Annotated in this window: 109 protein-coding genes and 1 pseudogene (2 of these 110 cut by a window edge); 46 read left to right on the forward strand and 64 right to left on the reverse strand. The window is 67.4% G+C overall.

The features are described from left to right. Positions 1–278, reverse strand: partial view of an L-serine ammonia-lyase gene (locus FOF45_RS10840; RefSeq protein WP_158984742.1) — the start only. The gene continues 1,120 nt to the left of window position 1, outside the view; 278 of the gene's 1,398 nt are visible here — the first part of the coding sequence; the start codon lies at positions 276–278; its stop codon lies off the left edge, out of view. 102 nt (positions 279–380) lie between these two features. Between FOF45_RS10840 and FOF45_RS10845 the strand changes: the two genes are divergently transcribed. Continuing rightward, the gene (locus FOF45_RS10845; protein ID WP_158984744.1) at positions 381–635 is read left to right on the forward strand and encodes a glutaredoxin family protein; all 255 of its coding nucleotides are present in this window, start codon (positions 381–383) and stop codon (positions 633–635) included. Between the two features lie 171 nt (positions 636–806). Here the strand turns inward: FOF45_RS10845 and FOF45_RS10850 are convergent, their stop codons facing one another. From FOF45_RS10850 to FOF45_RS10860, 3 genes are all read right to left on the reverse strand, one after another. Beyond that, positions 807–1,286, reverse strand: a complete 480-nt coding sequence (locus FOF45_RS10850) for a DUF4426 domain-containing protein (RefSeq protein ID WP_158984746.1) — start codon at positions 1,284–1,286, stop codon at positions 807–809. A gap of 17 nt (positions 1,287–1,303) precedes the next feature. Continuing rightward, positions 1,304–2,146: a pyrroline-5-carboxylate reductase gene (gene proC / locus FOF45_RS10855; protein WP_158984748.1), complete on the reverse strand. Its 843-nt coding sequence runs from the start codon at positions 2,144–2,146 to the stop codon at positions 1,304–1,306. Positions 2,147–2,223: 77 nt separating this feature from the next. After that, the gene (locus FOF45_RS10860) at positions 2,224–2,904 is read right to left on the reverse strand and encodes a YggS family pyridoxal phosphate-dependent enzyme (RefSeq protein WP_233264127.1); all 681 of its coding nucleotides are present in this window, start codon (positions 2,902–2,904) and stop codon (positions 2,224–2,226) included. A 113-nt stretch (positions 2,905–3,017) separates the two neighbouring features. On the opposite strand from FOF45_RS10860, the gene FOF45_RS10865 reads away from it, so the two are divergent. The 6 genes from FOF45_RS10865 (at position 3,018) to FOF45_RS10890 (ending at position 8,550) form a co-directional block, all read left to right on the forward strand. Beyond that, the gene (locus FOF45_RS10865; protein WP_158984750.1) at positions 3,018–4,043 is read left to right on the forward strand and encodes a type IV pilus twitching motility protein PilT; all 1,026 of its coding nucleotides are present in this window, start codon (positions 3,018–3,020) and stop codon (positions 4,041–4,043) included. Between the two features lie 84 nt (positions 4,044–4,127). Further along, positions 4,128–5,309 (forward strand): PilT/PilU family type 4a pilus ATPase, encoded by a 1,182-nt coding sequence (locus FOF45_RS10870; protein WP_158984752.1) that lies wholly within the window; start codon positions 4,128–4,130, stop codon positions 5,307–5,309. Between the two features lie 40 nt (positions 5,310–5,349). Continuing rightward, positions 5,350–5,586, forward strand: coding sequence for a hypothetical protein (locus FOF45_RS10875; RefSeq protein ID WP_158984754.1), 237 nt, complete (start codon positions 5,350–5,352; stop codon positions 5,584–5,586). A 636-nt stretch (positions 5,587–6,222) separates the two neighbouring features. Continuing rightward, positions 6,223–6,618 (forward strand): hypothetical protein, encoded by a 396-nt coding sequence (locus FOF45_RS10880; RefSeq protein ID WP_158984756.1) that lies wholly within the window; start codon positions 6,223–6,225, stop codon positions 6,616–6,618. 901 nt (positions 6,619–7,519) lie between these two features. Next, a complete protein-coding gene (locus tag FOF45_RS10885) occupies positions 7,520–7,840 on the forward strand; it encodes a hypothetical protein (RefSeq protein WP_158984758.1) in 321 nt (106 codons plus the stop codon). 233 nt (positions 7,841–8,073) lie between these two features. After that, positions 8,074–8,550, forward strand: coding sequence for a hypothetical protein (locus tag FOF45_RS10890; protein WP_158984760.1), 477 nt, complete (start codon positions 8,074–8,076; stop codon positions 8,548–8,550). Between the two features lie 1,044 nt (positions 8,551–9,594). On the opposite strand, the gene FOF45_RS10895 is transcribed toward FOF45_RS10890, so the two are convergent. Continuing rightward, positions 9,595–9,855 (reverse strand): XAC0095 family protein, encoded by a 261-nt coding sequence (locus tag FOF45_RS10895; protein ID WP_158984762.1) that lies wholly within the window; start codon positions 9,853–9,855, stop codon positions 9,595–9,597. 667 nt (positions 9,856–10,522) lie between these two features. On the opposite strand from FOF45_RS10895, the gene FOF45_RS10900 reads away from it, so the two are divergent. The 4 genes from FOF45_RS10900 to FOF45_RS10915 all read left to right on the forward strand — a co-directional run bounded on the left by FOF45_RS10900 (position 10,523) and on the right by FOF45_RS10915 (position 16,714). Further along, positions 10,523–11,983: a DcaP family trimeric outer membrane transporter gene (locus FOF45_RS10900; protein ID WP_158984764.1), complete on the forward strand. Its 1,461-nt coding sequence runs from the start codon at positions 10,523–10,525 to the stop codon at positions 11,981–11,983. 90 nt (positions 11,984–12,073) lie between these two features. Continuing rightward, positions 12,074–13,399 (forward strand): arginine/agmatine antiporter, encoded by a 1,326-nt coding sequence (gene adiC / locus FOF45_RS10905; RefSeq protein ID WP_158984766.1) that lies wholly within the window; start codon positions 12,074–12,076, stop codon positions 13,397–13,399. A gap of 66 nt (positions 13,400–13,465) precedes the next feature. Further along, positions 13,466–15,754: an Orn/Lys/Arg family decarboxylase gene (locus FOF45_RS10910; RefSeq protein ID WP_158984768.1), complete on the forward strand. Its 2,289-nt coding sequence runs from the start codon at positions 13,466–13,468 to the stop codon at positions 15,752–15,754. Positions 15,755–15,763: 9 nt separating this feature from the next. Beyond that, positions 15,764–16,714, forward strand: a complete 951-nt coding sequence (locus tag FOF45_RS10915) for a cation diffusion facilitator family transporter (RefSeq protein WP_233264128.1) — start codon at positions 15,764–15,766, stop codon at positions 16,712–16,714. A 12-nt stretch (positions 16,715–16,726) separates the two neighbouring features. Here the strand turns inward: FOF45_RS10915 and FOF45_RS10920 are convergent, their stop codons facing one another. Further along, the gene (locus FOF45_RS10920; RefSeq protein WP_158984770.1) at positions 16,727–17,281 is read right to left on the reverse strand and encodes a DNA-3-methyladenine glycosylase I; all 555 of its coding nucleotides are present in this window, start codon (positions 17,279–17,281) and stop codon (positions 16,727–16,729) included. Positions 17,282–17,285: 4 nt separating this feature from the next. Then, positions 17,286–18,992, reverse strand: a complete 1,707-nt coding sequence (locus FOF45_RS10925; protein ID WP_158984772.1) for a dipeptidyl-peptidase 3 family protein — start codon at positions 18,990–18,992, stop codon at positions 17,286–17,288. Between the two features lie 84 nt (positions 18,993–19,076). Between FOF45_RS10925 and FOF45_RS10930 the strand changes: the two genes are divergently transcribed. From FOF45_RS10930 to FOF45_RS10940, 3 genes are read left to right on the forward strand one after another with little or no spacing between them, the layout of a single operon-like run. After that, positions 19,077–19,643 (forward strand): YqgE/AlgH family protein, encoded by a 567-nt coding sequence (locus FOF45_RS10930; RefSeq protein WP_158984774.1) that lies wholly within the window; start codon positions 19,077–19,079, stop codon positions 19,641–19,643. After that, entirely contained in the window at positions 19,643–20,164 is a 522-nt protein-coding gene (ruvX, locus tag FOF45_RS10935; RefSeq protein ID WP_158984776.1) for a Holliday junction resolvase RuvX, read from the forward strand. The genes FOF45_RS10930 and ruvX overlap by 1 nt, the downstream gene beginning before the upstream one ends. Further along, complete coding sequence (locus tag FOF45_RS10940; protein ID WP_158984778.1) at positions 20,161–21,090, forward strand: aspartate carbamoyltransferase catalytic subunit; 930 nt, start codon at positions 20,161–20,163, stop codon at positions 21,088–21,090. The genes ruvX and FOF45_RS10940 overlap by 4 nt, the downstream gene beginning before the upstream one ends. A 162-nt stretch (positions 21,091–21,252) precedes the next feature. On the opposite strand, the gene FOF45_RS10945 is transcribed toward FOF45_RS10940, so the two are convergent. The 17 genes from FOF45_RS10945 to FOF45_RS11025 all read right to left on the reverse strand — a co-directional run bounded on the left by FOF45_RS10945 (position 21,253) and on the right by FOF45_RS11025 (position 34,869). Then, positions 21,253–22,065 (reverse strand): carboxylesterase family protein, encoded by an 813-nt coding sequence (locus FOF45_RS10945; RefSeq protein WP_158984780.1) that lies wholly within the window; start codon positions 22,063–22,065, stop codon positions 21,253–21,255. A gap of 104 nt (positions 22,066–22,169) precedes the next feature. Then, a complete protein-coding gene (mgtE, locus tag FOF45_RS10950; protein WP_158984782.1) occupies positions 22,170–23,531 on the reverse strand; it encodes a magnesium transporter in 1,362 nt (453 codons plus the stop codon). Positions 23,532–23,627: 96 nt separating this feature from the next. Then, on the reverse strand, positions 23,628–25,385 hold the full coding sequence (ptsP, locus tag FOF45_RS10955; RefSeq protein ID WP_158984784.1) for a phosphoenolpyruvate--protein phosphotransferase: 1,758 nt from the start codon (positions 25,383–25,385) through the stop codon (positions 23,628–23,630). A gap of 8 nt (positions 25,386–25,393) precedes the next feature. After that, the gene (locus tag FOF45_RS10960) at positions 25,394–25,663 is read right to left on the reverse strand and encodes an HPr family phosphocarrier protein (RefSeq protein ID WP_158984786.1); all 270 of its coding nucleotides are present in this window, start codon (positions 25,661–25,663) and stop codon (positions 25,394–25,396) included. Positions 25,664–25,709: 46 nt separating this feature from the next. Beyond that, positions 25,710–26,102, reverse strand: a complete 393-nt coding sequence (locus FOF45_RS10965) for a PTS sugar transporter subunit IIA (protein ID WP_158984788.1) — start codon at positions 26,100–26,102, stop codon at positions 25,710–25,712. 164 nt (positions 26,103–26,266) lie between these two features. After that, positions 26,267–26,530, reverse strand: coding sequence for a hypothetical protein (locus FOF45_RS10970; RefSeq protein ID WP_158984790.1), 264 nt, complete (start codon positions 26,528–26,530; stop codon positions 26,267–26,269). A 36-nt stretch (positions 26,531–26,566) separates the two neighbouring features. Further along, positions 26,567–26,872 (reverse strand): EF-hand domain-containing protein, encoded by a 306-nt coding sequence (locus tag FOF45_RS10975; protein ID WP_158984792.1) that lies wholly within the window; start codon positions 26,870–26,872, stop codon positions 26,567–26,569. A 201-nt stretch (positions 26,873–27,073) separates the two neighbouring features. Then, positions 27,074–27,955: an RNase adapter RapZ gene (gene rapZ, locus FOF45_RS10980; RefSeq protein ID WP_158984794.1), complete on the reverse strand. Its 882-nt coding sequence runs from the start codon at positions 27,953–27,955 to the stop codon at positions 27,074–27,076. A 25-nt stretch (positions 27,956–27,980) separates the two neighbouring features. Then, the gene (gene hprK / locus FOF45_RS10985; RefSeq protein WP_158984796.1) at positions 27,981–28,931 is read right to left on the reverse strand and encodes an HPr(Ser) kinase/phosphatase; all 951 of its coding nucleotides are present in this window, start codon (positions 28,929–28,931) and stop codon (positions 27,981–27,983) included. 8 nt (positions 28,932–28,939) lie between these two features. Continuing rightward, positions 28,940–29,404: a PTS sugar transporter subunit IIA gene (locus FOF45_RS10990; protein ID WP_233264129.1), complete on the reverse strand. Its 465-nt coding sequence runs from the start codon at positions 29,402–29,404 to the stop codon at positions 28,940–28,942. Positions 29,405–29,473: 69 nt separating this feature from the next. Next, positions 29,474–29,800, reverse strand: a complete 327-nt coding sequence (gene hpf / locus FOF45_RS10995; protein WP_158984800.1) for a ribosome hibernation-promoting factor, HPF/YfiA family — start codon at positions 29,798–29,800, stop codon at positions 29,474–29,476. Positions 29,801–29,952: 152 nt separating this feature from the next. Beyond that, entirely contained in the window at positions 29,953–31,368 is a 1,416-nt protein-coding gene (locus tag FOF45_RS11000; protein WP_158984802.1) for an RNA polymerase factor sigma-54, read from the reverse strand. 85 nt (positions 31,369–31,453) lie between these two features. Then, on the reverse strand, positions 31,454–32,173 hold the full coding sequence (lptB, locus tag FOF45_RS11005) for an LPS export ABC transporter ATP-binding protein (protein ID WP_158984804.1): 720 nt from the start codon (positions 32,171–32,173) through the stop codon (positions 31,454–31,456). Continuing rightward, on the reverse strand, positions 32,173–32,676 hold the full coding sequence (lptA, locus tag FOF45_RS11010) for a lipopolysaccharide transport periplasmic protein LptA (protein ID WP_158984806.1): 504 nt from the start codon (positions 32,674–32,676) through the stop codon (positions 32,173–32,175). The genes lptB and lptA overlap by 1 nt, the downstream gene beginning before the upstream one ends. Continuing rightward, positions 32,657–33,226, reverse strand: a complete 570-nt coding sequence (gene lptC / locus FOF45_RS11015; protein WP_158984808.1) for an LPS export ABC transporter periplasmic protein LptC — start codon at positions 33,224–33,226, stop codon at positions 32,657–32,659. Before lptC ends, lptA begins: the two co-directional genes overlap by 20 nt. Further along, positions 33,223–33,804, reverse strand: a complete 582-nt coding sequence (locus FOF45_RS11020) for a KdsC family phosphatase (protein ID WP_158984810.1) — start codon at positions 33,802–33,804, stop codon at positions 33,223–33,225. Before FOF45_RS11020 ends, lptC begins: the two co-directional genes overlap by 4 nt. A gap of 54 nt (positions 33,805–33,858) precedes the next feature. Beyond that, on the reverse strand, positions 33,859–34,869 hold the full coding sequence (locus FOF45_RS11025; RefSeq protein WP_158984812.1) for a KpsF/GutQ family sugar-phosphate isomerase: 1,011 nt from the start codon (positions 34,867–34,869) through the stop codon (positions 33,859–33,861). A 153-nt stretch (positions 34,870–35,022) separates the two neighbouring features. Between FOF45_RS11025 and FOF45_RS11030 the strand changes: the two genes are divergently transcribed. From FOF45_RS11030 to FOF45_RS11045, 4 genes are all read left to right on the forward strand, one after another. Then, a complete protein-coding gene (locus FOF45_RS11030; protein WP_158984814.1) occupies positions 35,023–35,262 on the forward strand; it encodes a BolA family protein in 240 nt (79 codons plus the stop codon). Positions 35,263–35,343: 81 nt separating this feature from the next. Further along, positions 35,344–36,621, forward strand: coding sequence for a UDP-N-acetylglucosamine 1-carboxyvinyltransferase (gene murA, locus FOF45_RS11035; RefSeq protein ID WP_158984816.1), 1,278 nt, complete (start codon positions 35,344–35,346; stop codon positions 36,619–36,621). 3 nt (positions 36,622–36,624) lie between these two features. Further along, complete coding sequence (locus FOF45_RS11040) at positions 36,625–36,942, forward strand: EF-hand domain-containing protein (protein WP_158984818.1); 318 nt, start codon at positions 36,625–36,627, stop codon at positions 36,940–36,942. 88 nt (positions 36,943–37,030) lie between these two features. After that, positions 37,031–38,170 carry an SDR family oxidoreductase gene (locus tag FOF45_RS11045; protein ID WP_158984820.1) on the forward strand — a complete coding sequence of 380 codons (1,140 nt, stop codon included), beginning with the start codon at positions 37,031–37,033 and terminating at the stop codon, positions 38,168–38,170. A 63-nt stretch (positions 38,171–38,233) separates the two neighbouring features. Here the strand turns inward: FOF45_RS11045 and FOF45_RS11050 are convergent, their stop codons facing one another. Genes FOF45_RS11050 through purM form a run of 4 tightly spaced genes read right to left on the reverse strand, consistent with a single transcriptional unit; the run spans position 38,234 to position 41,438 of the window. Continuing rightward, positions 38,234–38,926: a DUF3108 domain-containing protein gene (locus FOF45_RS11050; RefSeq protein ID WP_158984822.1), complete on the reverse strand. Its 693-nt coding sequence runs from the start codon at positions 38,924–38,926 to the stop codon at positions 38,234–38,236. A gap of 1 nt (position 38,927) precedes the next feature. Next, positions 38,928–39,644 (reverse strand): DUF3108 domain-containing protein, encoded by a 717-nt coding sequence (locus FOF45_RS11055; protein ID WP_158984824.1) that lies wholly within the window; start codon positions 39,642–39,644, stop codon positions 38,928–38,930. A gap of 29 nt (positions 39,645–39,673) precedes the next feature. After that, entirely contained in the window at positions 39,674–40,375 is a 702-nt protein-coding gene (gene purN / locus FOF45_RS11060; protein WP_158984826.1) for a phosphoribosylglycinamide formyltransferase, read from the reverse strand. 13 nt (positions 40,376–40,388) lie between these two features. Beyond that, a complete protein-coding gene (gene purM / locus FOF45_RS11065) occupies positions 40,389–41,438 on the reverse strand; it encodes a phosphoribosylformylglycinamidine cyclo-ligase (protein ID WP_158984828.1) in 1,050 nt (349 codons plus the stop codon). Between the two features lie 116 nt (positions 41,439–41,554). On the opposite strand from purM, the gene FOF45_RS11070 reads away from it, so the two are divergent. The 3 genes from FOF45_RS11070 to hda are packed head-to-tail and all read left to right on the forward strand — an operon-like array spanning position 41,555 to position 44,549. Then, complete coding sequence (locus FOF45_RS11070; RefSeq protein ID WP_158984830.1) at positions 41,555–42,682, forward strand: DUF2066 domain-containing protein; 1,128 nt, start codon at positions 41,555–41,557, stop codon at positions 42,680–42,682. Positions 42,683–42,693: 11 nt separating this feature from the next. Beyond that, the gene (locus tag FOF45_RS11075) at positions 42,694–43,845 is read left to right on the forward strand and encodes an AI-2E family transporter (RefSeq protein WP_158984831.1); all 1,152 of its coding nucleotides are present in this window, start codon (positions 42,694–42,696) and stop codon (positions 43,843–43,845) included. An 8-nt stretch (positions 43,846–43,853) separates the two neighbouring features. After that, the gene (hda, locus tag FOF45_RS11080) at positions 43,854–44,549 is read left to right on the forward strand and encodes a DnaA regulatory inactivator Hda (RefSeq protein WP_158984833.1); all 696 of its coding nucleotides are present in this window, start codon (positions 43,854–43,856) and stop codon (positions 44,547–44,549) included. 40 nt (positions 44,550–44,589) lie between these two features. Here the strand turns inward: hda and murU are convergent, their stop codons facing one another. The 4 genes from murU to cysG all read right to left on the reverse strand — a co-directional run bounded on the left by murU (position 44,590) and on the right by cysG (position 48,895). Next, positions 44,590–45,288, reverse strand: coding sequence for an N-acetylmuramate alpha-1-phosphate uridylyltransferase MurU (murU, locus tag FOF45_RS11085; RefSeq protein WP_158984835.1), 699 nt, complete (start codon positions 45,286–45,288; stop codon positions 44,590–44,592). Between the two features lie 25 nt (positions 45,289–45,313). Beyond that, positions 45,314–46,357, reverse strand: coding sequence for an aminoglycoside phosphotransferase family protein (locus tag FOF45_RS11090; protein WP_158984837.1), 1,044 nt, complete (start codon positions 46,355–46,357; stop codon positions 45,314–45,316). A 95-nt stretch (positions 46,358–46,452) separates the two neighbouring features. Further along, positions 46,453–47,430, reverse strand: a complete 978-nt coding sequence (gene cysK / locus FOF45_RS11095) for a cysteine synthase A (RefSeq protein ID WP_158984839.1) — start codon at positions 47,428–47,430, stop codon at positions 46,453–46,455. Between the two features lie 37 nt (positions 47,431–47,467). Continuing rightward, positions 47,468–48,895 (reverse strand): siroheme synthase CysG, encoded by a 1,428-nt coding sequence (gene cysG, locus FOF45_RS11100; RefSeq protein ID WP_158984841.1) that lies wholly within the window; start codon positions 48,893–48,895, stop codon positions 47,468–47,470. Between the two features lie 261 nt (positions 48,896–49,156). Between cysG and FOF45_RS11105 the strand changes: the two genes are divergently transcribed. Beyond that, positions 49,157–50,140, forward strand: coding sequence for a LysR family transcriptional regulator (locus FOF45_RS11105; RefSeq protein WP_158984843.1), 984 nt, complete (start codon positions 49,157–49,159; stop codon positions 50,138–50,140). Between the two features lie 43 nt (positions 50,141–50,183). After that, positions 50,184–50,564: a tautomerase family protein gene (locus tag FOF45_RS11110; RefSeq protein WP_158984845.1), complete on the forward strand. Its 381-nt coding sequence runs from the start codon at positions 50,184–50,186 to the stop codon at positions 50,562–50,564. A 162-nt stretch (positions 50,565–50,726) separates the two neighbouring features. Here the strand turns inward: FOF45_RS11110 and FOF45_RS11115 are convergent, their stop codons facing one another. Genes FOF45_RS11115 through FOF45_RS11125 form a run of 3 tightly spaced genes read right to left on the reverse strand, consistent with a single transcriptional unit; the run spans position 50,727 to position 55,050 of the window. Continuing rightward, a complete protein-coding gene (locus FOF45_RS11115; RefSeq protein ID WP_158984847.1) occupies positions 50,727–51,467 on the reverse strand; it encodes a phosphoadenylyl-sulfate reductase in 741 nt (246 codons plus the stop codon). Next, the gene (gene cysI, locus FOF45_RS11120; protein ID WP_158984849.1) at positions 51,464–53,191 is read right to left on the reverse strand and encodes an assimilatory sulfite reductase (NADPH) hemoprotein subunit; all 1,728 of its coding nucleotides are present in this window, start codon (positions 53,189–53,191) and stop codon (positions 51,464–51,466) included. The genes FOF45_RS11115 and cysI overlap by 4 nt, the downstream gene beginning before the upstream one ends. Beyond that, the gene (locus tag FOF45_RS11125) at positions 53,191–55,050 is read right to left on the reverse strand and encodes an assimilatory sulfite reductase (NADPH) flavoprotein subunit (protein WP_158984851.1); all 1,860 of its coding nucleotides are present in this window, start codon (positions 55,048–55,050) and stop codon (positions 53,191–53,193) included. The genes cysI and FOF45_RS11125 overlap by 1 nt, the downstream gene beginning before the upstream one ends. Before the next feature lie 204 nt (positions 55,051–55,254). On the opposite strand from FOF45_RS11125, the gene cysD reads away from it, so the two are divergent. After that, positions 55,255–56,166, forward strand: coding sequence for a sulfate adenylyltransferase subunit CysD (gene cysD / locus FOF45_RS11130; RefSeq protein ID WP_233264130.1), 912 nt, complete (start codon positions 55,255–55,257; stop codon positions 56,164–56,166). After that, a complete protein-coding gene (gene cysN, locus FOF45_RS11135) occupies positions 56,166–58,049 on the forward strand; it encodes a sulfate adenylyltransferase subunit CysN (RefSeq protein WP_158984855.1) in 1,884 nt (627 codons plus the stop codon). Before cysD ends, cysN begins: the two co-directional genes overlap by 1 nt. Positions 58,050–58,121: 72 nt before the next feature. Here cysN and FOF45_RS11140 read toward each other — a convergent pair whose 3' ends face one another. Both FOF45_RS11140 and FOF45_RS11145 read right to left on the reverse strand, forming a co-directional pair. Next, positions 58,122–58,367, reverse strand: a complete 246-nt coding sequence (locus tag FOF45_RS11140; RefSeq protein WP_158984856.1) for a GlsB/YeaQ/YmgE family stress response membrane protein — start codon at positions 58,365–58,367, stop codon at positions 58,122–58,124. Between the two features lie 157 nt (positions 58,368–58,524). Then, positions 58,525–60,018 carry a M20 family metallopeptidase gene (locus FOF45_RS11145; protein WP_158984858.1) on the reverse strand — a complete coding sequence of 498 codons (1,494 nt, stop codon included), beginning with the start codon at positions 60,016–60,018 and terminating at the stop codon, positions 58,525–58,527. 269 nt (positions 60,019–60,287) lie between these two features. Between FOF45_RS11145 and FOF45_RS11150 the strand changes: the two genes are divergently transcribed. Together FOF45_RS11150 and FOF45_RS11155 are read left to right on the forward strand one after the other, a co-directional pair. Further along, positions 60,288–60,641, forward strand: coding sequence for a ComEA family DNA-binding protein (locus FOF45_RS11150; RefSeq protein WP_158984860.1), 354 nt, complete (start codon positions 60,288–60,290; stop codon positions 60,639–60,641). A 106-nt stretch (positions 60,642–60,747) separates the two neighbouring features. After that, positions 60,748–61,371, forward strand: coding sequence for a HutD/Ves family protein (locus tag FOF45_RS11155; RefSeq protein ID WP_158984862.1), 624 nt, complete (start codon positions 60,748–60,750; stop codon positions 61,369–61,371). Between the two features lie 44 nt (positions 61,372–61,415). On the opposite strand, the gene FOF45_RS11160 is transcribed toward FOF45_RS11155, so the two are convergent. From FOF45_RS11160 to FOF45_RS11225, 14 genes are all read right to left on the reverse strand, one after another. Next, positions 61,416–63,053, reverse strand: coding sequence for a flavodoxin domain-containing protein (locus tag FOF45_RS11160; RefSeq protein WP_158984864.1), 1,638 nt, complete (start codon positions 63,051–63,053; stop codon positions 61,416–61,418). Then, positions 63,053–63,961: an FAD:protein FMN transferase gene (locus tag FOF45_RS11165; protein ID WP_158987447.1), complete on the reverse strand. Its 909-nt coding sequence runs from the start codon at positions 63,959–63,961 to the stop codon at positions 63,053–63,055. The genes FOF45_RS11160 and FOF45_RS11165 overlap by 1 nt, the downstream gene beginning before the upstream one ends. A gap of 68 nt (positions 63,962–64,029) precedes the next feature. Next, entirely contained in the window at positions 64,030–64,839 is an 810-nt protein-coding gene (locus tag FOF45_RS11170; RefSeq protein ID WP_158984866.1) for a DUF4198 domain-containing protein, read from the reverse strand. A gap of 125 nt (positions 64,840–64,964) precedes the next feature. After that, positions 64,965–65,474 (reverse strand): DUF2271 domain-containing protein, encoded by a 510-nt coding sequence (locus tag FOF45_RS11175; RefSeq protein ID WP_158984868.1) that lies wholly within the window; start codon positions 65,472–65,474, stop codon positions 64,965–64,967. Between the two features lie 22 nt (positions 65,475–65,496). Then, a complete protein-coding gene (locus FOF45_RS11180) occupies positions 65,497–66,141 on the reverse strand; it encodes a PepSY-associated TM helix domain-containing protein (protein WP_158984869.1) in 645 nt (214 codons plus the stop codon). A gap of 7 nt (positions 66,142–66,148) precedes the next feature. Next, on the reverse strand, positions 66,149–66,835 hold the full coding sequence (locus tag FOF45_RS11185) for a Fe2+-dependent dioxygenase (protein ID WP_158984871.1): 687 nt from the start codon (positions 66,833–66,835) through the stop codon (positions 66,149–66,151). Positions 66,836–66,914: 79 nt separating this feature from the next. Continuing rightward, positions 66,915–69,224, reverse strand: a complete 2,310-nt coding sequence (locus FOF45_RS11190) for a TonB-dependent receptor (RefSeq protein ID WP_158984873.1) — start codon at positions 69,222–69,224, stop codon at positions 66,915–66,917. Positions 69,225–69,444: 220 nt separating this feature from the next. Continuing rightward, complete coding sequence (locus tag FOF45_RS11195) at positions 69,445–69,771, reverse strand: non-heme iron oxygenase ferredoxin subunit (RefSeq protein ID WP_158984875.1); 327 nt, start codon at positions 69,769–69,771, stop codon at positions 69,445–69,447. Next, the gene (locus tag FOF45_RS11200; protein ID WP_158984877.1) at positions 69,768–70,331 is read right to left on the reverse strand and encodes a GNAT family N-acetyltransferase; all 564 of its coding nucleotides are present in this window, start codon (positions 70,329–70,331) and stop codon (positions 69,768–69,770) included. The genes FOF45_RS11195 and FOF45_RS11200 overlap by 4 nt, the downstream gene beginning before the upstream one ends. Next, entirely contained in the window at positions 70,328–71,569 is a 1,242-nt protein-coding gene (locus tag FOF45_RS11205; RefSeq protein WP_158984879.1) for a cysteine desulfurase, read from the reverse strand. The genes FOF45_RS11200 and FOF45_RS11205 overlap by 4 nt, the downstream gene beginning before the upstream one ends. Beyond that, positions 71,566–72,861, reverse strand: coding sequence for a Fe-S cluster assembly protein SufD (sufD, locus tag FOF45_RS11210; protein ID WP_158984881.1), 1,296 nt, complete (start codon positions 72,859–72,861; stop codon positions 71,566–71,568). The genes FOF45_RS11205 and sufD overlap by 4 nt, the downstream gene beginning before the upstream one ends. Position 72,862: 1 nt before the next feature. Then, on the reverse strand, positions 72,863–73,624 hold the full coding sequence (sufC, locus tag FOF45_RS11215; protein ID WP_158984883.1) for a Fe-S cluster assembly ATPase SufC: 762 nt from the start codon (positions 73,622–73,624) through the stop codon (positions 72,863–72,865). 114 nt (positions 73,625–73,738) lie between these two features. Beyond that, on the reverse strand, positions 73,739–75,187 hold the full coding sequence (gene sufB / locus FOF45_RS11220; protein WP_158984885.1) for a Fe-S cluster assembly protein SufB: 1,449 nt from the start codon (positions 75,185–75,187) through the stop codon (positions 73,739–73,741). A gap of 16 nt (positions 75,188–75,203) precedes the next feature. Further along, positions 75,204–75,659, reverse strand: coding sequence for an SUF system Fe-S cluster assembly regulator (locus FOF45_RS11225; RefSeq protein ID WP_158984887.1), 456 nt, complete (start codon positions 75,657–75,659; stop codon positions 75,204–75,206). 267 nt (positions 75,660–75,926) lie between these two features. Between FOF45_RS11225 and FOF45_RS11230 the strand changes: the two are divergent. The 3 genes and pseudogenes from FOF45_RS11230 to FOF45_RS11240 form a co-directional block, all read left to right on the forward strand. Then, positions 75,927–76,388, forward strand: a pseudogene (locus FOF45_RS11230) (SET domain-containing protein); the annotation flags it as partial. Between the two features lie 195 nt (positions 76,389–76,583). Beyond that, a complete protein-coding gene (locus FOF45_RS11235; protein WP_158984891.1) occupies positions 76,584–77,396 on the forward strand; it encodes a 3-hydroxybutyrate dehydrogenase in 813 nt (270 codons plus the stop codon). A gap of 233 nt (positions 77,397–77,629) precedes the next feature. Beyond that, positions 77,630–79,855 (forward strand): DUF5916 domain-containing protein, encoded by a 2,226-nt coding sequence (locus FOF45_RS11240; protein ID WP_158984905.1) that lies wholly within the window; start codon positions 77,630–77,632, stop codon positions 79,853–79,855. Positions 79,856–79,891: 36 nt separating this feature from the next. Here FOF45_RS11240 and FOF45_RS11245 read toward each other — a convergent pair whose 3' ends face one another. The 6 genes from FOF45_RS11245 to fusA form a co-directional block, all read right to left on the reverse strand. Beyond that, positions 79,892–80,362, reverse strand: coding sequence for a PIN domain-containing protein (locus FOF45_RS11245; RefSeq protein WP_233264131.1), 471 nt, complete (start codon positions 80,360–80,362; stop codon positions 79,892–79,894). Next, a complete protein-coding gene (locus FOF45_RS11250) occupies positions 80,359–81,033 on the reverse strand; it encodes a Cif family virulence factor (protein WP_158984907.1) in 675 nt (224 codons plus the stop codon). Before FOF45_RS11250 ends, FOF45_RS11245 begins: the two co-directional genes overlap by 4 nt. A 2-nt stretch (positions 81,034–81,035) precedes the next feature. Further along, a complete protein-coding gene (locus FOF45_RS11255; RefSeq protein ID WP_158984909.1) occupies positions 81,036–81,596 on the reverse strand; it encodes a DUF1439 domain-containing protein in 561 nt (186 codons plus the stop codon). 179 nt (positions 81,597–81,775) lie between these two features. Continuing rightward, a complete protein-coding gene (locus tag FOF45_RS11260) occupies positions 81,776–82,405 on the reverse strand; it encodes a LysE family translocator (protein ID WP_158984911.1) in 630 nt (209 codons plus the stop codon). 101 nt (positions 82,406–82,506) lie between these two features. After that, complete coding sequence (locus FOF45_RS11265) at positions 82,507–83,721, reverse strand: DUF2272 domain-containing protein (RefSeq protein ID WP_158984913.1); 1,215 nt, start codon at positions 83,719–83,721, stop codon at positions 82,507–82,509. Between the two features lie 88 nt (positions 83,722–83,809). Continuing rightward, positions 83,810–85,852, reverse strand: coding sequence for an elongation factor G (gene fusA, locus FOF45_RS11270; protein WP_158984915.1), 2,043 nt, complete (start codon positions 85,850–85,852; stop codon positions 83,810–83,812). 299 nt (positions 85,853–86,151) lie between these two features. On the opposite strand from fusA, the gene FOF45_RS11275 reads away from it, so the two are divergent. Continuing rightward, positions 86,152–86,589, forward strand: coding sequence for an OsmC family protein (locus tag FOF45_RS11275; RefSeq protein WP_158984918.1), 438 nt, complete (start codon positions 86,152–86,154; stop codon positions 86,587–86,589). Positions 86,590–86,596: 7 nt separating this feature from the next. Continuing rightward, positions 86,597–87,301, forward strand: a complete 705-nt coding sequence (locus FOF45_RS11280) for an alpha/beta fold hydrolase (RefSeq protein WP_158984920.1) — start codon at positions 86,597–86,599, stop codon at positions 87,299–87,301. 21 nt (positions 87,302–87,322) lie between these two features. On the opposite strand, the gene FOF45_RS11285 is transcribed toward FOF45_RS11280, so the two are convergent. Further along, the gene (locus tag FOF45_RS11285; protein WP_158984922.1) at positions 87,323–88,204 is read right to left on the reverse strand and encodes a PhzF family phenazine biosynthesis protein; all 882 of its coding nucleotides are present in this window, start codon (positions 88,202–88,204) and stop codon (positions 87,323–87,325) included. A 185-nt stretch (positions 88,205–88,389) separates the two neighbouring features. On the opposite strand from FOF45_RS11285, the gene FOF45_RS11290 reads away from it, so the two are divergent. From FOF45_RS11290 to murD, 3 genes are read left to right on the forward strand one after another with little or no spacing between them, the layout of a single operon-like run. Continuing rightward, positions 88,390–90,969 (forward strand): bifunctional aspartate kinase/diaminopimelate decarboxylase, encoded by a 2,580-nt coding sequence (locus FOF45_RS11290; RefSeq protein ID WP_158984924.1) that lies wholly within the window; start codon positions 88,390–88,392, stop codon positions 90,967–90,969. Next, positions 90,966–92,327, forward strand: coding sequence for a UDP-N-acetyl-alpha-D-muramoyl-L-alanyl-L-glutamate epimerase (gene murL / locus FOF45_RS11295; RefSeq protein WP_158984926.1), 1,362 nt, complete (start codon positions 90,966–90,968; stop codon positions 92,325–92,327). The genes FOF45_RS11290 and murL overlap by 4 nt, the downstream gene beginning before the upstream one ends. Continuing rightward, positions 92,308–93,741, forward strand: coding sequence for a UDP-N-acetylmuramoyl-L-alanine--D-glutamate ligase (gene murD, locus FOF45_RS11300; protein WP_158984928.1), 1,434 nt, complete (start codon positions 92,308–92,310; stop codon positions 93,739–93,741). The genes murL and murD overlap by 20 nt, the downstream gene beginning before the upstream one ends. Positions 93,742–93,804: 63 nt before the next feature. On the opposite strand, the gene FOF45_RS11305 is transcribed toward murD, so the two are convergent. Beyond that, positions 93,805–94,812 (reverse strand): polyprenyl synthetase family protein, encoded by a 1,008-nt coding sequence (locus tag FOF45_RS11305; protein WP_425481917.1) that lies wholly within the window; start codon positions 94,810–94,812, stop codon positions 93,805–93,807. Positions 94,813–94,961: 149 nt separating this feature from the next. Between FOF45_RS11305 and FOF45_RS11310 the strand changes: the two genes are divergently transcribed. The 8 genes from FOF45_RS11310 to FOF45_RS11345 all read left to right on the forward strand — a co-directional run bounded on the left by FOF45_RS11310 (position 94,962) and on the right by FOF45_RS11345 (position 101,790). Further along, on the forward strand, positions 94,962–95,264 hold the full coding sequence (locus tag FOF45_RS11310) for a hypothetical protein (RefSeq protein ID WP_158984932.1): 303 nt from the start codon (positions 94,962–94,964) through the stop codon (positions 95,262–95,264). After that, positions 95,261–95,566 (forward strand): DUF5076 domain-containing protein, encoded by a 306-nt coding sequence (locus FOF45_RS11315; protein WP_158984934.1) that lies wholly within the window; start codon positions 95,261–95,263, stop codon positions 95,564–95,566. Before FOF45_RS11310 ends, FOF45_RS11315 begins: the two co-directional genes overlap by 4 nt. A gap of 143 nt (positions 95,567–95,709) precedes the next feature. Beyond that, positions 95,710–96,216, forward strand: coding sequence for a single-stranded DNA-binding protein (gene ssb, locus FOF45_RS11320; RefSeq protein WP_158984936.1), 507 nt, complete (start codon positions 95,710–95,712; stop codon positions 96,214–96,216). A gap of 47 nt (positions 96,217–96,263) precedes the next feature. Continuing rightward, positions 96,264–97,319: a dTDP-glucose 4,6-dehydratase gene (gene rfbB / locus FOF45_RS11325; RefSeq protein WP_158984938.1), complete on the forward strand. Its 1,056-nt coding sequence runs from the start codon at positions 96,264–96,266 to the stop codon at positions 97,317–97,319. 49 nt (positions 97,320–97,368) lie between these two features. Then, the gene (gene rfbA, locus FOF45_RS11330; RefSeq protein WP_158984940.1) at positions 97,369–98,253 is read left to right on the forward strand and encodes a glucose-1-phosphate thymidylyltransferase RfbA; all 885 of its coding nucleotides are present in this window, start codon (positions 97,369–97,371) and stop codon (positions 98,251–98,253) included. Further along, on the forward strand, positions 98,250–98,807 hold the full coding sequence (gene rfbC, locus FOF45_RS11335; RefSeq protein ID WP_158984942.1) for a dTDP-4-dehydrorhamnose 3,5-epimerase: 558 nt from the start codon (positions 98,250–98,252) through the stop codon (positions 98,805–98,807). The genes rfbA and rfbC overlap by 4 nt, the downstream gene beginning before the upstream one ends. Further along, positions 98,804–99,697 carry a dTDP-4-dehydrorhamnose reductase gene (gene rfbD / locus FOF45_RS11340; protein WP_158984944.1) on the forward strand — a complete coding sequence of 298 codons (894 nt, stop codon included), beginning with the start codon at positions 98,804–98,806 and terminating at the stop codon, positions 99,695–99,697. Before rfbC ends, rfbD begins: the two co-directional genes overlap by 4 nt. Positions 99,698–99,798: 101 nt before the next feature. Further along, positions 99,799–101,790 (forward strand): alpha/beta hydrolase family protein, encoded by a 1,992-nt coding sequence (locus tag FOF45_RS11345; protein ID WP_158984946.1) that lies wholly within the window; start codon positions 99,799–99,801, stop codon positions 101,788–101,790. Between the two features lie 72 nt (positions 101,791–101,862). Here FOF45_RS11345 and FOF45_RS11350 read toward each other — a convergent pair whose 3' ends face one another. After that, positions 101,863–103,632 carry a peptide MFS transporter gene (locus FOF45_RS11350; RefSeq protein ID WP_158984948.1) on the reverse strand — a complete coding sequence of 590 codons (1,770 nt, stop codon included), beginning with the start codon at positions 103,630–103,632 and terminating at the stop codon, positions 101,863–101,865. 592 nt (positions 103,633–104,224) lie between these two features. On the opposite strand from FOF45_RS11350, the gene FOF45_RS11355 reads away from it, so the two are divergent. The 3 genes from FOF45_RS11355 to FOF45_RS11365 all read left to right on the forward strand — a co-directional run bounded on the left by FOF45_RS11355 (position 104,225) and on the right by FOF45_RS11365 (position 109,634). Next, complete coding sequence (locus tag FOF45_RS11355; RefSeq protein WP_158984950.1) at positions 104,225–106,174, forward strand: OPT family oligopeptide transporter; 1,950 nt, start codon at positions 104,225–104,227, stop codon at positions 106,172–106,174. A 99-nt stretch (positions 106,175–106,273) separates the two neighbouring features. Beyond that, the gene (locus FOF45_RS11360; RefSeq protein ID WP_158984952.1) at positions 106,274–108,352 is read left to right on the forward strand and encodes a S9 family peptidase; all 2,079 of its coding nucleotides are present in this window, start codon (positions 106,274–106,276) and stop codon (positions 108,350–108,352) included. Positions 108,353–108,392: 40 nt separating this feature from the next. Continuing rightward, positions 108,393–109,634, forward strand: a complete 1,242-nt coding sequence (locus tag FOF45_RS11365) for a DUF819 family protein (protein WP_158984954.1) — start codon at positions 108,393–108,395, stop codon at positions 109,632–109,634. 81 nt (positions 109,635–109,715) lie between these two features. Here the strand turns inward: FOF45_RS11365 and FOF45_RS11370 are convergent, their stop codons facing one another. The 4 genes from FOF45_RS11370 to FOF45_RS11385 form a co-directional block, all read right to left on the reverse strand. Continuing rightward, on the reverse strand, positions 109,716–111,326 hold the full coding sequence (locus FOF45_RS11370; protein ID WP_158984956.1) for a T6SS phospholipase effector Tle1-like catalytic domain-containing protein: 1,611 nt from the start codon (positions 111,324–111,326) through the stop codon (positions 109,716–109,718). Between the two features lie 17 nt (positions 111,327–111,343). After that, positions 111,344–112,309, reverse strand: a complete 966-nt coding sequence (locus tag FOF45_RS11375; protein WP_158984958.1) for a hypothetical protein — start codon at positions 112,307–112,309, stop codon at positions 111,344–111,346. A 251-nt stretch (positions 112,310–112,560) separates the two neighbouring features. Further along, positions 112,561–112,785, reverse strand: coding sequence for a YbdD/YjiX family protein (locus tag FOF45_RS11380; RefSeq protein WP_158987451.1), 225 nt, complete (start codon positions 112,783–112,785; stop codon positions 112,561–112,563). Then, on the reverse strand, positions 112,769–113,271 hold the end of the coding sequence (locus FOF45_RS11385; protein ID WP_158984960.1) for a carbon starvation CstA family protein. It continues 1,558 nt past the right edge of the window; 503 of the gene's 2,061 nt are visible here — the last part of the coding sequence; the start codon falls outside the window, past its right edge; its stop codon occupies positions 112,769–112,771. The genes FOF45_RS11380 and FOF45_RS11385 overlap by 17 nt, the downstream gene beginning before the upstream one ends.

Here is a 113,271-nt window from a genome sequence, read left to right on the forward strand (position 1 = left end):
GCGGCCGGAATGAGGTCGGGATCGATCTCGTTGGGCAGGTGGCCTTCCAGTCCCATCAGCACCGCCTTGTCGGTGCCGTGGCCGCGACCGGTGAGCGCGAGCGAGCCGAACACTTCGGCGCGCACGCGCGCGGTGCGGGCCAGTTCGCTGCCGTCGCCATCGCCGCCTTCGATCAGCCAGCGCTGCACGAAGCGCGCCGCGGCGCGCATCGGGCCGACGGTGTGCGAGGAACTCGGCCCGATGCCGATCTTGAAGAGGTCGAAACTGCTGACGGCCACGTACGGCTCCAAAGGGGCAAGGCGGGCAACGCGTGCGCGCCGGGAATCCCGCTATTCTACGCGCCCCGTCGGGTCCGACCCGCCATACCGTGCCGCATTGCGATGCATGACACCGTCCCTGCCGTAGCGCCAGCACTGACGCTGTTCCAGCGCGACGATTGCCATCTGTGCGATCTCGCGCTGGAGGTGCTCGCGCTGGCGCGTGCGCCGGAGTTCGAGAGTGTCTTCATCGACGCGGACGAAACGCTGGAACTGCGCTATGGCATCCGCGTGCCGGTGCTGCGCGACGAGACGCGCGGAACGGAGCTGGACTGGCCGTTCGACGTGGATGCCGTGAGGGCGTTCCTGGCGGGCTGAAGCGCCTTTGCCATCATTCCCGCGAAGGCGGGAATCCAGCACTACGACGTATCACGCTACGAAAAGCATGATGGCTGGGACAATTGGATTCCCGCCTTCGCGGGAATGACGATTGGAGCGGCGAGGCATGTGTTGCGCGAAGCGTCGTTCCGGTTCATGCTCCGAAACCACTCACTGCGGATAGAAGTCCCGCGTGAACTGCATCGTCGAACTCGCACCGCCCTCGCGCACGATGGTCACGTCGAAGCGCACGGTATCCGGCGGCGAAACCTCGAACGTGCCCACGTAGTCGAGCAGATCGCCGCTGCGCAGCTCGCGCATCGTGATGTCGTGGCGGCGGCCGCGCAGGTCGGTGGCGGTGGCGGTGATCGTGGCGGGAAGCGCGGTTTCCTGCGCATCGCTGCCCTTGCGCACGCCGATCAGCAACATCACGGTGTTGTCGGCACGGGCGATGCCGTACTGCTTCGCGACCGCTTCGCCCAGCTGCGCGGTCGACATCGCGGTGGCGCGGATGGTGACGTCGCCGATGCGGCTGATCGCTTCCTGCGGCGCGTTGTTCGCGGGCACGGGCGGCGTGCTGCCACCGCCGCCACCGCAGGCGGACAGCATCGCGGTGAGGAGCAGGGCTGCGGAAAGGGTGCGGATTCGCATGGTCGTCGCTCCGTACATCAGTCGTTGGCGGCGGACAACTGGCGTCCGCGTTCGGTGGCAGCAGCAATCGCGCGCGCCACCAGTTCGCGGAAACCGCCCGCTTCGAAGGTTTCGATCGCAGCCTGGGTGGTGCCGCCGGGCGAGGTCACGCGTGCGCGCAACACGTCGGCGGGTTCCTCGAGCCGGGTCAGCATGGTCGCCGCGCCCAGCAGGGTCTGCTGCACCAGCGCACGCGCGGCTTCGGGCGTGAGTCCCTGCGCGACACCGGCCGCCTGCATCGCTTCGGCCAGCAGGAAGACGTAGGCCGGACCGCTACCCGACACGGCGGTGACCGCGTCCATCCGGCTCTCGTCGTCGATCCACACCGTCGGGCCGACCGCTTCCAGCAATCCGGCGGCGCGATCGCGCTGCGACGCGTTGGTGTGGGTGTTGGCGTACAGGCCGGTGATGCCCGCGCCGAGCAGGGCTGGAGTGTTCGGCATCGCGCGCACGACCGGCAGGCCGCCGCCGAGCCAATGATCGAGCTGGTCCGTGGTGATGCCAGCAGCAATCGAGATCACCAGCGGCCGCGTTGCCTGCGCGCGCGCGGTGAGTTCGGCGCAGACCTCGCGCATCACCTGCGGCTTGACCGCGAGCACCCACGTTTCCGCGCCCTCGGCGGCTTCGACCGCGCGATCGGACGCCGTGACGTCGAAGTCGCGCTGCAGCGCCTCGCGCAATGCGGCGACCGGTTCGGCCACGCGGATCGCCTGCGCCGACCGGCCGCGCGCGACCAGTCCACCGATGAGGCTGCGTGCCATGTTGCCGCCGCCGATGAAGGCGACGGTCCCGGAGGAGGTGAGGGTGTCGGGATTCGTCATGCGCGGCAGGATAGCAACCCGCCTCCACGCGCACTGTCGAGTTCCGGGAACCGCGCCGGTTCCCGCGCCGCTCGCGGTCAGGCCTTGGGGGGCCGCGCGCCGAACAGCGCGGTGCCGATCCGCACCATCGTCGCGCCCTCGGCGATGGCGATGGCGAAGTCGTCGCTCATGCCCATCGACAGCGTGTCCACGTCGGGATGACCGGCGCGCAGGGCCTCGAACAGGGCGCCGGTCCGGCGGAACGCGTCGCGACGCTGCTCCGGGTCCGGATGCGGGGTCGGGATCGCCATCAGCCCGCGCAGCCGCAGGCGCGGCTCGGCGGCGATGGCCGCAGCAAGGGCGGGCACATCCCCGGGCTGGCAGCCGTGCTTGCTGGCTTCATCGTCGATGTTCACCTGGACCAGCACGTTGAGCGGCGGCCGGTCCGGCGCGCGGTACCGGGCCAGCGCGGCCACCAGCTTGGGCCGGTCCACGGTCTGCACCCAGTCGAAGAGATCCGCGGCCTGTTCGGCCTTGTTGGACTGGAGATGGCCGATCAGGTGCCATTCCAGGCCCTCGCCGGCCAGCGCGGCGCGCTTGACCGCGGTTTCCTGTACATAGTTCTCGCCGAAGGCGCGTTGGCCCGCGGCCGCCAATTCCGCGACGGCCGTCGCATCCTGGGTCTTGCTGACTGCGAGCAGCCGGGGCGCTGGCCTGCCGCTGGCGGCGGCCGCGTTCTCAAGCTGCAGCAGGATGTCCTTCAGGGCGCGTGCGCGCACGTCTCAGTTCCCGTCGAAAGTGCTGGAAAAAGGGCAAGGGGTGAGGGCTATACTGCGGCTTGGGGGCTGTACCGTTCCAGTTTATGTTCCAGTAGCAGTGCAGGGGAGCACGCATGGATATCGCCGAACTTCTGGCGTTCTCGGTCAAGAACAAAGCATCCGACCTGCACCTTTCCGCCGGTCTTCCGCCGATGATCCGGGTGGACGGCGACGTACGTCGAATCAACATCCCGGCGTTGGACCACAAGCAGGTCCATGCGCTGGTGTACGACATCATGTCGGACAAGCAGCGCCGCGACTACGAAGAGTTCCTCGAAGTCGACTTCTCGTTCGAGATTCCCGGCCTGGCCCGTTTCCGCGTCAACGCGTTCAACCAGAACCGCGGCGCCGGTGCGGTGTTCCGTACGATTCCATCGGAAGTGCTGTCCCTGGACGACCTGGGCTGCCCGCCGATCTTCCGCGAGCTGATCGACCAGCCGCAGGGTCTGATCCTGGTGACCGGTCCGACCGGTTCGGGCAAGTCGACCACGCTGGCGGCGATGCTCGACCACATCAACAAGAACGAATACGGCCACATCCTCTCCGTCGAGGATCCGATCGAATTCGTCCACACCTCGCAGAAGTGCCTGATCAACCAGCGCGAGGTGCACCGCGACACGCACGGCTTCAACGAAGCGCTGCGTGAAGACCCCGACTACATCCTCGTCGGCGAGTTGCGCGACCTGGAAACCATCCGCCTGGCGCTGACCGCCGCGGAAACCGGCCACCTGGTGTTCGGCACGCTGCACACCTCGTCGGCGGCCAAGACCGTGGACCGAATCATCGACGTGTTCCCCGCCGGCGAAAAGCCGATGGTGCGCTCGATGCTGTCCGAATCGCTGCGCGCGGTGATCTCGCAGGCGCTGCTGAAGAAGGTCGGCGGCGGTCGTACCGCGGCGTGGGAAATCATGGTCGGCATCCCGGCGATCCGTAACCTGATCCGCGAGGACAAGGTCGCGCAGATGTACTCGTCGATCCAGACCGGCCAGCAGTACGGAATGATGACGCTCGACCAGCACCTGCAGGACCTCGTCAAGCGCGGCCTGATCCTGCGTCCGCAGGCGAGGGAATACGCGAAGGACAAGCGCCTGTTCGAGTAAGGCCGGGATCGGGGATCGATACACGGGTTTCGAAACCGCCAGTAGACCAGGCCGCGAAACGAACGCGGCCCAGGGGAAAAACGCATGAGCACGCAGAACACCGGCAACACGCCGTCCGCATCGCCCGCCGCGGGCGCCGGCAGCATCGACTTCACGTCGTTCCTGAAGCTGATGGCGCACCAGAAGGCCTCGGACCTGTTCATCACCGCCGGCATGCCGCCGTCGATGAAGGTCCACGGCAAGATCGCGCCGATCACGCAGAACGCGCTGACGCCGGCGCAGAGCCGCGACCTCGTGCTGAATGTGATGAACCCGCAGCAGCGCGAAGAGTTCGAAAAGACCCACGAGTGCAACTTCGCCATCGGCGTGGCCGGCGTGGGCCGCTTCCGCGTGAGCTGCTTCTACCAGCGCAACCAGGTCGGCATGGTGCTGCGACGCATCGAGACCAAGATCCCGACCGTCGAGGAACTCAACCTGCCGCCGGTGATCAAGACGCTGGCGATGACCAAGCGCGGCATCATCATCTTCGTCGGCGCGACGGGTACGGGTAAGTCCACTTCGCTCGCCGCGATGATCGGCTACCGCAACCTCAACTCGACCGGCCACATCATCACCATCGAAGACCCGATCGAGTTCGTGCACAAGCACGAAGGCTGCATCATCACGCAGCGCGAGGTCGGCATCGACACCGACAGCTGGGAAGCGGCACTGAAGAACACGCTGCGCCAGGCGCCGGACGTGATCATGATCGGCGAGGTGCGCACGCGCGAAGGCATGGACCACGCCATCGCCTTCGCCGAAACCGGTCACCTGGTGCTGTGCACGCTGCACGCCAACAACGCCAACCAGGCGATGGACCGCATCATCAACTTCTTCCCGGAAGACCGCCGCCTGCAGCTGCTGATGGACCTTTCGCTGAACCTCAAGGGCGTGGTCGCGCAGCAGCTGATCCCGACGCCCGACGGCAAGGGTCGTCGCGTGGCGATGGAAATCCTGCTGGGCACGCCGCTGGTGCAGGACTACATCCGCGACGGCGAAGTGCACAAGCTGAAGGAAGTGATGAAGGAGTCCGTGCAGCTGGGCATGAAGACCTTCGACCAGGCCCTGTTCGAGCTGTACCAGGCCGGCGAGATCTCCTACGAGGACGCCCTGCGCTACGCCGACTCCCAGAACGAAGTGCGCCTGCGCATCAAGCTCGCCCAGGGCGGCGACGCCAAGACGCTCGCCGCCGGACTGGACGGCGTGGAAGTGGCGGAGATCCGCTGATTACGCGCGGAACGAAGGCCGGCAAGCCCGGCCTCATCCAATGGACTGGAGTGCGTCTTTGAATCGCGGACCGTTCGCCAAGGTGCTGCGGCGAATCATAGAGCTCGCGCACCGGCTCTTCTGCCAGGAAGCCGTCTTCCTGCGCGAGCATCCGCAGATGCTTCAGTGGGGCGCCTGCATTCCGCAGGAAGCCGACGAGTCGAGTCATCGTCAGGACGGCGACGCCAAGACCGTCGCAATCGGACTTGGCTGCGTGGAAATGGTGGAAGCGCGCTGACGGAAGTACGACGAAGGCCGGAGAAATCCGGCCTTCCTTTTTGGCCATGTGCTATCGCGGCTGGCCGCGCGCGCAGTCGACCTCTATCAGGGTGGGCTGCGCAAGCTCACGATTGAAGAGGCCTGGGAGTGGAAGCAGAAGGGGCCCGACGTGATCGCCGCGCGGTGGCGAAGGATGGCAGCGCTGAGACGGAGTACGACCTTGGGTGTTGAGCAGATGGAGCGCAGGCAGTGGTCTGACCCGCCGGAATCGCAGGGCGTCCAATCGCAGCAGCGGATATTCAGCTATCCCCAGATAGTGGTTGGCCTTCTGTTGGGCACTCCATTGGCGGGAGCTGCCCTTGCTGCCGTGAATGCCTTCTGCTTGGGGAGGGTCGGCCATGCGTGGCTAACTCTTGCTCTAGCAGTCGGCTATCTGGCCCTCGTCCTGTTTGCGCCAACGATGGGGTATGGCGTTGGCACAGCTCTGTACATCGCAGCCAGCGTCGCAGTGCTATTTCTCAATCGACTGGCGCTAGGGGCGAGGACTCACCCGCGGAAGTCTTGGGTCGCCTCGATGCTGATTACGGTGACTGGACTCTTGTCGTATGTGGCTATGGCTATCGTCCTGACATCCAGGTGACATGGGGCAACAACAGTGGCCGGCAAGGAAGCAGACATTGCAGAGCAGGCGTTCAAGGCAGCCTTCGCCAGCCTGGAACTATTCAAGTTTCGGCCGGGTCATGGCAGCGTGTGCGTGTCGCTTGCTGACACGGATGAATTCCTGACCGTCATCAGGGCTGCCTCCGGCGTCAACATCGCGCTTGAAGTCGGCTGGCTATTCGATGCGACGCGGCCAAGCGGGCAGTCAGTCGGGTCGTGCTTTCTACGGTTGATCCTTGGTGAGGTAGGAGTGGAAGAGCGTCTCCGCCTGTTCTTTCTGGAAGTTGAGCGTTTGCGCGGTTTGGGAAATGAATCTGACCCCTTTTCGTCGGAACTTGTCGCTGCTGCCCAGGCTCGTTGCGTCCCTGGCAAAGAGGGGGTAGTGCTGTGATGCCAATTAGAGCGGTGTTGTCGATAGGTTTCGTCCTGCTTTGCATGCTTGTCACTGCATGCGACTCAAGCCCTTCGGCAGATAGCAGGACGTTGTCTGTCGAAGCAGCAAAGGATGTAATGGTTTCTTCATCGAAACGGTTAGGTCATCACGTTCCGATTGATCGAAAGAGTATCGACGTTGCGGCGACCAGTCGGCTTGAGGACGGGGGCTGGAATGTAACTCTGGTGCACGGCGTATGTGAGTACATCGTTTACGTGAATCTAGGGAAGGAAGTGGATGTCGCAGGAATGAGCGAGGGCTGCGAGAGGCGGTAGTCGCGGCGAGTGATCTCCGCCCGCAGATTGCCGCGCTGGTGTGTGGCGTTGTCGGCTTTACAGCGGAGCGAATTTGGTCAGCGCCAGTCGGCTATGCGACTAACGGTAGCCGTGCCATCGCCAAGTACTTCGTCTGTAGGCAGGTTTGTAAAGACGAGGACGCGGCTTGCAAGCCAGAGGAGGGTTCGCCGTGATGAAGGATGTAATTGCCCATATCGCTATAAGTGGCGCCCTATTGGCGATCATCTTGTTGATCATCGTTTTTAAGCTGCCTGATTGGTTGATTCTTGTGCTGCTCCCGATTGCTATTGGAGTTGGCTATCTGGTTCGTAGGTTTAGACGTGGCTAATTGCTAGGAAACAGGGGGAAGGGGTCCGAGAAAAGAGGAAAAAGGGGTCAGGTTCATTTACCAGACGAACGAGGCCTGCCCCTCGGCCGAACACCTGCGGTCCGTTGCGTCCGTGCCTCGATCTGCTCTCGGAACTTGTTACTGCCCCAGGCGTGTTGCTGTTGCGTATGAAGGCGTAGGTCGGCGACGTCGCTTCGAAGGGAAATGAACTTGCCCCATTCTTGAGTTGTAAGCAATGACGCCGCAGCTGATACCGCTTCTCCTCTCTCCGATCCTCCTCGCCATTGATCTGTGTGCGGTTGTTATCGGCTTCCGCGGCGTGACAAGGCTGCACAAGCTGGCCAGAGTGTTCGGCGTGATTGGGATATGTCTATTCATCGGGACACTTCTGACGATGATCGACGTAGCCACCCAGGTTTGGGTTGCGCAAGCTGGATCTATGTCAGCCAGGCTGTATGTCGCCGGATGGATTGCATTCTTTTTTTGCACCGTCGCTTCGCTTGTACTGAGCGTCAAAGCTTGTAGAGGCAAGGGCGCAGGCTCAACATTCCGATGAACGAGGCCGACCCGCGAACTGGCTGCGGTCCGTTACGGCAGCGAGCGCAGACCGGGTTAGGCCACACCCGGAAGAAATTCATCATCGCCCCACACGCAATACGAAAACGTCACCGCCCCGCAGGAAAACCCTGACACGTATCGCCGCGCTCTCCTGACAGATCGGCGCGTGTCTCTCTTCGACGCTGGTTCGGTCCGCCACGGTGGCGGACGAACTCACGTGATGGAGACGACATGCAAAACCTGATTTCGATGCAGCTTTCGCCGAGCGACCTGCAGGAAGTGGATGCGGCGCTGGAGACGCTGCGGCGGGTGTTCGCGCCGATGATCGCGCTCGAGCCGCAGCAGCGGCGCGAGCTGACCAAGATGGGCGACAAGTCCGAGACGTTCTGCCGGCAGACGCTGACGGTGCTGGCGTCCAATCCGCAGATCGTGCCGCCCAACCTGGGGCTGGCCGAGGCGCAGGCGGACCTTGCCGTGCTGGATGCGCTGCGCCCGCGTGCGCTGCAATTGCAGCAGTTGTCCGAGCGCGCCACGGACACGATGCTCGCGCTGGGGAGCGACCTGATGTCCGTGTCGCTGGAGGGCTACGGTTTGCTCAAGGTGTCCGGCCGCAACGAGGCGCTCAAGGATGCGCGGCGGGCGCTGTCGGTGCGCTTCACGCGTAGCGGACGCGGGGCAGCGGTGGAAGAGGACACGCCAGCGGCCTGATTCCTGACCGCCACGCCGGGCGTACCGGGCGAAGCGGATGGAATGGCGCGTCGGGCTTCGAGCCTGGCGCGCCATTCTTTTTGGCCGGCGTACGGTGTGCACGACACGGCTCTCGGTCCTTCGTGCTCGATGCGCGAGGCATGGGTGCTCGGCGACCGAACGGAAACGCCCGGAGCGCCGGGCAAATTGCTCGGTGTGTCGAGCTCCGAGCTCGGCGAGTCGAGCTCCAGTGCTCGGTCATCCGAGCTCCGAGCTCGGCGCGTGGTGTTCCGCTGCTCGACGCTCCGACCTTCGAGCCCGGCCCGCGGAGCGTTTTGCCCGGCGATCCGAGCGCCGGGCTCGGTGCTCCGGGCTCCCCATCTCGGCGCTCCGGGCTCCGACACCGGCAGGCCGATATCGGTGCTCGGCGCGTGGAGTTCGGAACGCGGTGCATGGCGCTCGCTTGCCGGCGTCCCGGGCAATGCACCCGGAGCTCCGCGCCAGAACATCCGACGAAGGAGACGCGAGCGAAGGCGTCGAGGTACGACGGGGACTTCAAACGGCCCACTCTCGGAACTTAGGATGGGAAAATGAACCTGACCCCATTCTTCTCCATTCTTCTGCCTTAGGAAGCAGATCGCTATGTGGGAACGTGCGGTAGCCAAATTGCGAGGCGGAAAATGGAAAAAAGGATTGACCTAGGTCGACTTCAATTTGTCGTAAATGCAATCTTCGAGCATTTCAAGGGCCGGTCGTTGGAGTGCGTCACAATCGACGAGGACTTCTACTGGGAGCTCGATGTTGACTCATTGTTCAATACTAGCGAGCGGCCAGAAGCAGCTGGGCTAGGTAGCCTCGTGGATGACTGGGGGTTCGTCCAAGCAGCATCCGCGGACCCTTCCCAAGCGGTCGGACTCCTCCTTTCTCACGTGGCTCCGCTTCTGACTTACTTAGCGATCAGGGAGCCTCAGTAGCGACCATAGCCCGGGCAAGGCCAAAGGCCGCACCCGGGGACTCGCGGCGGTGCAGCGCCAGACAGCCCCGGGTGCGCTTCGCTTACCCGGGCTACGAGGGTTGCGACGTTTCGGGCGCTTCGAGCACGCAGCCCAACACATCGTCGATCGACAACGCCATGCGGTCGAACAGTTCGGACAGCGCCTCGGGTGTGATGCGCAACTCGAACTCTTCCGGTTCGGTGCCGCGTGGTTTGGCGAGCTGCGCGAGCAGCAGCAATTGATCGCGCGCCTGGACGAGGCGGTGGTGTGCGAAGTCGGGTAACAGAAGGCCGCGCAGCGCGGCGTCGGAACGGCAAGCATCCTTTTGCATCGTGTGGGTCTCCAGCAAACCAGCCGGCTTGCGTCGCGGGATGCGACGCAAGGTGTCGGGAGGTTCGTAGCCGCATGTAGTCGGTGCGCTTATTCCCTCTTGCGAGGTCTCGTATTCGCGCCCTCCCGACGTGAGCTTGCCGCGTCGGTCATGTCCGGAGCCCGGACATAAAAAACCCACCGGAGTGACGGAGGTGGGTGCCGCTACACGGGAGCTGCGAAACTCCTTGGAAGCAAGTGTGTTGCCGGATCGCTCGATGCGCGAGGCGACAATGTCGCGACAAAACTCGTCAGCGGATCGCGTGCGCGGATGAAGGCGACCGTAGCCCGGGTAAGGCCGCAGGCCGCACCCGGGAGCGCACGGCGGTGCACGCGTGACAAATCCCGGGTGCGCTTCGCTTACCCGGGCTACGCGAATTGCCTGCACGCATTCGTCGCGCGGGATGGAGCGGTGAAACTCGGCGCTTCCCGCGCTACGAATCCGCATCCACGCATGCACGCGCGCACTGCATGTGGAATCGCACTCTTCATCTCCCCATGACACACCCTTCACATTCTTCACGGGCATCCTTCGCTTGGGAGTGATGTGACGCGGTCGCGATTCTGTCGCCTTCACGATGTCCGATGAGCGGCAGGCAGCGGCACGCGGTGTGTTCATGGAGGAAGGCATGCGTCTGTGCGCCCTGGCGTTGCTCGGCATCGCCACGTTCACGCTCACCGGGCCTGTCCGCGCGCAGGACACGGCTGCGGGTCTGCGCGCGGAGATCGAGGCGCTGAAACAGCAGGTGCAGTCGCTGGAACGTCGTCTCGAGGCGATCGAGCCGACGCCACCATCGCAAGCTGCCACGTCTTCGACGGTGCCCGTTCCGCCGCCGTCCGCGCCCGCATCCACGCCTTCGACGCAACCGTCGCCGACGACGTCCACCACGCTCGCCTCCGCGACGCAGGTGCCCGGCGTCGGGCAATCGGTGTTGCCGGCGCGCGACTCGGTGGCCGACCCTTCGTCCGCCGCATCGCGCGTGGACAGCAACGCGCCGCCGACCGATCCGGAGCTGAAGGGCTTCTTCGCGATTCCCAACACCGACACGATGATCCGCATCGGCGGTTACGCGAAGCTCGATGCGATCTACGACGACACTGCGGTCGGCGACCAGGACCAGTTCATCACCGCGGCGATTCCGGTGCGCGGCACGCCGGGAACCGATGTGTCCAACTTCAACCTGCACGCCAAGCAGACGCGTTTCAGCTTCGAAGCGCGGCGGCCGACCTCACGCGGCAACCTGCGCTTCTATCTGGAGAACGACTTCTTCGGCAGCAGTGACGGTTACGAGTTCCGCCTGCGCCATGCGTACGGGCAACTCGGCAACACCTATGCGGGTTATGGCTACTCGGCCTTCATGGATGCCGATGCGTTGCCGGACACGCTCGATTTCGAAGGGCCGGGCAGCGCGGCGTACCTGCTGGTCGCGGGCGTGCATTACACGTTCCCGTTCGCGAAGGGCAATAGCCTGACGATCTCGGTCGAGGATCCGGAAACGCAGCTCACGTTGCCGGAAGACCAGACCAGCACCAACCGCATGCCCGATCTCGCCGCCGCTGCGCGCATGGAGCGCGACTGGGGTCATCTGCAGTTGAGCGGCGTCGTGCGGCGGTTGAGTTACATCCAGGACGACAGCAAGTCGCACGACTATGGCGGTGGCATGTCGTTCACCGGTTCCACGTCGTTCGGCGAACAGGACCTGCTGCTGTTCGGCGCCAACTGGGGCGAGGGCATCGCGCGCTACACCACGGACATCGGTGGTTCCGGTCTCGACGCCGCCGTCGACGAAGACGGCGACCTGCGCGCGCTTACCAGCTACGGCGGCTTCTTCGGTTACACGCACTACTGGTACGCGAACTGGCGCTCCAATCTTGTCTACGGCTATCTGCGCCTGGACGACGAGGACGAGTTGCTCGCGGACGACGCGTTCCGCAGCAGCCAGTACGCGGCGCTGAATCTCATCTGGAGCCCCGCGCCGTCGTGGACGATGGGCGTGGAGCTGCTCTACGGCCAGTACGAGCAACAGGATCGCCGCGACGGCGATGCATTCCGTCTGCAGGGAAGCCTGCAATACAACTTCATCAAGTAGTCCGGTCGCGCGCGTCGCACCGGAGTTCTGCCGCGGGCGCTCGCGCGCCTCGTCACGAAGCGGGCACCCACGCCCGAGGAGAGCGCAGTCATGGCGGACAAGGGCAAGAAGATCGGCGTCGTCGGCGCCACGTTCCTGGTGGCCGGCAACATGATGGGCTCGGGCGTGTTCCTGTTGCCGTCGAGCTTGGCGAAGATCGGCACCGCGTCGATCTGGGGCTGGCTGATCACGACGGCGGGCTCGCTGCTGCTCGCATTCGTGTTCGCCAAGCTCGGCCGGCTCGCGCCGAAGGCGGGCGGACCGTATGCGTACGCACGCGATTCGTTCGGTCCGTACATGGGCTTCCAGACCAACACCATCTACTGGTTCGCCAACTGGATCGGCAACGTCGCCATCCCTATCGCAGCAGTGGGCTACTTCAGCTATTTCATTCCCGCACTGGGCGAGCCGTGGATCCGCTGCATCGCCGTGCTCGGACTGATCTGGCTGCTCACGTTCGCGAATGTGATCGGCCCGCACTTCGTGACCAAGGTGCAGACGTGGACGACCAGCTTCGCGCTGGTGCCGATCATCGGCATCGCGGTGTTCGGCTGGTTCTACTTCAAGCCGGAGGTGTTCGAGGGCGCGTACAACGTGTCCGGGCAGTCCAACTTCAGCGCGATCTCAAGCGCGGCCGCACTGACGCTGTGGGCGTTCATCGGCGTGGAATCGGCCTCGGTCACTGCGGGCGTGGTCGAGAATCCGGAGAAGAACGTGGCGCGCGCCACGCTGGCCGGCGTCGCGCTGGCGGCGGTGTGCTACATCGCCAGCTCGGCGGTGATCATGGGCATGGTGCCCAACGCGCAGCTGCAGACCTCCGACGCGCCGTTCGCGCTGGCGGCGGCGAGTGCGGTCGGTGGCTGGGGCGGCAGCGTGGTCAGCCTGTGCGCGACCATCGGCGCGGCGGGCTCGCTCGGCGGCTGGATCCTGTTGACCGCGCAGAGCGCGAAGGCCGCGTCGGACGACCGCCTGTTCCCGTCGGTCTTCAGCCAGGCCAACGCCAACGACGTGCCGGTGAAGGGCATCCTCATCGTCGCGGTGCTGATGTCGCTGGCGGTGCTGATCACCTCCAGTTCCGAAACCGCATCCGCGCAGTTCGACGTGATCACGTCCGCGGCGGTGATCCTCACCGTGCTGCCGTACATCTACTCCTGCGTGTCCTGCTACTTCGTCGTCGAGGAAACGCACTCGACCACGCACACCGGCGCGTTCTGGGTTTTGACCAGCGTGACCGTCGTCTACTGCCTGTGGGCGATCTTCGGCTCGAGCGGTGCGATCGTGAAGTACGCGTTCCTGTTCGTGCTGTTCATCACCGTGTTCTATCCGTTCTTCAGCGAGCAGCGGCGCACGGTGCGCGCCCACACTGTCCGCCGATGAATGCATGGCCCGGCCGTCGCTGCATGCGCGGCCGGGTCCGTCTTCGCCCCGAAGGAGCTGTCCCCCATGTACTTCAAGGCCCTCGACTATCCGCTCGTCGTCATCGACGCCGACTACGACTCGCCGCGTATCGGCGGCATCCTGATCCGCGCGCTGGCCGACGAGCTGCGCGCCAACAATCATCGCGTCCTGTGCGGGCTGACCCTGGACGATGCGCGCGCCGGCGCGCGCACCTACGTCGCGGCGTCGGCGGTACTGATCTCCATCGACGGGACCGAGAACGAGCCGCAGCAGTTCCAGCGGCTGTATGCGTTCCTGCAGGAGCAGTCGGCGCGTCGCGCGAACTTGCCCGTGTTCCTGTACGGGGAGCGGCGCACGATCGAGAAGGTGCCGAGCAAGCTGCTGAAGTTCCTGCACGGATACATCTTCCTGTTCGAAGACACCAAGAGCTTCATCGCCCGCCAGGTGATGCGTGCGGCCGACGAGTACATGGAAGAACTGCTGCCGCCGTTCTTCAAGGCGCTGATCCGGCACGCGGCGGAGTCGAACTATTCCTGGCACACGCCCGGCCATGCCGGCGGCGTGGCGTTCACCAAGTCGGCGGTCGGTCGCGCGTTCCATCAGTTCTACGGCGAGAACACGCTGCGCAGCGATCTGTCGATCTCGGTGCCGGAGCTCGGCTCGCTTCTCGACCATAGTGGCCCGATCAAGGAAGCCGAAGCGGAAGCCGCCGCGAACTTCGGCGCCGACCATACGTTCTTCGTCACCAACGGCACATCGACCGCGAACAAGATCGTCTGGCACGGCACGGTGGGGCGCGGCGACGTGGTGTTCGTGGATCGCAACTGCCACAAGTCGCTGCTTCACTCGCTGATCATGACCGGCGGCGTGCCGGTGTACTTCACGCCCAGTCGCAACGCGCACGGCATCATCGGGCCGATCAGCCTGGACCAGTTCTCGCCGGACGCGATGCGCAAGAAGATCGACGCGCATCCACTGGCGAGCAAGGCGATCAAGGCCGGCGCGAAGCCGCGCATCGCCGTGGTGACGAACTCGACCTACGATGGCCTGTGCTACAACGCCGAGACCATCGCGCACAACATCGGCAACGCTGTGGACTTCCTGCACTTCGATGAAGCCTGGTACGCCTACGCCGCGTTCCATCCCTTCTACGAGAACCACTACGGAATGGCCAAGGGCAAGCCGCGCGAGCAGGAGGCGATCATCTTCACCACGCACTCCACGCACAAGCTGCTGGCGGCGTTCTCGCAGGCATCGATGGTGCACGCGCGCGACAGCCGCACGCGCAAGCTGGACGCGGAACGCTTCAACGAGGCGTTCATGATGCACACTTCGACCAGTCCGCTGTACAGCGTCATCGCCTCGTGCGACATCGCATCGAAGATGATGGAAGGCCCGGCCGGGCAGTCGCTGGTGCAGGAGATGCACGATGAAGCGATCGCGTTCCGGCGCGCGATGCTCAACGTCGAGGCGGACCTCGGTCGCGACGACTGGTGGTTCCGCGTGTGGCAACCCGATCGCGTCGCGGCCTCGCTCGATGGCGGCGAGACCGCGGCACCGGTGGCGGCGCGTCAGCAGGACTGGTACCTGCGTCCGAACGCCCCGTGGCACGGCTTCGGCGCGCTCGCGGACGACTACGTGCTGATCGATCCGATCAAGGTCACGCTCGTGACGCCGGGCCTGTCGATGGATGGCGAGATGGGCCAGCGCGGCATCCCGGCCGCGGTGCTGAGCAAGTTCCTGTGGACGCGTGGCATCGTGGTGGAGAAGACGAATCTCTATTCGTTCCTGATCCTGTTCTCGATGGGCATCACCAAGGGCAAGTGGAGCACGCTGGTCACCGAGCTGATGAGCTTCAAGGAGCTCTACGACCGCAACGCGCCGCTCAGCCAGGCCTTGCCCGAATTGCACCGGGACTATCCAAAGGTCTACGCGACCACCGGCCTGCGCGACCTGTGCGATGGCCTGCACGCATTCAATGCCGAATACCGCGTCGCCGAAGTGATGCGCGAGATGTACGTCGATCTGCCCGAGCCGGTGATGACCCCGGCCGACGCGTACAACCATCTGGTCCACGGCGAAGTCGAGCGCGTCGCCATCGAGGACATCAGCGGACGCATCGCCGCGACCATGCTGGTGCCGTATCCGCCGGGCATCCCGACCATCATGCCGGGTGAGCGTTTCGGATCGCAGGACGATCCGATCATCGTGTCGCTGCGTATCGCCAAGGCACAGAACGAGCGCTTCCCCGGCTTCGAGTCGGACGTGCACGGATTGATTGTCGAGCAGGGAGAGCAGGGTTCGCGCTATGTTGTGGAAGTGCTGAGACAATGACGGCATTCGATGGCGATCGCCCGTGCGGTCGCCATCGCAGGCCACAGGCAGGGGACGATGGACACCACGCGCGAGCAGCGACTGCTGAAGTTGTCCATCACGGTCACGCTCGCCGTGGGTGCGGTCGGTATCGCCAGCGGCCTGCTGGTGCGCTCGCAGGCCATTGTGTTCGAAGGCATGTACAGCCTGGTGGACGTGGTGCTGACGGTTGCGTCGCTGGCCGTGTCGCGACTGGTGCAACGCGAGGGAAGCCATCGCTTCCAGTACGGCTACTGGCACCTTGAACCGCTGGTGGAAGCCTTCGGCGGTGCGATCCTCGCGCTTGCCTGCATCTACGCGGCGGTGAATGCGGTCGATGGACTGCTCACCGGCGGGCACGAAGTGTCGTATGGATTCGGTGCGGCGTGGGCCGCGGTGCTGTGCGTCGTTGGGCTGGTCATGGCCGCGATGATGCGACGCCATGCGCGCGCGCTCGAATCGGGCCTGCTCGCACTCGACGCGCGCAGCTGGCTGGTGAGCGGACTCTTGAGCCTAGCGCTGCTGGTCGGCTTCGCGTTCGCGGTCGCGCTGGAAGGCACGGCGTATGCATCGTGGGTGCCGTACGTGGACTCGGCCGTGCTGCTCGCGATCGCGGTGACGATGCTGCCGGTGCCGCTGCTGGCGACGTGGTCGGCGATGCGAGAGGTGTTGCAGGTCGCGCCGGACGAACTCGACCGTCTGGTGCAGTCGGTGATGGACGCGGTCGTCGCAGAGCGCGGTTTCCTCGACTACACCAGCCACGTCGCCAAGATGGGGCGCGCGCGCTTCGTCGAGATCCACATCCTCGTGCCGCCGGATTACGTGATCGGCTCCATCGCCAATGCCGATGCGATCCGTCGGGAGATCGCCGAACGCATGGGCGCGCACGGCCCGCAGTTCTGGCTCACGGTGGATTTCACCGCGGACCGCGCGTGGACGTGAGTCCCGACGGCCTCACGCCTTCCGCCAGGGCGGGCCCAGCTTGAGGATGCGCTTGTACACCGGGCACGTTTCGCGGTGCGCACCGGGCAGGTAGCCCAGGCTCATCAGGAACTCGTTGGTGATCTCGCCGCCTGTGAAGCGGAAGGTCTTCTTGAACAGCTTGACCCACGCCGCCTTGTCGCGGCGCTTGCCGCTCTCGTCGTGCACGTTGGCGTCGAGCCATTCCGCGAAACTTCCATGCTCGCGGCGCAGCTGCTGGATGACCTTGGCGTTGTGGATCGCCGCATCGACCTTGAGCCGGTTGCGGATGATCCCCGCGTCGTTGAGCAGGCGCTCGCGGTCGCGTTCGCCGTACTTCGCCACCTTGTCGACGTCGAAGCCGTGGTAGGCGCTGCGGAATCCATCGCGCTTGCGCAGCATGGTTTCCCAGCTCAGGCCGGCCTGGTTGATTTCCAGCACGAGGCGTTCGAACAGCGACGCCTCGTCCCGCGAAGGAAAACCGTACTCGCCGTCGTGATACGGACCGTGCAGAGGATGCCCGGGCGCGTAGTCGCAGTAACCGGACACGGGCCTACTTCACCGGGCTCGCGTACGACTGCAGGCCCAGCGTCTCCAGTCCCTGCTCGAAGCGGATGTCGATCGGGATCTTCGCGTCCTTCAGCTTCGCCAGGTCGGCGGCGAGCTCCGGCTTGATCGTGCCCATCGTCTCGGTCATGCGCTTGGCCTCGGCGTAGTCGCCGTCGCCCTGCACGGTGAGCAGCTTCGCGCTGAGCGCGTTCATCGCCTCGCGCATCTTCTCGAAGTCCACGCGATAGCGGCCATCGGCATCGCGCGAGAATGCGCCGCGTTCGGCGAAGAAGTTGAAGCGCACCATGTTGGCCTTTCCGTGCGCGTCGCTCGCGCCGAAGCGCACCGAGCGCAGGATGCCGGCGAGGAACGTGACATAGCCGTCCATCAGCTTGCTTTCCTCCAGCTCGCCCTGCCGGCTCAACGCGTCGATCATGTACAGGCCGAGGATGTCGGCCTTGCCCTCCTCGAAACTGGACGCGTACTCCTTCAGCGCTTCGTCGACCGTGCCCTTGCCATCGAGCGTCTTCTTGATGCCCAGGCCGTGCGCGACTTCATGGAACATCACGTCCTCGAAGAACGCATCGAAGGTGACGTGCTTGAGCTGGTCCTTCGCGATCAGCTGGTTCGCGATCGGCACGAGGATGGCGTCGAACTTCGCCTTCATCACGTTCTCCAGCTGCAGGCGGCGCGTGCCCTTCTTCAGCTGGACTTCCTCGTCGTTGGGCAGGTTGATGGCGATGGTCTTGCCGCCGACATTGGCGTTGCCGCCGTAATAGACGACCTGGTACGCGTTGAGGTCGGCATCGCCACCGGGCGTCTCGGCCTTGTACTTCGCATCGACCGGCAGGCCCTTCTGCAGCGCCGGAAGGAAGCTGGCGAAGCGCGCGAGCTTGCGGCTCCATTCGATGTCCTTGATCAGCACCAGCCCCTCGTACGCGGCCTTGTAACCGAACAACTGGTCCTCGTAGGTTTCGATCGGACCGATGACGATGTCGACCGGATTGGTCTTCATGTCCATCCACGCCATGTCGCTCGGACGGAAGTCGTCGTTCAGCAGCGCGTCGGCGCGCATCGTCAGGTAGGACGCGAACGATTTGTCGCCGCTCAGCGTAGCGGCTTCGCGCAGCAGCGCGGCGGTGCGTTCGAGTTCGGGCTTGTACGCGACGTGATAGGGCACCGTCGCGAGCTTGCCGTCCACGCGTCGCAGCACCGTGTAGTTGGAGGTCTTGTCCGGCAGCGACGCGGCCTCGAACTCCTCCTTCGTCATGTCGGCCGGATAGAACGGACCGCCCGGCGGACGCGGACCGATGCCGTCGATGAATGGCGTGTCCTCGTTGAGGCGATCCCACGGGCCGAAATTGATCTGCGCCAGCTCACGCGTGGCCGCGTCAGGCGCGCGGGCGAGCAGTGCGGCGCGATCGCCGTCCCAGGACTGTTTCCAGAACAGGTCGTTGGTCACCATGCTGGCTTCCACCAGTCGCGCGATCATGCGCTTGCCGTTCTCGTCGAAGCGCGAGAGATCGGCCTTGAGCGGCACCACCGCGTAATCGCCCGCGTGCGCGGCGGCGTAGCCGGTCGCGGCGGAGGTCGCAGGCGCGGCATCCGTGGTCGGTGCGGCGGTTTCCTGCGGCGCGGGGCGCTGGCAGGCGGCGAGGGCGAGGGCGGCCAGGCAGGCCAGGCCGAGCGGGCGCGGAATGATCATCGACATGGCGGCGTCATGGCTGGGGAAAGCCGCCATCGTACGCCCGCGAGGATGCGGCACGCATCACGCCGGCCGGGCTAGAATGCCCCCATGTCCCTCACGCCCACGCCACTTGCCAACCAGCTGTTGATCGCGCTGCCCGCGCTGTCGGATTCCAACTTCGCGCGCAGCGTGGCGTTGATCTGCCAGCACGATTCCGACGGTGCGATGGGCATCGTGGTCAATCGCGCGTCGGAGTACACGCTGGGCGAGGTGTTCGGCCAGATGGGCCTGGAAGGCGGCGACGAAACGCTGCTTGCGCAGCCGGTGCTGGCCGGCGGTCCCGTGCATCCGGAGCGCGGCTTCGTGCTGCACGACGGCGGCATGCAGTGGGATTCGACGCTGGCCATCACCGAACGACTGTTCCTGACCACCTCGCGCGACATCCTCGAAGCGATGGCGCGCGGCGAAGGCCCCGACAACGCCATCGTCGCGCTGGGCTGCGCGGGCTGGGGTTCCGGCCAGCTCGAACACGAGCTGACCGAGAACGACTGGCTGACTGCGCCGGCCGATGCCGAACTGCTGTTCGAATTGCCGCTCGACGCACGCTGGCAGGCCGCGGCCGGCCGGATCGGCGTCGATTTCGCACACTTGGCCGATTACGCCGGGCACGCGTGATGGAGTCGGCGGCGGACAAGCCTGCCCGCATCCGCCGCGACGGCACGGTGCTGGGCTTCGACGTCGGTGCGCGCCGGATAGGCGTAGCGGTCGGCAGCGCGTTCGGCCACGGCGCGCGCGCGCTCGCGGTGATCGACGTGCACGGCCACGGTCCCGACTGGGCTTCGATAGATCGACTGCGCAATGAATGGCGGCCCGACGGCCTGATCGTCGGCGACCCGATGGCCCTCGACGGTGGCGACCAGCCGATCCGACTGCGCGCGCATGCGTTCGCGCGCGAACTCAAGCTGCGTTACGGCCTGCCGGTGGTGATGGTCGACGAGCGCATGAGTTCGATCGAGGCCGCGCAGCGTTTCGCGTCCGATCGTGCCGAAGGGCGCAAGCGCCGGCGCGACGCCGAGGCGCTGGACGCGGTGGCCGCGGCGGTGATCATCGAACGCTGGCTCGCGTCACCGGACGACGCACCCGACATTTCAGAAATCGAACGGCCGACGCGGCCGAGCGGATCCCCGACTGCATGAACTCGCCGCATACGCACCTCCCGCGCCACCTGCTCACGCTCGATGGCCTGTCCCGCGATGCGCTCAACGCGCTGCTCGTCCGCGCGCAGGCGTTCGCTGAAGGACACTACGACCGTCGCGCGCTCGACGGCATCGCGGTGTGCACGCTGTTCTTCGAACCGTCCACGCGCACGCGCATGAGCTTCACCCTCGCCGCACAACGGCTGGGCGCGGACACGCTCAACTTCGACGCGTCGACCTCGTCCACGCGCAAGGGCGAGACCGCGCTGGACACGGTGAAGAACCTGGAAGCGATGGGCGTGCGCGGCTTCGTCGTGCGCCATCACGAGGACGGCGCGGTGGCCGCGCTGTCGCAGCACGTCGAAGACGGCACGGTGCTGGTGAATGCCGGCGACGGCCGCAGTTCGCATCCGACCCAGGGCCTGCTCGACATGCTCACGCTGCGCCAGGCGAAGGGCAACGATTTCTCGAAGCTGAAGGTGCTGATCGTCGGCGACGTGAAGCATTCGCGCGTCGCGCGCTCCGACCTGCAGGCATTGCGTACGCTTGGCACGGGCGAGATCCGCGTGTGCGGTCCGGCCTCGCTGTTGCCCGACGCGAGCACGCTGGAAGGCTGCACGGTGTCGCACGACCTCGACGCCGCGCTGGAAGGTGCCGATGCACTGATGATGCTGCGCCTGCAGCGCGAGCGCATGGAGGAAGGGCTGATCGCCTCGCTCGACGATTACCACCGCGACTTCGGCCTGACCGCCGCGCGCGTGAAGCGCGCCGCGCCGGGTGCGGTGGTGATGCATCCGGGACCGATCAACCGCGGCGTGGAAATCACCGACGAGGTGGCCGATGGGCCGCAGTCGCTGATCCTGCGTCAGGTCAGCAATGGCGTGGCGGTGCGGATGGCGGTGCTTGAGGCGTTGCTCAGGGGCTGACGCGCTTTCGTCTTACCCCTCTCCCTGGCTCGCTTCGCGAGCCTGTCCCTCTCCCGCAAGGGGAGAGGGGAATCAAGTCCTAATGGTTTTTCCCTTCTCCCCTTGTGGGAGAAGGTGCCCGAAGGGCGGAAGAGGGGTAGCGCGCGAAGCGCGCGCTCAACCTCAGCGCTTCTGCAAAAACGCCCACACCCAGAGTTCCGGCGTCGCATACGCGCTGTCCCACGCGTTGTGCCCGGCCTCGGCGAACTCCGTGTAGCGCACGTTGCCGCCGACGCGGCGCAGGGCTTCGACCATGTGGCGCGACTGGTCGGGTGTGATCACATCGTCCTTGCCGCCGTGGAAGGCCCACACCGGCAGTCGCTCCAGGCGCTGCGCGGCGGCAGCGAACGGATCCGGTGCCATCGCCACGCTTTCGACCTGCAGGTGTTCCTTCAGCGCGGGCGACTGGGTGATGCCGCCGCACACCGGCGCGAGCGCGGCGAAACGGCGCGGCTCCATCAGCGCAAGCTCGTACACGCCATAGCCGCCGCGCGAAAGGCCGGTGAGCAGGATGCGGTCGTCATCGCCGCCGAATTTGTCGACCGCATCGTCCAGTGCGGCCATCGCCGCGCGCGCCTGCGCACCGGTCCACGACGTGCCCTCCGCCGCCTGCGGGAATACCGCGATCGCGGGGAAATCCAGCGCATGAGCGCGCAGGTACGGGCCCAGTCCGACTTCGGTCTGGCGCCGGTTGTCGTTGCCGCGTTCGCCCGAACCGTGCAGGAACAGCACGACGGCCGGTCGGCGCTGGCGGATGTCGGGCGAGGGCACGAACACCTGGTAGCGGTGGATGGCGCCATCGACGATGACTTCGCGCGGCACGAAGCTGCCGGGCACCGGCGCGCGCGGTGTGGTCGCGCAGGCGCCGAGCAGGAGCGTGAGCGCCAGCGCCGCCAGGCGCAGCGCGTGGGACGGGGAGAATCGGGTGGACGGCATGCGACGTACTTTCCGGGAGTGCGGCCCGCATGATTGGCGTTCGTCGCGCGGGCCGCAATGCGCTGCGTCGCAATTCCGAATCGTCGCGCGCCGCGGCGCGCCGGTCAGTGCACGAGGACGAGCGTCGCCAGCCCGAGGAAGGTGAAAAAGCCCATCACGTCGGTCACGGTGGTCAGGAAGATGCCCGATGCCAGCGCCGGATCGTAGCCGGCGCGCTTGATCGCCACCGGTACCAGCACGCCCGCCACGGCGGCGAACAGCAGGTTCGCGGTGAGCGCGATGCCGATCACCAGCGACAGGCCGACGTTGTGGAACCAGATCAGTACGATCAGCGCCAGCAGGCTGCCCAGCACGACGCCGTTGAGCAGGGCGACGCGCGCTTCTTTCCACAGCAGCGTGCGCACGTTGGCCGCACCGACCTGGCCGAGCGCGAGGCCGCGCACCATCAGCGCCAGTACCTGCGTGCCGGCGTTGCCGCCCATGCCGGCGACGATCGGCATCAGCACCGCCAGGGCGACCAGCTTGTCGATGGTGCCCTCGAACTCGCCGACCACGCTCGCCGCGAGGAACGCGGTGCCGAGGTTGATCGACAGCCAGATCAGGCGGCGGCGCATCGCGCGCCAGACCGGGCTGAACAGGTCTTCGTCCTCGTCCAGGCCGGCCGCGCTCAGGGCCTGGTGTTCGGCCTGGCTGCGGATGATGTCGACCACGTCGTCGATGGTGATGCGGCCGAGCAGGATGTTGTTCTCGTCCACCACCGGTGCACTGAGCCAGTCGTGGTCGGAGAACTTGCGCGCGACTTCGTTGGCCGATTCCTCCACGTCGATCGCCGGCTGCTCGTCGTCGATCAGCTTGTTGATCGGCGTGCCGGGTTCGTGGGTGAGCAGCGCGGCCAGCGCGATGCGGCCCAGATACTGGTGGCGGCGGCTGACCACGTACAGGTGGTCGGTGTGCTCGGGCAGTTCGCCGCGCAGGCGCAGGTAGCGCAGGACCACGTCGATGGTGGTGTCGGTGCGCACCGTCACCACGTCGGGGTTCATCAGTCGCCCGGCGGTGTCTTCCGGGTACGACAGCACCTGCTCGAGCCGCTCGCGGTTCTCGCGGTCCATCGACTTGAGCACTTCGTCGATGACGGTGTCGGGCAGGTCCTCGACGAGGTCGGCGAGGTCGTCGATGTCGAGGTCCTCGACCGCGGCGACGATTTCGTCCGGATCCATTTCCGCCAGCAGGCTCTCGCGCACTTCGTCGCCGACGTGCACCAGCACCTCGCCATCGTCCTCGGCGTCGACCAGTCCCCACACGATGGTGCGCTTGCCCGGCGGCAGCGATTCGAGGAGGTTGCCGATCTCGGCGGGCGAGAGCGTGTTGACCAGGCGACGCACGGGCCCGAGACGGCCGCTATCGAGCGCGTCGGATAGCAGGCGCAGTTGGCGCGCGGTCTTGTCGTGGCGGACGGCTTCGGCCATGCGGGGCATCCGGTGGCGCGTCGAGCCGCTTGGGCACGACAGGGTTAGGCGTTCATGGCGCGCATTATCGCCCCTGACGCCGGGGATGCCCACCCCTTATCGCGATAAAGCGGCAGCCGGATCGACTTTCCACGGTTGCGGCGCGTTGTCGTGCAGCCATGTTTCGATGGCCTTGCGATCCCGCGCACGCAGCAGCGCGGGCGCATTGGCCTGCAGGCGGGACAGGTCGCAGTGGCGGATCGTGCGCCGCACTTCCAGCAAGGTCGCCGGATGCAGGCTGAATTCCGTGAGTCCCAACGCGAGCAGCATCGGCGCGAAATGCGGATCGCCGGCGATCTCCCCGCACACCGCCACCGGCTTGCCGCGCTTGACGCCCTGCCGGATCACGTCGCGGATCAGCCGCAAGACCGCCGGGTGCAATGGCGTGTACAGACTGGTCAGCGCTTCGTTGTTGCGGTCCGCGGCGAGCAGGTACTGGACGAGGTCGTTGGTGCCGATCGAGAGGAAATCGACGCTGCCGATGAATGCGGGCAGGGCGATGGCCGCGGCGGGCACTTCGATCATCGCGCCCAGCGGCACGTTGTCGGCGATCTCGCAGCCCTGCGCGCGCAGCTCTTCGGTCACGCGTTTGAGCATGGTGCGCACCGCGCGCACTTCCTCGCGCGTGCTGACCATCGGCAGCAGGATGCGCAGCGGACCGTAGCCCGACGCGCGCACCAGCGCACGCAGCTGCGCTTCCATCAGGCCCTGCCGCGCGAGCGACAGGCGCACGCCGCGCAGGCCGAGCGCGGGATTGGGTTCATCGCGCAGCGCAAGGCCGGTGCGATCGGCCTTGTCGGCGCCGAGATCAAGCGTACGGATCGTCACCGTGCGCCCGGTCATGCCGAGCACGACGTCGCGGTAGACGCGGAACTGCTCTTCCTCGTCCGGTAGTTCGTTGCGCTGCAGGAACAGGAATTCGGTGCGGTACAGCCCCACGCCGGCGGCGCCGAGCGCGTGCGCCTCGGCCACGTCCTCGCGCGATTCGGCGTTGGCGAACAACTTGATGTCGGCACCGTCGAGCGTGCGCGTGGGTTCGCGCCGCAGCCGATGCAACTGCTTGCGTTCGCGTGCCAGCTCGCGAACGCGGGCGCGGTGGGCGCGCAGGTCGGCCGCATCGGGTTCGAGGATGATGCGCCCGCTGGCGCCGTCGACGGCGAGCACGTCGCCGTCGTTGATCTTCTGCATCGCCTGCGCGGCGCCGACCACCAGCGGCAGGTGCAGGCTGCGCGCGAGGATCGCACTGTGCGATAGCACACTGCCGGCGGTGGTGATGATCGCCATCACGCCCTGCGCCTGCAGCTGCGCGATCTCGGCGGGCGCGACGTTGTCGGTGACGAGGATCTCGCCGGCGACGCCGGGCATCGCGGCATCGCGCCGGTGCAATGCGGCGTGCAGTCGGCCGATGACCTGGTCGATGTCGTCGACGCGGCTGCGGAAGTACGCATCGTCCATCGTCTGGAAGACCGAGGCGATGCGGTCGCGCTGCAGGCGCAGCGCGTAGTCGGCGGAATAGCGGCCGGTACGGATCAGCTCGTCCAGGCCCTGCAACAGTTCGGGATCGTCGAGCAGCAGGCTGTGCAGGTCGAGGAATTCGCCGACTTCGTGCGCGAGCGCGCCGTGCAGGCGTTCGCGCAGGGCGAACATCTCGTTGCGCACGGTGGCGATGGCGGCATGCAGGCGCGCGAGTTCGGCTTCGACCGCGCGCGCGGGAATGTGTTCCTCGGCGACCTCGAGCACGTGCGGCAGGCGGACGCGGGCGCGTCCGAGTGCGCTTCCGCGCGATGCGCCGTGTCCGAGAAACTCCTGCCTCATCCGTCGCCTCAGCTGTCCTCGTCGAAACGGCGTTCGAACAACGAGACCACCGCTTCAGCGGCGCGGTCCTCGTCCTCGCCTTCCACGCGCAGGCGCACCTGCGTTCCCTGGCCCGCGGCCAGCAACATCACGCCCATGATGCTCTTGGCGTTGACCTCGCGACCCTTGGCGGTGAGCGTGGCGCTGCTGCGGAATCCGGACAGCGTTTGCACGAGCTTGGCCGTGGCCCGCGCATGCAGGCCCAGCCGATTGCTGACGGTGAGTTCTTGTTCGATCATCGCCGCGTCTCCGTGCTCATGCCTCGTCCACTCACGCCTCGTCCAGTCATGCTTCGTCGAGAATCACGCCGTTGCGGGCGCCTGCGGCGGCCACCGTCGGGAGTTCGTCCAGGCCCAGGTCGGCGTAATTCATCACCCGCAGCAACATCGGCAGACTGACCGCCGACACGCGCCGCACCGGCGTGCCGAGCCGCGCGACCTTGGCCGCGAGGTTGCTCGGCGTGGCGCCGTAAAGGTCGGTCAGCACCAGCACGCCGTCGCCGCCGTCGACGCGCCGCAAGGCGGCGCTGGCCTGCGGCAGCAGCGCGTCGGGATCGCCCTCGAACGGAACCTCCAGTGCCTCGGTGCGCAGTGGCAGCTGGCGCAGCAGTCGCTGGGCCACCGCGACCAGCGCGTTGCCGATGCCTTCGTGGGTGATGAGGAGGATACCGACGGCCATGCCGCCAAGTTAACAGAGCCAGGTGACGGCCCGGAAGCATTGTTTTCAGGACGCCGGGTTCTTCGACGCGGCCTGCAAATGCTCCGTCGCGTGCGTCACGGAACGACCCTCGAAAAGACGGCCCGCATCGCTGCGGGCCGTCGCGGCTGTCTCTCGTCCGCTCGTCAGTTGGACGGCGGCGGACTGGTCTTCTGTTCCTCCGGCGGGGTCTGGGTGCCCTCGGTCGGCGGAGGCGTGGTCGGCGGTGTCGTGGTGTCCGCCGGCGGCATGGTGGTGTCGGTCGGAGGCGGGGTCTCCGGCGGGGCCGTCTCCGGCGGCGGGACCTCGGCCGGCGGCGGTGCCACCGTTTCCGTCTCGGTGCGCTGGCAGCCGGCCATCGCGAGCATCGCAGTACTCAGGGCCAGCGCGAGCAGGGCGTTGGATTTCATCATGGGTCCTCCTTTGGGCTGGAATCGTCGGCGCGATCAGCGCGGCTTGCCCGCGTGATCGTGGCCCGCGGCGAACTCGGTCTGCGAAAGCTGTCCGTCGCCGTCGCGATCGACCTGCGCGAAGTGACTGGTGAGTCGCGCATCCGCTGCGGCTTCGTCCTTGCTGACCTTGCCGTCGGCATTGACGTCCAGGTCGGCGAAGCTGAAGGACTTCGGCGTGGTGTCGGTGGTGCCGTACGTCGGCGGTGGCGGCGTGGTCGGCGGCTCGGTGCGCTGGGCGAATGCCGGCGCCACGGCCATGCCGGCCAGTGCGATCGCCAGGATCGTCGAGGTATTTCGCATTGCACTCTCCTGCGAGGCGGACGGATGCGCATGGGCGCAACTCCACCGTAACCGTCGCCACGCAAGACGAACGCAAGCGAGATGCAAAATTTTCGTGATACGGCGCGATGCGTGCGCGGAAGTCAGGACGGATTCACCCCGCGGGGCGGGATCGCGTGTGGAAGCCGTGAAGACGCGCTGCGTGAAGGCGCGCGCGGACGCTCAGTCGAGTTCGCGATGGTGCACGGCCACTTCGTCCCAGCCCTTGCTGCGCGCGTGCTCGGCGAAGCGTTCGGCCAGGTACACCGAACGATGGCGCCCGCCGGTGCAACCGATGGCGATGGTGGCGTAGCTGCGCGTGCTGTCCACGTGCAGTCGCGGAAGCCAGGTGTCGAGGAACTGATTGACCTGTTCGGCGAACAGGTTCACGTCGGGCTGCGCTTCGAGATACTCGCGAATCGCCGCATCGCGTCCGGACAGCGGGCGCAGGACCGGATCCCAGTGCGGGTTGGGCAGCGCGCGCGCGTCGAAGACGAAGTCCGCATCGGCCGGCACGCCGCGACGATAGGCGAAGGATTCGAACAGCAGCGACATGCCCGCGTCGCCGCCGATGCCGAACTCGGTGATCACCTGCCGGCGCAGCTGGTGGACGTTGAGCGTACTGGTATCGACCACCGCATCGGCGATCGAACGCAGCGGCTTGAGCACCTGGCGTTCGAGCGAGATCGCATCGGCCAGGCCCAGCCCGAGGTGGCTCAGCGGATGGCGGCGGCGCGTGTCGGCGTAGCGCTTGAGCAGCGCTTCGTCGCATGCGTCGAAGAACACCAGTCGCGGGTCGAGTCCAAGTGCACCCACCGCGGACAGCCATTCCGGGATGTTGCTGAGGTCGTTGTTGCGGTTGCGTACGTCGATGCTGACCGCGAGCTTGGCCGGCGCGCCCTCGGCGCTGCGCGTGACGCCCGCGACGAACTGCGGCAGCAGGTCCGCCGGCAGGTTGTCGACGCAGAAGAAGCCGAGATCCTCGAAGGTCTTCATCGCCACGGACTTGCCCGAGCCGGACATGCCGCTGACGATGACGAGGGTGGAGGCGGGCGTTTCGCTCATCGGGCGTATGCCGTAGGGAGTGGGTTCACGCGTCGCCGCGTTCGAGGAAGTTGCTGTGCCGCGCGATGAACGCCGCCGCCGGATCCAGCCCCTTCATGCGCAGGCTGTGCAGGCGTGTGGCGGCTTCGGTCAGCACCGCGAGGTTGCGGCCGGGCATGACGGGCAGGGTGATCATCGGCACGTCGAGGTCGAGCACGCGTCGCGTGCCGCTGTCTCCGGTCAACCGCTCCAGGCCCATCGGCTTGGGCTCGGTCATCGGCTTGGCCAGGTGCACGATCAGGCGCAGGTATTTGTTGTTCTTGACCGCGGTGTCGCCGAACATCTGACGGATGTTTAGCACGCCCAGGCCGCGCACTTCGAGCAGATCCTGGAGCATTTCCGGGCAGGTGCCGTCGAGCACGTCGGGCGCGATCTGGGTGAATTCCGGCGCGTCGTCGGCGACAAGGCGATGGCCACGCGTGACCAGTTCCAGCGCGAGCTCGCTCTTGCCCGAACCCGATTCGCCGGTGATCAGCACACCGATGGAGTAGATCTCCATGAACACACCGTGCAGCGTCACGCGCGGCGCGAGCGTGCGCGCGAGGTGGTACTGCAGGTGGTTGAGCAGTTCGTGACCGCGACGCGGCGATGCCCACAGCGGCGTGTGGCTTTCCTCCGCCGCGATGCGCAGGTCCTCCGGACAGGTCTGGTCCTTGCTGATCACCAGCGCCAGCGGACGGAACTGGATGATCTTCTCGATCGTCTCCCAGCGCAGGCGCGAATCGAGCGCGTCGAGCCAGGCCAGTTCCTCGGTGCCGAGGATCTGCACCTTGTTCGGATAGATCGCGTTGAGGTAGCCGGCCAGCGACGGTCGGCGTGCGACCGTGTTGACCGCTTCCAGCACGCGGCGGTCGCCCTTCTGCCCGGCGAGCCAGCGCAGGCCGAGGCGATCGCGTTGCTGTTCGAACAGTTCTCCCGCGCTGATGCTGGTGCTCATCCGGATCCTCAGGCCGCGCGGGGAAGTGGCGCGGGGTGCTGTCCCGCGAGCAGATGATGCCTGAGTTCGTCGATGTCGCGCGCCTGGCGCAGGTCCCGGCGGAAGTCGGGGTCGGCAAAAAGCTCGGCCAGCTCGGCCAGGCGCAGCAGTTGCGGCTGGATGTCGTGCTCGGGCACGAGCAGCGCCAGCACCAGGTCGACCGGCTGGCCGTCGACCGCGTTGAAGTCCACGGGGCGTGACAGGCGCAGGAACGCACCGTGACAGCGCTCGATGGTGGAGCAGCGCGCATGCGGGATCGCCACGCCTTCGCCGAGCGCCGTGCTGGCGAGACGTTCGCGGTCGCGCAGGGCGGTTGCGATGTCGCTGGCTCGTTCGGGACCGGACAACAACCGCGCGGCCGCGTCGAGGACGCGGTCGCGCGGGCTGTTCGCTTGCCCGCCCGCGACGCGTTCGTCCGAGGCGGGCATGTCCATGATCGCAACCCGAGGTGCGGTCAGCAGGTCATGCAGGGGCATGTTGTTTGCGTGGGTTCGGGCGACCCGTCAGCCGAAGGTGTCGCTGCGCGCGGCGCTCTCGCCGCGGTGGTGGTCGACGACCTTGCTGCGATGTTCGCGCAGCAGGCGATCGAGCTTGTCGGAGAGCAGGTCGATGGCCGCATACATGTCGATCGCGGCGGCATCGGCGACGAGGGTCTTGCCCGAGATGGTGATGGTGGCCTTCGCGCGATGGTTGGGCTTGTCCAGGCTGAGCTGGGTCCGCACATCGAAGGGTTGTTCGCAATGTCGTTCCAGTCGCGCCAGCTTGTTTTCCACGTAGTCCCGCAAGGCGGGGGTGACTTCAATCTGCTGGCCGTAGGTTTCGATACGCATCGGAGACCTCCTTTACGCCGCGACGGGATGACAGGATCGCACGCTTGCCGTCGTGTGCAAGAGCGTGCATTGGCAGTTTCGCCAATTCGATTCGGAACACATTGATCCACAGCAGGTTTCGCACGCAACCTTCACGCAGCGTTTGCACTGCGTCACGCGATGCGCACGCGATCCTGCGATGAGGGAATGCTCATGGCCTCCCGGTACTTGGCAACCGTACGCCGGGCCACGGGTACACCTGTGGCCTTGAGGGTTTCCGCCAGGCGCGCGTCGGACAGCGGCTTGCGCGGGTTTTCGGCTTCGATCAGGCGACGGATCATCGCCTGGATCGCCGTGCTGGATGCTTCGCCGCCGGCACCGGTTTCGATGCCCGAGGCGAAGAACGCGCGCAGCGGCACCGTGCCGCGTGGCGTGCGCGCGTATTTGCGCGCGATCGCGCGCGAAACGGTGGATTCGTGCAGGCCGACTTCGGCCGCGACTTCGCGCAGCGTGAGCGGACGCAGTGCGCTGTCGCCGAATTCGAGGAACGCGGCCTGCTGTTTGATCAGGCAGCGCGCCACCTTGATCAGCGTTTCGCCGCGCGCTTCCAGGCTCTTGAGCAGCCAGCGCGCTTCCTGCAGGTGGCCGCGCAGATAGCTGGCGTCGGAACCGCTGGCGTGGCGCACCATGCTTTCGTAACCACGATGGATCGCGATGCGCGGACGCATGCCGTCGGCGAGCGCGACGCGCCACAGGCCGTGTTGGCGCCAGATCACCAGATCGGGCGCGATATAGGTGTCGCTGGCGATCGCGCCGATCTGCGCACCCGGGCGCGGATCGAGCGAGCGCAACAGCTGCACGGCGGTTTCGGCTTCGGCGAGGTCGAGCTTGAGTTCGGCCGCCAGGCCGGCCACACCGATGCGCGGCAGGCGTTCGAGTGGGCCGTTGGCGAGCTGGTGCGCGAGCGTGCGGCCCGGCGTTTCGGCCGGGAACTGCGCGAGCTGCAGCCGCAGGCATTCGCCCAGCGTGCGCGCGCCGACGCCGACCGGATCGAACTGCTGCACCTGGTGCAGCACGGTGGTGATCTCGTCCTCGTCGCATTCCAGCGTGGGCGCGAGCGAGGCGCGCACCGCATCGAGCGGTTCGCGCAGGTAGCCATCGTCGTCGATGGACTCGATCAGGGACACGCCGATCGCGCGATCGCGCGACGACAGCGGGCTCAGGTGCAGCTGCCAGAGCAGGTGGTCGTGCAGCGTGTCGGATTCGGCGACCTGCTCGGCGACAGGCGTGTCGTCGTCGTTGTCGGCGGGGCCGAGGCGCTCGTACCAGGGTTCGCCGTCGTTGGCCCATTCGGCTTCGGGCGGAAGGTGCTCGGCTTCGCCGTTGGTCGCGGGGGGCTCGCCTGTGCCGTCGCCGTTGGACACGCTGATCGCGGTCTCGGTCCAGTCCAGCAGCGGATTGCTCTCCACCGCTGCGGCCAATTCAGCCTCGAGCTCGACTGCGGACAGCTGCAGCAGGCGGATCGCCTGACGCAACTGCGGCGTCATCACCAGCTGTTGTCCGAGTGAGGCTTGAAGGCGGGGTTTCATTGTCGAAGGCCAACGCGACCAGGGGGAACCGACGGCCGTGACGCGCATCCGGTGTGCGGCAAACGCCGCACCTTCGACTCAATCGCTACAGCCTGAAGGTTTCACCGAGATAAACACGACGGACATCGGGGTTCGCCAGCAGCGCGTCCGGAGCACCCTGCGCGAGCACGCCGCCTTCGTTGAGAATATACGCCCGATCGCAAATACCCAAGGTTTCACGGACGTTATGGTCCGTGATCAGCACGCCGATTCCCCGATTCTTGAGGTGGCGCACGATTCGCTGGATCTCGCCCACCGAAATGGGATCCACGCCCGCGAAGGGCTCGTCGAGCAGCATCAGGCGCGGTTGCGCGGCCAGCGCGCGGGCGATTTCCACGCGTCGGCGCTCGCCGCCGGAGAGACTGGCGCCGATCTGGTCGGACACATGGCCGATCTGCAGCTCGTCCAGCAGGTTCTCCAGCTCGCGCTCACGGCCTTGCCGGTCAAGGTCGTCGCGCAGCTCGAGCACCAGGCGGATGTTGTCGGCCACGGTGAGCTTGCGGAACACCGAGGGTTCCTGCGGCAGGTAGCCCACGCCGTACTTGGCGCGCGCGTACATCGGCTCGGAGGTGATGTCCTTGCCGTCGAGCACGATCTGCCCGGCATCGGCGGGCACCAGGCCGACGATCATGTAGAAGCAGGTGGTCTTGCCGGCGCCGTTGGGGCCGAGCAGGCCGACGACTTCGCCTGCATCCAGGGTCAAGCCGAAATCCTTCACCACCTCGCGCGAACGGTATGCCTTGCGCAGGCCCTGGGCGACCAGCATCAGCCGCCCCCCTGCGTGTTCTTGGGCATGATCTGGATCTTCACGCGACCGGCGCCTTCGCCGCCGCCCTGCACCTGGCCGGTCTTCATGTTGTAGACCACGCGTTCGCCAGCGATGGAACCGCTGGGCTGGCGGATGTTCACGCCGCCGGTGAAGACCACGATCTCGCTCTTGAGGTCGTAATCGACCTTGTTGGCGACCGCGTCCATCGCCTTGCCGTCGTCGAGTTCCTGCTTGAGCTTCACCGGACCGCCGGTCAGCACCGCACGCACCGGCTCGCCGTCGCGCGAGGTGATGACGGCCTGGCTGGAGCGGATGTCGAGCGTGCCCTGCGTGATCACGACACCGCCGCTGAGCGTGGTCGGGCGGCTGTCGTCCAGCGAGTAGTCGGTGCGGCCCGCCTCGATGTCCATCGGCTTGGTGCGGTCGGACGTGCGCGCCAGCGCCGACGCCGGCGCCAGGGCCACCGCAAGCAGCGCCAGGCTAAGGAGCGGTGCGTTCATATCGGGCCTTGACGTCGTTCTGGAGGGTGACGCGCTGGGCATTGAGGTCGGCTTCCAACCCACGGCCGTTCAGTATAAGGCCGGGGTGGGTGACCGTTACCTGGGTGGCCGACGTGGCGCGCTTGGTATCCGGGAATACGTTCAGCTGCTCGGTGGCGATCCGGATCGGTTTGCCGCTGGCGTTGGTGCTGTCGGCATGGACGTCCCCGCGCAGGCGCAGCTCCTCGCCCTTGGCGTCGATCCAGCCGGTGCGCGAGCGGACTTCCCAGGGCGTGGCCTTGCTGCCGGCCTTAGGCGGGATCTCGAACAGCGGCGTGACGATGTCGATCGTCTCGGTGTCCGGATCGCGGTTCAGGCGCGGCGCGCTCACGGTGAACGCCTTGCGGCCCTCGTCGTTGAGCACCACCAGGCGGAAATCGTGCAGGACGTAGTCCGGGCGCTTGGGCGCGGTGCGGTTGTCCTTGTCGCGATCGCGCTGCGACCACAACGCCCAGCCGCTCAGGAAGGCACCCAGCGCCAGCACCGCGATCAGGATCGGACGCCAGTTCATTGCCCGCCCTCCACGCGCTCACCTTCGACGCGGGTGATTTCGGCGAGGAGGCGCTCGGCATGGCCCTGCGCGGCCAGCAGCAGGTCGCAGAACTCGCGCACCGCGCCGTGGCCGGCACGCGCGCCGGTGCGCCAGTGCACCCGCTCGGCGACCCAGCGGTGCGCATCGGCGGGCGCCACCGCGAAGCCGGCCTGCAGCATCACGCGCAGATCGGCGAGATCGTCGCCGACAAAGGCGACCTGTTCCATCTCCACGCCCACTCGTGCGGCGATGTCGCGCACGCAGGCGAGTTTGTCGCGCACGCTGGTGTGGACTTCCTCGATGCCCAGATCTTCGCCACGCCGCTTGGCGATGTCGCCACCGCGCGCGGTGACGAAGGCGACCGTGATGCCGACCTTGCGCAGCAACGACAGGCCTTGTCCGTCATGGACGTGGAAGGCCTTGAGTTCATTGCCCTGGCCGTCGAAGTACAGCCGGCCGTCGGTCAACGTGCCATCCACGTCGAAGCACGCCAGGCGGATGCGCGAGGCGCGCTCGCGGACGTCGGCGGGATAGTCGTTGAGATGGCTGTAGGGCATCGAGGGCGGTAGGCGGTTCGGCGACGGTGAAAGGAAAAACGGGCGACGCGATTCTTAAACCACCCGCGCGCGCAACAGGTCATGAATGTTGAGCGCACCGACCACGCGACCGGTGGTATCGATCACCAGCAGACCGCTGATCTTGTGCGCTTCCATCAACTGCGCGGCCTCCACGGCCATCGCATCGGAGCCGATGGTCTTCGGCGAACGCGTCATCACTTCGACGATGCGCGTGTTACGCAGATCGAAACGATCGTCGTCGAGCGTGCGGCGCAGGTCGCCGTCGGTGTAGAGACCGAGCAGACGGTTGTCGTCGTCGACCACCGCGGTCATGCCCAGTCGCTTGCGACTCATCTCGACCAGCGCTTCGCTGATGCTGGCGTCGGCGTGCACGCGCGGCACGTCGTCGCCGGAATGCATGATGTCGGCGATGTGCAGCAGCAGGCGGCGACCGAGCGCGCCGGCCGGGTGCGAACGCGCGAAATCGTCGGCGGTGAAGCCGCGCGCGTCGAGCAGCGCGACCGCCAATGCATCGCCCATCGCCAGCGATGCGGTGGTGCTGGACGTCGGCGCGAGCGCGAGCGGGCAGGCCTCGGCCGGGACGCTCACGTCCAGATGCACGTCGGCTTCGCGCGCGAGGGAGGAATTGACGCGTCCGGTCATCGCGATGAGGCGGTTGCCCTGGCGCTTGAGCACCGGCAGCAGCATCAGCACCTCGTCGCTCTCGCCCGAGTACGACAGCGCCAGGACGATGTCGACGTCGGTGATCATGCCCAGGTCGCCGTGGCCGGCCTCACCGGGGTGCACGTAGAACGCAGGGGTGCCGGTCGAGGCCAGGGTCGCGGCGATCTTGCGCGCGACGTGGCCGGACTTGCCCATGCCGGTGCAGACCACCCGCCCGTTCGAGGCGAGGATGAGCCGGCAGGCGGCGCTGAAGTCGCCGTCGATGCGGGCGGCGACCGCGGACAGCGCCTGCGCTTCGATCTCGAAGACGCGGCGTCCGCTGGCGGCCAGGGCGGCCGTGTCGTCTGCATGGGCGGGAGCGGGGACGGGGATGGTTGCCATTGGGCGTGCCATTTCGGACCGGGGGCCTTTCCGTTAGGCTAATCCACGAATTCTATGCGGTTCGTCCGCCAAACGCCCGTCAACGCCCCGGGCAACGGTCCTCCGCGACATGCGCGGCCGCTGCCGCCGGCTCATGCTCCCGAGGTCCCCACCGTGAATCCCGACATCATCCGCCAGCTCATCGAACAGGGCCTACCGGGCTCCAGCGCCGACGTGCGCGGCGACGATGGCGTGCATTTCGAGGCGACGGTGGTGGCCGAAGCGTTCCGCGGCAAGCTCCCGCTGGCGCGCCACCGCCTGGTCTACGCCACTCTGGGCGAGCGCATGGGCGGCGAGATCCACGCGCTGGCGCTGAAGACCCTGACGCCTGAAGAGGCCGGGAACCGGCAGTAAGGGCAGGGCGTCGCGGCGTCGCCGCGCGCTTGCCGTTCCGGTCGACTCCCATTTCCCATTCCAAGATTCCCGAATCCATCCATGCAAAAGATCGTTGTAGAAGGCGGCGCCACGCTCAATGGCGAGGTGCAGATCTCCGGCGCGAAGAACGCGGTGCTGCCGATCCTGTGCGCGACGCTGCTGGCCGACGGCCCGGTGTCGATCACCAACGTGCCGCACCTGCACGACGTGGTCACTACGGCCAAGCTGCTGGGTGAGCTCGGCGCGGGCATCACGGTGGACGAAGGCACGCTCGGCCGCGGCCGCGGCATGGTCGTCGATCCCACCACGGTGCACAGCCACGTCGCGCCGTACGAACTGGTCAAGACGATGCGCGCTTCGGTGCTGGTGCTCGGTCCGCTGCTGGCCAAGTACGGCGCGGCTGAAGTCTCGCTGCCGGGCGGCTGCGCGATCGGTTCGCGTCCGGTCGACCAGCACATCAAGGGCCTGCAGGCGCTCGGTGCGGAGATCACCGTCGAGAACGGCTTCATCAAGGCGCATCGCAACGGCCGCCTGAAAGGCGCGCGCTTCGTGTTCGACATGGTCACCGTGACCGGCACCGAGAACGTGCTGATGGCCGCGGCGCTCGCCGAAGGCACCAGCGTGCTCGAGAACGCGGCGATGGAGCCGGAGATCGTCGATCTGGCCGACTGCCTCAACGCGCTGGGCGCGAACATCGAGCACGCCGGCAGCGGCCGCATCATCGTGCACGGCGTTGAGCGCCTGCACGGCGGCAGCCACGACGTGCTGCCCGATCGCATCGAGACCGGCACCTTCCTCGTCGCCGCCGCGATGACCGGCGGCCGCGTGACGGTGCGTCGCGCGCGTCCGGATTCGATGGACGCGGTGATCGACAAGCTCAAGCAGGCCGGTGCGGAGATCACCATCGACGGTGATCGCATCACCCTCGACATGCAGGGACGTCGTCCGCGCGCGGTCGACATCACCACCGCCCCGCACCCGGCGTTCCCGACCGACATGCAGGCGCAGTTCATGGCGATGAACTGCATCGCCGACGGCGTGGCGGTGATGAACGAAACCATCTTCGAGAACCGCTTCATGCACGTATCGGAACTGCAGCGCCTGGGCGCCGACATCCGCGTGGAAGGCCACACCGCGATCGTGCGCGGCGTGCAGCGCCTGAGCGGCGCGCCGGTGATGGCGACCGACCTGCGCGCATCGGCCTCGCTGGTGCTGGCAGGCCTCGTCGCCGAAGGCACGACGACCATCGATCGCATCTACCACCTCGACCGCGGCTACGAGAACATCGAAGAGAAGCTGTCGGGTCTGGGCGCGAAGATCCGCCGCATCGCGGGCTGACGCATGGCTCCGGTCAAGCGCGCACCGTTCACGCCCCGGCGCAAGGCCGCGCTGGGATTCTTTCTGGTCCTGTTGGCCGTTCTGAGCTGGCTGCACTTCACCGGCGCCGCGGCGACGCGCGGGCTGGAGCGCAAGGACATGGACTGGAACGGCGACGGCACGACGACGATGCATGAAATGCTGCAGTCGCTCTACGCCGTGACCGTGACCACGACGACCGAAGGCGCGCGCGAGTGCCGCGCCTTCCATTGGCGCGGCAGCGCGGAGACGCTGCGCGTCGACTGCCGCACCGTGATGCAGCCGGCCACACCGAAGCCCTGAAGCCGGCCGCCGCGGGGGCGGCCTAATCGCACATGCATTCCCTGGTGGATGTGCTAAGAATCCCGGCCACATCGCCAGGGAGATCCGCATGACCACCAGCCGTCGTGACCTGCTCAAGCTGGGCGCGCTCGCCGCTGCGTCCGCCGTGTTGCCGTCATTCGCTTTCGCCGCGTCGAATCGGCCCATCGAGCGTGCGGCCAAGCCGTTGAACATCCTGATCCTCGGCGGCACCGGTTTCACCGGTCCGTTCCAGGTGAACTACGCGCTGGCACGCGGCCACAAGGTGACGCTGTTCAACCGTGGCAAGCGTCCGTCGCCGGAATGGCCGGGCGAGGTCGAGCAGCTGTTTGGCGATCGCAACACCGGCGATCTGCGTTCGCTGCAGGGTCGCAAGTGGGACGTGTGCATCGACAATCCGACCAGCCTGCCGTTCTGGGTGCGCGATGCCGGCAACGTGCTCAAGGGCAGCGTCGGCCACTACCTCTTCATCTCCACCATTTCCGTTTACGCCGACGGCAGCCATCCGGGCATCAGCGAGGACGCGCCGCTGGCGGCTTACGAAGGCAAGGACGCGATGGCCGAAACGCAGGAGTCGCTGCGCGCCGACATCGAGCACCTGTATGGACCGCTCAAGGCGCTGAGCGAGGCCGAAGCGCGCAAGCAGTTCGGCGAGCGCGTCACCATCGTCCGGCCCGGCTACATCGTCGGACCGCGCGACGAGACCGACCGCTTCACCTACTGGCCGCACCGCGTGGCGCAGGGCGGCGAGATGCTCGTGCCTGGCGACGGTTCCGATCCCGTGCAGATCATCGATGGTCGCGACCTGGGCGAATGGATGATCCGGCTCGCGGAAGCCGGCACGCTGGGCACGTTCAACGCGGTCGGTCCTGCGAAGCCGCTGACCACTACGGCGATGCTGAAGGGCTGCGAGCGCGTCACCGGCAAGAAGCCGAAGTACACGCACGTGTCGCCGGAATTCCTCGACGAGAACAAGGTCGAGTTGCCGATCTGGGTGTCGTCGAAGAGCGGGCCGTACGCCGGTTACGGTGCGGTCTCCAATGCGCGCGCGATCGCCGCCGGACTCACCTATCGCCCGCTCGACACCACGGTGTCGGATCTGTTGGCCTGGTTCCGCAGCCAGCCGGCCGAACGCCAGGCGACACTGCGTGCGGGCATCACGCGCGAGCAGGAAACCGCACTGCTGAAGGCGTGGCACGCCAAGACGTGAGTTCGACCATCAAGCGCGGGCGCACGTCGCCCGCGCTGTGGAATTCCCAACATCGCTGAGGCTTCAGCGCACTGCCTGCACGCGCAGGTCGATCGCGTCCTGGCCCTTGTCGCGCTGCAGGATGCGCGCCGGCACCGGCATGCCATCGACGATCCACGCAATGGTTTCCTTCTTGCCCTGCGAGCTGACGATCTTCGTCGCCTGCTTCGTCTGCCCGCCGATGCTGATCGGCTCCTTGCCGGCGACGGTGTAGTCGAGCTGCTTGACGCGTCCGTCCTCGACCATGCGATAGCTCAGCGGCTTGCCCGCCTGCAGGTCGCGCACGACGGCGAGGTTGATCAGCAACGCATCCAGATCGCCGGCCTGCAGCTTGATCGGGCCTGCACGTTCGGGTTTCACGTCGCCGGTCCAGCTGGCGACGCCGCGCGACCAGTCGTAGGTCGCGTTCTTGTTCTGCCGCTTGGTCAGCACGCGCGAGGTGTCGACGCCGGACAGCGGGCGCCACTGGCCGCCCTTGTCCTCGAACACCGTCGTCTGCTGCAGCTCGGCCAGCGGACTGGTGACCGACAGGCTGTACTTCCAGCGGTTGCTGCCTTCGGAGGCGAGGGTCATGCGACCGCTGCCCTGCATGCCCATGTAGCTGGCCTGGTAGTCGGCCGTGAACGGCTTGACCGCCCACGCCGGCGCGCTGGCCGCGGCGAGCATCGCGAATGCGAACGCGGCGCGCAGCATCGGGCGGATCGTGGTGTTGGCCATGTCAGGCTCCCTTGTAATCGATCAGGCGAAGGTCGTACGTGTCCTCGCCGTTGTCGCGTTGCAGGATGCGCACGGGCGTGGGCACGCCATCGACCACCCACACTACGGTTTCGTCCGTGCCTGCGCCCTGAACGCGGCTGACGCGCATGGCGTTGAAGCCCATGCCGTCCACGCTCACACCTTCCAGTTCCTGCGCGACGGCGTAGTGATGGTCGCGCGCGCGGCCGTTGTCGACGAAGCGGTACGCCAGTTCGCGGCCCGGTTGCGCATCACGGATGATCGCCAGGTTGATCAGCAGCCCGCTCATGTCGCCATCGCGCAGCGGCACCGGAGCCTGACGATTTTTCTTAACGTCGCCGGTCCAGCGCGCCGTGTGCGTGGACCAGTCGTAGGTGCCGGTGATCTCGCGCCCCATGAACACGGCCTTGCGCACGGTGCTCTGGCTCAGCGGCCGATAGGTGTCGCCGATCAGGTCGAAGACGGTGCTCTGCTGCGCGTTGGCACCAGCCAGTCCCATCAGGCCGCGAGTGCCGCGCATGTTCAGATCGATCCGCCAGCGGCCGGGCGCATCGCCGGGCACGACCTGCATCGTCGCTTCGCCCAGCGGCTTGCCACCGTTGAAGATCTGGTAGTTCGCGACGAAGGGCTCCAGCGCCAGTGCGGGCGCGGCGAACGAAGCGGAGGCGGCGAGGGTCAGGGCAAGGATCAGGCGTTTCATCGAACAGGTTCGTTGGAACGCGCGCCGGTTCAGGCAGGAAGGCCGGTTCCGGGCGCGCGCAGGGCTCCGGCGGAATCTAGAAGCAGCGGTGTAAACAACCCATGACCGTCGAGGGCGGCGGTTGTTCCCTGTTCAGTCAGCCGGCCCGTCGCGGCGAGCCGCAGGACGGCCAGCAGGAGCGGATGCTCGACCTGGAGCACCCGCGCGGCGAGATCGTCCGGGCCGTCGCCCGGCTCCACCGGCACGCGCGCCTGTGCGATCACCGAACCGGCGTCGAGTTCAGGGATGACGAAATGCACGCTCGCCCCGTGCACGGTCTCGCCGTCGGCGAGCGCGCGCGCATGGGTACGCAGGCCCGGGTACTTGGGCAGCAGCGACGGATGGATGTTGAGCAAGCGGCCGCGGAAGCGGGTCACGAACGCATCGCCGAGGATGCGCAGGTAACCCGCACAGACGACCCAGTCGGGATCCGTCGCGGCGACGGCATCGGCGAGATCCGCATCGAAGGCCTCGCGCGACGCGAACGCCTTCGGGTCCGCGCTCCAGCGCAGCGCGGGTGCGACGCGCTGCAGCGCCGTCGCGCCCGGCTTGTCGGAGAACACGCCGACGATTCGCGCGGGCAGGGAACCCGCATCGATCGAATCGAGGATCGCCTGCAGGTTGCTGCCCCGGCCCGAGACCAGCACCGCGATGCGGCACGGTGCGGACGTGGGGTGCGATGCGGTGTTCAAGCGCGGGTCGCGATCAGCCGATGCGCACGCGTTCGCCGGAACCGGCTTTGACCACCTGTCCGATCGGTCGGTGCTGCAGGCCGAGGCGATCGAGGTCGGTGTTCACCGCCGCGACGTCGGACGGCGCGACCACCAGCACGAAGCCGACGCCGCAATTGAAGGTGCGCCACATGTCGTCGTTCGGCACCGCGCCTTCGCGCTGCAGCCAGTCGAACACCGGCGGCAGCACGATCGCCGACGCTTCGATATCCAGGCCCAGGCCCTCGGGGATCACGCGGATGATGTTCTCGGTGAGGCCACCGCCGGTGATGTGCGCCATCGCGTGCAGGTCGTGCTTGCCGAGCAGTTCCAGCACCGGCTTCACGTACAGCGCGGTCGGCGCCATGAGCGCGTCGATCAGCTTCACGCCGCCGACGTCGAGGTCGGCCGGGCGGCCGGCGCGATCGTAGATCTTGCGAACCAGCGAATAGCCGTTGGAGTGCGGGCCGCTGGAGGCGATGCCGATCAGCACGTCGCCTTCGCGCACCTTCGCGCCGTCGAGCAGCTGAGACTTTTCCACCGCGGCGACGCAGAAGCCGGCGAGGTCGTACTCGCCCGGCGGGTACATGTCGGGCATTTCGGCGGTCTCGCCGCCGATCAGCGCGCAGCCGGACATCTCGCAGCCCCTGGCGATGCCGCCGACCACGGCGACCGTGGTGTCGACATCGAGCTTGCCGGTTGCGAAATAATCCAGGAAGAACAGCGGCTCGGCGCCCTGCACCAGCACGTCGTTCACGCACATGGCGACGAGATCGATGCCGATGGTGTCGTGGCGGTTCAGCTGCTGCGCCAGCTTGAGCTTGGTGCCCACGCCGTCGGTGCCGGAGACCAGCACCGGCTCCTTGTACTTGCCAGACAGGTCGAACAGGGCGCCGAATCCACCCAGGCCTCCCATCACTTCCGGGCGGAAGCTGCGCTTGACCAGCGGCTTGATGCGTTCGACGACCTCGTTGCCCGCGTCGATGTCGACGCCAGCGTCACGGTAGGTGATCGGAGTGGGGGAAGATGGGGGCGTCGGGGACACGGCGGCCTCGTCGGTCGCGAAAGTGAAGCGGCGATTTTAACAGTCGTGACGGGCGTGAATGGACGGGCCGGCACGGCTGCGGCACCATTTCCTCATTACGCACCTCAGGGACAGCGATGGTTCGGGCAATCCGCACGGCAACTCCGCGCACCGCCGGTCGCACGGCGATCCACAGGCAGCTCCATGCGTGGACCGCCGCGGCACTCCTGCTGCTGGCGAGCTTCACCGCCGCGGCGCAGCGCGTGGAGGGCGATCGGGCCCGCGCGGAAGGCATCTACGCCACCGAAGTCCAGGTGAACGGGCAGGGCGAGACCGAGCGCAACACTGCCTTCGCCCGCGCGCTGGCGCAGGTGCTGGGCAAGCTCTCCGGCGACCGTGGCGCGGCCTCGCGCCCCGGCGTGGGCCAGGAACTGCGCCAGGCCAAGACCTACGTCGAGAGCTACGACTACCGCCAGGACGAGGGCGTTGGCCCGACCGGCGCACCGAGCTTCCGCACGACATTGGTCGTCAACTTCGACGAACAGGCCGTCAACGACCTCGCCGCGACGCTCGGCATCCCGGTCTGGCCACAGCCGCGGCCCAAGCCCGTGCTGTGGCTCGCCATCGACGACGGCAGCGGTCCGCGCCTGGTCGGCCTGCCGCAGGTGAATGCGGCCCGCCCCGCGCTCAACCGTGCGACCGAACGCGGCTACAAGCTCGGCCTGCCGACCGGCAATGCCGCCGAACAGGCCGCCGTCGGTGCGATCTGGCGCGGCGACAGCGCCGCCGTCGCCCGCGCATCGGCCCGCTACAGCCCACCGATGCAGCTGATCGGCAAGCTCTACCGCGACGCTTCCGCCGGCTGGAAGGCCGACTGGACCTTCGTCGACGCCGGCAAGGTGCTGTCGAGCTGGTCCCAGACCGGCGCCGACGCCCGCCAGCTCATGGCCAACGGCGCCGACGGCGCGGCCGACGCGCTGATGAAGCGCTACGCCAAGCGCGTCGAGTCCGGCGCAGCCGGCGCGTATCGCGTGACCTTCACCGGCGTGGACAGCAGCGAGGACTTCATCCGCCTTGCCGGCTACCTGCAGAAGCTCTCGGTGGTGCGCCGCCTGACGCCGCTGCGCGCGACGCCGCTGGGTCTGGAATACGAACTCGAGCTGGTCAGCGGCACGCCGGGCTTCCATCGCCTGCTGGCACGCGACGGCGTGGTCGAAGTACTCGAAGGTCTGGAAGGCCAGCCGCCGGTCTACCGGCTGCGTTGACGAGGAAACCAATGCAATCACCGGCACTGGACGACATCGCGCGATTCCTGCGTCGCCTGCAGTGGACGGCGCTCGCCCTGGGCGTGCTCTGGGTCGTCAGCCTGCTCGCGCCGATCCTTTCACCGTTCGTGTTCGCGCTGATCCTGGCGTGGCTCGGCGATCCACTCGTCGATCGCCTGCAGCGCGCCGGACGCTCGCGCAACACCGCGGTGGCGCTGGTGTTCACCGCGATGGCGCTGATCGTGCTGGCAGGCCTGCTGATCCTGGTTCCGCTGATCGAGCGGCAGATCGCCACGCTGGTCGAATCGTGGCCGCACTACCGCGACTGGTTCATGCTGACCGCGCTGCCGTGGATCGAGCAGCGCATCGGCGTGGAGATCACCGACTGGCTGGATTTCGGCCACATGTCGCAGCTGATCCGCGACAACTGGGATCGCGCCGGTGGCATCGCGACCTCATTGCTGGGGTATGTCTCGCGCTCGGGCTTCGCGGTGATCGGACTGGTCGCGAACGTCGCGCTGCTGCCGGTGATCGCCTTCTTCTTCCTGCGCGACTGGGACCTCATCGTGGAGCGCGTGGCTTCGCTGATCCCGCGCGACCACCTGCCGACCGTGAGCCGCCTGGCGCGCGAGTCCAGCGACGTGCTCGGCGCGTTCCTGCGCGGCCAGTTCCTGGTGATGCTGGTGCTGGGCGTGATGTACGGCCTCGGCCTGTGGGCGGTGGGGCTGGACCTGGGCATCCTGATCGGCCTGATCGCCGGCCTGCTGACTTTCGTGCCGTACCTCGGCCCGGCCAGCGGCATCATCCTCGGCGTGATCGCCGCGCTGGTGCAGTACGGCGACTGGCAGCACGTCGCCGGCGTGCTGGTGGTGTTCGGCATCGGCCAGGTCATCGAGAGCTACGTGCTGACGCCGAAGCTGGTCGGCGATCGCATCGGTCTGCATCCGGTCGCGGTGATCTTCGCCGTCCTCGCCGGCGGACAGCTGTTCGGCTTCCTCGGCATGCTGCTCGCGTTGCCGGTCGCCGCGGTGGTGAACGTGCTGCTGCGCTACGCGCAGGAGCGTTACCGCCACAGCAAGCTCTACGTCGGCGAGACGCCCGTGTCCGACGAGCCCGCGGTCGTGACCGACGTGACGCCGCCGGTAGAGCGCAAGCCCGAGTGAGTTCCGGCGTGAGTGTTCCGCAGCTCCCGCTGGCCCTGCGTTATCCGCCCGACCAGCGGCTGGATACGTTCGTGCATGCGCCCGCGGGCGCGATCGAACAACTGCGCGCGCTGGCGCAGGGCGAGGCGCGCGACAGCGTGTACCTGGCCGGCGGCACCGGCGTGGGCAAGACGCACCTGCTGCTCGCGACCTGCGCCGCCACCGATGCGGCGGGTCGTCGCGCGGCCTACCTCCCGCTGGTCGCCGCGGCCGGTCGTCTGCGCGACGCGCTCGAAGCGCTGGAAGGCAACGACGTGATCGCGCTCGACGGTCTGGAAACCATCGCCGGTCAACGCGAGGACGAAGTCGCGCTGTTCGACGTGCACAACCGCGCGCGCGCGGCGGGTGTCGTGCTGCTGTATGCGGCGCGCGACATTCCCGACGCGATCGGCCTGGGTCTGCCCGACCTGCGTTCGCGACTCGGCCAGTGCACGCGCATCACCCTCGCGGCCCTGGACGAGGAAGGTCGTCGCGAAGTGTTGCGCCAGCGTGCGCAACGACGCGGGCTGGTGCTGGAAGAAGCCGCGCTGGACTGGCTGCTCAAGCGCGTCGGACGCGACCTGGGTGGACTGACCGCGTTGCTGGATCGACTCGATCGCGCCTCGCTCGCGGCGCAGCGCAGGATCACGGTGCCGTTCCTGCGGCAGACACTCGGAAGCGGCTGAGGCGGCGAGTCGTCGCTGTCCGCGGGAAATCGCTCGACGGTCAGCCCGTCAGTTCCTGATCCAGTTTCGCCAACCGCTCCGGCGTACCCACGTCGGTCCAGCGGCCGCGATGGTGTTCGCCGGTGATGAGATCCTTGCCCATGTGCGCACGCAGGATCGGCGCGAGGCGGAAACGCGGCGGCGTTTCGTTGGCGCCGGCATCGGTGTTGTGCGTGCGCCAGCCGTCGAGCAGTTGCGGACGGAACACGCCGAGCCCGGCGTAAGTGAGGCGGTGCTCGCCGTCGCTGCGCACGAGTCCGTCGGCGTCGAGCGCGAAGTCGCCCTGTGTCGCCTGCGGTGGACGATCCACCATCACCAGGTGCGCGAGTCCCTGCGGATCACGCGGCAGGCGTGCGAAGTCGTGGTCGGTCCAGATGTCGCCGTTGACCAGCAGAAACGGCGCATCGCCGAGCAGCGGCAACGCATGCAGCATGCCGCCGCCGGTTTCCAGCGGAGTCGTGCCTTCATACGACCACTGCAGTGAAAGGCCCCAGCGCGAGCCGTCACCCAACGTCTGCGGGAATTGATCTGCAAGCCAGCTGGTGTTGATCACCACCTCGCGCACGCCGATCGCGGCGAGCTTATCCAGGTGCCATTCGATGAGCGGCTTGCCCGCGACCGGAAGCAGCGGCTTGGGCGTGTGGTCGGTCAGCGGCCGCATGCGTTCGCCGAGGCCGGCGGCAAAGATCAGGGCTTTCAATTCGAGCTCCGCAGGATCGACGGGTTCACGACGCACTCGACGCGATGCGCGCCATAGCCGGACGGATCCGCGCGTCGAGCACTTCGCGCAGCGCATCGAGTTCACGGTAACGCGGCAGCACTTCGTCGAGGTAGGCGATGAAGCGCGGTGCATCCGGCAGGTATTTGGTCTTGCCGTCGCGGTAGTGCAGGCGCGAGAAGATGCCGAGGATCTTCAGGTGGCGCTGCACGCCGAGCCAGTCCGCATCGCGCTGGAACACGTGCAGCGGCGGCACCGGGATGCGAGCGGCGAGCGCGCGCTCGTGGTAGCGCGCCAGCCATCCGTCCACGCGCTCCAGCGGCCAGCTGAGGAACGCGTCCTTGAACAGGCTGACCGGATCGTACGCGACGGCACCGGTCACGCAGTCCTGGAAATCGAGCACTGCAGGCCCGCCCGCCACCGGCATCAGGTTGCGTGGCATGAAGTCGCGATGGGTCAGCACCTGCGCCTGCTGCAACGCGTTGTCCATCAGGCGACGCTGCACCAGTTCGATGCGGTCCGTGTCGTCGCAATCCAGCTCAAGCCCGAGGTGGCGGCGCAGGAACCATTCCTCGAACAGCCCCGCGTCGCGTTGCAGCAGCGCTTCGCCGAACGCACCGGTACCCAGCGGCGGCTGGATCGCCTGCAGGCGCAGCAGCTGTTCGAGCGCCGCGTCGAAATGCGCGTCGGCATTGTCGTCGTCGAGCACCTGCGCGAGGGTCGGGCCGCCGAGATCCTCCAGCAGCAGGAATCCCGCGGCCGCGTCCTCGACGATCACCTCCGGCACGCGCACGCCGCCGCTGGCGAGCAGGGCGCGCATGCGCAGCCACGGTCGCACGTCCTCGAGCTGCGGCGGAGAGTCCATCACGATGCGGCTGCCGTTCGCGGTCTGCACGCGCCAGTAACTGCGGAATCCGGCGTCGACCGACGCGCGTTGCGGCTGCAGGTCGTTCTCGCCCGTGGCGGCGCGCACCCAGGCCACGCGTGCGGCTTCGCGCTCGGCCGCGTTCGGATCGGTGGAAACGGAATTCGGGCCCGCCGTAACGCTCATGCATTCTCCGTGCGGCGATGGCCGCAGGAGCACAGGGTAGCGGGCCCCCGCGCCCCGGGGAATGCACGGCGATCACGGCCCGGGCGGGCCGTGGTTCAGGCGGCGACGGCGTCGCGTTCCAGCGAGGCCAGCCATTCGTCGTCGGAGCCTTCCGCAACGCCCTCGAACAGGAACGTGGACAGGTAACGCTCGCCGGTGTCGGGCAGCACGGCCAGCAGCACCGAGCCTTCCGGCGCCTGTTCGGCGACCTTCAGCGCGGCGGCGACCGTGGCGCCGGCGGAGAGGCCGACGAACACGCCTTCCTCCGCGGCGAGGCGCCGCGCGGTGTCGCGCGCGAGCACGTCGTCGACCGGGAGGATCTCGTCCGCGATCGTGCGGCTCAGCACCGCCGGAAGGAAGTCGGGCGTCCAGCCCTGGATCTTGTGCGGCTGCCATTCCTTGCCCGACAGCAGCGCCGCGCCGGCCGGCTCGCTGGCGATGATCTTCAGGTCCGGACGCGCGAGCTTGAGCACCTCGCCCGCGCCGGTGATCGTGCCGCCGGTGCCCCAGCCGCTGACGAAGTAGTCCAGGCGCTTGCCGGCGAAATCGCGCAGGATTTCCGGGCCGGTAGTGCTGCGGTGATAGGCGGGATTGGCTTCGTTCTCGAACTGGCGCGCGAGGAACCAGCCGTGCTTGTCCGCCAGTTCCTTAGCCTTGCGCACCATGCCGCTGCCGCGCTCGGCGGCGGGCGTGAGGATCACCTTTGCGCCGTACGCGCGCATCAGTTTGCGGCGTTCGACCGAGAATGTCTCGGTCATCACCGCCACGAACGGATAACCGCGTGCGGCCGCGACCAGCGCCAGCGCGATGCCGGTGTTGCCTGACGTCGCTTCCACGATCGTCTGCCCCGGCTTGAGCAGGCCCTTGCGTTCGGCGTCGAGCACGATCGCGAGCGCCAGGCGATCCTTCACCGATCCGCCGGGATTGAATGCTTCGACCTTGGCGTACAGCGTCACGTGCTTCGGCGCGATGCGGTGCAGTTTTACGATCGGCGTGGAACCGATGGTGTCGAGGATGCTGTCGTAGAGGGCCATGTCGATTTCCCGTGCGTGATCGTGGGGGAAGGTGCGGTCAAGCCGCTTCGGCGACGCGCGCATCGGCCGTGCCGAGCGGCGGATCGCCGAACCAGTGCAACGTGTTCGCGAGCGCGGCGACTTCGCCGACGATGAGCAGCGCCGGCGACTGCACGTCATGGGTGCGCGCGCGTTCGCCAAGGTCGGATAACGTGCCGGTGACGACGCGTTGCTGCGCTCGCGATCCGTTCTCGATCAGCGCGAACGGCGTCGATGCGGCGCGACCATGCGCGATGAGCTGTGCGGCGAAGTGATCGAGTCCCGCCACGCCCATGTACACCGCCAGCGTCTGTCGATCCTGTGCCAGCACGGCCCAGTCGAGCGACGTGTGCGAATCCTTGAAGTGCGCGGTGACGAAGCGCACCGACTGCGCATGGTCGCGATGGGTCAGCGGCACGCCGGCATAGGCGGCGCAGGCCAGCGCGGCGGTGATGCCGGGCACGACTTCGTAGTCGATACCGTGCGCGCGCAGCACTTCGAGTTCCTCGCCGCCGCGGCCGAACACGAACGGGTCGCCGCCCTTGAGGCGCACCACGCGCTTGCCGGCGAGTGCGTGTTCGAGCATCAGGGCGTGGATCTGTTCCTGCGTCGCGTGGTGGTTGCCGGCCTGCTTGCCGACTTCGATCCGCTCCGCATCGCGACGCGCGAGTTGCAGCACATCGTCGCTGACGAGACGGTCGTGCAGGATCACGTCGGCTTCGTTGAGCACGCGCAAGGCGCGCAGCGTGAGCAGACCGGGATCGCCCGGGCCCGCGCCAACCAGCACGACCGAGCCGCGCGCGGGCGCGGCGGCTTCGTGCAATGCGGCGCTGAACTCGCGTTCGGCAGCCAGGCGTTGGCGCTGGCGCAGCAAGCGCGGCACCGGGCCCGATAGCAGACGTTCGAAGAAGCGCCGACGCGCGCCGATCTGCGGATGTCGCGCACGAATGCGCGTGCGCTCGCGGCCGAGCAGTTCGGCCAGGTCGCCCAGCGACGCGTCGAGCCGGGTTTCGAGTTCTTCGCGCACATGGCGCGCGAGCATCGGCGCGGTGCCGTTGCTGGAGATCGCCACCTGCACCGGACCGCGGTCGACGCGCGCGGGGATCTGCACGCTGGACGCCCGCGCGTCGTCGACCACGTTGACCCAGATGCGTTGCGCTTCGCCGGCCTCGGCGACGGCGCGGTTCACTTCGTCGTCGTCGGTCGCGGCGATAGCCAGCCATGCGCCATCGAGCCAGCGCGGCGCGAACGTGCCGTGCAGGTGCTCGATGCGGCCCTCACTCACGAGCGCCGTCAGCGCCGCGTTCAGCGCCGGCGCGCCGACCCGGACGATCGCACCCGCGTCGAGCAGGGCGGTCGCCTTGCGCTGCGCCACGGTACCGCCGCCGACCACCAGCACGGCGCGGCCGCGCAGGTCGGCGAAAACGGGAAACAGCGGGCTGCTCATGGCGTCGATGCGGGCAGGGAAGGGGCGATACCGTGACGCTACCCATGCACCCGGACGTGCGGAAATGACGCCGCCGTCTGGGTACATGCCCTTTCGGAATGTCGGAAGACCCCGCGCTGGACATGGCGATCCGGGCGGGGTAGCTTTCTTCCATCCCTCTATTCGTATCGAGCGATAAATGAAAGCGACGCGCTGTCGAACGCCGGAAATCACGCCGTTCCGCACCGACCGCTTCGCCTCATCCCCACCGTCCGCTCCGACATGACCCTCACCCAGCTCCGCTACCTCGTCGCCATCGCCGACTCCGGCCTCAACATCACGCTGGCCGCCGAGCGCGTGCACGCGACCCAGCCGGGCCTGTCCAAACAGCTCAAGCAGCTGGAGGACGAGCTCGGTTTCCAGCTGTTCACGCGCAAGGGGCGGAGCCTGGAATCCATCGCGCCGGCGGGCGAGCGCGTGCTGATGCACGCGCGCCGCATCCTCGAAGAGGCCGGCAACATCCGCGCCTACGCGGCCAACGAACGCGGCCAGCACAGCGGCCAGCTGGTGCTCGCGACCACGCACACGCAGGCGCGTTTCGTGCTGCCGACGGTGATCGCCGCGGTGAAGCGCGAGTTCCCGCAGGTCAGCATCCACCTGCAGGCGGTGGCCGGCGACGAAGTGCTCGAGCAACTCGCGCGCGGCGAAGCCGACCTGGCGGTGATCAGCACCGCCGGTGCCGAACCCGAAGGCGGCGTCGCCGTGCCGCTGTATCGCTGGCGTCGCGTCGTGCTGGTGCCGCGCACGCATCCGCTGGCTTCGCTGCAACGCGCACCGACGCTGGCCGAACTCGCCGCCCATCCGCTGGTGAGCTACGAGTCCTCGACGCGCCCGGAATCCTCGCTGCGCCGCACGTTCGCCGAAGCCGGCCTGGAGCCGCAGCTGGCGATGACGGCGCGCGACGCGGACCTGATCAAGACCTACGTGCGCGCCGGCCTCGGCGTGGGCCTGCTGGCCGAGATGGCGATCGGCGCGCGCGACGAAGACCTGAAGGCACTGCCGGCACCGGACGCGCTGCCGGAGTGCATCACCTGGGCGGTGATCCCGCGTGCGCGCGTGCTGCGCGAGTACGCGCTCGCGCTGCTGCACGGCGTGGCGCCGCAACTCGACCGCCGCGACCTGCGCCGCGTGCTGGAAGGCAACCTGGAACCGCAGTGGCCGAAGGCGCCGGGCTGGCGCGAGTTGAGCCAACCGATCACGACCTGAGCGCGCGCGAGGCACGCGTGCTCCTTCACGCCGGAGAGCCGACATGCCGCTGGTGACGTTGACCGTCCGCAAACCCACCGCCGTCGAGCGCAAGTCAGCCGTGCTCGATGCCGTGCACGCCGCGCTCGTGGCCTCCGGCGTGCCGGACACCGACCGCTTCCAGCGCGTGTTCGAGCTGGACGCCGCCGATTTCCGCTACGACCCGGGCTATCCCGACGCCGCTTCACCGCGCGGCGACGACTTCGTGCTGATCGAGATCCTGTGGTCGATCGGACGCAGCGTGAAGGTGAAGAAGAAGTTCCTCGCCGACCTGATGGAGCGCCTGGCGCACGCAGGGCTGGAGCCGGAACACGTGATGGTGGTGTTCAAGGAAACGACCTGGGAGAACTGGTCGTTCGCGGGTGGAAGGTTGATTCATACCTGACGCGCTTCGCGCGTTCCCCCTCTTCCGCCCTTCGGGCACCTTCTCCCGCAAGCGGAGAAGGAAGAACCATCAGCGCTCGCCAGCTCCTGGCCCCCCTTGCGGGAGAGGGACAGGCCGCGGAGCGGCCAGGGAGAGGGGTGTGGACGCCAACCACTCCCCCCCTCACGCCGCGTTGGGCTCGCTGTCGAAGTGCAGCCCGCACTCACGCTTCAGGCCGAAAAAACGCGTGTCTTCCTCGTTCATGCCGGCCTCCAGCGGACGCGTGGTGTGCACGTCGCCGATGGACACGTAGCCCTGATGCCAGAGCGGGTGGTAGGGCAGATCGTGGCGTTGCAGGTACTGCCACACGTCGCGGTCGCTCCAGTCGGCGATCGGGTGCAGCTTCCAGCGGCCGTCGCGCAGTTGCAGGAAATCGATCTGCGCGCGCGTGCGCGACTGACTGCGACGCAGGCCGGCGATCCACGTGCGAACGCCGAGTTCGTCCAGCGCACGCTGCATCGGTTCGACCTTGCGCATGCGGTTGTAGCGCTCGATGCCGTCGAGCCCACCTTCCCACAGCTTGCCAAGGCGCGCTTCCATCCATGCGATGCCGATCTGCGGGCGATAGACCTTGAGGTTCAGGCCGAGGCGGTCGGTGAGCGAATCGATGAAGCGGTAGGTTTCCGGGAACAGGTAGCCCGTGTCGATCAGGATCACCGGAACGTCCGGCAACTGGCGCGTCACCAGGTGCAGCGACACGGCGGCCTGAGCGCCGAAGCTGGACGACAGCGCGTGCTCGCCGGCGGTGTGTTCCAGGGCCCAGGCGATGCGTTCTTCGGCACTGCGTTCGCCGAGCCACTGGTTGAGCTCGGCGAGTGCGCGCGGGGATTCGGCGGCGGTGACGGGATCGGGGGGCGTGCTCATGCTGCGTTCTCGGTGCGCAGTTGCAGTGGAATCGCCGGGCGGCTCGGGACGATGCCGACGCGGACGAGGAAATCACCGAAGCCTTCGTCATCGACGCGTTCGGCGGAGTAGCGGGCAAACACCGGATCGAGCGCTTCGAGGATGCGCGCTTCGTCGATGTTCTCGCGGTACAGCGTGTTCAGGCGCTGGCCGCGATGGTCCGCGCCCAGCATCAGGTTGTAGCGGCCGGGCGCCTTGCCGACCAGCGCGATCTCGCCCAGGTACGGGCGCGAGCAACCGTTCGGGCAGCCGCTGATGCGCAGGTGGATCGGCGCATCGCGCAGGCCGTGCGTGTCCAGCAGCGATTGCACTTTGTCGGTCAACTCGGGCAGGTAGCGCTCCGCCTCCGCCATCGCCAAGCCGCAGGTCGGCAGCGCGACGCAGGCCAGCGCGTTCTTCTTCAGCGGCGTCGCCGAGACGTGCGTGTCCAGATCATGCTCGGCGACCAGCGCATCGACGCGCGCGCGCAGCGCCGCTGGCACGCCGGCGATCACGAGGTTCTGGTTGGGCGTGAGGCGGAACTGCGCGCCGTCGCCGGCATCGTCCAGCACGCGCGCGATCTCGCGCAGGCCGGTGAGGTGGTTCACACCGTCGCGATCCCAGATGCGCCCGGCGACGACGCGCAGGGTCAGGTGCGCGCGGCCGTCGCCGTCCTCGTTTCCATCCGAATCGATCCATCCGAAACGGTCGCCGTTATGGACGAAATCGAACGGACGCGCCGGCTTGAGGAGGAAGCCGGCACGCCGTTCGACCTCGCCCTTGAACCAGTCGAGGCCACGGTCGTCGATGGTGTACTTCAGTCGTGCGCGCTTGCGCAGTACGCGGTTGCCGAAGTCGCGCTGCGCGGTCACGACGGCCTCGGCCACCGCGATGAGCTGCTCCGGCGTGACGAAACCGATCACGTCGCCAAGGCGCGGATAGGTTTCCGGATCGCCGTGGGTGGCGCCCATGCCGCCACCGATGCTGACGTTGTAGCCGGCCACGATGCCGTCCTCGATGACGGCGATGAAGCCCAGGTCCTGCGCGAACACGTCGACGTCGTTGTATGGCGGGATGGCGAAGCCGATCTTGAACTTGCGCGGCAGGTAGGTCGCGCCGTAGACCGGCTCTTCCTCGCCGCCGCTGCCGGCGACGCGCTCTTCGTCCAGCCAGATCTCGTAGTAGGCGCGGGTGTTCGGCAGCAGGTGTTCCGACAACGCCGCCGCCTGCGCATGCACGGTGGCATGTGCGGCGGACTGCAGCGGATTGGCGGCGACCGCGACGTTGCGGTTGACGTCGCCGCAGGCGGCGAGCGTGTCGATCAAGGCGGCGTTGATCGCCTGCATCGTCGACTTCAACTCGGTCTTGATCACGCCGTGGAACTGGAATGCCTGGCGCGTGGTGATGCGCAGACCGCGTTCGGCGTAGGTCGTGGCGATGGCATCGAGCGCGAGCCACTGCGCCGGCGTCACCACGCCGCCGGGCGTGCGCGTGCGGATCATGAAAGCGTACGCCGGTTCCAGCTTGGCCAGGCGGCGTTCCTCGCGGATGTCGCGATCGTCCTGCTGGTAGCTGCCGTGGTACTTGATCAGCGTCTGGTCGTCTTCGTTGAGCGCGCCGGTCACCGGATTGGCGAGCGACTCCAGCAGCGTGCCGCGCAGGCGCGCGCTGTGCTGCTTGATGTCCTCGACGGAATGGCTGCTCATCAGTACACGTCCCGGGCGTAGCGTCCCTGCTGCTGCAGGGTGTTGAGGTAGTCGTTGGCGTCTTCGGCTGACCGGCCGCCGTGTTCGACGACGATGGACAGCAACGTGTCGTGCACGTCCTTCGCCATGCGCGTCGCGTCGCCGCACACGTAAAAATGCGCGCCGTTCTCCAGCCAGTCGAACAGCTCGCGTCCGCGTTCGCGCAGTCGGTCCTGCACATAGACTTTTCGCGAATCCCTCGCAAAAGCCCGCACATCCATGTGCGGACTCTTCACGTGATCACGCGAGAAAGCGAGGTCGAGGCGGTGCAGCGTTCCGTCCTTGAGCGCCTGCTGCCACTCGACCTGATAGAGGAAGTCGCTGCGGAAATGCGGGTTTCCGAACAGCAGCCAGTTGCGGCCACCGGCGCCGACCGTCGCGCGCTCCTGCACGAACGCGCGGAACGGGGCGACGCCGGTGCCCGGACCGACCATCACGATGTCGCGCGAGGCATCCGCTGGAAGGCGGAAGCGCTCGTTGTGTTCGATGAACACCGGAAGGCGCGCGCCTTCCTCGGCGCGTGCGAAATGGTTCGACGCCGCGCCCCAGCGCAGGCCGTCGCCGTCGTCGTACTCGAGGTGCGCGACGGTGAGGTGGACTTCGTTGCCGACGTGCTTCTGGCTGGAGGCGATCGAGTACAGGCGCGGTGTCAGCGGACGCAGCGCCGCGACCAGCTCCTGCGCCGTCCACGCCGCAGGATGCCGGCGCAGCAGGTCGATCACCTGCGAGTGTTCGAGCAGCTTCGCGAGCGCAGGCTGCTGGTCCGGTGCGAGCAGGCGGTTGAGGTCGTCGCTGCGTGCCTGTGCGGCATGGCTGGCGACGAACGGTCGGGCGAGCTTGGTCAGTTCGCGCTTGTCGGAGAGCCATTGGCGCAGCGGCAACGCATGGCCTGCATGTTCGATGGATTCGTCGCCGTCGAGCTCCAGCGTGGACAGGATCGCGTCGACCAGCGCCGGTGGATTCGTCGGCCACAGGCCGAGCGCGTCGCCGGGTTCGTAATGCAGACCGGAGCCTTCCAGCGACAGTTCGATGTGGCGCACGTCCTTGCTGCTGCCACGCGTGGTGATGCGCTGGTTGAGCAGCAGCTCGGCGGAGAACGGCGCCTCGCGGTGATGGGTGGGCGCGGCCGGCAACGGGCGCAGCGGCGTGACCGTCGCCAGCGGCGCGGATGGCTTGAGCGCTTCCTTCGCCTTGGCCAGCGCCTGCGCGAGCCACGGCGTGGCGATCGTCTCGATGTCGAGGTCGGCATCGGCGCGCGGCAGCAGACGCGTCGCGCCCAGTTCAGCGAGGCGCGCATCGAGCTTCTGCCCGATCGCGCAGAACTGCGGATAGCTGGAATCGCCGAGGCCGAGCACGGCGTAGCGCAGCTGCTTCAGTTCCGGCGCGCGCTTGCCAGCGAGGAAGTCGACCAGTGCACGCGCGTCGTCGGGCGGGTCGCCGTCGCCCTGCGTGCTGATGACGACATACAGGGCGCGTTCGTCCTTGAGTTCGCGCACCGGATACGCGTCGGCGCGCACCAAACGGACGGCGAGGCCGGCGGCTTCGCCCTGGCGGGCGAGCTGTTCGGCCAGGCGCTTGGCGTTGCCGGTCTGGCTGCCGTACACGACGGTCAGGCGTCCCGCCGCCTGGGCTTCGGCCGCGGGCGCTGGAACCGTTTGCGCGGCGTTGCCGGCACGGCTGGCCAACCCGGCGGCGTAGCCCGACAGCCACCACAATGCATGCGCATCCAGGCCGTCGGTGACACGCGCGAGCGCCCCCAACCGGTCTTCGGTCAGGGGCGTTGCAAGGGCGGCCGGAACATTGGGGAGGGGTGCCGACATCGGCGGTGGTCTGGGCGGCGGGGACACCAGCAGGCTAGGCCCCCACCGTCGCCATATGAAAGGAACAGGGGTTATGCGCTCATGCCGGCGGCTTATTTCCAGCCCGACATACCGCCGTTCCTACAATGTGGTCAGATAGCCGCGAGCGCCGCGCCCGGACGGTCCGGGCCGCATTCAACCGCGGTTTCGCAAGATCAAAGCCCGATGAGCCTGCCTGTAGACCTGAGCCACCTCGATCGTCTCGAAGCCGAGAGCATCCACATCCTGCGCGAGGTGGCGGCGGAGTTCCGCAACCCCGTGATGCTGTATTCGATCGGCAAGGACAGCTCGGTGCTGCTGCACCTGCTGCTCAAGGCCTTCCACCCGGCGCGTCCGCCGATCCCGCTGCTGCACGTCGATACTGGCTGGAAGTTCCGCGAGATGATCGCCTTCCGCGACCGCCGCGCCACCGAAACCGGCGTCGAACTGCGCGTCCATACCAATGCCGACGGCGTGGCCCAGGGCGTTGGCCCGATCAGCCACGGCGCCACGGTCCACACCGACGTGATGAAGACTCAGGCGCTCAAGCAGGCCCTGGACCATCACGGCTTCGATGCCGCGATCGGCGGGGCGCGCCGCGACGAAGAGAAATCGCGCGCGAAGGAACGCATCTTCTCGTTCCGCAATGCGCAGCACCGCTGGGATCCGAAGAGCCAGCGGCCGGAACTGTGGAACCTCTACAACACCCGCATCCACAAGGGCGAATCGGTGCGCGTGTTCCCGCTGTCCAACTGGACCGAACTGGACGTGTGGCTGTACATCTACCGCGAGAGGATCCCGGTGCCGTCGCTGTACTTCGCCGCCGAACGCCCGGTGGTGGAACGCGATGGCGCGCTGATCCTGGTCGACGACGAACGCCTGCCGCTGCGCGATGGTGAGACGCCAACGAACAGGCGCGTGCGCTTCCGTACGCTCGGCTGCTATCCGCTGACCGGCGCGATCGAATCCGACGCCGACACGCTGGAGAAGGTCATCGCCGAGATGCTCGTCGCCACGACATCGGAGAGGCAGGGGCGCGTGATCGACCATGATCCGTCCGCGTCGATGGAGAAGAAGAAGCAGGAGGGGTATTTCTGATGACGCGCGCACACGACGCCGATGCTGCCGTCGCCTCCTACCTGGCCCGGCACGAATCCCGCGACCTGCTGCGTTTCATCACCTGCGGCAGCGTCGACGACGGCAAGAGCACGCTGATCGGACGGTTGCTGTTCGAGAGCCGCGCACTGTTCGCCGACCAGCTCGCCGCACTGGAATCCGACAGCCGCCGCCACGGCACGCAGGGCGACGAGATCGACTACGCGTTGCTGCTCGACGGCCTTTCGGCCGAGCGCGAGCAGGGCATCACCATCGATGTCGCCTACCGGTTCTTCAACACCGACAAGCGCAAGTTCATCGTCGCCGACTGCCCGGGCCACGAGCAGTACACGCGCAACATGGCCACCGGTGCGTCGACCGCCGACGTCGCGGTGGTGCTGGTCGATGCGCGCAAGGGACTGCTCGCGCAAACGCGCCGGCACAGCTACATCGTCTCGCTGCTCGGCATCCGCCACGTGCTGCTGGCGGTGAACAAGATGGACCTGGTGGGTTACGACTTCGCGGTGTTCGACGAAATCGTCGCGGGCTATCGCGAACTCGCCGCGCAACTGGGCATCGAGCACGTCCAGGCGATTCCGCTGTCGGCGCTGCGTGGCGACAACCTGCGCGAGCGTTCGGCCAACACGCCGTGGTACGACGGCCCGAGCGTGCTCGATTACCTGGAGACGATCGAGCCCGTGCGCACTGAACGCGAGCTCGGTTTCCGTCTGCCGGTGCAGTGGGTGAACCGCCCGAACCAGGATTTCCGCGGCTTCGCCGGCACGGTCGCGGCCGGCAGCATCCGCCCCGGAGACGAAGTCGTCGCGCTTCCGTCGGGCCGACGCTCGAGCGTCGCGCGCATCGTCACCGCCGACGGCGACCTCGACGTCGCGCGCGAAGGGCAGGCGATCACGCTGACCCTGCGCGATGAACTCGACATCAGTCGTGGCGATGTCATCGCCGACGCGCACGATCCGCCGCAGGTCGCCGACCAGTTCGCCGCGCATGTGCTGTGGATGGGCGAACAGCCGCTGCTGCCGGGACGTCCGTATTGGCTGAAGATCGGCGCGCGCACGGTCAGCGCCAGCGTCACCGAGATCAAGCACAAGACCGACGTGAACACGCAGGAGCCGCTTGCGGCCAAGCACCTGGAACTCAACGAGGTCGGTTTCTGCAATCTCTACCTCGACCAGGGCGTGCCGTTCGAGGCCTACGCCGACAACCGCGCGATGGGCGGTTTCATCCTGATCGACCGGCAGACCAGCGCCACCGTCGCCGCCGGCACGCTCGCGTTCGCGCTGCGCCGCGCCGGCAACATCCATTGGCAGCATCTGGATGTGGACAAGGCAGCGCGTGCGCGGATCAAGGGCCAGGTGCCGCGCGTGCTCTGGTTCACCGGCCTGTCCGGTTCGGGCAAGTCCACCATCGCCAATCTCGTCGACAAGCGCCTGCACGCGATGGGGTACCACACCTTCATCCTCGACGGCGACAACGTGCGCCACGGACTCAACAAGGACCTGGGCTTCACGGCCGAGGACCGCGTCGAGAACATCCGTCGCGTCGCCGAAGTCGCGAAGCTGATGAGCGATGCCGGACTGATCGTGCTGGTGAGCTTCATTTCGCCGTTCCGCGCCGAACGGCGCATGGCGCGCGAGCTGTTCGCACCGGGCGAGTTCGTCGAGGTGCACATCGACACGCCGCTCGCCGTCGCCGAACAGCGCGACGTGAAGGGTCTGTACGCGAAGGCGCGCGCGGGCCAGCTGCGCAACTTCACCGGCATCGATTCGCCGTACGAAGTGCCGGAAGCGGCGGAGCTTCGCCTCGATACCGTGAGCGAATCGGCCGAGCGACTGGCGCAGAGGGTGATCGATTACGTGACGGGCTGACGCCCGGCCGTATCGCAGACATGAAAAACCCCGGCATGCGCCGGGGTTTTTCGTTTGTCGGCGAGTCGCCGATCAGCCCGCCTTCGGCGTCTTCCTGCGAATCAACTCGTACAGGAACAGCAACGCAATGGCGCAGAGGATCGACACGATGAAGCCCAAGGCTCCACCGCCGCCGTAGAGCAGGCTGCCGATCCAGGCACCTGCGATGCCGAGCAGGATGGTGACGATCCAGCCCATCGGATCCGCGCCGGGCTTGAAGAACCGCGCCAGTACACCAATTACCGCACCGATGATGATCGTCCAGAGCAGACTGCCCATAGCGTTCTCCTGTGGTGGGTGATGCGAGGGGGATCGTAACAGCGCGCAGGCCGGGCGATGACGGCCGTCCGACGGATGGACGGCCGCGGCGGCCGGCGGGCACCGAAAAGGAAAGCCCCGCCGGAGCGGGGCCTTCATCCTTCGCTGTGCCTGATGATCAACAGCAGCCGTGCCCGCCGTGGCGATCGCCGCTATCGGGCGCCACCGCTGCGCCGGTGGTCTCGCCGCGCTGGCTGGCGTGGTGGTGCTCGGCGATCACGCGCGACACGCACGCGGTCACGCGCTTGCCCATCGGGATGTGCAGGAACTCGTTCGGACCGTGCGCATTGCTGTGCGGGCCGAGCACGCCGGTGATCATGAACTGCGCGCCCGGGAACTTCTCGCCGAGCATGCCCATGAACGGGATCGAGCCGCCTTCGCCCATGTACATCGCCGGCTGGCCGAAGAATTCGCGGCTCGACGCATCGATCGCCTTCGTCAGCCACGGCGACTGTGCCGGTGCATTCCAGCCGCTGGAGGACTTCTCCAGCTCGAGCGTGACCTTCGCGCCGTTGGGCGGATCGCGCGTCAGCACGTCCTTGAGCAGCTCGCCGGCCTTCTTGCCGTCCAGCGTCGGCGGCAGGCGCAGCGACAGCTTCACCGCCGTGTGCGGGCGCAGCACGTTGCCGGCCGATGCCAGCGGCGGCATACCGTCGATACCGGTCACCGACAGCGCCGGGCGCCACGTGCGGTTGAGCACGAGCTCGGTGAGGTCGTCGGCCATCGGCGTCATGCCGGGCAGGAACGGGAACTTGTCGAAGATCGCGGTGTTGAGCACCGACGCCGCGCGACGCGCCTGCTCCAGTCGCTCGGGCGGAACGTCGACGAACAGGCCGTCGATGCGGATCTTGCCGGTCGCTTCGTCTTCCAGTCGCGACAGCAACTGGCGCAGCAGGCGGAAGCTCGACGGCACGATGCCGGATGCATCGCCCGAGTGCACGCCTTCCTGCAGCACCTTCACCGTGAAGTTGCCGCCGGCGAGGCCGCGCAGCGACGTCGTGCACCACAGCTGGTCGTAGTTGCCGCAGCCCGAATCCAGGCACACCACCAGCGACGGCTTGCCGATGCGCTCGGACAGATGGTCGACGTACGCCGGCAGGTCGTAGCTGCCCGATTCCTCGCAGGCTTCGATCAGGATCACGCAGCGCGAATGCGGCAGGTTCTGTTCCTGCAGCGCGAGCACGGCGGTGAGCGAACCGAAGATCGCGTAGCCGTCGTCCGCACCGCCGCGACCGTACAGGCGGTCGCCCTTGATCACCGGATTCCACGGACCGAACTCCGGATCCCAGCCGGTCATCTCCGGCTGCTTGTCCAGATGTCCGTACAACAGCACGCAGTCGTCGTTGCTGCCACCGTTGGCGGCGGGGATGTCGATGAAGATCAGCGGCGTGCGGCCTTCCAGGCGCACCACCTCGACCTGCATGCCCGGGATCGGCTGCGCCTTCGCCCAGCGCTCCATCAGCTTGACCGCATCGTCCATGTAACCGTGCTTGACCCAGTCGGCGTCGAACATCGGGGACTTGTTGGGAATGCGGATGTACTCGACGAGCTGGGGAATGATCTCGTCGTCCCATTTGTCGCCGACGTAGCGGTCGACCTTGCTGGTGTCCATGACGAAGGAGCCTCGAATGCGTGGGGATGCCAAGTTTACGCCTACGCGATGCGCGATCCCGTGCGGGATCGGGCATGGAGCGTGCCATTCCGGCGCGTACGGAGCGCCTTCATTCGGATTTCACCGACGCCGGGACGAGTCGCAGGCCGCCATTGCGATGGCGTGAAGGACGATGGGCCGGGCGCCGTGCGCAACCGACAGTGTCGTCACGGCACCGCCACGGCGGCGGCCGCGAACAAGACACCACGCCTTCCGAACGAGGAGCCCGCATGAAACCCGCGTACCAGATCGCCCAGTCCCTGCTGCTGTCCCTGCTGATGGCCAGCCACGCCATCGCGGCGGAGAAGGTCAACATCAACACCGCCGACGCCGCCACCATCGACCGCGTGCTGGTCAACGTCGGGCCCAGCAAGGCCGAGGCCATCGTCGCCTATCGCAAGGCCAACGGCCCGTTCCGCTCGCCGGACCAGCTCGCCCAAGTCCAGGGCATCGGCCTGAAGACCGTGGAGAAGAACCTCGACCGCATCGTCGTGAGCGGCGGCACGCCGCCGCCGCGCGCCGCTCCAGCCACCGGTGCGAAACCCGCCTCCGCACAGAAGGCTCCGCCGCCCGTGCGCCGCTGACCCTCGGGCCGCGCCGTCGGTTCGGGCACCGAACCGCGGCGCCGGTCGCCTCGTGAGGACACGGACGACGGCTAGACTGTGGCGCAGACGAGCTGCGAATACCTCAATGGCCATCGAACGTGTCAGCCGGTCCTGGGTGATCCCTGCCAACGAATACCGCCGGGAGCGCTGGCGCAACCAGCTCGGCTGGACGCGCGAGATCCACGCCAGCCATCTGCCCGGCCCGGCGCCCGATTCGCCGTGGGATTGGCGGTTGTCGATCGCGGAAATCGAGCGTGATTCGGAGTTTTCGGCATTCCCGGGGATAGACCGCGAACTGGTCCTGCTGTCCGGCAACGGCGTGCGTCTGCGCTTCGACGACGGCGAGGCGCACGAGCTGCATCCGCCGCACGAGCGTCTCCGCTTCGCCGGCGAGCGCAAGGTGGTAGGCGAACTGCTCGATGGCCCCACGCACGACTTCAACCTGATGTGGCGTCGCGATCGCGTCAGCGCGACCTTGTGGCACCGCCCGCTGGTCGGTCCGATGGTGCTGTTCGCCGATCCGGGTACGACATGGGTGGTGTACCTGATCGCGGGCCAGGCGCAGTTTGCGGACGAGTCCGGCCTTCCGGCGATGTCGGCGAGCGACTCGGCGATCTTTGCAGCGGGCGACGAGCGCCTGCGCCACGTCATCGACGGCGGTGGCGAGGCGCTGCTGATCCGCATCGAGCCGGTGACGGCGACCGGCTAGTCCTGTGGCGTGACGATGTTGTCGCGCGTGCGTCGCGTCGGCCGTCAGTACACGTCGCGACGATAGCGACCGTCGGCGGCCATCGTCTCCAGCGCTTCCAGTCCCACCGCTTCGCGCAGCACGGCATCGACGCCGGGCGCCATGCCTTCGAGACTGCCGCAGACGTAGATGGCCGCGCCGTTCGTGATCCACTCGCGCAGGCGCGGCAATTCTTCGCGCAGGCGATCCTGCACGTACACGCGTCGCGAGGGATCCTCGCGCGAGAACGCGAGGTCCACGCGCTCGATCGCACCCTCGCGCAGCCAGGCTTCGATCTCGTCGCGATGGTGGAAATCGTGGTCGCGCTCGCGTTCGCCGAACAGCAGCCAGTTGCGGCGATGGCCCGCGACGATCCGTGCTTTCAGCAGTGCACGCAGTCCGGCCAGTCCCGTGCCGTTGCCGATCAGCACCACTGGACGGTCGTCCTGTGGCGGATGGAAGGCGGTGTTGCGGCGGATACGCACGTCGATGGATCCGCCCATCGGCGCATGTTCGGTCAGCCAGCCGCTGCCGCTGCCAAGCCGTCCGTCCGGGTGGCGCATCTGCCGTACCAGCAGTTCCAGGCGTCCGTCGGATGCGAGCGAGGCGATGGAGTATTCACGATGCGGCAACGGCTGCAGCGATTCGACCAGCGCCTGCACGCCGTGTCCGCGCACCTGCGCGATGTCGGGCAGTCGCGAGCGCTGCAGCCACTGCGCGAGCTCCATGCTCTCGTTGTTCGCCTCGATGCGCTGCGTGCCGTCGAAGCCGGCTTCAGCCAGCCATGCGGCGACGTGCGCGGGCGCGTGGCGTGGACCAATCTCGGCGATGTCGCCGGCTTGCCACTGCATGTCGCGTGCATCCACCGGCACTAGCGCGACGTGATAAGCAGGTCCACCGACGCTGCCGCGATTGAGCCAGCGGCGTTCATCCAGGCGCCATGTGCGATAGGCCGGCGCACTCCAGTCGGCGAGCGCGACGTGTCCGGCGATCTGGCCCAGCCGATGCTGCCAGTGACGCAGCGCACCGGCATCGCCCGCATCGACGTCGATCCGATCGAACAGCGGCTGCGCACCGCTGTGGTGCAGCCACTGGTCGAGACGTCGACCGAAGCCGCAGAAGTGGTCGTAGGCGCGATCGCCCAGTGCGAGTACTGCGTATTGCAGGCCGTCCAGTGTCGTCGTCTCGCCCAGCATGTGACGGGTGAAGCCCAGCGCATGGTCCGGCGGATCGCCTTCGCCTGTGGTGCTGGCGATGAACAGTGCACGCCGATGCGCGCGCAGTACGTCGGCATCCACACGTTGCAGCGGCAACGAACGCACCGGCACGCCCGCGCCGCGCAGGGCCTCGGCGGTGTGCTCGGCGACCTGCCGCGCGAATCCGGTCTGGCTGGCCCAGGCCAGCAGCACCCCACCGTCTTCGCCTGCGTCGTCGCCGTTGTTCTCCGTGGCGGCGCGCGAAGTGCGTGCGTCGAACCACGTGCTCACGCACAGGCCGACGAAGGCCAGCGCGACGACGATCGCCAGCACCCAGCTGCCCGCACGCGGCGAGGCGGTCCACCACGGCTCGCTCTGCCAACGCGCGAATGCGATGCCCGCAGCGAACAGCGCGCCCAACATCAGCGCGTTGCCGAACCAAACCTTCAGGGAACGATCCTGCTTCATCAGGCGAGCAACGCTTCGAACGCAGGCGTCATGCGTTCCACCACGTCGCCGTCGCGCGCATCGACGAAGCGCGCCGCCAGTCCGAGCGCCTCCGCCAGTTCGTAGCCCTCGCGCATGCCCAGCACCGTCAACGCCGTGGCCCAGGCGTCGGCGTGCATCGCGTCTGGCGCGGCGACGGTCACGGCAGTCGGCGCATCCGCGACCGCTCGGCCCGTGCGCGGATCCAGCGTGTGGCTCACTTCGCGCCCTTCATGCGAACGGCGATGCCAACGGTCGCCGGACGTCGCGACGGCAAGCGCGTCGAGCGCCAGCACACGCGGTTCGCTCGCGTCGTCCTCATCGCCCGACCAGCCTTCGACGATCACCCGCCACGGCGAGCCGTCGGGTTTGCGTCCATATCCAGCGAGCTCGCCGCCGACTTCGACCAGTGCGCAGTCGATGCCATCCGCGCGCAACTGCGCGGCGACCGCATCCACCGCATGACCCTTCGCGATCGCGCACAGGTCCAGGCGCGTTCCGCCGGGCTGGAGCGCGCGTCGCGTGTCCGCATCGAGCACGACGCGCTGCCAGCCCACCTGTGCACGCACCGCATCCGGCGAGAACGCACCGGCCTGGCGACCGGCGGGGCCGAAGCCCCAGGCATCCACCAGCGGGCCGATCGTCGGGTCGTAAGCGCCACCGCTGGCGTGCGCGACCTTCAGCGCACACGACAGCACCGTCCAGAACTCCTCCGGCAACACGTGCCAGGAACCCGCGGGCGATGCGTTGTAGCGGCTGAGGTCGGAATCCGCTTCCCAATTGCTCATCTGTGCGACGACACGGTCGAGCGTGGCCTGGATGCCGGCATGCACGCGGTGCAGATCGGCATGCGCCGGCGCGACCAGCTTCACCGACCAGCTCGTGCCCATGCTCGCGCCGCCGAGGATGTCGACGGCGCGCGGAGCGTCCACGTTGGAAACGTTCGAAACCACCGTGCTTACTGCGGCAGCACTTCCAGCGTGGCGACGTAGCCGAGGCGACGCTGCTTGGCCTGCGGCACGCTGGTCTTCTTGTCTTCGCTCGTCGCTTCGAGCCAGTACATGCCGGCTTCCGGCCACGTCACCGAGAACTCGCCCTTGGCGTCGGTCTTGACCTTCAACTCGTCCTGCGCGTTGCGGTAGCGCGTGTTGCCGCGCACGATCTCGACGTCGAGACCCGCGGCCGGCTTGCCGTCGATCTGCAGGCGGAACGTCGCCGCCTCGCCCGCGAACAGGTCGTTGGGATGCGTCACCGGCACCAGCTCCAGGCCTTCGCCGCTGGGCTTGAGCGCGGTTTCGCTGGGCGAACCATTGGTGACGAAGGTTTCCACGCGGCTGACCGACTGCGAGACCTGCAGCTTCTTCGCATCCTTCGGCACGCCGGTCGCGAACTCGGCCACCGTGCCGCGCCAGCGCTTGGGCTGGCCGTTCTCTTCCCATTGGCCGATCACGTAGTTGTTGACCACGCCGATGCGGTAGGTGCCGGTCTGCTTGAGTTCGACGTCGAACACCGAACGGTATTTGCCGGTCGCGCTGTTCTGCGGCGCGACCGTGCTGCCGTCGGGCGCGGTGATGGTCAGGTTGTCCGTGCGCAGCGGCACGTGGTTGAAATAGAACAGGTCGTTGGAGACCGCCGCATCGACCGTCACCCACGGGTTGTTGCCAGCGAGCACCGTCTGCGAAGGCTGCAGCCAGGCCTTGTGCGCCTGTGCGGCGAAGGGCAGGGACAGCGCGGCGACGAGGGCCGCGGTGATGAGGGAACGCTTCATGGCGATGCTCCGTGGAGGAAGTCGATGAGAGTGCTGGGCGTCATTCCCGCGCGGGCCCGGACCCAGCGACTGGAGAGGGGGAGGGCACACCGGCCCGGCGCCCCCGCGGGAACGACAAAGAGGAATCAGGAACGCGTGGACAGCGTGACCGTGCCGAGCTCGGCACTGCCCTGCGCCTGGCCGTTGCTGGTGCCGCCCCACTTGAACGGGATCTTCAGCAGCTCGCGACCGCCGACTTCGCGCGCGGCCTCGATCACCAGCGTGTACTCGCCCGGCGGCAGCTTGCCGAGTTCCGGATGCTGGTCGGTGAACTGCAGCGCGTGCTTGCCGACCGGACGCGTCGGACCGGTCACGCCATCCACCGGCACCTTCAGCGTGCGACCGCTGCGGCGCCACCACTGGCGCAGGTCCGGCAGCCACTTGGTGCCGGCGCCTTCACTGGTCGCCTTCTGCTGGTACCACACCGCGAGATTGGCGAGCGCCTTCTGGTCAGCGCCTTCGACCCAGATCGCCACGTACGGGCGGTGGTATTCGGCGACGTTGAGCTGCGGGATCTGCACGTTGAGGTTGATCTCGGCCGAGTACGCCGGCAGCGCGAGCAGGCCGCTCAGGGCGATGGTCAGTTGGACGCGCATGGGAACTCCGTGGGGTGTGGGGTCAGTGGATGAACAGCAATGCGAGCAGCAGCGGCAACGCCAGGCCCAGTGCAACGTAGGGCCAGGTCGCGCGGCGCTGGCGCGCGTGCATCTGCAGCAGGAACAGACCGGTAATGCAGAACACGAGGCAGGCCAGCGCGAACACGTCGATGAACCAGCGCCATGCCGTGCCCGCGTTGCGGCCCTTGTGCAGGTCGTTGAGATAGGCGATCCAGCCGCGCGTGGTGCGTTCGTATTCCACCGCGCCGCTGGCGCGATCGATGCTCAGCCACGCATCGCCACCGGGACGCGGCAGCGAAAGGTAAACCTCGTCGCTCGACCATTCCGCGTTCTGCTTGCCGATCGACACCGGCAGCACGTCGCCGAGCCAGTCCGCGACCGTGCCCGGCAGTGGCGCGTTGCCGTCCTCGCGCGTGCCAAGCGCGCGCAGCACCGAGGCGGGCATCTCGACCTTGCGGTTGAGCGTGTGCGGCTTCGCCTCGATCGCGGAGGAGTGGTTCAGCGTGACTCCGGTGATCGCGAACAGCAGCATGCCGACCAGGCAGATCGCCGAGCTGATCCAGTGCCACGAATGCAGCGTGCGCAGCCAGAAGCCGCGTCGCTGTTGGCGGGCGGCGATGTCGGGCGCGTTGGAGGATGCGGACACGTCGGCCTCAGGTATCGGCCCAGCGCCGCAACAGGTTGTGATAGACGCCGGTGAGCTGCACCAGTGCGGGGTGGTCCGGCACGTCCTGGGTGAGTCGTCGGATCGATACGTCCAGCTCGAACATCATCCGGCGCTGCGCGTCCTCGCGCACCAGGCTCTGGATCCAGAAGAACGAGGCCAGTCGCTCGCCGCGCGTCACCGGCGTCACCTTGTGCAGGCTGGTGCCCGGATACAGCACCATGTCGCCGGCCGCGAGCTTCACCTTCTGCACGCCGTAGGTGTCTTCGATCACCAGCTCGCCGCCGTCGTAGTCTTCCGGCGCGTTGAGGAACAGCGTCGCCGACAGGTCGGTGCGGATCGGATCGGCACCGCCCTCGCTGCGGTCGTAGCGGATCGCGTTGTCGACATGGAAACCGAACGACTGCCCGCCGCTGTAACGGTTGAAGAGCGGCGGATAGATGCGCTGCGGCAATGCCGCGGAGAAGAACGTCGAATTGCGCGCAAGCGCTTCGAGCACGAGGACGCCCAGCTCGCGCGCCACCGGATCGTTCTCCGGCAGCTGCGCATTGTCCTTGGCCATCGCCGACTGGTAGCCGGCGGTGATGCGACCGTCGGCCCAGCCGGCATTCGCGAGGCGGTCGCGGAAATGCGCGACCTGATCGGCGGACAGCACCTGCGGCACCTGCAGCAGCATCTTCGACTCCTTCAATGCGTCCGCCCGGGCATGCCGGGCGGACGAAGCCGGTACGGGCAAATCAGCCCAGGAACCGGGATTAGAACCTGTACGTGGCCTGCAGCACCACCGAGCGCTCGTCGCCCGGGGTCGCCCAGCCGTTGTTGCGGACGCGGATGTAGTACTCCTTGTCGAACAGGTTGTTGGCGTTGAGCTGCAGGCTCAGGCGCTCGTTGACGCTGTAACCGACCATCGCGCGGTGCGTCGTGTAGCCCTTGATCGTGCCCGCGTTGGCGCCGGTACCGGTGTAGTAGTCGTAGCTGCTCTGGTAGGTGATGCCGTAGCCGAAGGTCCACTGCGACAGCTCGTAGGTGGTCCACACGCTGCCCGCGCGTTCCGGCGTGCCGCTGATCGGACGGCCTTCCAGCGGATCGGGATTGGCGGCGGTGTTGCCGCACGCCGTGCTCGGATTGGTCTTGCAGAAGTCCGACACGCCCTGCAGCACTTCGCTGTCGAGCCAGGTCACGTTGGCGAACACCGACCAGTGGTCCGCAAGCTGACCGGCCACGCCGAGCGACACGCCGTCGACACGCGCCTCGCCATCGAGCTGCTGCTCGCCGCTCGGATTGGCCGGGTTGCCCGGATCAGCGACCTTGAACTCCTCGCGGTCGTTGCGGAACACCGCACCGGTCAGCGCCAGGCGCTGGTTGATGTCCCACTTCGCGCCGAATTCGATGTTGACGGCGCTTTCCGGATCGACGTTGCAGTTGGCCGTGCCGGTGGTGCTGGTCGCGGTGCACGAGCCGTTGACCGAAGCCTTCGACGGGGTCTTGCTGTTCGCGTACGACACGTACAGCGTGCCGTTCGCGGCTGGCTTGAAGATCAGGCCCGCGCGGTAGGAGAACAGATCGTCCTCGTTTTCCGACACGGTGCGGCCGGTGACTTGGCCCAGGGTCGGGCTGCCCGCCGTGGTGTTGAAGGTGTACGCGACGCTGTCGCCCTTGTTGTGCTCGTAACGCGCGCCGAGGTTGAGCATCCAGCGCTCGCTGAACTTCAGCGTGTCGAACGCGTAGATCGCCTGGTTGTCCAGGCTGCCCTCGGTGATGCCGCTGCGGATGAAATTGATCGGGCCGGTGTAGCGCGAGTCGGGATCGCTGATCGACATCAGCGGCAGCGTCACCGCGGTGCCGTTGGCGGTGCGGAACAGGTTGCCGGTGTCGAGGTCGAAGTCCTCGCGCGACAGCGACACGCCCGCCACCAGCGAGTGCTCGACCGAGCCGGTGTCGAAGTGCGAGATGACGTCGGTCTGGCTGATCGCGATGGTGTTGCGGGTGTCGCGCTTGAAGCCGCGCGGGCCGCTCGGAAGGTAGGTGTTCGGCTGCATCGTCGTCGGACAGGCGACGCCGGTCGCGGCGTTGATGCCGCTTGCCAGGCACCACGTTCCCTGCGGTGCGTCGACGATGCTCAGCTGGTCGACTTGCTGGTAGCGCGCGAGGCTGCGCAGCGTGATCTTGTCGTTGAAATCGTGCTCGAACACGCCGGTCAGCATGTCGACGTCGATCTCCTGCGTGTCGATGTTGTGGTAGCCGTAGTAGTTCGACGGATCCACGCCTGGCAGCGGACCGCCGAAGGCGCTGAAGTACGGCACGCCGTACTGCGGGACGTTCTCGTCGCTCTGGTGCAGGTAGCTCAGGGTGAAGCGCGTGTCGCCGTCCAGGCCGAACGCCACCGACGGCGCGATGCCCCAGCGCTTGAACTGCTCGTAGTCGCGGCCCGGCGCGTCGTTCTCGTGAACCATCGCGTTGACGCGGAACGCCGTGCCGTTGTCGAAGTCGGTGTTGCTGTCGACGGTGATGCGGCCGAAGCTGTCGGTGCCGACGCCCGCGGTGACGTTGGTCGAATCGCCGGTGCGCGCGCTCTTGCTCACCAGGTTGATGTTGCCGCCGACCGAGCCTGCGCCGGAGTAGACCGAGTTGGCGCCGTTGACCAGTTCGATCGCGTCGAGGTTGAAGGTGTCGCTGCGCGAGTACTGCGCGCTGTCGCGCACGCCGTCGGTGGTGATGTCGCTGTTGGCGTTGAAGCCACGCAGCGTGATGCTGTCGCCGTAACCGCCGCCGCCTTCGCCCGCGCCGAAGGTGATGCCGGGCAGAGTGCTCAGCACGTCGCGCAGGCCCAGCAGGTTCTGCTGGTCCATCACGTCCTTGGTGATGACGGTGATCGTCTGCGGCGTATCGAGCAGCGGCTCGGTGTACTTCACCGAGGACGGCTTCTCGACGTACTCGCCGTGCACTTCGATCTTGTCCAGATCCTTGGCCTGCGGCTCGCCGGCCGGGTCGGCCAGCACGGGCGTGACGACGGCAAGGGCGAGGGCGCCGGCGAGCGGCGAGACGACGAACTTCCTGTTGGACATGTTGATCCCGATGTCGTGGTGCGGCGGGGGCCGCGGCGGACGACAATCTTAATGAGATCGATTCGCATTTACAACGAAAAGTGAACGCGCCGCGACGAACGGCCCGGTTGGATCAGCCGATGGGCATCGATGGTGCGGGGGGCGAGAGGCTAGACCGAGTTCGAGCGGGAACGGCTCACCGGTGGGGTGCGCCGAGCCGATCAGGCGTAATCGAGGCAGATCAGCCGCGATCGTCGCGGGTCCAGACCCCGCCGTCCTCGACCTTCACCGGGAAACGCACGACCGGCTCGTAGGCCGGTGCGCATAGAGCGCGGCCGTCGCGCACGTCGAACTTGGCGCCGTGCAGGACGCATTCGACGGTGGCTTCGTCGCCGTCGTAGTTGCCGGCCGACAGCTCGAAGTCCTCGTGCGAACACTTGTCCTCGAGGGCATAGAAGTCGCCGTCGTAGTTCACCACGAGGATCGGCGTGTCGCCGTCCCAGGCCACCGTGCGCTCGCCCGGCAGCAGTTGCGAGGTTGCGCAGACGAACACCCAGCCGTCGCTCACAGTGCCTTCTCCAGCACCTCGAAGCGCAGGTCGTCGCGTTTGGGTTCGCCGAAGCGCGCGTCGCCGTAGGGGAACGGCTTCTTGATGCCGGTACGACGGTAGCCGCGACGCTCGTAGAACGCGATGAGTTCGTCGCGGATATCGATGACGGTCATGCGCATCGCCGGCAGGCCCCAGTCTTCGCGAACGAGGCGCTCGGCTTCGGCGATGACGACTTTGCCGACGCCGCCGCCCTGCTGCGTCGGCTGCACCGAGAACATGCCGAAGTAGCCCGCGCCCTCTTCGTCCGCAACGTGTGCACAGGCGATCAGTTCGTCGCCATTCGCACCGCGGCGTTCGGCGATCAGGATCACGCTGCGCGATCGGTCGATACAGGCCTGGATGTCGTCCGGACCGGTGCGGCGTCCGCCGAGCATGTCGGCCTCGGTGGTCCAGCCCTGCTTGCTGGCGTCGCCGCGATAGGCGGACTCGACCAGCGCGACGAGCGCGTCGATGTCGGTGAGGGTGGCGTGGCGGAAGCGGAGGCCGGCGTGCGCGGGCGAAGGGGCGATCGTGTTCATCCGAGCAGTTTACGCACCTTGCGCAGTGCCGCGACGAAGGCATCGACCTCGTCATGGGTGTTGTAGAAAGCCAGCGACGCGCGGCAGGTCGCGGGTACGCCGAAGTGCTGCATGAGCGGATGCGCGCAATGGTGGCCGGAGCGGATCGCCACGCCTTCCAGGTCGAGAAGCGTCGCCAGGTCGTGCGCGTGCGCGCCTTGGACCAGGAAGCTGATCACCGCCGCCTTGTCGCGCGCCTGGCCGAAGATGCGCAGGCCATCGACCTTCGACAGTTCCTCGGTCGCGTGCGCCAGCAGTTCCTGTTCGCGCGCCTCGATGTTCTCCATGCCCAGCGCGGACAGGTAATCCACCGCCGCGCCCAGGCCGATGAAGCCGGCGATGTTCGGCGTGCCCGCTTCGAACTTGTGCGGCGGCTCGTTGAACACGGTGCCTTCGAAACGCACTTCCTTGATCATCTCGCCACCGCCGATGAAGGGCGGCATCGCGGCGAGGTGCTCGCGACGCGCCCACAGCGCGCCGGTGCCGGTCGGGCCGGACATCTTGTGGCCGGTGATCGCATAGAAATCGCAGCCGATCGCGGCGATGTCGAGCGGGCGGTGCGGTGCGGCCTGCGAGCCGTCCACCGCGGTGACGATGCCGCGCTTGCGTGCTTCGCGGCAGATCTCGCGCACGGGATTCACCGTGCCCAGCACGTTGGAGACGTTGGTCAGCGAGAGCAGTTTCACGTCCGGCGTGAGCAGCGAATACAGCTGCGCCAGGTCGAGTTCGCCGCGTTCGTTGAGCTCGGCCACCTTGATCGTCGCGCCGGTGCGCTGCGCGACGAGCTGCCACGGCACGATGTTGGCGTGGTGCTCCATGCGCGTGAGCACGATCGAATCGCCCGGCTGCAGGCGAGGTAGCGCCCACGAATACGCGACCAGGTTCAGCGCGAAGGTGGTGCCGCTGCACAGCACCAGCTCGTCGCCGCGCACGTTGAAGAACTTCGCCAGTTTCGCGCGCGCGCCTTCATAGGCGTCGGTCGCTTCGGTGCCGAGCGCATGCACGGCGCGACTGACGTTGGCGTTGTGATTACGATAGAAATCGTCGACCGCTTCGATCACCGATTCCGGTTTCTGTCCGGTGTTGGCCGAATCGAAATAGATCAGCGGCTTGCCGTGGACTTCGCGCGTGAGCAGCGGGAAGTCGGTGCGGACGCGGGCCCAGTCGACGGCAGCGGTGGAGGAAGCGGGGAGGTTCATGCGGACTCCAGTCGGGCCAGCGCGGCATCCAGACGGACTTCGAGCGCGCGGCGCAGGTCCGCGTCGGCGGACATCACGGCGAGCGTTTCGCGACAGAACGCCGCGGTCAGCAGGGCGCGCGCCTGGTCGGCCGGAACGCCACGGCTGCGCAGGTAGAACAGCGCGGTCTGGTCGAGCTGGCCGACAGTCGCGCCGTGCGCGGCCTGTACTTCGTCGGCGTGGATCTCGAGCACCGGCTGGGTGTCGATCTCGGCGCCTTCGCTGAGCAGCAGGTTCTTGTTGGACAGCGAAGCAGCGGTGCCGTCGGCGCCTTCGCGGATCAGGATGCCACCGTGGAACGCGGCCTTGGAGCGGCCCGCCGCCATGCCGCGCCAGGTCAGTTCGCACGAGGAGTCACGACCGACGTGATCGATGCCCAGGCGCGTGTCGAGGTGGCGCTTGCCGCTGGCGAGCAGTACGCCATTGGCGTGCAGGCGCGCGGACTGGCCGTGCAGGGCGACGTTGAGTTCGTGCCGCGACAGGCCAGCGCCGAGTTCGAGGTCGATGCGGCGGTACTCGGCATCCTTCGCCAGCACCGCATCGGTGCGCGCCATCAGCGTCGCGCCCGTGGCCTCGTCCTGTACGCGCGCATGGCGCAGGGTGGCGGCTTGACCGAGATGCACATGGGTCAGGTGGTTGGCGAGATGGTTGTGCGCGCCGTCGCCGATGCAGTGCTCGACGAGCGTGAGCGCGGCGCCGTCGCGCAGCTCGACGAGGTGGCGAAGATGCCATGCGCGATCGCCATCGGCCGTCGCGCCGATGAAGACCAGGTGGATCGGCTGGCTCGACTGCACGCCGGCGTCGGCGCGCAGCACCACGCCGTCGTCGGCGAGCGCGGCGTTGAGGCGGGCGAAGATCTCATCGGCGCGATCGAAACGGCGCGCGAGGAAGTTGGCGTCGCGCGGCTCGCCGTCGACCAGAACCTGCGAGAGCGGCAGCAGGCGCACGCCGTCGGGGAGTGCGGCCAGATCGCTGTGCGCGGCGTCGAAGCGTCCATTGACGAAGACGATGCGCGGGCCGGCGATGTCTGCGAGCAGGGCGGTATCGAACGACGGCGCGGCGCCGGGAGACGCGAACGCGCGTCGTTCCAGCGAGCGCAGCGGCGTGTACTTCCACGCTTCCACGCGCGCGTGCGGGATGCCGTCGCGCAGCACGGCATCGAGTGCTGCGCGGCGACTGTCGCCGAGCCCGGCGGCGTCGCGTGCGGGCAGCGAGTCGAAAGCGGCCGCGAAGGAGTCGAGCAGGGCGCTCATGTCAGGCCGACTCCGGTGCGATGCGATCCTTGACCCACGCGTAGCCGTGCGCCTCGAGTTCCAGCGCCAGTTCGGGGCCACCGGTCTCGACGATGCGGCCGTCAGCGAGCACGTGCACCACGTCCGGCTTGATGTAGTCGAGCAGGCGCTGGTAGTGCGTGATCACGAGGAACGCGCGGTTCTGCGAGCGAAGCGCGTTGACGCCGTCGGCGACGGCCTTGAGCGCGTCGATGTCCAGGCCCGAGTCGGTTTCGTCGAGGATCGCCAGCTTCGGTTCGAGCAGCGCCAGCTGGAAGATCTCGTTGCGCTTCTTCTCGCCGCCGGAGAACCCTTCGTTGACGCCGCGATGCAGCAGTTCGTCCTTCAGGTGCAGCACGGCGAGCTTGTCGCGCACCAGCTTGAGGAACTGCATCGAGTCCAGTTCCGCCTCGCCGCGCGCCTTGCGCTGCGCGTTGAGCGCGGTGCGCAGGAAGTAGGTGTTGTTCACGCCCGGGATCTCGACCGGGTACTGGAACGCAAGGAACACGCCGGTCGCGGCGCGCTCTTCCGGTTCCAGCGCAAGCAGGTCGCCGCCTTCGAACGTGACGGTGCCGGCGGTGACCTCATAGCCCTCGCGTCCGGCGAGCACGTTGCCCAGCGTGGACTTGCCCGCGCCATTGGGACCCATGACGGCGTGCACCTGGCCGGGTTGCAGCTCCAGCGAGAGGCCCTTGAGGATCTCCTTGCCGGCGACGGAGACGTGGAGGTTTTCGATCTTCAGCATGTTCGTTTCCAGTTGTTTTGCTCCCTCTCCCCTGTGGGAGAGGGTTGGAGGGAAGGCGCCACGCGCATCCCTCATCCGTGCTTCGGGTGCCTTTCCCCGCGAGGGGTGAAGGCGTCAGCCGACCGAACCTTCCAGGCTCACTTCCAGCAGCTTCTTGGCTTCCACCGCGAATTCCATCGGCAGTTCGCGGAATACGCTCTTGCAGAAGCCGTCGACGATCATCGACACCGCGTCTTCTTCGCCGATGCCGCGCGAGCGGCAATAGAACAGCTGGTCCTCGCTGATCTTGGAGGTCGTCGCCTCGTGCTCGACAGTCGCGCTGGGATGCTTGACCTCGATGTACGGGAACGTGTGCGCGCCGCACTTCTTGCCGATCAGCAGGCTGTCGCACTGCGTATGGTTGCGCGCGCCCTCGGCGTTGCCGAGCACCTTCACCAGGCCGCGGTAGGTGTTCTGGCCGCGGCCGGCGCTGATGCCCTTGCTGATGATCTTGCTCTTGGTGCGCTTGCCGACGTGGATCATCTTGGTGCCGGTGTCGGCCTGCTGGCGGTGGTGGGTGAGCGCTACCGAATAGAACTCGCCGACCGAATCGTCGCCGAGCAGCACGCACGACGGGTACTTCCAGGTGATCGCCGAACCGGTCTCGACCTGCGTCCAGCTGATCTTGCTGCGCGCGCCGCGGCATTCGCCACGCTTGGTCACGAAGTTGTAGATGCCGCCGACGCCATTCTCGTCACCCGGGTACCAGTTCTGCACCGTCGAGTACTTGATCTCCGCGTCTTCCAGCGCGACCAGTTCGACGACCGCCGCGTGCAGCTGGTTCTCGTCGCGCATCGGCGCGGTGCAGCCTTCCAGGTAGGAGACGTACGCCTTCTCCTCGCAGATGATCAGCGTGCGCTCGAACTGGCCGGTATGGCCGGCGTTGATGCGGAAGTAGGTGCTCAGTTCCATCGGGCAGCGCACGCCCTTCGGGATGAACACGAAGCTGCCGTCGGAGAACACCGCCGAGTTGAGCGCGGCGAAGTAGTTGTCGCCGGTCGGCACGACGCTGCCGAGGTACTTCTTCACCAGTTCGGGGTACTCGCGGATCGCTTCGGACATCGAGCAGAAGACGATGCCTTTCTCGGCCAGCTCCTTGCGGAAGGTGGTGCCGACGGAGACCGAATCGAACACCGCATCGACCGCGACGCCGGCCAGCTTGGCGCGCTCGTGCAGCGGCACGCCGAGCTTCTCGTAGGTATCCAGCAGTTCCTGCGGGACTTCATCGAGCGAGGCGTACTTGGCCTTCGGCGCGGAGTAGTAACTCAGCGCCTGCAGGTCGATCGGGGCGATGTTGAGCTTGGCCCAGTGCGGCATCGGCATGGTCAGGAAGTGCCGGTACGCATCGAGGCGCCACTGCGTCATCCACTCCGGCTCGTCCTTCTTGGCCGACAGGGCACGGATGATGTCCTCGTCGAGGCCGGGCGGGAGGCTGTCGGATTCGATGTCCGTGACGAAGCCGGCCTCGTACTTGCGCCCGAGCTGTTCATGGATTTCGCGGTTTTCTAGGATTTCGGTGGCCATGAGGGCTGCCTACTCGTTATGCCTGGGCCAGGTGCAGGTCGATGCGCCGGGCCGGTGATCCGGGTGGGGGCGGGGGAAGGAGCATCTGCGCCAGGGTGACCCCGCGCAGTGCATCGATCACCACGTCGTTGATGCGTCGCCAGTTGGCGCGGACGCTGCAGGACTGCTCGATGCCGCAATTGCCCGTGTGGACGCTGCATTCGGTCATGCCGAGCGGGCCTTCCATCGCCTCGACGATCTCCAGCAGGCCGATCGCGTCGGCCGGCCGTGCCAGGCGGTAGCCGCCGTTGGCGCCGCGGAAGCCTTCCACCAGTGCGGCCTGCGCCAGCGGCTTGAGCACCTTGGCGACCGTGGTGGTCTCAAGGCCCGCACGCTCGGCCAACTCGGATGCGCTGAGGACGGCATCCGGATCGTGGGCCAGGACGGTCATGACGACCGTGGCGTAGTCGGTGAGCTTGGTGACGCGGAGCATTTTTCGCTGGGGGAGAGCTAATCCGTACCGGAATTGTACGGTTTCGGGGCGTCGAGTCCAAGGGGCCGGGGACGGGCGGTTCCGGGAAGGTTGGGGATCGGGGCCGTGGGGGCGGGATCGATGCGGTCGCGGATGGGTTCCCCGACCGCGACATGCGAGCCTGCGATGCGGCATCGATCGCACACGTCGTGCACGTGATGGACACGCGATGGCTATGTCCCGGCGATCCGTACAAAATGTCCGCTTTCCTCGAAACCGGATCCGTGCATGCCCCGCAAGATCGTCGCCCGTCGTTCCGCCATTCACGGCAACGGTGTCTTCGCCGTCGCCCCGATCGCCAAGGGCGAGCGCGTAGTCGAATACAAGGGGCGTCGCCGCACCCACGAAGACGTCGATGCCGGTGAGAGCGGCGACATCGATTCCGGCCACACCTTCCTGTTCACGCTGAACGACGAATACGTCATCGACGCGAACTTCGAAGGCAACACCGCGCGCTGGATCAACCACAGCTGCGCGCCGAACTGCGAGGCGGTCCTGGACGAGGACGACGGCGACGACCGGACCCGCGACCGCGTCTTCATCGAGGCGATCCGCGACATCAAGCCGGGCGAGGAGCTGTCGTACAACTACGGCATCACGCTGGCCGAGAAGCACACCGCGGAACTGAAGAAGATCTGGGAATGCCGCTGCGGTTCGCGCAAGTGCACCGGCACGATGCTGCAGCCCAAGACCCCGGCCAAGGCGAAGAAGAAGCCCGCCAAGGCCGCCAAGGGCAAGAGCGCGAAGAAGGCCAAGAAGGCCAAGGTCGCGAAGAAGCGCTGATCGCCCCGTACCATCGGGCAATGGCGGTGTCACACGGGCACCGCCACACTGCGCCGATGCGCGCCGCCCGGCGTGCTTTCGCCCAAGCATCCGGAGTCACGCATGAGCACGTCCTCCAACGCCCTTGAAGGCAAGACCGCGCTGGTCACCGGCGCGGCCAGCGGCATCGGTCGCGAGATCGCCTTCGAACTCGCGCGCGCCGGCGCGGCGGTGGTCATCGCCGACCTGAACGTGCACGGCGCGCAGGCCGTCGCCGCGGAGATCGAATCCGCCGGGGGACGCGCACTCGGCGTCGCGATGGATGTCACCGACGAGGCCGCGGTCGAGGCCGGCGTGGCGCAGGCCGCGCAGCGCTTCGGCGGCGTCGACATCCTCGTCTCCAATGCCGGCATCCAGATCGTCAACCCGATCGAGCAGTTCGCCTACGCCGACTGGAAGAAGATGCTGGCGATCCACCTCGACGGCGCCTTCCTCACCACGAAGGCCGTGTTGCCGCACATGTACGGCGCGGGCGGCGGCGGCAAGAGCCGCGGCGGCACCGTGATCTACATGGGGTCGGTGCATTCGCACCTGGCCTCGCCGCTGAAGTCCGCCTACGTCACCGCCAAGCACGGCCTGCTCGGCCTTTCGCGCACCCTGGCAAAGGAAGGGGCGAAGCATGGCGTGCGCAGTCATGTCGTGTGCCCGGGCTTCGTGCGTACGCCGCTGGTGGACAAGCAGATTCCCGAACAGGCGAAGGAACTGGGGATCAGCCAGGAAGAGGTCGTCAGCCGGGTGATGCTCGGCAACACCGTGGATGGCATCTTCACCACCGTCGAGGACGTGGCGCGGACCGTGCGCTTCCTCGCGGAATTCCCCACCGCCGCGTTCACCGGCCAGAGCTTCGTCGTCAGCCACGGCTGGCACATGCAGTAAGCGGCCGGCACAATCCGCCACCAGTCTCCGATGCAGGCGGGTGCGGAAAGGTTTGCATGACTTCCGCCATTCGGTGATGCGCGCCGGGACGACTAGGCTGCGCGTCGCCCGGGTCGTTCGCGTCCCGCGCCAGCTGCGAAGCTGAAGCACCCGCACGGAACGCCTGGGGAGCGCTGAACGCGCATCCGCGACGCCCGTGCTGGCGACGATGGCCTCCCGAGATCCCCCGCCCGATGCGTGTCCCGCTGACCCTGGCCATCCTGGCCGCCCTGTCCGCTCCGGTTTCCGCCGTGGAGATCGACGGCCGCGTCGATCCGGCCGAATGGCAGGGCGCGCGCCACGTGACCGACTTCCGCAAGGTCCAGCCGCTGTCGCTGGATCCGGCCTCGTTGCCGACCGAGGCGTGGATCCTCGCCACGCCCGAAGGCCTGGCGATCGCGTTCCGCAACCAGCAGCCCGCGAGCGTGCCGCGCACCCGCCAGCGTGTGCAGCGCGATTTCGAGGAACAGGTCGATCGCGTCAACCTGATGATCGATTACGACGGCGACGGTCGCACCGGCTACAACTTCACCGTCTCGTCCACCGACGGCATCGCCGACGCGGTGATCACCAACGAAAGCCAGTTCAACGACGACTGGGACGGCAACTGGCGCCACGCCGTCAGCGAGGACGACGAGTACTGGTACGTCGAGATGCTGATCCCGTGGTACATCGCGCCGATGCGCGAGGGCCGCGACGGCACGCGCACGGTCAAGATCTACCTTGACCGCGTGATCGGCTCCACCGGTGAGCGTTCCGCCTGGCCGGGCGCGAGCTTCCAGCGTCCGCGCTTCCTGTCCGACTTCGCGCCGGTGGAGATGCCGCAGTACAGCCAGTCGCTGCTGGCGATCACGCCCTACGCGTCGGGCCTGTACGACAACGTCAACCATTCCAGCGACTTCGACGGCGGCGCCGATCTCTTCTGGAAGCCGAACGGCCAGTTCCAGCTGTCGGCCACGCTGAACCCGGATTTCGGCCAGGTCGAGAGCGACGACCTCGTCGTCAACTTCGATGCGACGGAGATCTTCATCAGCGACAAGCGCCCGTTCTTCACCGAGAACCAGGGCATCTTCGAATTCACCACGCCGTCGGACTACAGCCAGCTGCTGTACACGCGCCGCGTCGGTGGCCCGGCGGACGACGGCGATGGCGCCGGCGACATCACCGCGGCGGTGAAGCTCAACGGCAGCATCGGCGCGACCAAGTACGGCGTGTTCGCCGCCGACGAAGCCGATGAAGTCGGTCGCACGTTCGGCGCGCTGCGCGTGGTGCGCGACATGGACAAGCAGAACCTCGGCGCGATGGTCACCCACGTCGACCGTCCGTTCCTCGATCGCGACGCGACCGTGATGGGCGTGGACCACAACTGGCGCCCGAGCGCGCGCGTGAGCGTGGAAACGCGCCTGATCGGCAGCCAGATCGACGAGTCGGGCCGCACCACCGACGACACCGGCGCGACGATGTGGGTCAACTACGAGATGGACCACGGCTGGCGCCAGCGCTGGCTCGCGATGCACTTCGGCAACGAGCTGGAGATCAACGACTTCGGCTACCTGCAGCGCAACAGCACCAACTACTTCAACTGGGAAGTGCTGCGTCGCTTCACCGACCTGCCGGCCGATTCGCGCTACTCGTCGAAGGACTGGCGCGGACGCATCAGCGGCACCGACAACGACCACGGCGATCGCCTGCAGCGCCAGCTGCGCATCAGCCGCGAGGGCAACCTGCGCAACGGCAGCTACGAATACGCGCAGATCAACATCAACACTTCCGGCGTCGACGATCTGCTCACGCGCGGCAACGGCCTGGTCGACAAGCCGTCGAGCTTCAACGCGTACTTCGAGTTCACGCGTCCGCGCAAGGGCGACTGGGCGTGGGAAGTAGAAGCGGACCTGTTCAGCGGCGGCCTCGCCGGCAACGACAAGGTCGGCTACGACTTGCGCGTCCAGCCGACGTACTTCATCAGCGACGCCTTCAGCGTGTACCTGGGCGGTTACTACGAGCGCATCCCGAGCTGGCTGGTGTGGCAGAACGACAACCTGATCGGCGAATTCAACGAGCACATGCTGCAGCTCGACGCCGGCATGGACTGGACGATCACCAGCAAGCAGGAGCTGCGCGTGAAGCTGCAGGCCATCGGCCTGGACGCCGACCTGGAGCAGGCGTACCGGGTGGCGCAGAACGGCGCGTCGATTCCGACCGACGAACCGGTCGAGGATTTCAGCGTCAGCAACCTCGGCTTCCAGATCCGTTACCGCTACGAACTGGCGCCGCTCTCGTATCTGTATGTGGTCTATGGCCGCGGTGGTTTCGACCAGCAGCCGTTCGCCGATGGCGCGGACCGCGCGCTGCGCGACAGCATGGACCTGCGCGACGACGAGCAGTTGCTGGTGAAGCTGAGCTATCGGTTCGAGCTGTAAGGCTTCAGCCGTGATCCCCGCGAAGGCGGGGATCCTTCAGCGCGGTGACGACCACGCCTCCACCCACTGCGCTGGCGTCAGGATGTCGAGCGAACACTCGCGTTGCATCCGCCGCGCGAGCTTCAACAGCGCGTCGTCGCGACTGAGCAGCCATCGTGCCTCGCAGCCGGCAGCGAGCTCCAGGAACTTCTGGTCGTCCGGATCCGCGCAGCGGGGCAAGGGATTCGATTCCGTGCGCGGGAATGTCCCCACGCGCATCACGGCGTCATAGTCGGACAGACACGTCGCGCGCGTCGCATCGTCGAGTTTCAGTACGGGGTAGGCCAGCACGCGCTGCCATTCGTCGCGACAGGCTTCATCGGTGACGCCGGACAACGCACCGGAACGTAGCGCATCGCGCAGCGGCGCGACGCGCGGATCGGCGAACACGAACAGGTCGAGGCAGACATTGGTGTCCAGCACGATGCGCGGCGGACCGCGTTCCGCGCCGGACGCGATGGTGCTCACTGCTCGACTTCGCGCAGGTCCGCCGTGCCGATGCGCCAGGCGCGTTGGTCCGCCGTCGCGCCGTCGACCACGCTGCGACGCAATGTGTACGCGCCGACGAAGCGCTGCTGGCGGCCGTCGGCATGCGTCGCGGTGAGCGCCACCGGCACTTCGATATAGCGCGAGCCCGCTGCCGCATCGACCTGCCCCGGCGCGAGGATTTCGATCGACACGCCCGTGGTATCGGCGAAACCGCCGGCGAACTGCTCCGCGCTCTGGCCGCTGGCACGGCCACCGTCGGACCACAGCGCGTGCGCAGCCGCGTAGTCGCGGCGGTTGATCGCCGCGTAGTAGTCGCGGATCACCCCGACCGCGTCCTGCACGGTGGGTTCGCTGGTCGCTTCCGCTGCAGCAGTGTCGGGTGCTTCCGTCGTGGATTCACCGGTGCCCTCAGGCAGGATCGGGTTGCCGTTCTCGTCCAGCGCGACCTCGCCTTCGTCGGGCTGCGGAAGGCCGATCTGGCCCGGGCCCGGTTTGTCGGGCATGCCGGTGACGCCACCGCGCGCACCTTCGGGCGTGGGCAGCGTTTCGGCGTTGCCGTCCTTCGATGCGGGCCCGGTGGTGGCCTTGTCGCCGCAGGCCGAAAGCGTGGCGCACAACGCCAGCGCGGTTACGAGGAAACGCAGGTGCATGTTCACTGATCCAGGTGGACGACGACGGTGCCCTGTTCGATCGTGGTCGTGCCGATGCGACGCGAGCCGAGGCGGTCGAGCAGGCTGTTGTCGAGGCGATAGACCGGCTCCTGCCGTGCGTATTCGCCGAGCCATGAATTGAGCAGCGCACGCGAACTGGCGTTCATCGCGCCGCCCAGGCCGGGTACGTTCACATCTTCGATGCGCGGCTCCTGCAGGTGCAGGCCGCGCGTGCCGGGGTCGTAGCGCAGCGCGCTGGTCAGCGCGAAATGGCCGTCGGGCCGGCTGCTGTCGCTGCCGAGCGCGGACACGCCGAGGTCGAAATCCACACGCAGGCGACTGGAGCCTTGCGGGATCGACACACGCGGGTTCATCAGCGTCATCGAGACCAGTCCGCCGAGCTTGTCGTAATGCTTGGGGAAATTGCGGTCCAGCGAATGCTGCAACTGCATCGGCGTGAAGCGCACGTCGTTGCCGAGCAGGGCGCCCAGGCTGGTGCAGGCGGCGAGTGCGACGCCGAACGCGGCGGCGACGAGGATTCGGGAAATGCGGCGCGGGTACATCCGGGGCTCCACGGGTATGCCGGGACGATACCCGCGCCGCATGAACAAGAACAGGACCGATGCGCACGACCACTGCTGGTCCGCCCGGTCGCATCCCCGTCGCGCGCGGGTGGTTATGGGGTCGATCCTAACGTCCGTGCCTGCGGCGCATGGTGGCGAGCCGACCAGCGGTCGCGGCTTCAGGCCCGCTGCTGGATCGCAAGGCGCAGGCCCAGGCCGATGAACAGCGTGCCGGTCGCGCGCTGCATCCAGCGTCCGCCACGACCCGCGACACGGCGGCCGAGGCGACCGACCGCGACGCTGAGGAACACGTCGTTGCACAGCCCCACCAGTGCGAGCAATGCGCCGAGCACGAGGAACTGCAGCCACACCCAGCCGCGTTCGGGATGCACGAACTGCGGCAGGAACGCGAGGAAGAACAGCGCGACCTTCGGATTGAGCACGCCGGTCACGACCGAACGCAGGTAGACGCCGCGCCCCGACGTCGCGGCCGGCGGTGTGCTTTCGGCCGGCGCCTCGCCACTGCGCCAGGCCTTGATGCCGAGCCAGATCAGATACGCCGCGCCGAGGTACTTGATCGCCTCGAACGCCAGCGCCGACGTGGCCAGCACCGCCGACAGGCCCAGCCCCGCCGCGACCGCATGCAGCAGCGTCGCGGTCTCCAGTCCCAGCCCGGCCTGCAAGCCGCGACGCATCCCGCCGGACAGGCTCTGCGCGACGATCCACGCGGTTCCCGGCCCGGGCAGGATCACCAGCACCGCCGCGGCGGCGAGGTAGGCGAGCAGGGTCTGGGTGTCGAACAGCGGCATCGCGGTGGTCCGTAGGAGCAGAATGTCAGACTACGCGCCGGGCCGAAGTCGTGCGCGCCAGCGCACGCGATGCAGCGTTCCGCGCAAAGTCGGGTGCGATGTCACGGCGAGGAAGCCTTGGCCGGAGTCGACGTCCCTCGACCCTGCAGAGGCAGCGGCGGCGGTGCGCGGCGGCTGCCGGCGTAGCGCGCGTAGTCGCGGTAGAGCGTCTGCACCGTCGGCGTGCCGTCGAGGTCGTGCGCGACCTTGCCGCCCGAACGCGGCTTCAGCACCGCGAACCAGCGGTGCGCGCCGACGATGTCCTGGTCGGTGAGCGGCCGCCCCTTGGCGTCGGTCGCGATCACCGACAGCGTCACCGCATGGTTCACGTTGCCGCCGATCGCATACAGCCGCCGGCGGTCCGTGTCGGTTTTCACCACCAGATCGCAGTGCAGCGCGTTGGAATCGCTGTTGCCGCTGCGCACATCGGCGATGGAGGCGAAGGTGGCATCGCCGCGCGCCGTACACAGCAGGTCGCCCGCGGCTGGCGTTGATTCGGCAAGGTCGTACGCGACGTACAGTTGCGAGGAATCCTGTCCGTCGCGTGCGCGCACCGCGGCGCGCACGTAGTCGATGTGGCCACCGCTGCGCTGGAACTGCGCGGTCGACAGCCCGGCCTCGCAGGCGAGCCAGGAAATGAATGCCGCCGACCACGGCATCGCCCAACCGGCTTCGTGCCAACCGTAGTTGACGATGCTCTGCACGCGCATCGCTTCCTCGTTTCCGGTCGCGGCCCAGTAGCCGGCGATGGTGCCCTGCACGGCGGCGTCGTCTTCCATCAAACCCAGGCGCGGCGCCTGGCGCAGCACGCGGCTGCCGATGGAAGCGTTGCGGCCGGGCGAGATGATCTCGACCACGCCGTCCGGCTGCGGCACGCGCGGCACGATCGCCGACGGTTCCACCGCCATGTCCAGCACGGGCAAGCCGAAGTAGGCCCATTCGGCGGCGGCAAGGTCGATCATCCGCGTGCGCGGATCGCCGCGCGGCGGGATCGATGGACACGAGCTGATCGCGATGCGGTAGCCCGCCGCGCGCGCCGGCACATAGCCGTTGCCCGAGCGCCGGTACATCGGTTCGAACGAGTTCGGACCGACGCGCACCATCATCGGCGGCGCGTCCTCGCCGCGCGACCAGGTCACGCGCAGCGCGGGATCGGGGAAACCGGTGGGACGCGGAAACGCGGGGATGGCCCGACTGGCGTTCTGCTGCGCGCACACCGGCGCGAGCAGCAGGATCAAGGTGAGCGCGGTGGCGAGAATCCCGAAGCTCGATCGCATGAGCCGCTCCCGGTTGGCTGGGAGCAGCTTGCGGACTCCAGTGTGAAAGCGGCGCAGTCCCGCGCGGACCGGCCGCTTCCGTGGCCGCTCAGTCTTCTTCCGGGCGTGGCTTGTAGGCCTCGACCAGCTTCTGCTGCACGTTCACCGGGACCGGCTCGTAGTGGCTGAAATCCAGCGAATAGCGACCGCGGCCGGCGGTCACCGATTTCAGTTCGGCCGCATAGCCTTCCAGCTCCGAAAGCGGCACCTGCGCCTTCACCAGGATCTCGTTGCCGCGCACGCTGTCGGTGCCGCTGATGCGCGCGCGCTTGCTGGCCAGACCGCCGCTGACGTCGCCCATGTGCTGCTCCGGCGCGCTGACCTCCAGTTCGACGATGGGTTCCAGCACCTGCGGGCGCGCCTTGCCGATGGCGTCGAGGAAGGCCTTCTTGCCCGCCGCGACGAACGCGACTTCCTTGCTGTCGACCGGATGGTGCTTGCCGTCGTACACGATCACGCGCACGTCCTGGATCGGATAACCCGCGACCGCGCCGCTGCGCAGCACCTGGCGCACGCCTTTCTCCACGGCGGGCATGAACTGGCCAGGGATCGTGCCGCCCTTCACCTCGTCGACGAACTCGAAGCCGCCGCCGCGCGGCAGCGGTTCGATGCGCAGGAACACCTCGCCGAACTGGCCCGCGCCACCGGTCTGCTTCTTGTGGCGATGGTGGCCTTCGGCCTTGCCGGCGACGGTCTCGCGATAAGCGATGCGCGGCGGACGCGAGTTGACCTCGACACCGTAGCGGTCCTTCAGGCGTTCCAGGTTGATGCGCAGGTGCAGGTCGGACAGGCCGCGGATCACCGTCTCGTTGGTTTCCACCTCGTGCTCTACGACGAAGCACGGATCCTCCTCGGCGAGCTTGTGCAGTGAAGTGGAGAGTTTCTGTTCCTGGCCCTTGCTCGCCGCATCGACCGCGAGCCCGAACATCGGGCGCGGAAAATCCAGCGGCGCCAGGCGGATCTGGTCCTCGTCGTGGCTGTCGTGCAACACCGCATCGAAGTGCAGTTCGTCGACCTTCGCCACCGCGGCGATATCGCCGGGAATCGCCTGCTCGATCTCGACGTGGTCCTTGCCCTTGAGCTTGAACAGGTGGCCGACCTTGAACGGCTTCTTGCCGTCGTCGACGAGCAGCTGCGTGTCCTTCTTCACCGTGCCCTGGTAGACACGGAAGATGCCGAGCTTGCCGACGAAGGGGTCGTTGACGATCCGGAACACGTCGGCCAGTACGTGCGCTTTCGGGTCCGGCACCGCTTCGATGCGTTGCCGTTCCGGGCCTTTCTCGAATGGCGGCGCGTTGGCTTCGGCCGGATTCGGGAACCAGCGCTCGGCGACATCGAGCAGTTCGGTGATGCCGGCGCCGGTGCGCGCCGAACAGAACAGGACGGGCACCAGGTGGCCCTCGCGCAGGCACTGTTCGAACGCGTCGTGCAGCTCGTCGCCGGACAGGCCTTCCTCGCCGACGTCGAGGTAGTGCTCCATCACCGTCTCGTTGATCTCGACGATCTGGTCGATGATCTTCTGGTGCCAGTCGCTCAGCGGGCCGAGATCGCTGTCGCCGGTCGGATTGAGCAGGCAGTCGACCACGCGCTTGCCGTCGTCGGCTGGCAGGTTCAGCGGCAGGCATTCGGGGCCGAACGCTTCGCGCAGGTCGGCCAGAACGCCTTCGATGGACGTGCCCTCGTGGTCGATCTTGTTGACGACGATGGCGCGGCACAGGCCGCGTCCGCGCGCGTACTCCATCATCCGGCGCGTGCCGTACTCCACGCCGCTGACGGCATCGACGACGACCAGTACCGTTTCCACCGCGCCCAGCGCCGACAGCGCCGGACCGCGGAAATCCGGATAGCCGGGCGTGTCGATGAGGTTCACGTGAATGCCCGCGTGGTCGATCGAGGCGATGGCCGCGTCGATGGAATGGCCACGCTGCTTTTCGATGGCGTCGAAGTCGGAGACCGTGCTGCCGCGCTCGACGCTGCCTGCCGTCTGGATTGCGCCGCCGGCCTGCAGCAGGGCTTCGAACAGTGTGGTTTTGCCGGCGCCGGGGTGGCCTGACAGGGCCACGTTGCGGATGTTCTGTGTGCTGTAGGGCATGAGCGGACTTCTCCCGCGTCTGTCGGGTGGGAAGGCCGTCATGGCTGTCCGCGCTGCGCGCCAGCGCAGGTGCGCTCGGCGGGCGGTCATGGCGGAAAACTCCGGCGGGGCCGGGATCGCAAGCCTCGCGCAAGGGGCAGGGGTGGTCAAGCGCATGGAGGGCGAAATGCGAAACAGGCGCAGCCGTTCACGCGCCGCGTGAAGGCGGCGTGCGGCCGGTTTCGGGCACGAACCGACATGCCCGGCTAACGTCCCGCGCGCTAGGCTGGCGCTCCTTCACGTCGAACGGGAGTTGCGTCATGGCCTTCAAGCGTTACGCCGATGCGGTCTGGCAGGGCGACCTGCAGGGCGGCAAGGGCGCGATGAGCACGCCTCAGAGCGGGCTGTTCGCCGACCAGAACTATTCCTTCAAGACCCGCTTCGGCGACGAGAAGGGCACCAACCCCGAGGAACTGCTCGCCGCCGCGCACGCCGGCTGCTTCTCGATGGCGCTGTCGGCGGTGATGGGCAAGGCCGGCGTGACGCCCGAGCGCATCCAGACCCGCGCCGAGGTGACGATGGAGCCTGGCGCCGATCCCGGCCCGACCGTCACCGGCGTGCAGCTGATCGTCGCCGGCAAAGTGCCGGGCATCGACGCGGCGCAGTTCCAACAGTTCGTCGACGCGGCCAAGGCCGGCTGCGTGATCTCGCGCGCGCTGTCGGTGCCGGTGACCGCGACGGCCACCCTGTCGAACTGACGCACGGATGGCATCGGAGGCGATCTCGCGTGCCGTGCTCGTGCACGGCGCCGGTGGTGGCGGCTGGGAATGGAATGTGTGGCGGCGGGTGTTCGCCGCACGCGGCATCGATGCGGTGGCCCTCGACCTGGCGCCGGCCGCGGCAGGTCTGGCGGCCACCGGCTTCGGCGATTACCTCGCGCAGGTGCGCGCGGCGCTGGCCGGGTTACCGCGTCCGCGCGCGCTGGTCGGGGCCAGCCTCGGCGGCCTGCTCGCCGCAGCCTGCGCCGACGAGGCCGATGCGCTGGTGCTGGTGAATCCGCTGCCGCCCGCGCCGTGGTCCGCCTCGATGCCCGCGCGCGATTGGCCCGACCTCGTGCCGTGGCGGCGCGACGCGCGCCTGTCGTCCACGCGCCGCTCGCTGGCCGATGCCGACGACGCGACGGCGCTGTTCGCGTTCCGCCGATGGCGCGATGAATCGGGCGCGGTGTTGCGACACGCGCAGGCGGGCCTGAACGTGGCCGCGCCGTCCTGTCGCACGCTGATGCTGACTTCGGATCGCGATGAAGACGTACCGGCCTCAATCACGCTGGAAATCGCGCACGCCTGGAACGCCGACGTCGTGAAGCTGGCCGGTTCGCATGTGGGCCCGCTGCTGGGGCGCGACGCCGCACCGGTCGCCCTCCGGGTGGCGGGCTGGCTGGCGCAGGGACGGGTGTCCCGGGCGGCGTGATCCAGTTATGGGAATTCCGGCTCAGGGCCAGTCGATGGTCCCGGCGACGACGTTGCAGACCTGTCCACCCGACCAGACTTCTCCGTCCTCGTCGACGCGCAGTCTCAGGCGCGCATCGAATCCGACCTCGCGACCCTGGCTGACGAGGTAACGCCCGTTGCGGCCGGGCAGGGCGCCGTTGTGGTTGAGCCAGGCCGCGAGCGTCGCGTTGGCCGCGCCCGAGGCAGCGTCTTCGAACCGGGCCGGTGCCCCAACGAACGCGCGCACGACCAGGTCGTAATCGCGCCCGGCATCGGCACGCGCGAAGGCGCACAGGCCCATCGTTTCGGTCGATTCGGCTAGATGCGCGATCGCATCCCAGTCCGGCGCCGCGCCGCGCAATGCGGCCTCACTGGCGAGTTCGGCCAGCCACCAGCGCCGCCCGCCGTCCATGAGGGCCGGCGGCAATGTGCCCGGAGCGAGGTCCTTGAGGACGTCGGCCAGCCGCGCGTCGCCCGCTTCGGCGACTTCGACCACGCGGGCGCGCGGCGTGCGCACCGCGATCACGCGCGCGGCGCCTTCGCCGTCGACCGACAGCGGCAGCGTGCCGGCGATGCCCTCCTGCAGCAGTCGCCCCTGTTCCGGCCGGGCCAGACCGGCCTCGAGCACGACGTGCGCGGTGCCGACGCTGGGATGGCCGGCGAACGGAACCTCGCGGCGCGGGCTGAACATCCGCACGCGGTAACTGGCGCCGGGCGCGGTCGGCGGAAACACGAATGTGGTTTCCGGCAGCCGCGTCCAGCGTGCGATCGCCTGCATGGCGTTGTCGTCCAGGCCTTCGGCGTCGAGCACGGCGGCCAGCGGATTGCCGGCTCCGGGCCGATCGGCGAACACATCCAGTTGCAGGTAGCGGCGAAGCGTCATCGGGTGGGGGTCCGAGTGGGGATTTCGACTAGAATTGCGGGGTTTACGGCCGCGTTACTCGCCTGATCGGCGACGGCGCGCCATTCTAGGTTCTGTGCGGGCGGCGTGCCCGCACGGTTGCAGGCGTAACAACTTACCAATCCCCTTCACTTTTCGATCTGAAGATCATCACGAGGACAGTTGCGGTGGCGCAAGCGAATCGCTGGGTAGTACTCAAGTTCGGCGGCACATCCGTGTCTCGCCGGAACCGTTGGGACACCATCGGACGCCTCGCCGGAAAACGCATGTCCGAGGAAGGCGTGCGCGTGCTGGTGGTGGTGTCGGCGCTGTCGGGCGTCACCAACGAGCTGCAGGCGATCGCCAATGGCGACGGCATCGACGCGCGCATCGCCGCGCTGGTCGAACGCCACCGCGCGTTCTGCGGCGAACTCGACCTCGATCCCGACCAGGTGCTTGGCCAACGGCTCGCCGCGCTGCAGGCGCTGGCGACCGATGCGCGTGCGTCTTCGCGTCCGTTGGAATGGCAGGCCGAAGTGCTGGCGCAGGGCGAGCTGCTGTCGTCCACGCTCGGCGCGGCTTACCTGCGCACGCAGGGCCACGACTTCGGCTGGTGCGATGCGCGCGAGTGGCTCGATGCGGTGTCGCTGCCCAACGCGAGTGCGTGGTCGCAGCGACTGTCGGTGAACTGCCGCCTCGATGGCGACGGCTTCGGCGCGCGCTTCTCCGAGCAGGCTTCGCCGATGCTCATCACCCAGGGTTTCATCTCGCGCCACGGCGACGGCGGCACCGCGATCCTCGGACGCGGCGGCTCCGATACGTCGGCTGCGTACTTCGGTGCGCTGCTGAAGGCACAGCGCGTGGAGATCTGGACCGACGTGCCCGGCATGTTCAGCGCCAATCCGCGCGACGTGCCCGAAGCGCGCCTGCTCACCCGCCTGCACTATGCCGAAGCGCAGGAAATCGCCACCACCGGCGCGAAGGTGCTGCATCCGCGTTCGATCGCGCCGTGCCGCGACGCCGGCGTGCCGATGGCGATCCTCGACACCGAGCGCCCGGATTTGCCGGGCACGCGCATCGATGCGACCGCCGCGACCGTGCCGGGCGTGAAGGCGATCAGCCGTCGCAACGGCATCGTGCTGGTGTCGATGGAAAGCATCGGCATGTGGCAGCAGGTCGGCTTCCTCGCCGACGTGTTCGAACGCTTCAAGCGCCACGGCCTGTCGATCGATCTGATCGGTTCGTCGGAAACCAACGTCACCGTGTCGCTGGATCCGAGCGAGAACCTGGTCAACACCAACGTGCTCGAAGCGCTCAGCGCCGATCTGGCCGAGATCTGCCGGGTCAAGGTGATCGCGCCGTGCGCGGCGATCACCCTGGTCGGTCGCGGCATGCGTTCGCTGCTGCACCGCCTGAGCGACATCTGGGCGACGTTCGGCCGCGAGCGCGTGCACCTGATCTCGCAGTCGTCCAACGACCTCAACCTGACCTTCGTCATCGACGAGGCGGACGCCGAAGGCCTGCTGCCGCACTTGCACGCCGAGCTGATCCGCTCGCGCGCGATGCCGGTGCGCGATGCGACGGTGTTCGGTCCGAGCTGGCGCGAGATCGCGTTCGGCGCGCCCAAGCGTGCGCCGGCGTGGTGGCGCGGTCGCCGCGAGGCGCTGCTCGCGATCGCGCAGCAGGGCACGCCGCGCTACGTGTACGACCTGGCCACCGTGCGCGAACGCGCGCGCTCGCTCAGCGAGACCGCCGCGGTCGACCGCTGCTTCTACGCGATCAAGGCCAACTCGCACCCGGCGATCCTCAAGGCCATCGCCGGTGAAGGCTTCGGCCTGGAATGCGTGTCGCAGGGCGAGTTCGAGCGCGTGTTCGCCACGCTGCCCGACCTCGCGCCGGGTCGCGTGCTGTTCACGCCGAGCTTCGCGCCGCGTCGCGAGTACGAGGCGGCATTCGAGCGCGGCATCATCGTCACGCTCGACAACATCGAGGCGCTGCAGCGTTGGCCGGAGGTGTTCCGCGATCGCACGATCTGGCTGCGCATCGACCTCGGCCACGGCGAAGGTCATCATGAGAAGGTCCGCACCGGCGGCGTCGCCGCCAAGTTCGGCCTGCCGATGACGCGCTTCGACGCGTTCATCGAGGAGGCGCGCAAGCTCGGCGTGCGCATCAGCGGCCTGCACGCGCACCTGGGCAGCGGCATCGAGGATCCGAACCACTGGCGTGGCGTGTATGCGCACCTGGCCGGCCTGGCCGACAGCGTGGGCACGATCGAGACCATCGACATCGGCGGCGGCCTGCCGATCCCGTACACGCCGGAGGCGCCGCAGTTCGACCTGGCGTTGTGGCGCGACGGACTGGCCGAGATCAAGTCCGCGTATCCGCGTTACGGGCTGGTGATCGAACCCGGTCGCTACCTCGTCGCCGAGAGCGGTGCGCTGCTGCTTACCGCGACCCAGACGGTCGAGAAGGACGGCGTGCGCCGTGTCGGCTGCGATGGCGGCATGAACGCACTGATGCGCCCGGCGATGTACGAGGCCTACCACGGCATCTTGAACATCAGTCGCCTGAACGATGGCGAGACGGCCGTGTTCGACGTGGTCGGTCCGATCTGCGAGAGCAGCGACGTGATCGGCCGCGGCCGCACGCTGCCGGCCGACACGCGCGAAGGCGACGTGCTGCTGGTCGCCGACGCCGGCGCCTACGGCATGGCGATGGCCAACACCTACAACCTGCGGGCCCTTCCGGCCGAGGACGTCATTGAATGAGTGAGTGGAAATTCAACCGCGACGCGATCCGTGCGTTCCGTTTCGTGCGCTGCAGCTTCGATGCGGCGACCGGCGTGGCGCAGCTCGTGTACGCCTTCGACGATGGTCCCGAACTGATCGAGACCGTCACCGTGCCCGGCGCGCCGTTCGCGCTGGACGATGCCCGCGCACAAGCCGCCGAACGCGCGCTGCGCCTGCTGCACCTGATCGCCGGCGTCAGCTACTACAAGGCGGCGGTGCCGGAGGAGATCCGCATCGATTCGTACGCGATCGACGCGGACACCGCGGCGTTGATGGAGCTGATCTACGTCAACGGCCTGGGCGAGTTCGCCTATCGCAACGGCTTGAACCTGCACGGCCGGATCCGCTTCCCGGTGGCGCAGCAGCAGGGCGCGAGCGCGCCGGCGCTGGGCCTGCGCGAGCACGCGCTGGTCGCCATCGGCGGTGGCAAGGACTCGCTGGTGAGCATCGAAGCGCTGCGCTCGCTGGGCATCGAACAGACGGTGACCTGGATCGGCGGCTCGCAGTTGATCCGCGCCTGCGCCGAGCGCACCGGCCTGCCGACGCTCAACCTCGGTCGCACGCTCGCACCGCAGCTGTTCGACTACAACCGCGAAGGCGCGTGGAACGGACACATCCCGGTCACCGTGCTCAACTCGGCGATCATGGTCTTCGCGGCCGTGCTGCTGGGCGTGGACCAGGTGGTGTTCTCCAACGAACGCTCGGCCAGCTACGGCAGCATGATCGAAGGCACTGGCGAAGTGAACCACCAGTGGTCCAAGGGCTGGGCGTGCGAGCAGGCGTTCGGCGAGTACGTGCAGCGCGAGATCGCCGCGGACCTGCACTACTACTCGCTGCTGCGCCCGCTCAGCGAGCTGGCCGTGGCGCGACAGTTCGCGCGGACCGACCGCTACGACGCGCACTTCAGCAGCTGCAACCGCAACTTCCACATCCTCGGCGAGCGTCCCGCGAGCCGCTGGTGCGGCGTGTGCCCGAAGTGCCACTTCGTGTTCCTCGCGCTCGCGCCGTTCATGCCGAAGCCGCGCCTGATGGGCATCTTCGGTCGCAATCTGCTCGACGATCCGGCGCAGACCGGCGGGTACGACGCGCTGCTCGAATTCCAGGACCACAAGCCGTTCGAATGCGTGGGCGAGGGGCGCGAATCGCGCGCCGCGATGGCAGCGCTCGCCGAGCGCCCGGAGTGGCGCGAGGATGCACTGGTCGAACGCTTCGTGCGCGAGATCCGTCCGCAGCTCGACGCGTCGGAACTGCGCATCGAGCCGCTGCTGGTGATCGACGACGAGCACCGCATTCCCGCTTCGCTCTGGGAGCGCCTGCGTGCGCAGTTCGCCGCTTAGGATCGCCGCTCTCGAAGGCCGCAAGGTCGCGCTGTGGGGCTGGGGCCGCGAAGGCCGCGCCGCCTACCACGCGATCCGCGGCCGCCTCCCGTCGCTGCCGTTGACGCTGTTCTGTTCGGCCGATGAAGCGGCCGACGTCGTCACGCTCGGCGATGCGAACCTGCGCGCCGAAACCGTCGCCGACGCGGAACGCCTGTCGGCGTTCGACGTGGTGGTGAAATCGCCGGGCATCAGTCCGTATCGACCCGAAGCGATCGTGGCGGCGGAGCGGGGCACGCGCTTCATCGGCGGCACCGCGCTGTGGTTCGCCGAACACGCGAATGCGGACGGCATCGTCGACGACGTCGTGTGCGTGACCGGCACCAAGGGCAAGAGCACCACCACCGCGCTGCTGGCCCACCTGCTGCGCGCCGACGGCCTGCGCACCGCGCTGGTCGGCAACATCGGCCTGCCGCTGCTGGAAATCCTCGATCCGCGGCCGTCGCCGGATGTCTGGGCGATCGAGCTGTCGAGCTACCAGACCGGCGACGTCGCGCACAGCGGCGCGCGCCCGCAGGTCGCGATCGCGCTCAACGTGTTTCCCGAACACCTCGACTGGCATGGCTCGCACGAGCGCTACGTCGAGGACAAGCTGCGCCTGCTGACCGGCGCGCGTCCGCGCATCGCCGTGCTCAACGCGCGCGATCCACGCCTGGTCGAAGTCGGCGAGACATTGACGCGAGACGGCGACGTGGACGTGCGCTGGTTCGGCCATGCAGAAGGCTGGCACCTGCGCGAGGACGATCTCTATCGCGGCGATCGTTTCGTGATGGACACGCGTCCGTTGCCTTTGCCGGGGCGGCACAACCGCGGCAACCTTTGCGCCGTGTTGACCGCGATCGAAGCGCTCGGCCGCGACGCGATCGCGTTGGCGCCACGCGCGGTGGAATTCCGCCCGTTGCCGCATCGCCTGCAGACGCTGGGCACGCGCGACGGCGTCGCCTACGTCAACGATTCGATCAGCACCACGCCGCACGCCAGCCTCGCCGCGCTCGACTGCTTCGACGACAAACGCGTGGCGATCCTCGTCGGCGGACACGACCGCGGCCTGCCGTGGGAGGCGTTCGCGGACGCGATGCGCGCGCATGCGCCGGTGGCGATCATCACGATGGGCCAGAACGGTCCGCGCATCAACGCGCTGCTCGCGCCCATCGCCGTACAGGGTTCGTTCGTGCTGGGCGAGGCGGCCGATCTGGTCGATGCGATGCGGCAGGCCCGTGCGGCGCTGGCAGGCGAGGGTGTCGTGCTGCTGTCGCCGGGCGCGCCCAGCTTCGGTCCGTACAAGGACTACGTGGCCCGTGGCCGCCATTTCGCCGAGCTGGCCGGCTTCGATCCCGAGATGATCAGCGCGATTCCGGGACTCGGCGTCGCCTGAGTCGGCTCAGGCGGTTGGCACGCGGTCCCGTTCCTGTTTCAGCGAGCTGCCGGTCCAAGCCGCTCAGTGGTCGCGGCTGACCGCGTAGCGCGCCAGTCCACGCAACGCCAGCGTGTAGTCGTTCTCGTCGAGGCCGTCGAGCGCGCGTTCGGCGGCGTGCGCGTATTCGTGCGCACGACCGCGGCTGTACTCGAGGCCGCCGGTGGCGTGGATCGCGGCGAGCACGTCCGGCAGCGCGCCGGTATCGCCGTGTTCGACCGCCGTGCGCAGGCGCTCGCGCGTGGCGGCGTCGCTGTGCGCGATGGCGTGGATCAGCGGCAGCGTGGCCTTGCCTTCGGCGAGATCGTCGCCGAGGTTCTTGCCGAGCGTCTGCGCGTCGGAGGCGTAATCGAGCACGTCGTCGGCGATCTGGAACGCGTAGCCGAGGTTGAGGCCGTAGTCGTGCATCGCATCGCACGTCGCTTCGTCCGCGCCGGCCAGCAGCGCGCCAAGGCGCGTGGCGGCGGCGAACAGCACCGCGGTCTTGCGTTCGATTACGCGCAGGTAAGCGGCTTCGTCGGTGTCCGGGTTGCGCACGTGCAGCAGCTGCAGCACTTCGCCTTCGGCGATGCGGTTGGTCGTATCGGCGAGGATCTGCATCACCGTCATGCGTTCCAGCTCGACCATCAGCTGGAAGCTGCGCGAGTACAGGAAGTCGCCGACCAGCACGCTGGCCGCGTTGCCCCACACGGCGTTCGCGGTCTTGCGTCCGCGTCGCAGGTCGGATTCGTCCACCACGTCGTCGTGCAACAGCGTCGCGGTGTGGATGAACTCCACCACCGCCGCCAGCTGGTGCGCGTCCGGACCGCGGTGACGCAGCGCGCCGGCCGCCAGCAACAGCAGCATCGGTCGCAGCCGCTTGCCGCCCGCGCCGACGATGTACTCCGCGACCTGGTTGATCAGCACCACGTCCGAGGCCAGCCTGCGCCGGATCAGCGCATCGACCGCGGCCATGTCCTCGCGGGCGAGGGCCTGGATGGCGGCCAGGTCGGGAACGGCAAGGGTCGTGGGACTGGACTGCATGTAGCGCACCGCGTCGGTGGGGTTCCGGATTATACGGGGCGTCGCCGTGGAGACGGTCGCGGATTTAGGACACGTCCGATGTACCTCATTTCGACCCGGAACCACGCTTTGGCTGCATGCGCAACGCAACGTTGCAGGGGATCAGGGAGGACAGGGGCATGGCAAAACGACGCGCTGTAAGCATTCCGCCGGTGGCATTGCCGTCGTGGCCGGGACCACGCCACGTGGACCGGATCGATGCGGGACTCAGGGCGCTCACCGGCGGACAGCGCGAAGCCCTGATCGCATCGGTGGCGCGTGCGATCGATCAGTACCTTGCAGCGACCTTGTGTGCGGGCCGCATCCACGACGGTCTCGAGGCCGCGCTCGACGAGGTGCTCCGACATGCGGTGCCCGGGGCCGGGCAGCCGCATGGGGCAGGCAGGGACAGCCTCACCGGTCCGCTGAGGCGCGCCGCATGAGGATGCCGCCGGAGTCCCTCGGCCAACCCGACGAGGCGCAGATGGACCCGGCCGCGGTGGAGCTGATGCGCCTGTGGGTCGCCAACCGCTGCCTTTGCATGAGCCTGCGGCCGGAACTGGAAGCCGAACCCTCCGAGTTCGGCGTACTCCTCGCCGACCTGTTCAGCCATGCCTGCCGCGCCTACGCCGGGCATGTCGGGGGCAGCGAGGCCGACATCCGCGCGACCATGTTCCTGGCCTTCGCCCGGCGCATGGGCGACCACCCGGAAGAGACGGTCCGGGCCTACCTGCTCCCGTGCTGAACCCCGATGCTGCGGCGTCCAGAGCGGCCCGGGACGGGCCGGAGGGGCTGTTATGATGCGATGTCCTTCCGTCGCCAGGCGCATTGCCCGGACCGACGGACCCGTACAGCGGCATACCCATAGAAGAGGGGCAGGCACAATCCATGGCACGCGGCATCAATAAGGTGATCCTGGTCGGCAATCTTGGCGACGATCCCGAAACCAAGTACACCCAGGGCGGCATGGCCGTGACCAAGGCGCGTTTGGCCACCACCAGCGTCCGCAAGGACCGCGACGGCAACACCCAGGAGCGCACCGAGTGGCACCGGGTGACCTTCTTCGGGAAGCTCGGCGAGATCGCTGGCGAATACCTCCGCAAGGGCAGCCAGGTCTACGTCGAAGGTTCGATCCGCTACGACAAATACACCGGTCAGGACGGCGTCGAACGCTACTCCACCGATATCATCGCCGACGAGATGCAGATGCTCGGCGGCCGTCCGGGCGAGGGCGGCGGAAGCCGCAGCGAATTCCGTGGTGGTGGTGAGCGCAGTGGCGGCGAGCGCAGCTCGCGTCCGCCGGCGCGCCAGGAATCCGCACCGCGCCGCGAGGCCCCGCCGGCCAAGTCCAGCAACTTCGCCGACGACTTCGCCGACGACGACATCCCGTTCTGATCCGATTTCGCTGCCCCATTCATTGCGATTCGATGGAGTTCCGATAAGTGCCCACTTGGCTCGTGACCGGCGGAGCCGGTTTCATTGGCGGTAATTTCGTGCTCGACGCCGTCCGGCAGGGCATCAAGGTCGTCAACCTCGACGTCCTGACCTACGCCGGCAACCTCGACACGCTGCGTTCGATCCAGGGCCAGCCCAGCCACGTTTTCGTGCAGGGCGACATCGGCGATGCCGCATTGATCGAGCGGCTGTTGCGCGAACACCGTCCCGACGCGGTGATCAACTTCGCGGCCGAGAGCCACGTCGACCGCTCCATCGACGGCCCGGCCGCGTTCGTGCAGACCAACGTCGTGGGCACGCTGAACCTGCTGGAGAAGACGCGCGATTACTGGAAGTCGCTGGACGATGCGGCGCGTTCCACGTTCCGCTTCCTGCACGTGTCCACCGACGAGGTCTACGGCACGCTGGGCGAGACCGGCAAGTTCACCGAGGAAACGCCGTACGCGCCGAACTCGCCGTACTCCGCGTCCAAGGCCGCGTCCGACCATCTGGTGCGCGCGTTCCACCACACCTACGGCCTGCCGGTTCTCACCACCAACTGCTCCAACAACTACGGTCCGTACCAGTTCCCCGAGAAGCTGATCCCGCTGATCATCGCGCGGGCGCTGGCCGGCGAGCCGCTGCCGGTCTACGGCGATGGCCGCAACGTGCGCGACTGGCTGTACGTCGGCGACCACTGCACCGCGATCTCGCGCGTGCTCGAGGCCGGCCGCGTGGGTGAGACCTACAACGTCGGCGGCGATGCCGAGCGCGAGAACATCGTGGTGGTGAAGACCATCTGCCGCCTGCTCGACGAGCGTCGTCCGCTGGCCGATGGTCGCGCGCGCGAAAGCCTGATCACCTTCGTTGTCGACCGCCCGGGCCACGACCGCCGCTATGCCATCGACGCCTCCAAGCTGAAGCGCGAGCTCGGCTGGGCGCCGACGGTGACGTTCGAGCAGGGCATCGCGCGCACCGTCGAGTGGTACCTGGACAACCAGGCCTGGGTCCAGCGTGTGCTCGACGGCAGCTATCGCCTCGAACGCATCGGCCAGGCGGCCTGATCATCCACGCCAGGGCCCGCTTCGTGCGGGCCCTGCATCGAGAGCAGACATGAACCGCAAGGGCATCATCCTCGCCGGTGGATCCGGCACCCGGCTGTATCCGATCACGCAGGGCGTGAGCAAGCAGCTGCTGCCGGTCTACGACAAGCCGATGATCTATTACCCGCTCAGCGTGCTGATGCTGGCGGGCATCCGCGAAGTGCTGATCATCAACACGCCGCACGAGCAGGCGTTGTTCAAGACGCTGCTCGGCGACGGTTCGCAATGGGGCATGCGGATCGAATACGCGGTCCAGCCGAGTCCGGATGGTCTCGCGCAGGCGTACCTGATCGGCCGCGAGTTCGTCGCCGGCCAGCCCAGCTGCCTGGTGCTGGGCGACAACATCTTCCACGGCCCCGGCCTCACCGCGATGCTCAAGCGCGCCAGTGCACGCGACAACGGTGCGACTGTTTTCGGTTACTGGGTACGCGATCCCGAGCGCTACGGCGTGGCCGAATTCGATGGCAATGGCCGCGTGATCGGCCTGGAGGAAAAGCCGGCCAAGCCGCGCTCCAACTACGCTGTCACCGGCCTGTACTTCTACGACGGTCGCGCCAGCGACTTCGCTGCGGAGCTCAAGCCGTCCGCACGCGGTGAGCTGGAGATCACCGATCTCAACCGTCGCTACCTCGAAGAGGGCTCGCTGCACCTGGAGCAGCTCGGTCGCGGTTACGCCTGGCTCGACACCGGCACGCACCAGTCGTTGCTGGAAGCGTCCAACTACATCGAGACCATCGAGGCGCGCCAGGGCCTGCGCGTGTGCTGCCCGGAAGAGATCGCCTGGAACAACGGCTGGATCGACAATGCGCAGCTCGACGCACTCGCGCGTCCGCTCGCCAAGAACGGCTACGGCCAATACCTGCTGAGCCTGGCCGAACGGGGGCCGGTGCCGTGAAAGTCATCCAGACCGACCTGCCGGGCTGCGTAGTCATCGAACCGCGAGTGTTCGGCGACGACCGAGGCTTCTTCTTCGAGTCGTTCAACCGCGACAAGCTGGCCGAACATGGCCTGAGCCCGAACTTCGTGCAGGGCAACGTGTCCTCCTCCAGCCGCGGCGTGCTGCGCGGGCTGCACTACCAGTGGCCGCGTCCGCAGGGCAAATATGTGTCGGTGGTCGAAGGCGAGGTATGGGACGTGGCGGTCGACATCCGCCGCGGTTCGCCGCACTTCGGTCGCTGGACGGCCGTGCTGCTCAGCGCGGAGAACAAGCGCCACTTCTGGATCCCGGAAGGTTTCGCACACGGCTTCGTCGTGCTGAGCGAACGCGCGGTGTTCACCTATCTGTGCACCGAAACCTACGATGCCGCGGCCGATGCGGGCATCCGCTGGAACGATGCGAAGCTCGCCATCGACTGGCCCGTCACCGACGTGTCGCTCTCGGACAAGGACGCGCGCGCGCCGTTCCTCGACGAGGTGCCCGAGGATCGCCTGCCGGTGTACGCACCGTGAGGTTGCTGGTCGTCGGCGCGAATGGCCAGGTTGGTCATGCGCTGCTGCAGTCGCTGGCGCCGCTGGGCGAGGTCGTCGCGACCACGCGCTCGGGGCAGTTGCCCGATGGCCGCGCCTGCGAAACGTTGGACCTTGCACAGACGGACGGTATCGAAGCGTTGCTGCAGCGCATCCGCCCGGATGCCGTGATCAACGCGGCCGCCTACACCGCGGTCGATCGCGCCGAGGACGAACCGGAAGCCGCCTTTGCCGCCAACGCGGAAGGCCCCGGCCACCTCGCGCAGGCATGCGCCTCGCGCGGCATCCCGCTGGTCCACTACTCGACCGACTACGTCTTCGACGGCCGCGGCACGCGTCCGTATCGCGATGATGATGCAACAGATCCGCTCGGCATCTACGGCGCCAGCAAGCTGGCCGGTGAGGAAGCCATTGCCCGCAGCGGTGCGCGCCATCTGATCCTGCGCACCGCATGGGTGTACGGCCTGTATGGCGCGAACTTCCTGCGCACGATGCTGCGCGTCGGCGCCGAGCGCGACGAACTGCGCGTGGTCGCCGACCAGCGCGGCTGCCCGACGCCGGCCTGGCTGATCGCCGATGTGACCGCGCAGATCCTTCGTCATGGCATCGCGGCTTCGGGAATCCGCCACCTCGTGGCGGCGGGCGAGACGAACTGGCACGGTTTCGCCAGCGCCATCTTCGACGGAGCCCATGCGCGCGGCCTGATCGCACGCAAGCCCAACGTCGTCGCGATCACCACGGCCGACTACCCCACGCGCGCGACGCGTCCGGCGTACTCGGTGCTCGACACCTCGCACCTGCGCGAGGAATACGACCTGGTCCTGCCGGACTGGCGCGACGCCCTGATCGAGACCTTGTCCCGCCCCGCCTGATGTCCCACTTCCGCGCCCTCGCGGATCGGATAGGCTCTGCACGCGCCCGGATGGCGACTGCGCCACCGGCTCGCATGACAGGGACAGCCACAGGGGGAGCAATGAGAGCAATCGCAATGCTGGCGGCGCTGATCGCGCTGTTGCCGGTCGGAACTGCCGTGGCCGCGGATGTCGACGTCGCCGCCTACACGAAGAAAGACCAGTTCACCGATCTCAAGATCTCGCCCAACGGCGAGTACCTGGCGGCCACCGTGCCGCTGGAAGATCGCACGGCGCTGGTCATCATCGACCGCGCCACCATGAAGCTGACGGCCAACTTCACGCCGCCGCAGAACAACCACGTCGAGGATTTCCGCTGGGCCAATCCGGAGCGGGTCCTGATCGAGCTCTCGCAGAAGATCGGCGCGCTGGAGAGGCCGCGGCTCACCGGTGAGCTGGCGGCCATGAACGCCGATGGCAGCGCGACCGAACTGCTCCTTGGCTACCGCATCGACGACGGCGGCCTCGGCACGCATATCAAGCCCAAGAAGGACAACAACCGCGTCTGGGGCATCCCGATCGATGGCCCGTCGATCAACGATCGCTCGGTGCTGGTGTCGACCCAGGTCTACGGTTCGAACGACCCGTACTCGAACGCCGAGCGCATGGACCTGTACAACGGCCGGCTGGCGCGCGTGGCCAGTGCGCCGCTGCGCAGTGCGCGGTTCACCGCCGACAACAAGGCTGTGGTCCGTTTTGCCGCAGGTGCGGATTCGAACAACACGCGCCATCTGTTCTACCGCAGCGGCGAGGGCGCGCCGTGGGAAACGCTGTTCGTTGAGCGCAACGGCCGCTTCGAATATCCGATCGGCTTCTCCGCCGACGACAAGATCGCCTATCTGCGCGTGGAAATGCCCAAGGGCCCCGATGCGATCGTCGCCCTCGACCTGCAAACACGCGAACGCACCGAAGTGCTGCGCGACGACGACAGCGATCCGGCGCAGATCCTCTATCGCAACAACACGCGCGTGCCGGTCGGCGTGCAGTTCATGGATGGCCGCCCGCGCGTGGCGTACTTCGATGCGACCTCGAAGGAGGCGCGCCTGCAGCGCAGCCTCGAGGCGGCATTCGAAGGGAGCGCGGTGCTGGTCACCTCGCAGACCAGCGACGGTCGCTTCGCGCTGGTGCAGGTCTACAGCGACCGCAATCCGGGCGACTTCTATCTGTTCGACGTCCAGAACCTGAAGGCCCAGCATGTGGTCGCCCGTCGCGAATGGTTCGATCCGGAACTGACCGCGTTGATGAAGCCGATCAAGGTCCGTGCGCGTGATGGCCTGATGCTGCACGGCTACGTCACCACGCCCAAGGGTTCCGAAGGAAAGGCGCTGCCGATGGTGGTGATGCCGCACGGCGGGCCGTTCGGCATCCAGGACACCTGGGGTTTCGACTCCGAGGCTCAGATGCTGGCCGATGCGGGCTACGCAGTGCTGCAGCTCAACTACCGCGGTTCCGGCGGCTACGGTCGTGCGTTTGAGGACGCCGGTGGGCGCGAGTGGGGACGTCGCATGCAGGACGACCTTACCGATGCGACGCAGTGGGCCATCGCCGAGGGCATCGCCCAGGCCGACCGCATCTGCCTGGCAGGCGGAAGTTACGGCGGTTACGCCTCGCTGATGGGCGTCGCCAAGGAGCCGGACCTCTACCGCTGCGCCGTCGGCTATGTCGGCGTGTACGACTTGCCGAAGATGCATGCCGACAACAAGAGCCAGGTTTTCCGCTGGGGCAAGTGGACTGTCGACTGGGTGGGCAAGCCCGAAGAGCTGGGCGAGGTGTCGCCCAACCGGATGGCCAAGCGCATCAAGGTGCCGGTGTTCCTCGCAGCGGGTGGTGAGGACGAGCGCGCGCCGATCGAGCACAGCCGCCTGATGGAACGCGCGCTGCGCGACGCCGGTGTGCCGGTGGAAACGCTGTACTACAACAACGAAGGCCACGGCTTCTACGTCGAGGCCCATCGTCGCGAGTACTACACGCGCCTGCTCGCATTCCTGTCGCCTCACCTCGGCGGCGGTGTTGCTACGACCACCGGTGGCACGGCGGAGAAGAGCGCGAAGTAGGTCGCGTGTTCCGCAAGACGAAACACGAACGGCGCCGCAGGGCGCCGTTCGCATATGGATCCAGCGTTGCGGCTACTTCACGCCATGCATCATCCGGCGCAGCACGGGCGATGCGATGAAGGCGAGGATCGCCCAGCCGATGCCGATCCACATCATCAGCCAGAACAGGTCCGCGTACTTCGCGCCCGCGACGGCGAAGTCGAGCGCTTCACCTTCCACCGTGTCGAGTGCGGCCAGCTTGCCGAACAGCGCGGCGAGCGTCTCGGAGAACGCGGTGGCGAGGAACCACGTGCCCATCATCAGGCTGACCACGCTGCGCACCGACAGCTGCGTCACCGCGGCCAACCCGACCGGCGCCAGGCACATCTCGCCGATTTCCAGCACCAGGTAGGCGAGCACCAGCCACCACACGCTCGCCATCGCGCCGGTCGCGCCGGCATGCTGCGCGGCCCACGCCAGCGGCACGAAACTCAATCCCGCGAACAGCAGTCCGAGCGCGGACTTCGCCGGCTTCGACGGATCGAGCCCACGGCGGTCCAGCGTGTCCCACAACCGCGCGAACATCGGCGCCAGCAGTACCAGGAACAGCGCGCCAAGGTACGTCAGCGATCCCGCTGTCTGCGGCAGCACCACGCAGTCGCGCAGCAGGAAGACGAGCATGGTCACGATCGCGCCGGCGAACAGCAGCTTCGGCAACGGTGAATCCGGGCGACGATCCGACAGCGCGGCGGATGCGACGAACGCCAACGGCGCCAGCAGCAGCGACACCGTCGACCACGGCCACGGCGTGCCTTCGCGGATCACCAGCGACGGGAACACGTCCTTGGTCATCATGCGGTCGGTGAAGGTCACCCACGAACCGTAGGTCTGCTCGTACAGGGTGAAGAACACCAGCGCCATGAAGATCATCGCCAGCAGCGAGATCATCTGGTGACGCTGCTCGCGCGTGCAGCGCGCGGTCACGAACCACGCGAACCATCCCAGCACCGCCAGCATCACCAGGATCATCAGCAGCAGCGCGAGCGAGATCTCGCCGCCGAGCGCGAAGCGGCCGTTCGCCACCGCCCACATCAGCGACGCGACCGGCACCAGCGCGAGCAGCGCGCCGAAGTAGATCGCCCATTCGCGCGGCAGGCCGAACACGCGTTCGCGCAGGCGCGCAGGGGCCGGGGGTTCGGCGTGGCCGTGCAGGTACTTCTGCCCCCACAGGAATTGCGCCAGCCCCAGCAGCATGCCGATGCCCGCCGCGCCGAAGCCCCACTTCCAGCCCAGCGTCTGGCCGAGGTAGCCGCACACCAGCGACGCGAACAGCGCGCCGAGGTTGATGCCTGCGTAGAACAGCGAGAAGCCCGAGTCGCGGCGCGGATCGTTCTGCGGATACAGGCGGCCGACGATGGTCGAGATGTTCGGCTTGAGGAAACCCACGCCGAGGATGATCAGCGCCAGCGACAGGTAGAACACCCGCAGCGCGCCTTCGTCGCGGACCACGGTGCCGGCGCTGACCGTCGCCGCATGGCCTTCCACCGCCATGCCCAGGTGACCCGCCACCAGCAGAAGACCACCGAACACCACCGCCTTGCGCATGCCCAGGTAGCGGTCGGCGAGCAGGCCGCCGACCACGGGCAGGCAGTACACCAGGCCGCCGTACGCGCCGAGCACGTCGAGGCCGGAACGGTCGCCGAAGCGGTGGTGCTGCAGCAGGTAGAGCAGCAGCAGCGCCTTCATCCCATAGAAGGAGAAGCGCTCCCACATCTCGGTGAAGAAGCAGACGTAGACGCCCTTGGGGTGGCCGAAGAGTTCGTCGCGTGGATCGCGGGCGAGGGGCAAGTCGAGGGTGGCCACGGGCGCCTCCGCGAAGGTTCGGGCGAGTATAGGCTTCGACGCGCGTCGACCTGCCGCAAGGGGAGAGGTGCAAGCCGATCCGATGCTTTTCCTTCTCCCCTCGCGGGAGAAGGTGCCCGAAGGGCGGAAGAGGGCGCGCGCAGCGCGTGCCCACCCCCTCTCCCTGGCCGCCTTCGGCGGCCTGTCCCTCTCCCGCAAGGGGAGAGGGTCTTGCTCTTGTTGTCCCTCGAGGCGACCGAACGGCACCGTGCTTCGATCGCAAGTCGTTTTGCCTTGCGCGCGAGCCGTTCTGCCTTGCGCAAGACACCGGGACTCGATCGCGAGACGTTCTGGCTTGCGTGCGAGGAGGCGAGTCCCGCCGAGGCACTGCTCCCGCTTGCGGGCGAGGCGACGAACCCGGGCATCCGCTGCAGTCCCTCGGCCTTGCTGGCTTCCGGGGCGCGGGATTCCCGCGTCGGCAGCTGTCCGCTCCCTGCGCCACCGCATGGTTTTTGCCGTGCTCGGCCGTTTGCTGCAGCGCTTTTTACAGGTCCGCCGGTGGATGCGATGATCCGGGACCGCTCGATCCGCCCGAATCTTCCTGGAGCCGCCGATGGCCTCACCCGCGACGCCGCAATTGACCTTCCGTGCCGTCCTGCTGGCCGTCGTGCTGGCGGTCATCCTCTCCGCCGCCAATGCCTACCTGGGCCTGTTCGCGGGCCTGACCATCGCCACCGCGATCCCGGCGGCCGTCGTCTCGATGGGCGTGCTGCGCCTGCTCGGCGGCGGCAGCATCCTGGAGAACAACATCGTCCAGACCGGCGCCTCGGCCGGTTCGTCGATCGCCGCGGGCGTGATCTTCACGATCCCGGCGCTGATCATCATGGGCTACTGGCCCGACTTCAAATACTGGTGGGTGGTCGGCATCGCCGGTCTCGGCGGTCTGCTCGGCGTGCTGTTCTCGGTGCCGCTGCGCCGCTCGATGATCGTCGAGGAACCGCTGCCGTTCCCCGAAGGCAAGGCCGCGGCCGAAGTGCTCAAGGCCGGTGAGAACCCCGGTCCGGGCCTGAAGATCCTCGGCGTGGCCGCGTCGCTGGGTGCGCTGGTCAAGCTGGCCGCCGAAAGCGGTCTGCGCCTGATCCCCGACAACGCCGTCGGCTCGGGCTTCATCGGCAAGTACCTGGGCTACATGGGCACCAACCTGTCGCCGGCACTGCTGGGCGTGGGGTACATCGTCGGCCTTAACATCGGCATCGTCGTCGTGTCCGGCAGCATCCTGTCGTGGCAGTTCGCGATTCCGATCTACCACGCGTTCTTCCTGAATTCCGATCCGGTCCTCGCCGCGCAGATCGCCGGTGCGTCCGCCGCCGACGCGGGCGGCGCGATCTGGTCAGCGAAGGTCCGCTACCTCGGCGTCGGCGCGATGCTGATCGGCGGCATGTGGACGCTGTTCTCGCTGCGCAAGTCGCTGGCCTCCGGCATCAAGAGCGGCCTCGCTGCCGCGCGCAAGGGCGGTGGCCTGGCCGTCGCCGAAACCGAACGCGACCTGCCGATGAAGTGGATGCTGGTGGCGCTGGCCGCGTTCGTGGTGCCGCTGTGGATGCTCTACCACGCCATCGTCGGCGCCTGGGGCATCAGCCTCACCATGACCATCCTGATGATCGTCGCCGGCTTCCTGTTCGTGTCGGTGTCGGCATACCTCGCCGGCCTGGTCGGTTCGTCGAACAACCCGGTCTCGGGCATCACCATCGCCACGATCCTGTTCGCCTCGCTGGTGCTGATGTTGCTGCTCGGCCGCGATTCCGCCATCGGCCCGGTGGCCGCGATCATGATCGGCGCGGTGGTGTGCTGCGCCGCGGCGGTCGGCGGCGACAACCTGCAGGACCTCAAGGCCGGTTACATCGTCGGCGCCACGCCGTGGAAGCAGCAGCTGATGCTCGGCATCGGCGCATTCTCGTGCGCGCTGATCATGGCGCCGGTGCTCAACCTGCTCGCCACCGCGTACGGCATCGGCGCGCCGACGCCGGAACATCCGAACTCGCTTTCCGCACCGCAGGCCACGCTGATGGCATCGGTCGCCAAGGGTCTGTTCGGCGGCAAGCTGCCGTGGGACATGATCGCCATCGGTGCGGTCATCGGTGCGCTGACGATCGCGCTGGACGAGTGGCTGAAGTCGCGCAAGGCGCACTTCCGCGTGCCGGTGCTGGCCGCCGCCATCGGCATCTACCTGCCGCTGGAACTCATGGTGCCGATCTTCCTCGGCGGCCTGCTGGCCTACATCGTCGAGCGTCGCCACGGCCTGACGCTGGACAGCGACGAGGCCGATCGCGACCGCGCGCATCGTCCGGGCACGCTGTTCGCCGCGGGCCTCATCACCGGTGAAGCACTGACCGGCATCCTGATCGCGATCCCGATCGTCTTGTCCGGTCGCGCCGACGTGCTGTCGCTGGGCACGCACCTGGGGCCGTGGGTCGGCCTGGCCGTGCTCGCCTTCGTCGGCTGGCTGCTGTACCGCACCAGCGTGCGCAACGGCGGCGCGGCGGAATCGAAGCCCGCGGCCTGACGAATCCTTGAACTGCCGTCATTCCCGCTTCGGCGGGAATGACGGAGCCGTCGTACCTGCGACGGCCCGTACTTCCTCATCTGCAATCGGGAAACACCCATGACTCCACGCCACGCCGTCCTTCCGCTCGCCCTGATGCTGGCCTGCGGTTCCACGTCCGCACTGGCCGCACGCGGCTTCGAAGTGCGCGACCTCGCCACGCTCGACCGCGTGTCCTCGCCGACGCTGTCGCCGGACGGTCGTCGCGTGGTTTTCGCCAAGCGCGTGGCCGATCTGGCCGCCAACAAGTCGGCGACGGCCCTGTGGATCGAAGACCTGTTCGCGCGCGATGCCGCGCCGCCGGTGCGCCTCACGCCGGAAGGCTGGAACGTCAACTCGCCGGCGTTCTCGCCCGACGGAAAGACGGTGTACTTCCTCAGCGGCAAGTCGGGCAGCTCGCAGCTGTACGCGATCGCCACCAGCGGCGGCACGCCGAAGCAGCTGACCGCGTTCACGACCGACGTCGGCGGCTTCAAGCTGTCGCCGGACGGCAAGCGCGTCGCGCTGAACCTGGAAACCTTCGCCGACTGCAAGGCCGACCTCGCCTGCACGCAGAAGCGCATGGACGAGCGCGGCAAGCAGAAGAACACCGGCATGGTGTTCGACCGCATCTTCATCCGTCACTGGGACGCCTGGAACGACGGCCGCCTCAACCGCCTGTTCGTGGCCACGCTCGGCGACAAGCCGGCGACGACCGCGACGCTGGTCAGCGGTGACGTCAACGGCGACGTGCCGTCGCGTCCGTTCGGCGACAGCGGCGAATACACCTGGTCGCCGGACGGCCAGTCGCTGGTGTTCAACGCACGCATCGCCGACGCGAAGGAACCCACCTCGACCAATTTCGACCTGTACCAGGTCGCCGCCGACGGCACCGGCAGCGCGAAGAACCTCACCGCCGCCAATCCCGCGTGGGATACCGGCGCGACCTTCAGCGCCGACGGCAAGACGCTGTACTACCGCGCGATGAAGCGCCCGGGCTTCGAAGCCGACCGCTTCGGCCTGATGGCGCTCGACCTCGCGAGCGGCAAGCTGCGTGAGATCGCGCCGAAGTGGGACCGCTCCGCCGACGGCATCACGCTCGCCAACGACGGCAAGACCATCTACACCACCGCCACCGACATGGGCGAGCACCCGCTGTTCGCCATCGACATCGCCAGCGGCGAAGTGAAGAAGCTGGTCGGCGACGGCAGCGTGTCCGCCTTCGACCTCGCTGGCCCGACGCTCGCGCTGACGCGCAATTCGCTCAAGAGCGGCGATGTGCTTTACACCACCAGTGCCGATGCGACCGCGCCGCTGCGTGCGATCACCGCCGCTGCCGGCGAGACGCTCAAGGACGTGTCCTTCGGCGACTTCGAGCAGTTCAGCTTCAAGGGCTGGAACAACGAGACCGTGCACGGCTACGTGGTCAAGCCGTGGAATTACGTCGAAGGCCAGAAGTATCCGGTCGCGTTCCTGATCCACGGCGGCCCGCAGGGCAGCTTCGGCAACGGCTGGAGCTATCGCTGGAATCCGCAGACGTACGCGGGCCAGGGCTACGCAGTGGTGATGATCGACTTCCACGGTTCCACCGGTTACGGCCAGGCGTTCACCGACGCGATCAGCCAGCACTGGGGCGACCGTCCGCTGGAAGACCTGCAGAAGGGCTGGGCCGCCGCGCAGAAGCAGTACGGCTTCCTCAACGGCGACAAGGCCTGCGCGCTGGGCGCGAGCTACGGCGGCTTCATGGTCAACTGGATCGCCGGCAACTGGCACACGCCTGCATCTGGGCCGTGGAAGTGCCTGGTCAACCATGACGGTGTGTTCGACCAGCGCATGATGGGCTTCGCCACCGAGGAACTGTGGTTCACCGAGTGGGAACAGGGCGGCACCGCGATCGACAAGGCGTCGAACTACGAGAAGTTCAACCCGGTCAACCACGTCAAGGATTGGCGCGTGCCGATGCTGGTCGTGCACGGCCAGCAGGACTTCCGCATCCCGGTGGAGCAGGGCATCGGCGCGTTCACCGCGCTGCAGCGCCAGGGCATCGAGTCGAAGTTCCTGTACTTCCCCGATGAGAACCACTGGGTGCTCAAGCCCGCCAACAGCGTGCAGTGGCACGACACCGTCAACGCCTGGCTGAAGCAGCACATCGGCCAGTAAGCGACGTCCGACACGACCGCACGACCAACGGAACCCGACGATGCAAGAAGCTCCCAGTACCGCGCTGATCACCAACGACATCGTGGTACTGGGGCTGATCGCCGCCACGCTCGGGGCGGTGTTCTGGACGTCCTCGCTGGCGTCGTTCCGCAAGTTCTACGCGATCGTGCCGGCGTTGTTGCTGTGCTACCTGATCCCGGGCCTGTTCAACACGTTCGACGTCATCGACGGCGCCAACAGCAAGCTCTACAACCCGGTCGCCAGCCGCGTGCTGTTGCCGGCGGCGCTGGTGCTGCTGACGCTGTCGATCGACCTGAAGGCCGTGCTGCGGCTCGGGCCGAAGCTGGTGGCGATGTACGCCACCGCGTCGATCAGCGTGGTGCTCGGCGGCATCCTCGCGTTCCTGCTGTTCCAGGCGGTGCATCCGGAAACCGTCGCGGGCGATACCTGGGCGGGCATGACCGCGCTGGCCGGCAGCTGGACCGGCGGCGGCGCGAACATGCTGGCGATGAAGGAGATCTTCCAGGTCGACGCGACCACGTTCGGGCAGTTCGCGGTCGTCGATGTCGGCGTGGGTTATGTATGGATGGCAGCGCTGATCTTCCTCGCCGGCCGCTCCGCCGCGATCGATGCGCGTAGCGGCGCCGACACGCGCGCGATCGACGAGCTCAAGGACAAGCTCGCCGCGTTCAAGGCGCAGCACAGCCGCGTGGCGACGCTCACCGACCTGATGGTCATCATCGGCATCGCCTTCGGCACCGTCGGCCTGGCGCACGCGCTGGCGTCGCCGCTGTCGACGTGGTTCGGCGCGAACGTGAGCTGGGCGCGCACGGTCAGCCTGCACGAACCGTTCGTGTGGGTGGTGCTGATTTCCACTTTCGTCGGCCTGGGCCTGAGCTTCACCCGCGCGCGCACGCTGGAAGGCGCGGGCGCATCGAACATCGGCACACTGCTGCTGTATTTCCTGATCGCCAGCATCGGCATGCAGATGGACATCGTCGCGCTGTTCGACCGGCCGTGGCTGTACCTGCTGGGACTGGTGTGGCTGGCATTCCACATCGCGCTGCTGTGGCTGGTCGGCAAGCTGCTACGCGTGCCGTTCTTCTATTTCGCCATCGGCTCGCAGAGCAACATCGGCGGTCCTGCCTCCGCACCGGTCGTGGCCTCGGCCTTCCATCCCGCGCTCGCACCGGTCGGCGCGCTGCTGGGCACGCTGGGTTATGCGACGGGTACGGGACTGGCGTACGTGCTGGGGTTGATCCTGCGTTCGCTGGCGGAGTGAGTCCGGCGTTGCCCTAACGCACCTGAGCCCGCGACGCGCGCGGGCGCTCTCCGTTGGAGCGGTGCCCCTGGCGGGTCGAATTCACATCGATCGCCCGTGTGACTGCGACTGTTGCCGCTGCTCCTGCCACTGCGCCACGCGCGCCTGATGTTGCTGCTCGTACGCGCCGGCCTTCTCCATAGTCTCGGCGAGAGGCGGTGCAGGCGTGCGCAGATCGACCATGCCGTCAGACAGGAATGAGCCCAGCACCCAGGCCTTACCGTCGTGGACGTGAACCGATTCCACCTGATTCGGCCGCACACCGCCTTGCCTTGCCGCCAGCGTCAGCTCGGCCACCTTCTCATCGCTCGTGTCGGCCGGCAACTTATCCCGCAGCTCGCGGAACAGCGGATGGTTCGGGTGCGCGGGATCGAGGTAGGTCGGCGGTGCGAGGTCGGTTTCGCCCTTGGACGGTACTGACCACGCTTGCGGAGTGCGCGCACGATCGGAGCCCTGATTCGGCATGTCGGAAGCACGATACCGTTCCGGCATGGCGGGCGTTTCGCGATGCGAGATGGCTTGCGGCAATGCGGGCAAGTGCTCGATGGCCAACGGTTCTACATGGTGCCACTGGAACTGCCGGGCCAGCTGCAGATCGACCGGTTCCGCGTCGCGGCACGGATCGACGATCTTGCAGTTGGCCAACTCCGAGCGCAGGTTGCGTTGGCCATCGTGGTCCATCCGAACGCCCCATACCGCCGTTGCGCCCTGGGTTTGATGGATCGTGTACTGCACCGGGTTGCTCGGCACCGGCCGATGCTCGAATAACGGCCGGTCGCTCAGTGCGTTGAGGTAGTCGGCCATGCCGTTGAAGGCCAGCGTTTCCAAGCCGTCGGCGCGGTTGCCACCGCCGACGTTGGAATGACCACCCGAGACGGGCATGTTGAGGAAGCGGCCAGCGGCGGAACGCTGCGGGTCGAGGATGGTCTGGTGCGGAAACAACTCACGCTGCTCGTCACGTGCGATCAGCGAGAAGCCTGAGACGACCGACGGCGGCAGGCGTGTGTCGTAGTTCTCAGGCATGTTCGTCGCGACCGGGTCGAACAGGCCGACGGCTTGTGCGACCTGACCCGGTGGGATCAGCGGCGGGTGCGGGGTTTTGACCGTGAGGTTGCCGTGGGCGTCGCGGCCGAACCTCAGTTGATCGGGATGGACGATGCCGTACTCGTCCACCAGTCGCGCCAGTCCCGGCACCAGCACTGCGCCTCGGCTGTAGCCGACTTCGGCGAGGCGGATCTGTGCTTGTGGGTCTTGCTGCTGCCACTTCCAAGTTTGATCGGCCAGAGCCCGGTACATCCCCTCGATCTTGTCGTCCCAAGTGTAGGCGGCAGCGCCATCAACCATGCGGGTGATCGGATTCTTCTGTGTGCCGATGCCGGCTTCGTAGTGCGCACCAATCCGATTGGTCGGATCACGATTCGGTTCGTAAACCTGCTTCCACAACTCTCCAATATTGGTCGGCAGTTGCTTGGGGTCGTTGACATCCTGCCCGGTGCCATCGAACAGCGCGACGAACAGATACTCGTGCAGGTTGCTGCGACTGTGCAGCAGCGGCACGGGTTGTTGCGCCTGCTGCTGCCGCATCCGCTCGTAGAGTTCCAGATCCTGCGTAGTGGCCTGGCGGGACGTGCCGCCGGAAACGATGCCGCCCATGTATCACGCTCCTTGTGTCAGTAGGTATAGGTCTTGACCAGAATCAGGTCGTCGCGCCAGTCTCTCCGCATATGACCTGCGACCTCGACCTGCCTCTTCAGCGGAATCCCTTGCCGCATGTAGACCCGGATCGTACGGTCGTTGACTTCCAGCAGGATGTGCGGATCAAGGACCAACTTGCCGTCGGGCTGTTCGACGATCTCCTCGCGCGGCACGTTGTGCCGGATCAACCGGTCCTTGAAGATCTCTCCTATATCGATCTTGGCTTTGTGCTCGGTGCCGTCCTTCGAACGCCACCTCACCTCGGCCGGGGGCGGGAAGTTATCGACGCCGTACCCGCCCATCCAGTGGTCAAGGTATCCGGGGCCGTACTTCGAGGAAGGTGGTGACGGCTTCTCGCTGCCGCTTTCCAGACCGCCATACCAGACGCTGCAATACTGAGTGTCGTAGCACCACGCGCCGAAATTGTGCCGCTTGAACTTCAACGGCCACTTCACCGGCTGAAGGTTCATCTCCGCGCGCACCGCCGCGAAGTACTCCTCGGAGTACGGCACCATCTCGGAAGAATCCCGACGCAGTGGTTTTGCGGCGGTGAGCGGATGGGCGCACGCAGCCAGTCCCAGACTCGCGGCCGCAGCCAGGTGCTTCAGCTTCATTTCGTCGTTCTCCCTTTCCTCATTGCGGCGATGCGCCGCCAGTTCCAGCTCCTGCACGACAGGGCGTGCGCGCGGTGACGGCGCCAGTTCCGGGCAGTCCTCCCACAGCGCCTCGTGGAACGGGCGACGCTGGATCGGAATCGGTGAGTGCTCTGGCTGTATTGCCGTAGAAGGCTTCTCGACAGAATGCGGACGGAGACTCCTGAGCCATTCCGCCTGCGCGCGATCCCGTTCACGCCATCGCCCTTCGGACCAGAAGAACGCGACCAGTACGCCCAGCGATAGCGATGCGCTGAGCGCCACCGCCGCGTAGATCATGATCTCCACCCTCACTGCCGCTCCCGCCTCTGGTAGACGCGCCGCTGCGCGCGGCTTATGCCCCAGAGATCACCGCATCGCGCGGGTTCGGGCAATCAGACGAAGTCTTGTCCGTGGGCCTGCAGCGCTTTCGGCACGGATCGCGTCGGCTCCTTTATCGATCGAGTCCACTGCGGGAGCGTCGAATGCGGGAGGGAGGGCCCAAAAGGAAAGGCGCCGTCCCATTGGGCGGCGCCTTTGCCCAACCTATCAATGTGTGCTCAACAACAGCGACTACGCCCCTTCCCATACCGCGCATCCATCCGCTCGCGGAAGAACTCATCGCGGGTCATCGGTTCGCGGTCCGGGTGGTTGCGCCGCACGTGGGCGGCGTACACGTCGTAGTCGGGAATGCCGATCGCGAGCCGGGCGGTCTGGCAGCTCGCACGCCACCAGCGTGCGAGCAGGTCCAGGGCCAGCCGGCCAGCGTCAGCGGGCGACGGCATCGAGCGCGACATAGTCGGTCTCCTTCGCGGTCGGCGTGTTGGCGCGGCGCGCGGCGAACGCGGCGCGCAGGCCGAAGAACACCGTGGCCAGCACCACCGCGACGAACAGCGCGCACAGTCCCGCGTCGAGGTAGTTGTTGAAGATCACGCGCGACATGTCGTCCATCGACTTCGCCGGCGCCAGCACCTCGCCGCGCGCGGCGGCGTCGGCGAACTTGCGGGCGTTGGCGATGAAGCCGATCTTCGGATCCGGGTGGAACAGCTTCTGCCAACCCGCGGTGAGCGTGCAGATCAGCAGCCACGCGGTCGGGATCAGCGGGATCCACAGGAACTTCTCGCGCTTCATCTTCACCATCACGACACTGCAGAACACCAGCGCGATGCCAGCGAGCATCTGGTTGGCGATGCCGAACAGCGGCCACAGCGTGTTGATGCCGCCCAGCGGATCGACCACGCCCTGGTAGAGGAAGTACCCCCACAGCGCGA

This window comes from Lysobacter panacisoli, assembly GCF_009765165.1.
GTDB lineage: Bacteria > Pseudomonadota > Gammaproteobacteria > Xanthomonadales > Xanthomonadaceae > Lysobacter_J > Lysobacter_J panacisoli.

Bases quoted from the DNA above. Each gene is read 5' to 3' on its own strand.
- FOF45_RS11050 (WP_158984822.1), bottom strand. From the start codon at position 38,926: ATGGCCAACACCACGATCCGCCCGATGCTGCGCGCCGCGTTCGCATTC.
- FOF45_RS11155 (WP_158984862.1), top strand. From the start codon at position 60,748: ATGGCCATCGAACGTGTCAGCCGGTCCTGGGTGATCCCTGCCAACGAA.
- murA (WP_158984816.1), top strand. From the start codon at position 35,344: ATGCAAAAGATCGTTGTAGAAGGCGGCGCCACGCTCAATGGCGAGGTG.
- FOF45_RS10875 (WP_158984754.1), top strand. From the start codon at position 5,350: ATGGACTGGAGTGCGTCTTTGAATCGCGGACCGTTCGCCAAGGTGCTG.
- cysG (WP_158984841.1), bottom strand. From the start codon at position 48,895: ATGAGCAGCCCGCTGTTTCCCGTTTTCGCCGACCTGCGCGGCCGCGCC.
- sufC (WP_158984883.1), bottom strand. From the start codon at position 73,624: ATGCTGAAGATCGAAAACCTCCACGTCTCCGTCGCCGGCAAGGAGATC.
- ruvX (WP_158984776.1), top strand. From the start codon at position 19,643: ATGGAGTCGGCGGCGGACAAGCCTGCCCGCATCCGCCGCGACGGCACG.
- FOF45_RS11275 (WP_158984918.1), top strand. From the start codon at position 86,152: ATGGCCTTCAAGCGTTACGCCGATGCGGTCTGGCAGGGCGACCTGCAG.
- FOF45_RS10895 (WP_158984762.1), bottom strand. From the start codon at position 9,855: ATGCAAAAGGATGCTTGCCGTTCCGACGCCGCGCTGCGCGGCCTTCTG.
- FOF45_RS11070 (WP_158984830.1), top strand. From the start codon at position 41,555: ATGGTTCGGGCAATCCGCACGGCAACTCCGCGCACCGCCGGTCGCACG.
- FOF45_RS11360 (WP_158984952.1), top strand. From the start codon at position 106,274: ATGACTCCACGCCACGCCGTCCTTCCGCTCGCCCTGATGCTGGCCTGC.
- FOF45_RS11380 (WP_158987451.1), bottom strand. From the start codon at position 112,785: ATGCCGTCGCCCGCTGACGCTGGCCGGCTGGCCCTGGACCTGCTCGCA.
- FOF45_RS11345 (WP_158984946.1), top strand. From the start codon at position 99,799: ATGAGAGCAATCGCAATGCTGGCGGCGCTGATCGCGCTGTTGCCGGTC.
- FOF45_RS11370 (WP_158984956.1), bottom strand. From the start codon at position 111,326: ATGGGCGGCATCGTTTCCGGCGGCACGTCCCGCCAGGCCACTACGCAG.
- FOF45_RS10940 (WP_158984778.1), top strand. From the start codon at position 20,161: ATGAACTCGCCGCATACGCACCTCCCGCGCCACCTGCTCACGCTCGAT.
- FOF45_RS10845 (WP_158984744.1), top strand. From the start codon at position 381: ATGCATGACACCGTCCCTGCCGTAGCGCCAGCACTGACGCTGTTCCAG.
- rfbA (WP_158984940.1), top strand. From the start codon at position 97,369: ATGAACCGCAAGGGCATCATCCTCGCCGGTGGATCCGGCACCCGGCTG.
- FOF45_RS10965 (WP_158984788.1), bottom strand. From the start codon at position 26,102: ATGGCCGTCGGTATCCTCCTCATCACCCACGAAGGCATCGGCAACGCG.
- sufD (WP_158984881.1), bottom strand. From the start codon at position 72,861: ATGAGCGCCCTGCTCGACTCCTTCGCGGCCGCTTTCGACTCGCTGCCC.
- cysD (WP_233264130.1), top strand. From the start codon at position 55,255: ATGAGCCTGCCTGTAGACCTGAGCCACCTCGATCGTCTCGAAGCCGAG.
- sufB (WP_158984885.1), bottom strand. From the start codon at position 75,187: ATGGCCACCGAAATCCTAGAAAACCGCGAAATCCATGAACAGCTCGGG.
- FOF45_RS10960 (WP_158984786.1), bottom strand. From the start codon at position 25,663: ATGATCGAACAAGAACTCACCGTCAGCAATCGGCTGGGCCTGCATGCG.
- FOF45_RS11090 (WP_158984837.1), bottom strand. From the start codon at position 46,357: ATGAGCGTTACGGCGGGCCCGAATTCCGTTTCCACCGATCCGAACGCG.
- FOF45_RS11110 (WP_158984845.1), top strand. From the start codon at position 50,184: ATGCCGCTGGTGACGTTGACCGTCCGCAAACCCACCGCCGTCGAGCGC.
- FOF45_RS11285 (WP_158984922.1), bottom strand. From the start codon at position 88,204: ATGACGCTTCGCCGCTACCTGCAACTGGATGTGTTCGCCGATCGGCCC.
- FOF45_RS10915 (WP_233264128.1), top strand. From the start codon at position 15,764: ATGGCGATCGCCCGTGCGGTCGCCATCGCAGGCCACAGGCAGGGGACG.
- rapZ (WP_158984794.1), bottom strand. From the start codon at position 27,955: ATGAGCGAAACGCCCGCCTCCACCCTCGTCATCGTCAGCGGCATGTCC.
- FOF45_RS11165 (WP_158987447.1), bottom strand. From the start codon at position 63,961: ATGGGCACGAGCTGGTCGGTGAAGCTGGTCGCGCCGGCGCATGCCGAT.
- FOF45_RS11145 (WP_158984858.1), bottom strand. From the start codon at position 60,018: ATGGACACCAGCAAGGTCGACCGCTACGTCGGCGACAAATGGGACGAC.
- FOF45_RS10850 (WP_158984746.1), bottom strand. From the start codon at position 1,286: ATGCGAATCCGCACCCTTTCCGCAGCCCTGCTCCTCACCGCGATGCTG.
- FOF45_RS11125 (WP_158984851.1), bottom strand. From the start codon at position 55,050: ATGTCGGCACCCCTCCCCAATGTTCCGGCCGCCCTTGCAACGCCCCTG.
- FOF45_RS10870 (WP_158984752.1), top strand. From the start codon at position 4,128: ATGAGCACGCAGAACACCGGCAACACGCCGTCCGCATCGCCCGCCGCG.
- cysI (WP_158984849.1), bottom strand. From the start codon at position 53,191: ATGAGCAGCCATTCCGTCGAGGACATCAAGCAGCACAGCGCGCGCCTG.
- FOF45_RS11240 (WP_158984905.1), top strand. From the start codon at position 77,630: ATGCGTGTCCCGCTGACCCTGGCCATCCTGGCCGCCCTGTCCGCTCCG.
- FOF45_RS11365 (WP_158984954.1), top strand. From the start codon at position 108,393: ATGCAAGAAGCTCCCAGTACCGCGCTGATCACCAACGACATCGTGGTA.
- ssb (WP_158984936.1), top strand. From the start codon at position 95,710: ATGGCACGCGGCATCAATAAGGTGATCCTGGTCGGCAATCTTGGCGAC.
- FOF45_RS11040 (WP_158984818.1), top strand. From the start codon at position 36,625: ATGGCTCCGGTCAAGCGCGCACCGTTCACGCCCCGGCGCAAGGCCGCG.
- FOF45_RS10910 (WP_158984768.1), top strand. From the start codon at position 13,466: ATGTACTTCAAGGCCCTCGACTATCCGCTCGTCGTCATCGACGCCGAC.
- lptA (WP_158984806.1), bottom strand. From the start codon at position 32,676: ATGAACGCACCGCTCCTTAGCCTGGCGCTGCTTGCGGTGGCCCTGGCG.
- FOF45_RS11280 (WP_158984920.1), top strand. From the start codon at position 86,597: ATGGCATCGGAGGCGATCTCGCGTGCCGTGCTCGTGCACGGCGCCGGT.
- FOF45_RS11250 (WP_158984907.1), bottom strand. From the start codon at position 81,033: ATGCACCTGCGTTTCCTCGTAACCGCGCTGGCGTTGTGCGCCACGCTT.
- FOF45_RS11235 (WP_158984891.1), top strand. From the start codon at position 76,584: ATGAGCACGTCCTCCAACGCCCTTGAAGGCAAGACCGCGCTGGTCACC.
- FOF45_RS10865 (WP_158984750.1), top strand. From the start codon at position 3,018: ATGGATATCGCCGAACTTCTGGCGTTCTCGGTCAAGAACAAAGCATCC.
- FOF45_RS11045 (WP_158984820.1), top strand. From the start codon at position 37,031: ATGACCACCAGCCGTCGTGACCTGCTCAAGCTGGGCGCGCTCGCCGCT.
- FOF45_RS11355 (WP_158984950.1), top strand. From the start codon at position 104,225: ATGGCCTCACCCGCGACGCCGCAATTGACCTTCCGTGCCGTCCTGCTG.
- FOF45_RS11075 (WP_158984831.1), top strand. From the start codon at position 42,694: ATGCAATCACCGGCACTGGACGACATCGCGCGATTCCTGCGTCGCCTG.
- FOF45_RS11265 (WP_158984913.1), bottom strand. From the start codon at position 83,721: ATGCGATCGAGCTTCGGGATTCTCGCCACCGCGCTCACCTTGATCCTG.
- FOF45_RS11175 (WP_158984868.1), bottom strand. From the start codon at position 65,474: ATGCGCGTCCAACTGACCATCGCCCTGAGCGGCCTGCTCGCGCTGCCG.
- adiC (WP_158984766.1), top strand. From the start codon at position 12,074: ATGGCGGACAAGGGCAAGAAGATCGGCGTCGTCGGCGCCACGTTCCTG.
- FOF45_RS11140 (WP_158984856.1), bottom strand. From the start codon at position 58,367: ATGGGCAGTCTGCTCTGGACGATCATCATCGGTGCGGTAATTGGTGTA.
- FOF45_RS11310 (WP_158984932.1), top strand. From the start codon at position 94,962: ATGGCAAAACGACGCGCTGTAAGCATTCCGCCGGTGGCATTGCCGTCG.
- FOF45_RS10890 (WP_158984760.1), top strand. From the start codon at position 8,074: ATGCAAAACCTGATTTCGATGCAGCTTTCGCCGAGCGACCTGCAGGAA.
- FOF45_RS11055 (WP_158984824.1), bottom strand. From the start codon at position 39,644: ATGAAACGCCTGATCCTTGCCCTGACCCTCGCCGCCTCCGCTTCGTTC.
- proC (WP_158984748.1), bottom strand. From the start codon at position 2,146: ATGACGAATCCCGACACCCTCACCTCCTCCGGGACCGTCGCCTTCATC.
- FOF45_RS10885 (WP_158984758.1), top strand. From the start codon at position 7,520: ATGACGCCGCAGCTGATACCGCTTCTCCTCTCTCCGATCCTCCTCGCC.
- lptC (WP_158984808.1), bottom strand. From the start codon at position 33,226: ATGAACTGGCGTCCGATCCTGATCGCGGTGCTGGCGCTGGGTGCCTTC.
- FOF45_RS11020 (WP_158984810.1), bottom strand. From the start codon at position 33,804: ATGCCCTACAGCCATCTCAACGACTATCCCGCCGACGTCCGCGAGCGC.
- FOF45_RS10945 (WP_158984780.1), bottom strand. From the start codon at position 22,065: ATGCCGTCCACCCGATTCTCCCCGTCCCACGCGCTGCGCCTGGCGGCG.
- FOF45_RS11105 (WP_158984843.1), top strand. From the start codon at position 49,157: ATGACCCTCACCCAGCTCCGCTACCTCGTCGCCATCGCCGACTCCGGC.
- cysK (WP_158984839.1), bottom strand. From the start codon at position 47,430: ATGGCCCTCTACGACAGCATCCTCGACACCATCGGTTCCACGCCGATC.
- murL (WP_158984926.1), top strand. From the start codon at position 90,966: ATGAGTGAGTGGAAATTCAACCGCGACGCGATCCGTGCGTTCCGTTTC.
- FOF45_RS10990 (WP_233264129.1), bottom strand. From the start codon at position 29,404: ATGGACATGCCCGCCTCGGACGAACGCGTCGCGGGCGGGCAAGCGAAC.
- cysN (WP_158984855.1), top strand. From the start codon at position 56,166: ATGACGCGCGCACACGACGCCGATGCTGCCGTCGCCTCCTACCTGGCC.
- FOF45_RS11185 (WP_158984871.1), bottom strand. From the start codon at position 66,835: ATGCTGCTGCAGGTGCCGCAGGTGCTGTCCGCCGATCAGGTCGCGCAT.
- FOF45_RS10975 (WP_158984792.1), bottom strand. From the start codon at position 26,872: ATGCGAAATACCTCGACGATCCTGGCGATCGCACTGGCCGGCATGGCC.
- FOF45_RS11200 (WP_158984877.1), bottom strand. From the start codon at position 70,331: ATGAACACGATCGCCCCTTCGCCCGCGCACGCCGGCCTCCGCTTCCGC.
- FOF45_RS11000 (WP_158984802.1), bottom strand. From the start codon at position 31,368: ATGAAACCCCGCCTTCAAGCCTCACTCGGACAACAGCTGGTGATGACG.
- FOF45_RS11160 (WP_158984864.1), bottom strand. From the start codon at position 63,053: ATGAAGCAGGATCGTTCCCTGAAGGTTTGGTTCGGCAACGCGCTGATG.
- FOF45_RS11260 (WP_158984911.1), bottom strand. From the start codon at position 82,405: ATGCCGCTGTTCGACACCCAGACCCTGCTCGCCTACCTCGCCGCCGCG.
- FOF45_RS11205 (WP_158984879.1), bottom strand. From the start codon at position 71,569: ATGAACCTCCCCGCTTCCTCCACCGCTGCCGTCGACTGGGCCCGCGTC.
- FOF45_RS11190 (WP_158984873.1), bottom strand. From the start codon at position 69,224: ATGTCCAACAGGAAGTTCGTCGTCTCGCCGCTCGCCGGCGCCCTCGCC.
- lptB (WP_158984804.1), bottom strand. From the start codon at position 32,173: ATGCTGGTCGCCCAGGGCCTGCGCAAGGCATACCGTTCGCGCGAGGTG.
- FOF45_RS11225 (WP_158984887.1), bottom strand. From the start codon at position 75,659: ATGCTCCGCGTCACCAAGCTCACCGACTACGCCACGGTCGTCATGACC.
- FOF45_RS11115 (WP_158984847.1), bottom strand. From the start codon at position 51,467: ATGAGCACGCCCCCCGATCCCGTCACCGCCGCCGAATCCCCGCGCGCA.
- FOF45_RS10925 (WP_158984772.1), bottom strand. From the start codon at position 18,992: ATGTCGATGATCATTCCGCGCCCGCTCGGCCTGGCCTGCCTGGCCGCC.
- FOF45_RS11025 (WP_158984812.1), bottom strand. From the start codon at position 34,869: ATGGCAACCATCCCCGTCCCCGCTCCCGCCCATGCAGACGACACGGCC.
- FOF45_RS10930 (WP_158984774.1), top strand. From the start codon at position 19,077: ATGTCCCTCACGCCCACGCCACTTGCCAACCAGCTGTTGATCGCGCTG.
- FOF45_RS10900 (WP_158984764.1), top strand. From the start codon at position 10,523: ATGCGTCTGTGCGCCCTGGCGTTGCTCGGCATCGCCACGTTCACGCTC.
- ptsP (WP_158984784.1), bottom strand. From the start codon at position 25,385: ATGAGGCAGGAGTTTCTCGGACACGGCGCATCGCGCGGAAGCGCACTC.
- FOF45_RS10970 (WP_158984790.1), bottom strand. From the start codon at position 26,530: ATGAAATCCAACGCCCTGCTCGCGCTGGCCCTGAGTACTGCGATGCTC.
- FOF45_RS11315 (WP_158984934.1), top strand. From the start codon at position 95,261: ATGAGGATGCCGCCGGAGTCCCTCGGCCAACCCGACGAGGCGCAGATG.
- fusA (WP_158984915.1), bottom strand. From the start codon at position 85,852: ATGCCCTACAGCACACAGAACATCCGCAACGTGGCCCTGTCAGGCCAC.
- hpf (WP_158984800.1), bottom strand. From the start codon at position 29,800: ATGCGTATCGAAACCTACGGCCAGCAGATTGAAGTCACCCCCGCCTTG.
- FOF45_RS11170 (WP_158984866.1), bottom strand. From the start codon at position 64,839: ATGAAGCGTTCCCTCATCACCGCGGCCCTCGTCGCCGCGCTGTCCCTG.
- FOF45_RS11150 (WP_158984860.1), top strand. From the start codon at position 60,288: ATGAAACCCGCGTACCAGATCGCCCAGTCCCTGCTGCTGTCCCTGCTG.
- hprK (WP_158984796.1), bottom strand. From the start codon at position 28,931: ATGAGCACCAGCATCAGCGCGGGAGAACTGTTCGAACAGCAACGCGAT.
- mgtE (WP_158984782.1), bottom strand. From the start codon at position 23,531: ATGGCCGAAGCCGTCCGCCACGACAAGACCGCGCGCCAACTGCGCCTG.
- FOF45_RS11255 (WP_158984909.1), bottom strand. From the start codon at position 81,596: ATGTACCCGCGCCGCATTTCCCGAATCCTCGTCGCCGCCGCGTTCGGC.